This is a genomic window from Pedobacter sp. (genome assembly GCF_965279535.1).
GTDB lineage: Bacteria > Bacteroidota > Bacteroidia > Sphingobacteriales > Sphingobacteriaceae > Pedobacter.
Window position 1 is genome coordinate 4,093,739 of sequence record NZ_OZ257244.1, and the last position, 115,343, is coordinate 4,209,081.

At 42.2% G+C, this 115,343-nt stretch carries 108 protein-coding genes (1 of these 108 cut by a window edge); 72 read left to right on the forward strand and 36 right to left on the reverse strand.

What is annotated here, in order from left to right; genetic code table 11:
- The first annotated feature begins 1,544 nt into the window (after positions 1–1,544).
- The 7 genes from ACQY77_RS16805 (at position 1,545) to ACQY77_RS16835 (ending at position 8,777) form a co-directional block, all read left to right on the forward strand.
- The gene (locus ACQY77_RS16805) at positions 1,545–2,936 is read left to right on the forward strand and encodes a TolC family protein (protein ID WP_056095310.1); all 1,392 of its coding nucleotides are present in this window, start codon (positions 1,545–1,547) and stop codon (positions 2,934–2,936) included.
- Positions 2,937–2,943: 7 nt separating this feature from the next.
- Complete coding sequence (locus ACQY77_RS16810; RefSeq protein ID WP_056095306.1) at positions 2,944–6,165, forward strand: efflux RND transporter permease subunit; 3,222 nt, start codon at positions 2,944–2,946, stop codon at positions 6,163–6,165.
- Between the two features lie 12 nt (positions 6,166–6,177).
- Positions 6,178–7,257 carry an efflux RND transporter periplasmic adaptor subunit gene (locus tag ACQY77_RS16815; RefSeq protein ID WP_056095304.1) on the forward strand — a complete coding sequence of 360 codons (1,080 nt, stop codon included), beginning with the start codon at positions 6,178–6,180 and terminating at the stop codon, positions 7,255–7,257.
- 68 nt (positions 7,258–7,325) lie between these two features.
- Entirely contained in the window at positions 7,326–7,556 is a 231-nt protein-coding gene (locus ACQY77_RS16820; protein ID WP_056095301.1) for a hypothetical protein, read from the forward strand.
- Positions 7,553–8,119 (forward strand): hypothetical protein, encoded by a 567-nt coding sequence (locus tag ACQY77_RS16825; protein ID WP_056095298.1) that lies wholly within the window; start codon positions 7,553–7,555, stop codon positions 8,117–8,119. The genes ACQY77_RS16820 and ACQY77_RS16825 overlap by 4 nt, the downstream gene beginning before the upstream one ends.
- A 31-nt stretch (positions 8,120–8,150) precedes the next feature.
- Complete coding sequence (locus tag ACQY77_RS16830; protein ID WP_056095295.1) at positions 8,151–8,333, forward strand: hypothetical protein; 183 nt, start codon at positions 8,151–8,153, stop codon at positions 8,331–8,333.
- 87 nt (positions 8,334–8,420) lie between these two features.
- Positions 8,421–8,777: a response regulator gene (locus ACQY77_RS16835; RefSeq protein ID WP_056095291.1), complete on the forward strand. Its 357-nt coding sequence runs from the start codon at positions 8,421–8,423 to the stop codon at positions 8,775–8,777.
- Positions 8,778–8,850: 73 nt separating this feature from the next.
- Here the strand turns inward: ACQY77_RS16835 and ACQY77_RS16840 are convergent, their stop codons facing one another.
- The 12 genes from ACQY77_RS16840 to ACQY77_RS16895 all read right to left on the reverse strand — a co-directional run bounded on the left by ACQY77_RS16840 (position 8,851) and on the right by ACQY77_RS16895 (position 18,184).
- Positions 8,851–9,240, reverse strand: coding sequence for a YidH family protein (locus tag ACQY77_RS16840; protein ID WP_056095288.1), 390 nt, complete (start codon positions 9,238–9,240; stop codon positions 8,851–8,853).
- A 340-nt stretch (positions 9,241–9,580) separates the two neighbouring features.
- Complete coding sequence (locus ACQY77_RS16845) at positions 9,581–10,036, reverse strand: DsrE family protein (protein WP_056095285.1); 456 nt, start codon at positions 10,034–10,036, stop codon at positions 9,581–9,583.
- 4 nt (positions 10,037–10,040) lie between these two features.
- Positions 10,041–11,120 carry a c-type cytochrome gene (locus tag ACQY77_RS16850; RefSeq protein ID WP_199562757.1) on the reverse strand — a complete coding sequence of 360 codons (1,080 nt, stop codon included), beginning with the start codon at positions 11,118–11,120 and terminating at the stop codon, positions 10,041–10,043.
- 12 nt (positions 11,121–11,132) lie between these two features.
- Positions 11,133–12,473, reverse strand: coding sequence for an MBL fold metallo-hydrolase (locus ACQY77_RS16855; RefSeq protein ID WP_056095282.1), 1,341 nt, complete (start codon positions 12,471–12,473; stop codon positions 11,133–11,135).
- A 122-nt stretch (positions 12,474–12,595) separates the two neighbouring features.
- Positions 12,596–12,877: a hypothetical protein gene (locus ACQY77_RS16860; RefSeq protein ID WP_146202964.1), complete on the reverse strand. Its 282-nt coding sequence runs from the start codon at positions 12,875–12,877 to the stop codon at positions 12,596–12,598.
- Between the two features lie 110 nt (positions 12,878–12,987).
- On the reverse strand, positions 12,988–13,401 hold the full coding sequence (locus tag ACQY77_RS16865) for a DUF6691 family protein (protein ID WP_056095276.1): 414 nt from the start codon (positions 13,399–13,401) through the stop codon (positions 12,988–12,990).
- A gap of 11 nt (positions 13,402–13,412) precedes the next feature.
- A complete protein-coding gene (locus ACQY77_RS16870) occupies positions 13,413–13,970 on the reverse strand; it encodes a YeeE/YedE family protein (RefSeq protein ID WP_056095272.1) in 558 nt (185 codons plus the stop codon).
- A 163-nt stretch (positions 13,971–14,133) separates the two neighbouring features.
- Positions 14,134–14,472 carry a rhodanese-like domain-containing protein gene (locus ACQY77_RS16875; protein ID WP_197413310.1) on the reverse strand — a complete coding sequence of 113 codons (339 nt, stop codon included), beginning with the start codon at positions 14,470–14,472 and terminating at the stop codon, positions 14,134–14,136.
- Between the two features lie 16 nt (positions 14,473–14,488).
- Positions 14,489–15,109, reverse strand: coding sequence for a class I SAM-dependent methyltransferase (locus ACQY77_RS16880; protein ID WP_056095270.1), 621 nt, complete (start codon positions 15,107–15,109; stop codon positions 14,489–14,491).
- A gap of 7 nt (positions 15,110–15,116) precedes the next feature.
- Complete coding sequence (locus tag ACQY77_RS16885) at positions 15,117–16,535, reverse strand: MBL fold metallo-hydrolase (RefSeq protein WP_056095268.1); 1,419 nt, start codon at positions 16,533–16,535, stop codon at positions 15,117–15,119.
- Positions 16,536–16,620: 85 nt separating this feature from the next.
- On the reverse strand, positions 16,621–17,418 hold the full coding sequence (locus ACQY77_RS16890) for a sulfite exporter TauE/SafE family protein (RefSeq protein ID WP_056095265.1): 798 nt from the start codon (positions 17,416–17,418) through the stop codon (positions 16,621–16,623).
- 124 nt (positions 17,419–17,542) lie between these two features.
- Positions 17,543–18,184, reverse strand: a complete 642-nt coding sequence (locus ACQY77_RS16895; RefSeq protein WP_090985886.1) for a Crp/Fnr family transcriptional regulator — start codon at positions 18,182–18,184, stop codon at positions 17,543–17,545.
- A gap of 553 nt (positions 18,185–18,737) precedes the next feature.
- Between ACQY77_RS16895 and ACQY77_RS16900 the strand changes: the two genes are divergently transcribed.
- The 21 genes from ACQY77_RS16900 (at position 18,738) to ACQY77_RS17000 (ending at position 45,906) form a co-directional block, all read left to right on the forward strand.
- Entirely contained in the window at positions 18,738–19,670 is a 933-nt protein-coding gene (locus ACQY77_RS16900) for an efflux RND transporter periplasmic adaptor subunit (RefSeq protein ID WP_159435276.1), read from the forward strand.
- Complete coding sequence (locus ACQY77_RS16905; RefSeq protein ID WP_056095258.1) at positions 19,663–20,877, forward strand: efflux RND transporter periplasmic adaptor subunit; 1,215 nt, start codon at positions 19,663–19,665, stop codon at positions 20,875–20,877. Before ACQY77_RS16900 ends, ACQY77_RS16905 begins: the two co-directional genes overlap by 8 nt.
- A gap of 285 nt (positions 20,878–21,162) precedes the next feature.
- Positions 21,163–21,600: a hypothetical protein gene (locus tag ACQY77_RS16910; protein ID WP_056095255.1), complete on the forward strand. Its 438-nt coding sequence runs from the start codon at positions 21,163–21,165 to the stop codon at positions 21,598–21,600.
- A gap of 108 nt (positions 21,601–21,708) precedes the next feature.
- Complete coding sequence (locus tag ACQY77_RS16915) at positions 21,709–22,197, forward strand: DUF3347 domain-containing protein (RefSeq protein WP_056095252.1); 489 nt, start codon at positions 21,709–21,711, stop codon at positions 22,195–22,197.
- A 117-nt stretch (positions 22,198–22,314) separates the two neighbouring features.
- On the forward strand, positions 22,315–22,887 hold the full coding sequence (locus ACQY77_RS16920; RefSeq protein ID WP_056095249.1) for a DUF3347 domain-containing protein: 573 nt from the start codon (positions 22,315–22,317) through the stop codon (positions 22,885–22,887).
- 7 nt (positions 22,888–22,894) lie between these two features.
- Positions 22,895–23,371, forward strand: a complete 477-nt coding sequence (locus ACQY77_RS16925; protein ID WP_056095245.1) for a heme-binding domain-containing protein — start codon at positions 22,895–22,897, stop codon at positions 23,369–23,371.
- A 12-nt stretch (positions 23,372–23,383) separates the two neighbouring features.
- Positions 23,384–26,167 (forward strand): multicopper oxidase domain-containing protein, encoded by a 2,784-nt coding sequence (locus ACQY77_RS16930; RefSeq protein WP_082489585.1) that lies wholly within the window; start codon positions 23,384–23,386, stop codon positions 26,165–26,167.
- Between the two features lie 12 nt (positions 26,168–26,179).
- Entirely contained in the window at positions 26,180–28,717 is a 2,538-nt protein-coding gene (locus tag ACQY77_RS16935; protein WP_090985884.1) for a heavy metal translocating P-type ATPase, read from the forward strand.
- A complete protein-coding gene (locus ACQY77_RS16940) occupies positions 28,701–29,024 on the forward strand; it encodes a hypothetical protein (protein WP_056095240.1) in 324 nt (107 codons plus the stop codon). Before ACQY77_RS16935 ends, ACQY77_RS16940 begins: the two co-directional genes overlap by 17 nt.
- Positions 29,025–29,740: 716 nt before the next feature.
- Complete coding sequence (locus tag ACQY77_RS16945) at positions 29,741–31,921, forward strand: TonB-dependent receptor (protein WP_056095233.1); 2,181 nt, start codon at positions 29,741–29,743, stop codon at positions 31,919–31,921.
- 419 nt (positions 31,922–32,340) lie between these two features.
- Complete coding sequence (locus tag ACQY77_RS16950) at positions 32,341–32,661, forward strand: DUF6660 family protein (RefSeq protein ID WP_146202963.1); 321 nt, start codon at positions 32,341–32,343, stop codon at positions 32,659–32,661.
- Positions 32,662–32,765: 104 nt separating this feature from the next.
- Positions 32,766–37,148, forward strand: coding sequence for a CusA/CzcA family heavy metal efflux RND transporter (locus ACQY77_RS16955; protein ID WP_109932806.1), 4,383 nt, complete (start codon positions 32,766–32,768; stop codon positions 37,146–37,148).
- Between the two features lie 10 nt (positions 37,149–37,158).
- Positions 37,159–38,391 (forward strand): efflux RND transporter periplasmic adaptor subunit, encoded by a 1,233-nt coding sequence (locus ACQY77_RS16960; RefSeq protein ID WP_056095224.1) that lies wholly within the window; start codon positions 37,159–37,161, stop codon positions 38,389–38,391.
- 148 nt (positions 38,392–38,539) lie between these two features.
- Entirely contained in the window at positions 38,540–40,732 is a 2,193-nt protein-coding gene (locus ACQY77_RS16965; protein WP_056095221.1) for a heavy metal translocating P-type ATPase, read from the forward strand.
- 3 nt (positions 40,733–40,735) lie between these two features.
- Positions 40,736–41,269 (forward strand): divalent metal cation transporter, encoded by a 534-nt coding sequence (locus ACQY77_RS16970; RefSeq protein WP_421941049.1) that lies wholly within the window; start codon positions 40,736–40,738, stop codon positions 41,267–41,269.
- Positions 41,259–42,002 carry a ZIP family metal transporter gene (locus ACQY77_RS16975; RefSeq protein ID WP_056095217.1) on the forward strand — a complete coding sequence of 248 codons (744 nt, stop codon included), beginning with the start codon at positions 41,259–41,261 and terminating at the stop codon, positions 42,000–42,002. Before ACQY77_RS16970 ends, ACQY77_RS16975 begins: the two co-directional genes overlap by 11 nt.
- Positions 42,003–42,011: 9 nt before the next feature.
- On the forward strand, positions 42,012–42,698 hold the full coding sequence (locus tag ACQY77_RS16980) for a DUF1345 domain-containing protein (protein WP_056095215.1): 687 nt from the start codon (positions 42,012–42,014) through the stop codon (positions 42,696–42,698).
- Between the two features lie 22 nt (positions 42,699–42,720).
- Positions 42,721–42,897, forward strand: coding sequence for a hypothetical protein (locus ACQY77_RS16985; protein ID WP_167398035.1), 177 nt, complete (start codon positions 42,721–42,723; stop codon positions 42,895–42,897).
- A gap of 98 nt (positions 42,898–42,995) precedes the next feature.
- Positions 42,996–43,244 (forward strand): hypothetical protein, encoded by a 249-nt coding sequence (locus tag ACQY77_RS16990; protein WP_147273669.1) that lies wholly within the window; start codon positions 42,996–42,998, stop codon positions 43,242–43,244.
- Positions 43,245–43,247: 3 nt separating this feature from the next.
- Positions 43,248–45,197, forward strand: coding sequence for an LTA synthase family protein (locus tag ACQY77_RS16995; protein WP_056095210.1), 1,950 nt, complete (start codon positions 43,248–43,250; stop codon positions 45,195–45,197).
- A 7-nt stretch (positions 45,198–45,204) separates the two neighbouring features.
- Positions 45,205–45,906, forward strand: coding sequence for an HD domain-containing protein (locus ACQY77_RS17000; RefSeq protein WP_146202961.1), 702 nt, complete (start codon positions 45,205–45,207; stop codon positions 45,904–45,906).
- A 66-nt stretch (positions 45,907–45,972) separates the two neighbouring features.
- On the opposite strand, the gene ACQY77_RS17005 is transcribed toward ACQY77_RS17000, so the two are convergent.
- The 3 genes from ACQY77_RS17005 to ACQY77_RS17015 are packed head-to-tail and all read right to left on the reverse strand — an operon-like array spanning position 45,973 to position 48,730.
- Positions 45,973–47,199: a hypothetical protein gene (locus ACQY77_RS17005; protein WP_056095202.1), complete on the reverse strand. Its 1,227-nt coding sequence runs from the start codon at positions 47,197–47,199 to the stop codon at positions 45,973–45,975.
- Complete coding sequence (locus ACQY77_RS17010) at positions 47,196–47,642, reverse strand: ubiquinol-cytochrome c reductase iron-sulfur subunit (protein WP_056095200.1); 447 nt, start codon at positions 47,640–47,642, stop codon at positions 47,196–47,198. Before ACQY77_RS17010 ends, ACQY77_RS17005 begins: the two co-directional genes overlap by 4 nt.
- 2 nt (positions 47,643–47,644) lie before the next feature.
- The gene (locus ACQY77_RS17015) at positions 47,645–48,730 is read right to left on the reverse strand and encodes a di-heme oxidoredictase family protein (protein WP_421941048.1); all 1,086 of its coding nucleotides are present in this window, start codon (positions 48,728–48,730) and stop codon (positions 47,645–47,647) included.
- A 1,152-nt stretch (positions 48,731–49,882) separates the two neighbouring features.
- Between ACQY77_RS17015 and ACQY77_RS17020 the strand changes: the two genes are divergently transcribed.
- Entirely contained in the window at positions 49,883–50,293 is a 411-nt protein-coding gene (locus ACQY77_RS17020; RefSeq protein ID WP_056095195.1) for a response regulator, read from the forward strand.
- Positions 50,294–50,731: 438 nt separating this feature from the next.
- Positions 50,732–53,710, forward strand: a complete 2,979-nt coding sequence (locus ACQY77_RS17025) for a type ISP restriction/modification enzyme (RefSeq protein WP_056095192.1) — start codon at positions 50,732–50,734, stop codon at positions 53,708–53,710.
- 57 nt (positions 53,711–53,767) lie between these two features.
- Here ACQY77_RS17025 and ACQY77_RS17030 read toward each other — a convergent pair whose 3' ends face one another.
- The 5 genes from ACQY77_RS17030 to ACQY77_RS17050 form a co-directional block, all read right to left on the reverse strand.
- Complete coding sequence (locus ACQY77_RS17030; protein WP_056095188.1) at positions 53,768–56,194, reverse strand: AAA family ATPase; 2,427 nt, start codon at positions 56,192–56,194, stop codon at positions 53,768–53,770.
- Positions 56,178–56,366, reverse strand: a complete 189-nt coding sequence (locus ACQY77_RS17035) for a hypothetical protein (RefSeq protein ID WP_056095184.1) — start codon at positions 56,364–56,366, stop codon at positions 56,178–56,180. The genes ACQY77_RS17030 and ACQY77_RS17035 overlap by 17 nt, the downstream gene beginning before the upstream one ends.
- A 5-nt stretch (positions 56,367–56,371) precedes the next feature.
- Positions 56,372–56,836, reverse strand: coding sequence for a hypothetical protein (locus tag ACQY77_RS17040; RefSeq protein ID WP_056095182.1), 465 nt, complete (start codon positions 56,834–56,836; stop codon positions 56,372–56,374).
- A 65-nt stretch (positions 56,837–56,901) separates the two neighbouring features.
- Positions 56,902–57,621, reverse strand: a complete 720-nt coding sequence (locus ACQY77_RS17045) for an FRG domain-containing protein (RefSeq protein WP_056095179.1) — start codon at positions 57,619–57,621, stop codon at positions 56,902–56,904.
- A gap of 33 nt (positions 57,622–57,654) precedes the next feature.
- Positions 57,655–58,764, reverse strand: coding sequence for a hypothetical protein (locus ACQY77_RS17050; protein WP_421941047.1), 1,110 nt, complete (start codon positions 58,762–58,764; stop codon positions 57,655–57,657).
- Positions 58,765–59,278: 514 nt separating this feature from the next.
- Here ACQY77_RS17050 and ACQY77_RS17055 point away from each other — a divergent pair.
- A complete protein-coding gene (locus tag ACQY77_RS17055) occupies positions 59,279–60,085 on the forward strand; it encodes a phospholipase D-like domain-containing protein (RefSeq protein WP_056095173.1) in 807 nt (268 codons plus the stop codon).
- Positions 60,086–61,146: 1,061 nt separating this feature from the next.
- Complete coding sequence (locus ACQY77_RS17060; RefSeq protein ID WP_158542224.1) at positions 61,147–63,084, forward strand: DUF262 domain-containing protein; 1,938 nt, start codon at positions 61,147–61,149, stop codon at positions 63,082–63,084.
- 125 nt (positions 63,085–63,209) lie between these two features.
- Here ACQY77_RS17060 and ACQY77_RS17065 read toward each other — a convergent pair whose 3' ends face one another.
- The 7 genes from ACQY77_RS17065 to ACQY77_RS17095 all read right to left on the reverse strand — a co-directional run bounded on the left by ACQY77_RS17065 (position 63,210) and on the right by ACQY77_RS17095 (position 74,419).
- Positions 63,210–64,895: a hypothetical protein gene (locus ACQY77_RS17065; protein WP_056095163.1), complete on the reverse strand. Its 1,686-nt coding sequence runs from the start codon at positions 64,893–64,895 to the stop codon at positions 63,210–63,212.
- Between the two features lie 345 nt (positions 64,896–65,240).
- Positions 65,241–67,241 (reverse strand): AAA family ATPase, encoded by a 2,001-nt coding sequence (locus ACQY77_RS17070; RefSeq protein WP_056095160.1) that lies wholly within the window; start codon positions 67,239–67,241, stop codon positions 65,241–65,243.
- The gene (locus ACQY77_RS17075; RefSeq protein ID WP_056095155.1) at positions 67,219–67,824 is read right to left on the reverse strand and encodes a hypothetical protein; all 606 of its coding nucleotides are present in this window, start codon (positions 67,822–67,824) and stop codon (positions 67,219–67,221) included. The genes ACQY77_RS17070 and ACQY77_RS17075 overlap by 23 nt, the downstream gene beginning before the upstream one ends.
- On the reverse strand, positions 67,811–68,776 hold the full coding sequence (locus tag ACQY77_RS17080; RefSeq protein ID WP_115404617.1) for a restriction endonuclease: 966 nt from the start codon (positions 68,774–68,776) through the stop codon (positions 67,811–67,813). Before ACQY77_RS17080 ends, ACQY77_RS17075 begins: the two co-directional genes overlap by 14 nt.
- Before the next feature lie 148 nt (positions 68,777–68,924).
- Positions 68,925–72,155, reverse strand: coding sequence for an error-prone DNA polymerase (locus tag ACQY77_RS17085; protein WP_421941046.1), 3,231 nt, complete (start codon positions 72,153–72,155; stop codon positions 68,925–68,927).
- Positions 72,156–72,167: 12 nt separating this feature from the next.
- Entirely contained in the window at positions 72,168–73,676 is a 1,509-nt protein-coding gene (locus ACQY77_RS17090; RefSeq protein WP_056095147.1) for a Y-family DNA polymerase, read from the reverse strand.
- Positions 73,677–73,681: 5 nt separating this feature from the next.
- Positions 73,682–74,419, reverse strand: coding sequence for an ImuA family protein (locus ACQY77_RS17095; protein WP_056095144.1), 738 nt, complete (start codon positions 74,417–74,419; stop codon positions 73,682–73,684).
- 252 nt (positions 74,420–74,671) lie between these two features.
- Here ACQY77_RS17095 and ACQY77_RS17100 point away from each other — a divergent pair, with 252 nt between their 5' ends.
- From ACQY77_RS17100 to xth, 8 genes are all read left to right on the forward strand, one after another.
- Positions 74,672–75,304, forward strand: a complete 633-nt coding sequence (locus ACQY77_RS17100; RefSeq protein ID WP_056095141.1) for a hypothetical protein — start codon at positions 74,672–74,674, stop codon at positions 75,302–75,304.
- A 37-nt stretch (positions 75,305–75,341) separates the two neighbouring features.
- Complete coding sequence (locus ACQY77_RS17105; protein WP_147273668.1) at positions 75,342–75,578, forward strand: hypothetical protein; 237 nt, start codon at positions 75,342–75,344, stop codon at positions 75,576–75,578.
- Positions 75,579–75,580: 2 nt separating this feature from the next.
- The gene (locus ACQY77_RS17110) at positions 75,581–76,402 is read left to right on the forward strand and encodes an SOS response-associated peptidase (protein ID WP_056095137.1); all 822 of its coding nucleotides are present in this window, start codon (positions 75,581–75,583) and stop codon (positions 76,400–76,402) included.
- Positions 76,403–76,500: 98 nt separating this feature from the next.
- On the forward strand, positions 76,501–76,692 hold the full coding sequence (locus ACQY77_RS17115; protein ID WP_056095135.1) for a DUF3606 domain-containing protein: 192 nt from the start codon (positions 76,501–76,503) through the stop codon (positions 76,690–76,692).
- On the forward strand, positions 76,679–76,987 hold the full coding sequence (locus ACQY77_RS17120; RefSeq protein ID WP_056095133.1) for a hypothetical protein: 309 nt from the start codon (positions 76,679–76,681) through the stop codon (positions 76,985–76,987). Before ACQY77_RS17115 ends, ACQY77_RS17120 begins: the two co-directional genes overlap by 14 nt.
- Before the next feature lie 13 nt (positions 76,988–77,000).
- On the forward strand, positions 77,001–77,294 hold the full coding sequence (locus tag ACQY77_RS17125; protein ID WP_056095131.1) for a DUF3606 domain-containing protein: 294 nt from the start codon (positions 77,001–77,003) through the stop codon (positions 77,292–77,294).
- 4 nt (positions 77,295–77,298) lie between these two features.
- Positions 77,299–78,072, forward strand: coding sequence for a DNA-formamidopyrimidine glycosylase family protein (locus tag ACQY77_RS17130; protein ID WP_056095127.1), 774 nt, complete (start codon positions 77,299–77,301; stop codon positions 78,070–78,072).
- On the forward strand, positions 78,069–78,845 hold the full coding sequence (gene xth, locus ACQY77_RS17135; RefSeq protein ID WP_056095123.1) for an exodeoxyribonuclease III: 777 nt from the start codon (positions 78,069–78,071) through the stop codon (positions 78,843–78,845). The genes ACQY77_RS17130 and xth overlap by 4 nt, the downstream gene beginning before the upstream one ends.
- Before the next feature lie 17 nt (positions 78,846–78,862).
- On the opposite strand, the gene ACQY77_RS17140 is transcribed toward xth, so the two are convergent.
- From ACQY77_RS17140 to ACQY77_RS17150, 3 genes are all read right to left on the reverse strand, one after another.
- On the reverse strand, positions 78,863–79,951 hold the full coding sequence (locus tag ACQY77_RS17140) for a sensor histidine kinase (RefSeq protein WP_421941045.1): 1,089 nt from the start codon (positions 79,949–79,951) through the stop codon (positions 78,863–78,865).
- 253 nt (positions 79,952–80,204) lie between these two features.
- Positions 80,205–80,942: a LytR/AlgR family response regulator transcription factor gene (locus ACQY77_RS17145; protein ID WP_056095117.1), complete on the reverse strand. Its 738-nt coding sequence runs from the start codon at positions 80,940–80,942 to the stop codon at positions 80,205–80,207.
- Between the two features lie 57 nt (positions 80,943–80,999).
- Entirely contained in the window at positions 81,000–81,374 is a 375-nt protein-coding gene (locus ACQY77_RS17150) for a helix-turn-helix domain-containing protein (protein WP_115404615.1), read from the reverse strand.
- 643 nt (positions 81,375–82,017) lie between these two features.
- Between ACQY77_RS17150 and ACQY77_RS17155 the strand changes: the two genes are divergently transcribed.
- From ACQY77_RS17155 to ACQY77_RS17165, 3 genes are read left to right on the forward strand one after another with little or no spacing between them, the layout of a single operon-like run.
- Entirely contained in the window at positions 82,018–82,764 is a 747-nt protein-coding gene (locus ACQY77_RS17155; protein WP_056095111.1) for a TlpA family protein disulfide reductase, read from the forward strand.
- 58 nt (positions 82,765–82,822) lie between these two features.
- A complete protein-coding gene (locus ACQY77_RS17160) occupies positions 82,823–85,996 on the forward strand; it encodes a SusC/RagA family TonB-linked outer membrane protein (protein ID WP_056095109.1) in 3,174 nt (1,057 codons plus the stop codon).
- Positions 85,997–86,000: 4 nt separating this feature from the next.
- Positions 86,001–87,389, forward strand: a complete 1,389-nt coding sequence (locus ACQY77_RS17165; protein ID WP_115404613.1) for a RagB/SusD family nutrient uptake outer membrane protein — start codon at positions 86,001–86,003, stop codon at positions 87,387–87,389.
- A gap of 44 nt (positions 87,390–87,433) precedes the next feature.
- Here the strand turns inward: ACQY77_RS17165 and ACQY77_RS17170 are convergent, their stop codons facing one another.
- From ACQY77_RS17170 to ACQY77_RS17190, 5 genes are all read right to left on the reverse strand, one after another.
- Positions 87,434–87,811 carry a hypothetical protein gene (locus ACQY77_RS17170; RefSeq protein ID WP_056095103.1) on the reverse strand — a complete coding sequence of 126 codons (378 nt, stop codon included), beginning with the start codon at positions 87,809–87,811 and terminating at the stop codon, positions 87,434–87,436.
- Positions 87,812–87,913: 102 nt separating this feature from the next.
- Positions 87,914–88,390, reverse strand: coding sequence for a MauE/DoxX family redox-associated membrane protein (locus tag ACQY77_RS17175; RefSeq protein WP_056095101.1), 477 nt, complete (start codon positions 88,388–88,390; stop codon positions 87,914–87,916).
- A 158-nt stretch (positions 88,391–88,548) separates the two neighbouring features.
- Positions 88,549–89,115: a Crp/Fnr family transcriptional regulator gene (locus ACQY77_RS17180; protein WP_056095098.1), complete on the reverse strand. Its 567-nt coding sequence runs from the start codon at positions 89,113–89,115 to the stop codon at positions 88,549–88,551.
- A gap of 33 nt (positions 89,116–89,148) precedes the next feature.
- Positions 89,149–89,616 carry a hypothetical protein gene (locus tag ACQY77_RS17185; protein ID WP_056095096.1) on the reverse strand — a complete coding sequence of 156 codons (468 nt, stop codon included), beginning with the start codon at positions 89,614–89,616 and terminating at the stop codon, positions 89,149–89,151.
- A gap of 109 nt (positions 89,617–89,725) precedes the next feature.
- Positions 89,726–90,865: a hypothetical protein gene (locus ACQY77_RS17190; RefSeq protein WP_056095094.1), complete on the reverse strand. Its 1,140-nt coding sequence runs from the start codon at positions 90,863–90,865 to the stop codon at positions 89,726–89,728.
- A gap of 295 nt (positions 90,866–91,160) precedes the next feature.
- Between ACQY77_RS17190 and ACQY77_RS17195 the strand changes: the two genes are divergently transcribed.
- Both ACQY77_RS17195 and ACQY77_RS17200 read left to right on the forward strand, forming a co-directional pair.
- Positions 91,161–92,003: an RteC domain-containing protein gene (locus ACQY77_RS17195; RefSeq protein ID WP_056095091.1), complete on the forward strand. Its 843-nt coding sequence runs from the start codon at positions 91,161–91,163 to the stop codon at positions 92,001–92,003.
- 567 nt (positions 92,004–92,570) lie between these two features.
- Positions 92,571–93,542: a toprim domain-containing protein gene (locus tag ACQY77_RS17200; RefSeq protein ID WP_082489583.1), complete on the forward strand. Its 972-nt coding sequence runs from the start codon at positions 92,571–92,573 to the stop codon at positions 93,540–93,542.
- Between the two features lie 129 nt (positions 93,543–93,671).
- On the opposite strand, the gene ACQY77_RS17205 is transcribed toward ACQY77_RS17200, so the two are convergent.
- A complete protein-coding gene (locus ACQY77_RS17205; RefSeq protein WP_056095085.1) occupies positions 93,672–93,878 on the reverse strand; it encodes a DUF6965 family protein in 207 nt (68 codons plus the stop codon).
- Between the two features lie 258 nt (positions 93,879–94,136).
- Here ACQY77_RS17205 and ACQY77_RS17210 point away from each other — a divergent pair, with 258 nt between their 5' ends.
- The 27 genes from ACQY77_RS17210 to ACQY77_RS17340 form a co-directional block, all read left to right on the forward strand.
- On the forward strand, positions 94,137–94,544 hold the full coding sequence (locus ACQY77_RS17210; RefSeq protein WP_056095082.1) for a plasmid mobilization protein: 408 nt from the start codon (positions 94,137–94,139) through the stop codon (positions 94,542–94,544).
- 3 nt (positions 94,545–94,547) lie between these two features.
- Entirely contained in the window at positions 94,548–95,738 is a 1,191-nt protein-coding gene (locus tag ACQY77_RS17215; protein WP_056095080.1) for a relaxase/mobilization nuclease domain-containing protein, read from the forward strand.
- A gap of 12 nt (positions 95,739–95,750) precedes the next feature.
- The gene (locus ACQY77_RS17220) at positions 95,751–96,386 is read left to right on the forward strand and encodes a ParA family protein (protein ID WP_115404612.1); all 636 of its coding nucleotides are present in this window, start codon (positions 95,751–95,753) and stop codon (positions 96,384–96,386) included.
- Positions 96,383–96,763, forward strand: coding sequence for a hypothetical protein (locus ACQY77_RS17225; protein ID WP_056095077.1), 381 nt, complete (start codon positions 96,383–96,385; stop codon positions 96,761–96,763). Before ACQY77_RS17220 ends, ACQY77_RS17225 begins: the two co-directional genes overlap by 4 nt.
- Positions 96,750–97,082, forward strand: a complete 333-nt coding sequence (locus tag ACQY77_RS17230; protein ID WP_147273667.1) for a hypothetical protein — start codon at positions 96,750–96,752, stop codon at positions 97,080–97,082. Before ACQY77_RS17225 ends, ACQY77_RS17230 begins: the two co-directional genes overlap by 14 nt.
- Before the next feature lie 5 nt (positions 97,083–97,087).
- A complete protein-coding gene (locus ACQY77_RS17235) occupies positions 97,088–97,399 on the forward strand; it encodes a DUF4134 family protein (RefSeq protein ID WP_056095073.1) in 312 nt (103 codons plus the stop codon).
- A 33-nt stretch (positions 97,400–97,432) separates the two neighbouring features.
- Positions 97,433–97,744: a DUF4134 domain-containing protein gene (locus ACQY77_RS17240; protein WP_056095071.1), complete on the forward strand. Its 312-nt coding sequence runs from the start codon at positions 97,433–97,435 to the stop codon at positions 97,742–97,744.
- A gap of 278 nt (positions 97,745–98,022) precedes the next feature.
- Entirely contained in the window at positions 98,023–100,461 is a 2,439-nt protein-coding gene (locus ACQY77_RS17245) for a TraG family conjugative transposon ATPase (protein ID WP_056095063.1), read from the forward strand.
- A gap of 50 nt (positions 100,462–100,511) precedes the next feature.
- Positions 100,512–101,135 (forward strand): hypothetical protein, encoded by a 624-nt coding sequence (locus ACQY77_RS17250; RefSeq protein ID WP_421941044.1) that lies wholly within the window; start codon positions 100,512–100,514, stop codon positions 101,133–101,135.
- Positions 101,132–101,788 carry a hypothetical protein gene (locus ACQY77_RS17255; RefSeq protein WP_056095057.1) on the forward strand — a complete coding sequence of 219 codons (657 nt, stop codon included), beginning with the start codon at positions 101,132–101,134 and terminating at the stop codon, positions 101,786–101,788. Before ACQY77_RS17250 ends, ACQY77_RS17255 begins: the two co-directional genes overlap by 4 nt.
- Before the next feature lie 4 nt (positions 101,789–101,792).
- The gene (locus ACQY77_RS17260; protein ID WP_056095054.1) at positions 101,793–102,458 is read left to right on the forward strand and encodes a hypothetical protein; all 666 of its coding nucleotides are present in this window, start codon (positions 101,793–101,795) and stop codon (positions 102,456–102,458) included.
- On the forward strand, positions 102,455–103,228 hold the full coding sequence (locus tag ACQY77_RS17265) for a hypothetical protein (protein ID WP_056095051.1): 774 nt from the start codon (positions 102,455–102,457) through the stop codon (positions 103,226–103,228). Before ACQY77_RS17260 ends, ACQY77_RS17265 begins: the two co-directional genes overlap by 4 nt.
- Positions 103,229–103,231: 3 nt before the next feature.
- Positions 103,232–104,359, forward strand: a complete 1,128-nt coding sequence (locus ACQY77_RS17270; RefSeq protein WP_056095048.1) for a hypothetical protein — start codon at positions 103,232–103,234, stop codon at positions 104,357–104,359.
- Between the two features lie 4 nt (positions 104,360–104,363).
- Positions 104,364–104,987: a conjugative transposon protein TraK gene (gene traK / locus ACQY77_RS17275; protein WP_056095045.1), complete on the forward strand. Its 624-nt coding sequence runs from the start codon at positions 104,364–104,366 to the stop codon at positions 104,985–104,987.
- Positions 104,984–105,370 (forward strand): hypothetical protein, encoded by a 387-nt coding sequence (locus tag ACQY77_RS17280; protein ID WP_421941043.1) that lies wholly within the window; start codon positions 104,984–104,986, stop codon positions 105,368–105,370. Before traK ends, ACQY77_RS17280 begins: the two co-directional genes overlap by 4 nt.
- 9 nt (positions 105,371–105,379) lie before the next feature.
- Positions 105,380–106,606, forward strand: a complete 1,227-nt coding sequence (gene traM / locus ACQY77_RS17285; RefSeq protein ID WP_056095039.1) for a conjugative transposon protein TraM — start codon at positions 105,380–105,382, stop codon at positions 106,604–106,606.
- A 6-nt stretch (positions 106,607–106,612) separates the two neighbouring features.
- Positions 106,613–107,452, forward strand: coding sequence for a DUF4138 domain-containing protein (locus tag ACQY77_RS17290; RefSeq protein ID WP_056095036.1), 840 nt, complete (start codon positions 106,613–106,615; stop codon positions 107,450–107,452).
- Positions 107,453–107,461: 9 nt separating this feature from the next.
- On the forward strand, positions 107,462–109,504 hold the full coding sequence (locus ACQY77_RS17295; protein ID WP_056095033.1) for a type IV secretion system DNA-binding domain-containing protein: 2,043 nt from the start codon (positions 107,462–107,464) through the stop codon (positions 109,502–109,504).
- A gap of 36 nt (positions 109,505–109,540) precedes the next feature.
- Entirely contained in the window at positions 109,541–109,963 is a 423-nt protein-coding gene (locus ACQY77_RS17300; protein ID WP_056095029.1) for a hypothetical protein, read from the forward strand.
- Between the two features lie 70 nt (positions 109,964–110,033).
- A complete protein-coding gene (locus ACQY77_RS17305; RefSeq protein ID WP_197413307.1) occupies positions 110,034–110,570 on the forward strand; it encodes a M23 family metallopeptidase in 537 nt (178 codons plus the stop codon).
- Positions 110,563–111,777, forward strand: coding sequence for an ArdC family protein (locus tag ACQY77_RS17310; RefSeq protein ID WP_421941041.1), 1,215 nt, complete (start codon positions 110,563–110,565; stop codon positions 111,775–111,777). Before ACQY77_RS17305 ends, ACQY77_RS17310 begins: the two co-directional genes overlap by 8 nt.
- A 9-nt stretch (positions 111,778–111,786) precedes the next feature.
- Positions 111,787–112,587 carry a DUF4099 domain-containing protein gene (locus tag ACQY77_RS17315; protein ID WP_056095020.1) on the forward strand — a complete coding sequence of 267 codons (801 nt, stop codon included), beginning with the start codon at positions 111,787–111,789 and terminating at the stop codon, positions 112,585–112,587.
- A gap of 463 nt (positions 112,588–113,050) precedes the next feature.
- The gene (locus ACQY77_RS17320) at positions 113,051–113,368 is read left to right on the forward strand and encodes a hypothetical protein (protein ID WP_056095014.1); all 318 of its coding nucleotides are present in this window, start codon (positions 113,051–113,053) and stop codon (positions 113,366–113,368) included.
- Between the two features lie 20 nt (positions 113,369–113,388).
- On the forward strand, positions 113,389–114,252 hold the full coding sequence (locus ACQY77_RS17325) for a hypothetical protein (protein WP_056095011.1): 864 nt from the start codon (positions 113,389–113,391) through the stop codon (positions 114,250–114,252).
- A gap of 23 nt (positions 114,253–114,275) precedes the next feature.
- Positions 114,276–114,476: a hypothetical protein gene (locus tag ACQY77_RS17330; RefSeq protein WP_056095008.1), complete on the forward strand. Its 201-nt coding sequence runs from the start codon at positions 114,276–114,278 to the stop codon at positions 114,474–114,476.
- A 5-nt stretch (positions 114,477–114,481) separates the two neighbouring features.
- Positions 114,482–115,306: a DNA adenine methylase gene (locus ACQY77_RS17335; RefSeq protein ID WP_056095006.1), complete on the forward strand. Its 825-nt coding sequence runs from the start codon at positions 114,482–114,484 to the stop codon at positions 115,304–115,306.
- Positions 115,303–115,343 carry the beginning of a hypothetical protein gene (locus ACQY77_RS17340; protein ID WP_056095002.1) on the forward strand. 634 nt of this gene lie beyond the right edge of the window, so only the first 41 of its 675 coding nucleotides appear in the window; it begins with the start codon at positions 115,303–115,305; its stop codon lies beyond the right edge, outside the window. The genes ACQY77_RS17335 and ACQY77_RS17340 overlap by 4 nt, the downstream gene beginning before the upstream one ends.

A 115,343-nucleotide genomic window follows, 5' to 3' on the forward strand; every position in this document is an offset into this window, starting at 1 on the left:
GATGCCAATCACCGTGAGCATTAATTGATTAAGGGCAGCATTCTAGTTGCCCTTTCATTTTTATAAATAGGCAAATTTATTCCATTCATTTTATTTTCATTATTCCCTCATTATTTGATATTTACCAAGGTTTGAGGTTGTTCTTGGTATGTCCTTTCTCTAGCCTTAAAAAAATGGGTTTTTTAGGATATGATTCTCATAAACTCATTCCATTATTCAAATAAGAATTTCAGTTTTTGATGATGAGTACTTGATAATTCGAATTCTATGAAAATGAAGGCTAGATGCGAGTTGAGGAATGCATTAAATAATGCATGAACTTTCAATTCCCGCTTCATCAAATTATTTCAAAAAACAAAAAATACAAATTTCATTTCAATGGCGGTGTTAAATCAATCACGTTGTTAAACCGAGGGTATGTACCTTCTAAATTAAATGCAAGCTACATGGCATTTGCGCATAATTGTAAAAAAATTTAGACCAAACGGATTTCCCCCCGTTTATCCTATAATTGAATAATATTCAAGCTGATCGATGTTCGCAATTGAAACTAATCCACATGCTTATTTGGCTAATTAGATAGCAGTTTATGGAGTTCAACACTGATGTCTAGACAATTGGTGTTTTATAAATAGTTGCGGTATATCTTAATTTTAGGGAAAATTCTAAAAAGTTCGAACCGAAAAATTCAATTTAATCTATTGTAAGTGACTTATTTTCAAGTTCTTAATGTTTAAAAAATAAGAGGCATACTTTTTAGATGCCTCATATTGCCACTTAGTAGGGTCAACCCGCGGAAGTTCGACCCTTTTTGAGCATTGTGAAGCTGTGGTTAATTTTGATAAAGTTTTGAACAACAAGATGGAGGGACAGTATAGGAAAAAGAAATTATTCGATGACAATCGAAAGTAGGGTGAGAAATATCGTAACCTAATATTTGTTGATATTTTGTAACGGTTTTGTTGCGGTTTATCCTCTCATCTTTTTAGATTAATGCAGATTTTAGCGCCTATATATTTAGGTTGTTAAATTTGAAGGGTTTGAAAGTTAAGCAGGTACCAAATTGCTCTATAATTGGAGTCGTCTTGCTGTACCTGATTATCTCTTTGGGCAATATCTTTTTTTTATCCAACCTCTCCCTTTTAGAGTCCGCCCGGGGAATAAAATCAGCTGCGCAGTACAAAGGTAGCTTTTCTCCGCTTGGAAAGGATTCAAAAATTACCAGACAATTTAAGTGTATCCTTGATGAACGCAAGAAAACCGTGCTTCCTGTTTTGGAAGCTTTTCTTATCGGCGTCATCTTATTTTTGGGGCTTTCGCTTTTAGCCTCTAACCTAAACAGGTATTTTCTTGAGATCAGATACAGGATTGCCGGATCAGTCCCAATTTATATTTCCAACCAGGTCTTTCGGATCTGAGATTTATCTCAATTTTCTTTTATTGACAGGTCCTTCAAATGATGAAGTGACGACGGCCGGTTAATCACCGTGTTTCCTGTCCAAGACGTCCGTCAAATCTTTTTCCTTAAATTTTAATTTAAAGACATGATCCGTATTAAACAGATTTTCTGTTTGTTCCCACTTTTATATATGGGGCTGGAAAGCCATGCCCAAACCTCCCCAAAGCCCATCGGGATCGTTGATCTGATCGATCACGTGACCGCTTTTTCACCTTCACTGGCCGCTGATTCAGCAACAGTTGATATACGTGCCGCCCAGTTAAGAGAGACCGCGGCGAATGCCCTTCCAAATCTGAAGCTTAATTATCAGGCAGATCTGGGCTCAAACAATAACGTGGCAGGACCTTATATGGCCTTTGGTATAGTTCCCTCCAATTCCAGAGGTGTTAGGACTGAAAGCACTACCAAGGCTACACTTACTAATCTTGGTATTGTCTCCCTTGATTGGGAGGTCTATAATTTTGGTGCCTATAAAGCTCAGAATGCAGTCGCCAAATCAGAACTTGTCGTTGAACGATCCAAGTTTGCCCAGCGCCGATACCAGACAAGGGCCATCGCTATTGATGATTACCTGAGTCTACTAAAGCTTCAGGACATGCTATCCATTCAAGCAAGCAATATCAGTCGCAATGAGCAGATCAACCGTTCGATTTTATCCCTTGCCAGAAGCGGTGTGCGTCCGGGTGTGGATACCAGTATCGCAGGGGCCGAACTCTCCAAATCAAGATTGAACTATATTGAAATGGACAATACCTACAGACAGGTTCAGCTCGACATTGCAGCAATCAGCGGGCTAAATCCGGAAAGTATTGTCGCTGACAGTACGATCCTGGATCGGCTAAAATCGCTTGAGGTAAACCTATCGGTAAAGTTGACCGACAGTTCAAGCCATCCGCTGCTTGATTTCTACAAAAGCAATTATCTAAGCAGCGTTGAGAAGGAAAACCTGGTCAAAAAAGCCTATAATCCAAAGGTAAGCCTGCAAGCTGCTGCCTGGTCAAGGGGATCAAGCATTGATGCCAATGATAATTTCAACAGTCTCTCGAATGGCTTGGAATGGCAACGGGAAAATTACCTCGTGGGCGTAGGGATCAGTTATAACTTATTTGATCTGCGCAGGCGTCAGTTGAAGCTTAGGACCCAAAAGGCCAGTAGCAATTTTTACTTAAAGGAACTACAGCAGGAAAGGTTAATGTTATCAAATGCCGCCCTTCAAGCAGGACTTGAGATCAGTACCGCGCATAAAAGACTCGATGAAATACCAAACCAGCTAAAGGCAGCGGCCGCAGGGTATCGCCAGAAGCTCTCGCTTTATAAGAACGGGCTGACCGACATCATTGAGCTCAATGCAGCCCTGACCATCCTTTACCGTGCAGAAACCGATTTTGTCAACGCAAAATATCTGTACATCCGGGCGCTTTTTCAAAAGGCTATCGCCACCAACCAAGTAGATTCACTGTTAAACACATTAAAATAATAAAGATATGTCAATGGTTACCTCGGCCCTGAAAAAGCCGATTACAACAGTGGTGATCACCGCGAGTTTACTGCTCTTTGCAGTTCTCAGTGCGCTGAAGATCCCAATAGATATTTTCCCCCAGCTTAATTCGCCGACAATATATGTTATTGAATCCTACGGAGGTATGTCTCCACAACAGATGGAGGGCTTCTTCTCCACTCGTCTACAGGATCAGTTTCTTTATGTTAATGGCGTTAAGAATATTACCGCCAAAAACATTCAGGGTTTGACGATGCTAAAGCTGAGTTTTTATGAAAGCACCAATATGGCAGAGGCTTCTGCCCAAGTTGCCTTGCAGGTTAACCGGGCCATGAAGTTCTTCCCTCCAGGCGCTTTGCCTCCGCAGGTGGTCCGCTTTGATGCCTCTTCACTGCCAGTAGGCCAGCTTGTACTCTCGGCCAAATCCCGCAGTCTGAAAGAAATCTATGATATGGCGGCAACGCGTATCAGGCCCATGTTTTCCTCTGTCGCAGGGCTTTCAGCGCCACCGCCATTCGGTGCCAATTCCCGCTCGATTACCATTAGTGTAGATCCGAGCAAATTAAGGAGTTATAATCTGACTCCGGACGAGGTGGTAGGGGCTTTATCCAAGTTCAATGTCATGTCTCCTTCGGGAAATCTAAGGTTGGACAATACCATGATGGTGACCTCTATGAACTCCCTGGTTAAAACGGTCGATGAATTCAACAACATTCCAATAGCTACAAAAAACGGCGTTTCAATATTGGTAAGGGATGTGGCAAGGGTTGCCGATGCAGCGGATGTTACCGTGGATTATGCATTGATCAACGGGAAACGGTCTGTGTATATTCCTGTGGTCAAAACAGCAGACGCCTCGACTTGGTCAGTGGTAAAGTCCTTAAAGGCCAAAATCCCCGAAATGCAGAGCCTCTTGCCGGACGATGTCCACATCTCTTATGAATTTGACCAGTCTGTTGCCGTTATCAACTCGGTAAAAAGCCTGATCACTGAAGGTGGTCTTGGTGCACTATTAACGGGCCTAATGGTGTTGCTATTCCTGCGTGATCTGCGAAGCAGTCTTATCGTGGTGATCACCATTCCGGTATCGATTTTAATTGGGGTGCTTTTACTAGGCATGTTCGGTCAGACCATAAATATCATGACCTTGAGCGGTCTGGCACTTGCAATAGGGATCCTGGTCGATCAGGCAACGGTGACGATCGAAAATATCCATCAGCACCTGGAAATGGGCAAGCCCAAACGCGAAGCCATTTACGATGCCTGTGAAGAAATCGCATTCCCGCTGCTGCTCATCCTGCTGTGTATTCTGGCCGTATTTGCACCATCTTTTATGATGAACGGTATACCAAAGGCGATGTTTTTGCCACTATCCCTTTCGATTGGCTTCACCATGGTTGTCTCTTTCATCGTGGCCCAGACCTTAGTTCCCATTCTATCCAACTGGATGATAAACGAAGAACGTTACCAGCACTATGACCATGGTAAGATCCATGCTCATGCAGGAGAGGCCCTGGACGAGAGGCAAGGAGAGCAGGTAGAAAAGCATCTGCAAAATGAAAAGGATGAACCGGAAAAAAATGATTTCTTTGAAAGGGTGAAGGTGCGGTTTATGGCAATCATCCAGCGGTGGATGCCGATGAAAAAAGGTATTGTCGGGATTTATTTAGTTCTGGTCATTTCTCTTGCAGGACTGGGATTTGTTTTTATTGGAAAGGATATGATGCCAAAGCTCAACAACGGACAGTTCCAGATACGCATCAAAGCGCCGGACGGTACCAGATTAGAGCGCACCGAGGAGAAATTTAAGCAGGTACTTTCCATTATCAATCAGACAGTAGATAACCATATCGCAGTTAGTTCGGGATACGTTGGGCTTATTCCGAGTAGTTACGGAACAAGTAACTTATATATCTTCAATACCGGTACCCATGAGGCTGTGCTTCAGGTGAACCTTGATGAAGATTATAAGGTAAATATGGATGAGCTGAAAGATGCGCTGAGAAAGAACATCGCTTATAAACTTCCTGACCTACGTATCACCTTTGAGCCGATTGACATGACCGAAAAGATTATGAGCCAAGGCGCTGCAACTCCTATTGAGATCAGAGTAGCAGGAAAAGATATGGACCAGATCGAGTCTTACGCTAATAAGGTGCTCTCTAAACTTAAAAAAATAGATTACCTCCGTGATATCCAGATTGCTCAACCCCTGCACATTCCCGTGGTTTCTATTACCCTTGATAGATTAAAGGCGGCGCAGTTTGGGCTGAACGTGGTTGATATCGCAAGGTCAGTTACTGCAAGTACCTCATCCAGCCGATTTACTGAGAAGAACCAATGGCTCGATGAAAAAACCGCCTATACCTACCAGGTACAGGTACAGGTTCCAGAGTATGTCATGAATACAATGGATGAGCTCAAAGAAATTCCTTTGGTTAAAGGGCAGAGCAGTCCGGTACTGGGCGACATCGCTACTTTCAATACCAGTTACCTTCCAGGAGAATATGACCGCTCCGGGCCAAGACGCTTTCTGACCGTGAGCGCAAACATTTATAAAAAGGATCTTGGAACGGCAACTGCTGATGTAGAAAAGGCACTAAAGTCCGTAGGCACGCCTCCTAAGGGACTAACTGCTGAAGTGAAAGGTATGTCGAGCCTGTTGACTGAAACACTATCTTCTCTTCAGGGCGGACTTGCTTTTGCGATATTGGTGATCTTCCTGCTGCTTGCGGCCAATTACCAGTCTTTCAAGCTTTCGCTGACGGTTCTTTCGACCGTTCCTGCTGTAATCCTTGGGTCGCTTACCGCATTATTGCTTACAGGTTCTACGCTTAACCTGCAGAGCTACATGGGGATGATCATGTCCACCGGGGTGTCAGTGGCCAATGCGATACTTATCGTGACCAACGCCGAAAAACTCAGGCTGGATTACAAGGATTCTACCCGGGCGGCAGTGGTGAGTGCCGGGATTCGTTTAAGGCCGATCCTGATGACCAGTTTTGCGATGATAGCCGGGATGATCCCGATGGCCTCTGGGTTGGGCGAATCCGGTGAACAGACCGCGCCGCTCGGCAGGGCTGTTATTGGTGGGCTATTCTTTTCAACCCTTGCCGCGCTCTTCATCCTTCCGCAGGTTTTCGCTTGGGTACAGAAAAAAAGCAGCTTAAAAGAACCAAACCTAATGCCTAGAAAAACAAGAATTTAAAAGATAAACAACATGAAAACCAGATTCATTCCCATCATAATAATTATAAGTACTCTGGCCGCGTGTGGCGGAAACCAGAAGCCCGTGAACATCAGTCCCGAAAAAAACGGCAAGGAAGCCAAATATGAAACCACAAAGGTCGAAGAAGAGGCCCTTTCCAGTTTTACCCGCATTCCCGGGGTGCTCAAGCCTTTCAACCAGGTGAACATTTTTCCCAAGGCCAATGGTTTTGTGAAAGCAATACTGGTCGATTTGGGTTCTAAGGTGACCAAAGGCCAGCTGCTGATGACCCTGGAAGCACCGGAACTCGAATCACAATTGCAATCGGCAAATTCCCGTTACCTGCAGGCACGGGAGACCGCATCGGCGAGCAGTGAGAAATACAGACGTCTGAAAGAAGCAGCAAAAGAGGAAGGTTCGGTATCTCCGCTAGAACTTGATAATGCGCTTTCCAGGATGAAAGGAGATAAGGCCATAGCTGAGGCTGAGCGGTCAAATGTATCCTCCGTACGTACCATGCAGGACTACTTGAAAGTATATGCGCCTTTTGACGGGGTGATCGTTGACAGGAATGTATCACCGGGAGCACTGGTGTCGGCGGGCAAATCTTCGGACCTACCCATGCTGGTATTGCAGGACCTGACCCACATGAGGCTTGAAGTTTCTATACCTGAGGATTATGTAGACAAAGTGGACCTAAGCCAGATGGTCAAGTTCCGCTTCAATGCGCTGCCGGGGGAACAGCGCCAGGCCAAGATCAGCCGGTCTGCAAATTCACTGGGCAACATGCGCCAGGAAATCGTCGAGGTTGACGTGGCCAATAAAGATAACAGGTTGAAGGCCGGCATGTATGCCGAGGTTGAAATCCCGCTTAAATCCGGTGCGACTTCGCTTCTTGTGCCTAATTCTGCTATCGTGCGTTCTACAGAACGGAAGTACGTAGTGGAAATTGCAAATGGTAAAGCCAAGCTCGTTGACATTAAGGAAGGGATGAAGGGAACAGAGATGACCGAGATTTTTGGTTCCATCAAAGCCGGGACAGAGATTATTTCGCCCGCGAACGATGAGATCAAAAGCGGTCAGACGCTATAAAACATTGCCGGGCGGATATTAGCCGCCCGGCAAATCTTTTTATTAGTCAGATAAGAAAAAAGGAAAATATGAAAGATTTAGAATTTAACCATGAGTTTGAAATCGGGGGAAAACACATTTGCATAGATGTCCCAAAGAAAAGATGCAACCAGGTCTACATCGAGGGAGAGCTGGTTGGGACGGTTTGGGAATGTAAAAAACAAGGGGTAATATCCTTTGTATCAAGAGATTTTAAGCTTGCCCCTTACCTGGAAAGCATTGCGGCCGAGTTAAACATTTTTTACAGGACCTCCCTATGAGTGCCTATGCCGGATGGACATTTCAACCTTTTCTGATCTGTTTCCTGTTATTAATGACTGTAAAGGTAAAGGCGCAAGATCAAACTGCCGTCCCCAAGATATCGGTAGGCTTTGTCATGGGCTTTCCGACCGGTAAGACGGCTAAAACTTATGTCAACGGATATGGGGCATCAACAAAGGTGGAATTCAAGGTTTCGGAGCACCTCAACCTAACCGGATCTGCGGGCTATATGACTTTCCGCTACAGGGATGAGGTAAAAAAACGTCTCGATTATTTAGGAGAGCCAACAAGCATGAATGGTGTTGTTCCAATTAAAGTCGGAGCAAAATATTACTTTGAAGGTATCTATTACGCTGCCCTTGAGCTTGGTGCAGCAAATACTCTTGGAGACCGGCTGAATACCTCTTTTGCCTACGGACCGACTTTGGGTGCCAGCATTCCAATTTCGAAGCATTATAGTGCAGATCTCGGCCTTCGTTATGAGGGTTGGAAAAGCAGCGGAGGGCAGGTTTCCTTTTTTGGACTTCGTTTGGCTCTGGCAATTTCAGGAACTAAAAAATAATAGGCAAAATATTTAACCTAAAATTTAAATTATGACAGAGAAAAATATTTCACAACCATTTGAAACTTTTGACCATAATAAATCCTCAGCAAAGGGTGGAGATAACGCATATCACCCCGCAAACCAAGATAGAGAGGTTTTATTGCGTTACCTGCTGGAGCGGTTGAACCTGGAAACCGGCCATCTCAATGAGAAGCGAAAATTGAGGAAGTAGGGGCCTTTTTAGACCTTTAAAAAACATTCGTAGGAATGGCAAATCAGATTTATTATAACCAGGGGCAACCCACAATATGCATGACAAATGGAAAAGATGATATATCTTTTGGAAAATGATGAGGGTATAACCGAAGTATTACAGCTTCTTTTTAACAGTGAGGGGTACGGGGTTTCCGCGTTTTCTTCGGTAAGCTCGTTTATGGCAGGGCTAAGTGATCATGTTGCAGATCTTTTTCTGCTGGATGTTATGCTCCCCGATGGAAACGGCATTGAAGTCTGCAGTTACCTGAAGTCCTTAGAGAAAACCCGGAATGTTCCGATTATCATGATGAGTGCTCATGCGGACCGTTATGACATTAGAAGGGGCTGCGCTGCAGAGAATTTTATTAAAAAGCCTTTCGATATTCACGACCTGCTGCGTTTGGTAGCGAAACATATTTGACCGGTGATAAAGTACGGGTTCTCTCAAGTTTGGTATTCGTGCTCACAATCAGTGTTTCCATGTCAGAGATCCGCTAAGTCGTTCTTACAAGATATATCAACAAAAGCATGCTTGAAATGAAAATAACCACGGTAAGGACTTTGATGAGTGTAGAGGAATGGTAATAACTGCCTTGATTAATAAGTGTATGAGTTTTTTGATAGCGCATAAATGCCAGGATGATGGTCAGTGCGCCTACCCCGACAAGAAGTATTCCTATCCTCTGTGAGTTGCCGGTTTGGTGTACGACGGCTTTGGCCCCAAGAGCGAGAGTGATCTGCTTGATAAAAAGTGAAAACTTTACCACCACAAAACCAAAGCCCATAATTCCTATGCTAGTTCTTATCCAGGCAAGAAAAGTCCGTTCGTTGGCCAGATGGTCACCAGTGTTTGATTTAGGAATGGCTTGTTCTTCTTTTTCCATTATTGATAATATTGGTTGACGGATCACCGCATGCCTGATTAACAAAATTTTATCAATGCTGTTTGGGCGAGTACTGTTTTAATTATGTAGCTTTTCGATAAATTCCCTAGCATTTTTAAATGCGTTACTCCGCACAGCACATACGATGATAGACAATTTTGTCGAACCTTTTGAATTTTAGTGTTGCCGGCATAAGCCATTGATATTTAAACATGACAATAATTTTCGGCGTTTGCGGCCCCGGGTGAAATGGATCCGGCACAACTGATCCTAATCTTTGCATCGTATCGAAATACCAATTTGCACCTTTTAAAGATTCACTGCCGTTTTGGTTTTTACATTAGGGATGAACGATTACCCATCCTTCCGCCGAACGGATGATGATCTCTCCGTTGCCGCTTGGCACATAGCTGATGAAATCGAAGAGATCTGACTTATCGATTTTCCGCTCGCGAACGGTATTCTCGCACTGCGCAAGAATTACGCCCTTTGACTTTAGCAAATTAAGCTGCTCAAGGAACTTTCCATCCTTGCGATAAACCGCCACGCCATCCCCGAAGGCGATAAGCTCAACCTCCAGTTTTCCCTTCAATCTTGGATCCTCCAAAGCATTGTTGATGTTCCTGAGTGTTCCCGAAATATGTTTTTCCTCGGCACTGTTAAGTACATATAGCGCTTTATATGATTTCTTTTTTGCAACAGCACCCGTAAACGGTTTTTTTGTCTCCTGTGCAGATACATTGGTGGTGATGACCATCATGATGACAAGCTGGAGTAAGATCAGTAATTTTTTCATGTTTCTATTTTTTCTGTTTTATAGGTGCGTGCTGTTCAGCCATGTCAATAAAGGGACCATATTTATGCTGCTTTTCGCTAAAGTGATCTGCATATGGCCCGAAGGGATAATCTATTGGCTTTGTGTACAGGTTTTTATAGTCGTTTTTGGAATCCAGGTGCGGTCTGGGCTGCGCATTCACAAATGCAGCTACGTCCCAGGCTTCCGCATCCGTTAAGTTCGGATCTTTGTAGGTGGCGCCATAAGGCATGTTGTTTTTGACAAATCCTGCAAAATTTCCAAGCCTGAACATTCCTGCACCATCGTTATAGCTGTCCCTGCCCCAAAGGGGAGGGTACATATATCCTTTTCCATCAGGTGAGGCAACGCCTTTGCCCGTTTCTCCATGACAGCTGCTGCATTTGGAGGCATATACCATTTTCCCCTTCAGGGGATCTGCAGGCACATCCAGATATGGGATTTTTTTTACCGAATTATCCGCAATGGAATGTGCGGCATCCTGTTTTTTTCCAACCCATTTTAAATAGGCCAACATGGCGACCATTTCCCTGGAATTTCTTCCCGGAGCTTTGCCGTTCATGCTTCGCTCGAAGCACTCATTAATCCGTTCAAAGGCTTCTTCCTTTCTACCGCTTCTTGCGCTCATTTTTGGAAAACCTGCATAAAAGATGGAGAAATTATTCGCAAAGGGCCTGGTTCCTGCATCCAAGTGGCAGTTCTGACAATTCATACCATTAGTCAGCTTTCCTACGATACCCTGCGGCCCTAAATAGTATGCCGTACGGACAATCAAATCCCGGCCATACCTGATCAGATCCGCATCAGCTTTGCCCTGAAGCTGCATCGTATCAGGCGCCTTCCAATATTCGGGTTTAGCAACACGGCGCTCTAAAGGTTTTATTTGATTCTTTTGAATGGATGGATTAGGCTTATCCGCATAGAAACTTTTTGGAAGATGAAATCCGCTGAGTGCTAAAACAAGAGAAAACATGATCACAACGAATAGAAATGACGTCCATACGAGATATTTTCCAAACCGGGCAAATACCTGCAGTTTATCCTCGTTGTTTCTTTCTGTTTTCACACTTTTAAAATATTAATTCTGAAAATCCTTAATGGCCTCACCAATATCAAGCACCTTTTGCTTGCCATCAATAACGGATGCAATCAGTGAGCTTGCAGCCGCACTTCTGTATCCACCGGCGCAGTGTACTGCTACGGGTTGCTCCAGCGGAATTTCGTTTACCCTTTCCCTTAAATTTCCCAGTGGAATATTTATGCTGTTCTCAAAAATACTGTTTTCCATACGCTCTGTCTTGTTCCTCACATCCACAATGGTATATCCATTTTGGTTCTCTTTAAAATTTTGGATATCGATAATCTCATCCGGGACAGTTTCTACTGCGTTTATAAAACCGCCGGCAAGCTGCGTTTCATACCCGATGGATGCGGTCCTCGCGATAAGACTATGCAATGTAGCAAGATTTTCTGCCATAAGATAATAAGGCTCTTCAGGCTTCACAATGCTGCCCAGCCAGGTTTCAAATTTGTTTCCATCCATGATATTTACAGCGCCTTCTATATGTCCCTTCTTAAAAACATCTTCCCTTCGCGTATCGATAATTAGGGCATTTGGTTTTAAGTTTTCACCGGATTCCATGATCTGAACCGCACTTACCGAATCTTCAAACGGTGCTGCGCCTTTCTTGTTCAAGGCCACATCAAAAGGGAAGTAAAATGGAATGAATGGCTGGTTTTCATTTAATGCGCTCACAAAATCGGCCTCAGTCATTTCCTGCAGTGACCAGTTACTTCTTTTTTCAGCACCAATGGTACTGCTATTGGCCTCGCTCAACGCTTTTCCGCAGAGCGTACCTGCCCCGTGTGCCGGATACAGAATCACTTCATCTGAGAGTTTCATCAGTTTGTCCCTTAATGAATGGTACATTTGGGCGGCAAGGAAATTGCGTTCCGCCATTGAATCACCTCCGCTTTCCCTTAAATCCGGCCTTCCGCAGTCACCGATAAAAAGGGTATCTCCGGAAAATAGCGCTTTTTGTTTCCCATCGTGTTCGAGCAAAATACTGATACTATCCGGAGAGTGCCCCGGGGTGTTGATTGCCCTTAAGGTGATCTTTCCCAGGGTTATCGTCTGGTCTTCATCAAATGGGGAAAACAGGTAGGACGGCGTATTGAGTTTGCTGCAATATATTGTTGCGCCGGTCTTATGATGGATTTCAAGATGAGCACTCACAAAATCCGCATGCGGGTGCGTCTCGATAACACCAACTATTTTGGCCTGGTGTTTTTCGGCAAAATGGTAATATGCAGACGGATCCCTGGAGGGATCGATCAATATGATTTCATTCCGGCATTCGCTCAGTACCGCATAGCTGTAATGGGAGAGGTGCTTGTCTTCAAATTGTTCTATTTTCATGTGTTTTTATTTTTGATTAATGTGTTTAACGGTATGATTCCTGCCTTTGCCAGGTTTACATCAAATTTACCCTTTAGCGGTTCTTCGCACTGTAACTTTTGTCACAGCGCCCCAAAATCTTCTCAGCAGTTTCTGCCTGCACTTTCATCATATTTGATCGGAGAGAGGACATGGAGCAAAAGGGTTCTGGCATAGCGGTAGTTGAAGGTGAACAGTAGGATGACCGGCGAAATAGTGGTTGCGATGATTGCCCACTGCTCTTCTTCGCCAAAGATCATGAATGCCGGAATGCCCGCATTGACAAGTTCTGCGACAATGAAAACATAGCTCACATACATCGCTCCGATAAAGAAGCCCGGCTCTATCTCATAGTTCAGGTTGCAGCAGGCAAATTTTTTATTCATCTGATCATATTTCCAATGGAACATGGAATGGGTATATAATTTTCCCTTTCGGCACCTGGGACATCTATGGTCTATTATAGCCCTTAGTTTGCTCATCAGATTCTATTTTATTAATGAGGGAGCTTGCTTTTCATCGCTCCGTATAGATAGGTGCCCAGGAGCGCACCAAGGATGACCACCGCCATACCGGCATATCCGCTCCCAAGGTTGACGAACATGGGGCCGGGACAGGCGCCGGTGAGTGCCCAGCCCAGGCCGAAAATGGTGCCGCCTAGTAGGTATTTTATATAGGCCTTGTCCTTATCGTGGAAGACAATCGGATTTCCGGCCAGATCCTTGGCTTTGAATTTTTTGATCAGCCATACTGCAATTACGCCAAGTACAACGGCCGTACCAATAATTCCATACATATGGAAAGACTGGAAACGGAACATTTCCTGGATCCTGTACCAGGAAACAGCCTCAGACTTGGTCATGATGATTCCGAAAAGTGTTCCTGCAAGAATATATTTTATGAATTTCATTTTTTTTAGATTTAAAAGATAAAAGGCATGATGAGGAAAGTCATGATCAGGCCACCAACAAAGAAACCGATTACGGCTACTAGTGATGGTACTTGCAGATTCGAAAGCCCGGATATGGCGTGACCAGAAGTACAACCGCCTGCATAACGAGATCCAAAACCGACTAATAAACCACCGATGAGTAAAATAGCCAGCGTTTTTAAATCTTTCATTGCTTCCAGTGAAAACAGGCCGGTTGGATTTAACCCACCATCGAACTTAATGCCCAATTGATTTAAATCGGAGATTGTGGCGGATGATAATTTTACGGGAGATGGACTGCTAAGGTAATTTGTAGCAACAAATCCACCTATTACCGAGCCGATAAGGAACATGAGGTTCCAGGTCTGGTCTTTCCATTTAAAATCAAAAAATTTTACTTTCCTGCCTGCTCCGGCTATGCTGCACATCGTTCGCAGGTTTGATGAAAAGCCAAAGGACTTTCCGAAAAAAAGTAGGATGAGCATAATGAGTACGATCATGCTGCCCGAGAAATACCAAGGCCAGGGTTGTTTAATAAAATCAATCATGTTTTTTTAAATGAAATGTTAATATGGGTGTTTTTGTTGTTGTTAAAAGGTAATGCCTGTGGCGGTTTGAGCAAGTAAGTGCTGAATCATTTTAGCAAACTGCCATCCCGAAGAAATCCGGCCGGCAGCGTTGAATAGATCAATATTTCTTGAATATATTTCTTCATTTTGGCCAGGTACCGATACCTCCAACCAGGTTGAATGCTTCCACCCCAAGTTTTCTCATCTCCGATACCGCTGAGGAGGAACGCTTTCCACTTCTGCAATAGAGGAAATACCGCTTGGCCTTATCCAGCTTTGCAAGTTCTAAAGAAAAGGCAGAACCCAGGAAATCGATATATATGGCTGAAGGAAGCGCGCCTGGGGCATATTCAGGCTTTGTCCTTACATCTAAGAGGACTGCGTCACTGCTTTTTGTAAATTCGTTTTTGAAGTGGTAGCCATCGAGGTTGTACGCACCTTTTGAAAAAAAACTGCTGATCATTTGAAGTAGTTTATTCATTGTATTTATTCGTTTCTTATTGCTCTGTATTTTTTTTAAAGCTGCAGAACAGAAAATCCTGCGTGCTTTGCATTGGGGTAGTGTGCTCTTGCGGCCTGCACTCTATTTCGGTAAACCCTTCTCTAAATATCTCGCGCAGCGTTCTTTCACTGTATCTTGAAACGGGCAGGCCACTGCATTTTTCTGGTCCGGTGAGCGAAAAAGTCGCCATGACCAAGTATTCTCCGGTAAACTGACCTGCCGTGTTTGCATAACTATGGATTTCCTCTGATGAATGAAGGAAATGAAAAGTGGCCCGGTCATGCCAGACTGCATAACTTCTTTGCGGCACAAAATCCCTGATGTCTGTCTCGATCCAGTGTATCCTGCCAGACAGTTCTCCAAGCCTTGCCTTTGCCTTTTCCAATGCCCGGGAAGATATATCCACTACGGTAATATCGCTGTAGCCTTCCTGAAGCAAAAAATCCACAAGCAGACTGTCTCCCCCGCCAATATCGATTATCGGAGCAGATTTATCCAGATTGAACCCCGTTATCATCTCCATTGAAACTGTGGGGTAGACCTGCGTCCAGCTGACCTGGTCAGGACTTTTTTCTAAATACACCTTTTCCCAGTGCGATTTTTTCTCATTTTTCATATCCCTTTTATATTAAGGTACTTGGACATACAAATGCTGTAGTCGGAATACATCCGTTTTCCTGTATGGCCTTAAAACCACCAGCCACATCGATGAGGTTGTGGTACCCGCGTGAGCGCATGATGGAATTGAAAATAACAGAACGGTAACCACCTGCACAGTGAACAAAGTAGGTCTTGGTTTTATCGACGGTGCCGAGGTTTTCGTTGATATAATCCAGTGGAAGGTTGACAGCACCCTCGACATGCTCGCTTAAGTATTCCTTTGTTTTTCTGACGTCCAGAATATTTACCTCCGCTTTTTTGCCGATTTCGGCCAGCCGGGCTACACAAACCGATTTTATCTCGTCGGTTTCCTGACCAGCTTTTTTCCAGGCAACGACGCCGCCATCTAGGTAACCTACTGCACCATCAAATCCTACTCTTGATAAACGGGTGAGCACTTCTTCAATTCTACCCTCATCTGTAATAAGTAAAATAGGATGTTTAATGTCCGGGATTAAAGTTCCTACCCAGGGGGCGAAATTTCCATCGATGCCAATATTTACCGAGTTTGGGAGAAAGCCTTTTATAAAATCCTCTGGAGCTCTTGTGTCGAGAATTACCGCTCCTGTTTCATTTGCAACCCGCTCAAAAGCATCGGGGTTAAGGGCTTGCATGCCTCGTTCTATCACTTTGTTAAAACTATCATATCCATGGATGTTCATCATGACGTTTTCAGGAAAATATGCAGGAGGCGGTAAAAGACCATCAGTAACCTCTTTAATGAATTCGTCTTTGGACATGCCTGCCCTTAGCGCATAATTGGTCTTCTTTTGATTTCCCAAAAGATCGGTGGTCTCTTTGCTCATATTTTTTCCGCATGCGCTACCCGCACCATGTGCAGGATAAACCATAATATCATCGCTTAAAGGCATGATCTTATTGCGTAAAGAATCAAAGAGATAACCTGCTAGCATCTCACTTGTAAGCTCACTGACCGGTTTCTGTGCCAGATCGGGTCTTCCCACATCGCCTATAAAAAGCGTATCGCCGGAGAACAGTGCTATTTCCTTTCCTTGCTCATCGCTAACCAGGAAACAGGTGCTTTCCATGGTATGTCCTGGGGTGTGCAACACTTTAATCTTTGCCCCACCAAGTCGCAACACTTCTCCGTCTTTCGCACCGTAAAAATCAAAGTCGGGTTTTGCATTCGGCCCGTAAACGATTTCTGCGCCGCTTTCTTTAGCCAGATCAATGTGTCCGGATACAAAATCGGCATGGAAATGTGTTTCGAGCACGTATTTTATTTTTGCGTTGTTCTTCCGTGCACGTTCCATATACGGACTAACCTCTCGAAGCGGATCGATAATGGCCGCCTCTCCGTTGCTTTCTATATAATAGGCACCTTGTGCCAGACATCCGGTGTAAATTTGTTCTATAATCATGATGATTAAATTAGTATGTCAAAATTAATCCTTAACGATATGGTCGTTGGTGACTTTTGTCACACAAGGAGTTTGTTTCTGAAGGTTACTTAAATATTACCTCTTTTAGAATGATGTAGCAACCCATAACCAGTACAAACCACCCGAAACCTTTCTTCAGTTTTCCTCCATCTATTTTTTTGTTTATCATTCCACCTACCACGATACCGGCAATGGCAACGGTAGTAATTTTGGCGAGAAAGATCCAGTCGATATGGAAATGTCCAAGATCGCCGGTGAAACCGATGAGCGAATTAAGCGCTATGATGAAAAGTGAAGTACCTACGGCCTCTTTCATGGGTAAGCCCACTAAAATAACAAGTGTAGGAATAAGTAGAAAGCCACCACCAGCACCCAAAAAACCAGTAGCGAGGCCGATGGCAATGCCGTATAAAAACAGTTTACCGATGTGAAGTGGGGGTTTTTCTATTCGGGTGCTGCTTTCTGCTCTTGCACCTTTAATCATCGCTGTTGCAGCCGCTACCATCAAAACTGCAAAGAGTACCATCATGAGCATGTTTTCTGTTAACTCAAAATCGCCGATTTTTATTATTATCTTGGGTATAAGGGGGATAATGAATTTGCGGGTTAAGAATACAGTTGAGATGGATGCACTACCAAACAGCAAAGCTGTTTTAATATTCACCAGCCCACGCTTAAAATTCCCGACTGTACCTGCTAAACTTGTAGAGCCAACGATGAACAATGAATAAGAAGTAGCCAATAGCGGATTAACCCCAAATAGGTAAACCAGTACCGGCATGGTGAGGATAGAACCGCCACCGCCGATCAATCCAAGCGAAATTCCAATTAAGGCAGATGCAACGTATGCAATGATTTCCATTTCTGTTATTTTTTAACAAAAATCGAGTTATCATCTACCAATGTTGGTGACTTTTGTCACACTCATTATATTTTCAAGAAGTGATGCCTTTCGCAGTAAAAATAACTTTATTCTTTTTATGGGCTTAGGCTAAATATTCGATGTAATTACGGTACATCTTAATTTCTCCTGCCTGCTCCATTTTCTTAAGCAGCCTTGAAATTACTTCCCGGGAGGTGTTCAAATCAGATGCAATTTCACTGTGGGTAAGGTGCAGTTCTTTTGTGTTTAAATCTCCAGCTTGCTTTTTCAGGTAAAAGGCCAGCCGCTCATCCATTGCCTTAAAGGCGATATTATCGATGACAAAGAGGAGTTCTTCAAAGCGCATACGGTATGTTTCAATGACAAAGTAATACCATGTTCTGTAATCCCGCATCAGCTTATCCATCAGGGCAATCGGAATCATGAGTACCTTGGTCTGTTCAATGGCCTTTGCCATTACCTGACTGGTTTCCTGTTTGGTTGCGCATATCATGGAAAGTGCACACGCATTTCCTGGCTGGAGATAATACATAAAGAATTCCTGTCCATCTTCTCCCTCCCTGTAGAGCTTTACCATGCCTTCTACGATAAGCACCGTGGAGCGCATATTCTGCCCAGTTTGCATGAGCATATCACCTCCCTGAAAATCCCTAAGCGTCGCATTCTCGATAAGGATGGTCTTAAGGGCAGGTTCAAACTGGGGAAAAAGTCTTTCGATGTATTCCGCAATGGTCATATCTTTCATTTTAGCTGTTTTGGATTTTAAAGATAACTATACTGCAGGCCTGCGCCAAAATTCTTTAAAATATTGGAATACATTTTTTGGATATAGAATAAAGGGTATAATAAATTTACAAAGAAACTCTCTATGGTTCCCTAATTAAAACATGCAGCGCGTTTTTTCCAAAGTAAACCTAACACTTCGTCCAGGGATAAAGCTGACAAAAATCACATATTGTTTTTTATTTTTTATCCCTTGTTAATCTTTATGTTTTTTGATCGACCCGGAAAGAAATAGCCCGATCAGTGCGACTTTTTAAAGGTACCACCATAACTATGAATCGTAACAATGAGGTCATAATTAGCTTCTGAGGCGTGGCTTACTAGTCTTTGGGCATTTAATTTTATATATTGAATTAAAGTGGCTCAAACGCTTGCTGGCTTAAGACTTATTGTTATCCAAATAGGATCAGTGGGGATCTGCTTTTTAAAGGGTCCCCACTTTATGGACTACTTGGGGCAATTTCCTGATGGCGGCTAATATATTTTTTTACGTTGCGGTTTTTCAGTTTCTGCCTATGTTCCCAACCCTGACCCATCTTATTGAATACCTATTTGGAATATATATTCCGCTTCCCGTTCAGACTTTCGGTTTCTTTGTGGCCCTGGCATTTATTTCTGGTTACCTGCTGTTTTCTGCTGAGCTTAAAAGAAAGGAGGCTGCAGGACATATAGCACCTGTTGAGATTATTATACAGCCTAAGAAGGAGATTTTGTTATGGGAATGGATAACCAATGGATTTTTAGGTTTTCTTATCGGGTATAAACTGGTTTATGCTGCAGGGAACTATGCTGCTTTTGCTGCTGAACCCGGACAAATCATCCTCTCTCCAAGGGGAAGCTTACCGGGAGGGTTGCTGCTTTGCGCAATTCTTCTTTTTACCGTCTACCTTAAAAAACGCAGGCTTTCTCTGTCGGACCATAGGCCGGTTCATATTTTAAGGCACCCTTACCAGATTATGCCTGAGCTGATCACCTGGGCTGCCCTGTTCCAGGCCATTATCAAGATCGACAGAAATTCACTGGCCAGCTTAGAGTTAAATCAACCGGTTAAGATTACCCTGCCGGATCTGCCAGGTAAAACGTTATATGGGAAAGTAGATTTTATTGAACCTACCCTTCAGCAAGGTGACAAAACGGTTAGCGCAAGGGTTTATCTGGACAATATGGAACATCAGCTGAAGGTAAACAGTCTAATCAATGCCTCAATAGAGACGGGAAAATCCAAAGGGCTTTGGATACCGAGGTCTGCTCTGCAGGATCTTGGGCAGACAAAAATAATCTGGCTAAAAAAAGGCAGCTTATACTATGCACATAGTGTAAATATTGGGACTTTCAAAGGGAACGAAATACAGATAACAAGAGGCCTTTCCGCAACCGATACCCTGGCAGTAGATGCAGGGTATTTAACAGACAGTGAGAGTTTCATCAAAACAAAGGGTCATGAATAACATAAAAAGAATTAACCTGAAAAGGATCTGTGCCTTACTGATTATTGTGCTTTCAGTAAGTATATTTAACAGCTGCAAACAAAAAGCAGAGCCGGCGGCAAAAGCAAAAAGCAAATTTTACTATACCTGTTCCATGCATCCACAGATACATGAAGACCATCCCGGCAACTGTCCGATCTGTGGCATGAAACTGATCAAGGTCGAACTTACTGGATCAGGAAATTCTGCCACGGAAAAAATAACATTGACAGCAAGCCAGATTCAGTTGGCAGGCATAACAGTTGATACGGTAAGGGAAGAAAATACAGGGGGCGAAAAACTTCTGACCGGAACAGTTGCCACGGACGAAAGTAAGGCGGAAGAGATCAGTGCAAGAGTGGCCGGACGCATACAGCGTTTATTTGTTAGGTCCGTTGGAGAAAAAATAACAATAGGTCAGGCAGTGTATTCCATTTATAGCGAAGACCTGTTATCAGCCGAAAAAGAATACCTTTTGGCCAGGCAGCAGCAGAAGGTATTAAATAATCCTGACGTCGATTATGAGGCCATGATCAAGACAGTAGAGCACAAGTTATTGTTATGGGGCCTGAACTCCGCCCAGATCATAAATCTTTCTTCTTTGTCCAAAACTTCGGCCACTGTTACCATATACAGCAAGGTTAACGGAACGGTAAGCGACATAGCCATCCACGAGGGTGATTACGTAACTGAAGGGATGGCTATATTAAAAACGCAAGGGTTAGCCAATCTATGGATAGAGGCGCAGTTATATGCCGGCGAAAGCGGAAACTATAAGGAAAATGACATGGTGAATGTCTCTTTTCCAGATCTGAACGGACAGGTTGTTAAAGGCAAGGTGGAATTTGTAAATCCTGAACTATCAGATGAATCTAAGGTTGTGCTCATCCGGATCGCAGTTCCAAATACGCAGGGGCTGATCAGGCCGGGGATGTTGGCATACATTTCCATTGGTAATGGAAAACAGAATGCTGTTGCTGTGCCCACATCTTCAATACTAGCAGGAGGTAAAGGCAATAAGGTATGGATCAAAAATCGTGATGGAAGTTTTTCTGGAAGAAAGGTCAATACCGGAGCAGGGAACGGGGGCTATGTGCAGGTATTGTCTGGCATTTCACTAGGTGAAATAGTGGTCACCAGTAGAGCCTACCTCTTGGAGAGTGAATCGATATTCAAAAATGGAGGGTAAGGTTATGATTTGGTGCGTCATATCTTATGGATAAATACCCATGGTAAGTAAAATTTGGCATAGTATGTAGCTTGATTGCGCTAATACTGTCTGGACCTTGGTGAAAAGCAAATCCAGCATTTGACAGGTCGGAGTCTGCGAAACGAAATTACTTTTCGAGGGGCCGAAAAATATTGAAACAAGTTCAATGTCAGAAATTTGAGGTGATTTTCTAATATAATTATATAAAAGATATGGGAAATTATATAAATTTAATTTTGCATCTTTATATAGATTTGTAGTCTGATGAAAACCAAAGCCATCTTTCTTTTAGTGATTTTTCTGCTCAACACTGTTGTTGGCCTTGCCTGTGCAGTTGGAATGGAAAGAGATAATCATGGAGAAAGTGATGTACATGTTTCCTCTAAAAAGAATAATCACAAACATGATCATCAGCATAAAGGTGCACATGTGCATAAACACAGTGCTTCAAATGGACCGAATCTTTCAAAAGAAGATCCCTGTTGCAAGACTCTGGTCAACGACCTTGTGGTTCAGGGGAAGCTTGTTCCCCAAAGCGTTAAAAACCAGGTTATCCTACCTGTTCTATTGCTTCCAGATTATAATTACAACTTTTTAATTCCTTCTGTCAAACTGGCTCTCAAAAAGAGCGTTTACGCCGGACAGCGGGAGCGGCCACCCAACAGGGACATCCGGATTTCCATCAATAGCTTTCAGATATAAGATTTCACCAAGAATTACCAATAGAGCCCGTGTTACATTGACATGGTGCCTGGCTTTCGCGCGGCCAAAACTCCTGCGGAAAGAGTGTAAACATTTAATCTTAAAATCATGAAAAAAATATTTTTTCTGGTTGCCCTATTGGCAATCGTTTTCACTGGCCGCGTCCTTGCGCAAAATAGCCAGACACAGTCACTTTTAACTTCTTATTACGATATCAAAAATGCATTGATAAATGCAGATGCGACAGTCGCCGCCTCAAAAGCCACTGAGTTTTCCAGAGCGCTGGGCAGCATGGACATGAAGTCAATGCCAGAAGCCGATATGAATATATTTATAGGTTTACAGGATAAGCTTGCCTTTGATGCCAAGCACATATCGGAGAGTAAGGATATTGCCCATCAGAGAGAATATTTCGCAACTTTTTCTGCCAATCTTTTTAAACTGGCAAAAGCCGTTAAACTCACCAAAGCGCCTGTTTATTATACCTATTGTCCATTGAAAAAGAGCTATTGGCTTTCTGATAACGCTGGTATCAAAAACCCTTATTTCGGTAAGCAGATGCTGACCTGTGGTGCAGTAAAGGAGACTATCAAATAATTCATATTGTTATTGAGCGGACATTTAGCATTGTGATGTTTTGGTCCGTTCAATATAGCTGTATGCATATATTCTACATACAGCTCGAAATAATTTATTCAAGATATATCAAAAACAATGAAAACATTAATATATAGCCTTCTGGGCCCACTATTTTTCCTTGCCGCCTGTACAAATGGCAAAAATGAAAAGCAAGATTCCGCTGTTGCGGATTCCACGACCAAAAATGTTTCTAGGGAAACCAATAATGTAAAAAAATCCCAAACGGCTGCGCTTTTATCCGGCTATCTGAAACTGAAAAATGCCCTGACCACGGACGATGATAAACAAGCTGCCGCCGCAGGCAGTGAAATGGTCGCAGCGTTCGCCAGTTTTGATGAAAAATCATTGACTTCGGAGCAGGCCAGGGCATATAGCGATATTCGGGATGATGCCAAAGAGCACGCAGAGCATATCGGTTCCAATGCAGGCAATATTGCCCATCAACGTGAGCATTTCGATATGCTGAGCAAAGACATGTACGATATGATCAAGCTCCTTGGCACTGACAAGCCCCTGTATGTGGACCGTTGTCCCATGTACAACAATAACAAGGGTGCAATCTGGGTGAGTGAGATAAAGGAGATCAAAAACCCTTACCTTGGAAAAACGATGCCCACCTGTGGCACTGTCAAAGAAGAACTGAAATAGCACAAAAATGACGGGCATAAAAAAAACCTTTCTTGGGCTATTAGTTATCTTCATGCTTATGCAGATCTTACAGCCTGCACGCAATAAAAGCGCGCAGGCTATGCCTCAGGATATATCCACACTTGTTCCTATGCCTGATGATGTGCAGGGGATACTTAAAAAATCATGTTATGACTGTCACAGCAACAACACGGAATATCCATGGTATGCCTATGTTCAGCCGCTTCACTGGTACCTTAACAGTCACATACGATCGGGAAAAGAGGAGCTGAACTTTAATGAATTTGCCGGCTATACCTTGCGGAGGCGTCAGAACAAACTGCGGGCCATAGAAAATAGCTTAAAAGATGGTACAATGCCGCTTTCCTCTTATAGCCTGATCCACAGAAATGCAATATTAGATCCAAGGGAAAAGTCGATACTCATAAAGTGGGTACAGAATTCAAGGGATAGTTTGAACAGAAAGAATCTCACTGCTCTTTAAATTAACAAAGAAATGAAAAATATATTAACAGTCTTTTTATTGATAATTTATTCTGTGGTTTCCGCCCAGGATATGAAGGGAATGAAAACGGACAAGAACGGCAGTGCTGGTCAGTCCAGGGTAATCTATACCTGTGTGATGCACCCGGAAATACAATCGGAAAAACCCGGTAACTGTCCAAAGTGCGGAATGAAGCTTATCCTGCAGAAAGGTAAAGTGGATAAGGCAAAGACAGCTGATCCGGGCAAAAAGAAGCAAGGTACAAAAAAGGGAGCTATGGAAGGCATGAAAATGCTGGCAGAAAAATTGGAAAGTAAGCCAAAAGAGGAATCAGTAACCTATACCTGCCCAATGCACCCTGAGATCCATGACTCCAAACCTGGCAACTGTCCCAAATGCGGGATGAAGCTAATCAGGGAAAAGCCCAGGTCAGCGCCTGAACAGAATGGGGGAACAAAGGAAAGTTCCAAAAAGAGTGAGGATATGGGGGATATGGCGGGCATGGCAATGGATGATAACAGTTCTGACATGGAAAATATCAAAACTGCAAAGGCCAATTTGGGCCCGATTAAGACCGTTGCGAATAAATTTCCACCACGTACCGTGCGTTATGATCTTTACATAGCCGATACAACGGTAAATTATGGGAGAAAATCAAAGCGGGCAATTGCGGTAAACGGTCAGATCCCCATGCCCACACTGACCTTTACGCAGGGCGATACCGCCCTGATCTACGTGCACAATAATCTCGACGAGGAAACCGCGCTGCACTGGCACGGACTTTTTCTTCCGAACAAGATGGATGGTGTTCCTTTTCTGACCCAAATGCCGATCAAACCGCACACTACCTACATCTATAAGTTTCCCATCGTCCAACATGGAACGCACTGGTACCACAGCCACAGCGGCCTTCAGGAACAGATAGGTATGTATGGGGCATTTATCATGAACAAACGTACGGAGTGGGATATTCCAACCCTTCCAGTAGTCATTAGCGAATGGACAGATATGAAGCCCGAGGAGGTTCATAGAAGCCTGAAAAATGCCAACGACTGGTTTGCCATCAAAAAAGGGACTACCCAGAGTTATGCAGAAGCGATCAGGACCGGACATTTTAAAACAAAGGTAGCCAATGAATGGAAGCGCATGAATGCCATGGATGTGAGCGATGTTTATTATGAAGCCTTTCTCATCAATGGGAAAAATCAGAACGAACAGCCGCAGTTCAAGGCTGGGGACAAGGTAAGGCTGCGTATTGCAAACGGTGGAGCCTCAGATTATTTCTGGCTTAAATATGCAGGGGGCAAGATTACCGTTGTCGCTACCGATGGAAATGATGTGGAGCCTGTAGAGGTCGACAGGCTGATTATAGCGGTTTCCGAAACCTATGATGTAGTGGTCACGATTCCGGAAAATAAGAGCTATGAATTTTTGGTCACTCCTGAAGACCGTACGGGATCAGCATCACTATGGCTGGGCAAGGGAGAAAAGGTCCATGCAGAGAAAATGCCCAAACTGAAGTATTTTGCCGGAATGAAAATGATGAACGATATGATGGATATGAGCGGCAATATGGTACAGATGGAAGGCATGAAGATGCAGAACCAGATCATGGATATGAATACGGTGATGTACCCGGAGGTAACCGGTGAAGAAAATTCAAAAACAGAGAAAAAAATGAAGGGGATGCCTGGTATGCAGATGTCTGGTGACAAGAGCATGGCAGGGATGAATATGGAGGCAGAAACCGCCGATATCGTTACTCTGAACTATAATATGCTTCGAGATCCAAAGAAAACAACCCTGCCAAAAGGCCCATGGAAGGAACTTAAGTTTGACCTTACAGGAAATATGAACCGTTACGTCTGGACGCTGGATAACAAAACCGTTTCTGAAAGCGATAAGATACTGATAAAAAAGGGCGAAAATGTTAGGATAATCCTTTACAACAACAGTATGATGCGCCATCCTATGCACCTTCATGGCCATGACTTCAGGGTAATTAACCGGCAGGGAGAATATGCCCCGATGAAGAACATTATCGACATCATGCCCATGGAGCGGGATACCCTTGAATTTGCAGCAACAGAGCCAGGAGGCGACTGGTTCTTCCACTGCCATATTCTCTATCACATGATGAGCGGTATGGGAAGGGTATTCAGTTATGAGAATTCTCCGCCTAATCCCGAAATCCCGGACCCCAAGCTGGCACAGCGAAAACTTTTCAGTGATGACAGGGCATTTCATCCAATGGCACGCATCGGAATCGAAACCAATGGCAGCGACGGAGAGATTATGCTCGCCAATACCCGTTACCGCTTTACCACTGAATGGCGGATTGGGTTTGACAAGGAAATGGGCTATGAAAGTGAAAGTCATTTTGGAAGATATATCGGGAGAAACCAATGGCTATTGCCCTATATCGGATGGGATTTTAGAAAAAGAACGGTTGATCCCTTGGACAAGAATGTTTTCGGGCAATCACTTTCGCCGGGAAACAACCTTTTCGGGCAGGGAAATACCAAAAATTTCAGGCAGGTATTTCATTTGGGAGTTCAATATACCCTACCACTGCTGATCGTTGCAGATGCTTCCCTCGATCACAAGGGGAATGTCAGGTTTCAGCTGATGAGGGAAGATATCCCCGTTTCCAAAAGACTGCGCTTCCAGTTTATGGTCAATACCGATAAGGAATATATGGCCGGATTCAGGTACATCGTTACTAAGTATTTTGGGCTTTCAACACATTATGACAGTGATATGGGCTATGGCGCCGGATTGACATTAAGCTATTAACAAATCAAAAACATGGAACACACCTATAAAATAACCGGAATGAGCTGTCAGGGCTGCCGGAGCAAAGTCGAAAATGTGCTGAATGCGATTGATGGCGTTTCTGCACAGGTGACCCTTGAACCTGCTGAAGCCGTCATAACTATGCAAGAACATATCCCGACGGAAAAGCTGCAGGAGGCTCTTTCTGCCGCCGGACATTACGGTATTGAAATGGCAGTTCAGGGAAAACATGTTCTAAAATCTTCAGAACATCCTAATCATGATCATTCAACCCATGAGCAAAGTCCCAAGGTTGAAAATGATGATAAAAATGAAGCGGGAGGCCTGTTTTATTGTCCTATGCACTGTCAAGGTCAGAAGACTTATGATAAGCCAAGTCATTGCCCTGTATGCGGGATGGACCTGGTAAAACAGCCTGCCAAGAAACAGGCATCTCAATTTACCTGCCCCATGCATCCCGAGATTATCAGGGACAAACCAGGATCATGTCCGCTCTGCGGAATGGACCTGGTACCTACAGGGACAAACCTTGAAGAAGAAGATAAAACTTATGAAACCCTGCTCAAAAAGTTCAAGATTGCAGCAGGTTTTACCATACCCATTTTTGTTATTGCCATGACGGAAATGATTCCCAGCAATCCTTTGTTTGATCTAATGGAACTTAAATACTGGAACTGGGTTCAGTTTTTTCTTTCTATTCCGGTGGTCTTTTATGCAACCTGGATGTTCTTTCAGCGTGCATGGCAATCCATCATTACCTGGAAACTGAACATGTTTACACTGATTGGGATTGGTGCCGGGGTATCCTGGGGCTTCAGTATTGTCGCCCTTCTATTCCCCGGAGTTTTTCCTGATCAGTTTAAAACACATCACGGCACCGTTTTCGTTTATTTTGAGGCGGCAACCGTGATTCTTACGCTGGTACTGCTCGGTCAGCTTTTGGAAGCCCGGGCGCATGGCAAAACCAACAGCGCCATTAAGGAGCTGTTGAAGCTGGCACCTAATTCAGCAACAAAAGTGGTCGGGGATAAGGAAATATCAGTATCTATTGATGATATTCAGAAAGGAGATCTGCTGAGGGTAAAGCCTGGTGAAAAAATTCCGGTGGATGGTAGTATTAAGAACGGGGAAGCTGTAATTGATGAATCCATGATCACAGGAGAACCCCTTCCTGTTGAGAAAAAGATAGGGGATAAAATCAGTTCAGGAACCATCAATGGTAAAAAGACCTTTGTCATGCTTGCCGAAAAGGTAGGCTCAGAAACACTGCTTTCCCAGATCATCGAAATGGTCAATTCCGCCAGCCGCTCAAAAGCGCCCATCCAAAAGATGGCCGATAAAATTTCAGGTTATTTCGTGCCTGTTGTGGTATTGATTTCTATTGTAACGTTCGTGGTATGGGCAGTATACGGCCCCGATCCGGCCTATGTTTATGCTTTTGTAAATGCAATCGCGGTATTGATTATTGCATGCCCATGTGCGCTAGGCCTGGCTACCCCAATGTCGGTAATGGTGGGAGTAGGGAAGGGCGCTCAGTCTGGTATACTGATCAAAAATGCGGAATCTCTTGAGAAAATGAATGCTATTGATGTAGTGGTCATCGATAAAACTGGTACGGTTACAGAGGGAAAGCCCTCGGTTGAAAGTGTGGTTAGCGTAGATAAGGGCTTTACCGAAAAACAGATCCTGGAGAAAATTGTGGCTTTGAACAGCAGCAGCGAACATCCATTGGCACAGGCAACTTTGCGTTATGGGGAGGAAAACGAAATATCCGTTAAGGCTATATCCGACTTTGAGGCCGTTACCGGGAAGGGCGTAACAGGCAGTCTGAATGGGGAAAGACTGGCTTTGGGGAACCAAAAACTGATGGAGCATGTTAAAGCGGCGATTGATCCTAGTCTGTCCGAGCAGGTTAGTGCCGCTCAAAGGCAGGGCAAGACGGTTTCTTATTTGGCCGTTGGAAATAAAGCAGTGGGGTTTGTTGTGATTTCGGATAAGATCAAGCATTCCAGCACAGCTGCTATTCTAAAGCTCCAGCAGGAAGGCATCAAGGTAATCATGTTTACCGGAGACAATGAGGATACAGCGAGGGCAGTAAGCGCAACTTTAAATCTGGATGGGTTCAAAGCTCAGATGTTGCCTGAAGATAAGCTGAATGAAATAAAAAAACTACAGGCCGAAGGCAAAAAGGTAGCCATGGCAGGTGACGGCATCAATGATGCCCCTGCACTTTCCCAGGCTGATATCGGGATTGCCATGGGCACGGGAACAGACGTTGCTATCCAGAGTGCCTCGATTACATTGGTGAAGGGGGATTTAAACGGGATCGCAAAAGCAAGGTTGTTGAGCCATAAAGTAATGGGCAATATCAAAGGAAACCTGTTTTTTGCCCTGGGATACAATGTATTGGGGATTCCGATAGCGGCTGGTATTTTATATCCGTTTTTTGGAGTTTTACTTTCTCCCATGATAGCTGCACTCGCGATGAGTTTTAGCTCGGTTTCCGTTATTTTGAATTCCCTGAGATTGAGAAATGCCAAAATCGACTGATATTTTTTTAGTAGAGGAAAAAGGCAGATGCTGTTACCGATGGCCGTTGCGTGAGGATAACAGGGGATATTTGAAAACGCTTCCGGCGCATATCAGGTTAGAATATAAACTGAGCGGTGAAAAACTAAATCTTGTTTTCGCGCACGGCAGTACCAGTAGTATAGATGAATACATACTGATAGACACAGATGCAGACTATGTTTTGGAAATGCTTAAAGAAGCTGATGCAGATCTGCTTTTTGTGGTGCACTTCCACAAGCCGTATCACAGAATTTGGAAACCCCATATTGAAAGTTCAAACATGTGATCAACCTGGGATCCCTCGGAAAGCCTAACGACGGTGACCCAAGGGGTTGTTACCTTATGTTCACTTAAATGCAGGCTGTTCTACAACCGATGCAAATAGTATTGAAATTGAATTCAAGCGTGTCGAGCACGACGTGGAAGCATCCCCCACAGCTATCATAAACAGTCCCCCTGTCCGGTGAGTTTGCTGATGCCTTGAAGCTTGCGAAATAACCCCAATCAATTGGACAGTCAAATTTGAGGGTGCCAGGCTCTTATTCTTCATTTACAGATCTTGCAATCTATTATATCACATAACAACAACACAGAGTATTAGTAAATTTTATACTTTTACACCGTGAAATTCATTGCCCTGGTTTTATCTCTCATCGTATATACGCTAACCGCGGTACCATGCTGCGCTTTAGCGCGAGAAGATAGCCATGTACTGAAAACCGATAAAGCGGAAAAACATGCTTGCAGTGAACATAACGATAATTGTTGCAAAGGCTGTTCACCGTTTTATGTCTGTGGTACCTGTATCGGCTTTACCATCACTACACGGACAACGATCGTTTTTGCGGCCCAGCTTTTACCTGTACAGCATAATACGGCTTACATCCCACTTCAGCTACAGGCCATTTCAATTTCTATCTGGCAGCCGCCCAAACTTTCGTAGTTTATTTTTCCCTCGTCCTAACCGGACATATTTATCGAAATCATTATTTAAAGATCATTATGAAAAGAACGATTGTGGTTTTGGCTATACTGTTGTTTACAGTTACCGCCTTTGCCCAAAATAGATATAAAGCCGTCATCAAAGACGCAAAGACAAACCAAGTACTTCCAGGAGCTACGTTAAAAGTTCTTGGAACGACCATTGGCGCTAAATCAGATAGTGCAGGTAATGCAAGTATTAATGGTATACCCTCAGGTAAACAGATCATTCAGTTTAGTTATGTAGGCTATCAGACCAAAACTGATACGCTGACCTTTCCCCTTGCTGAAACTAACGTTTTGACTATTTTACTTACTGCAGCTGAAGAAGACCAGGAACTAGAGGATGTAGTGATCTCAGCTACAAGGAGCAGCCGTACCATTGATAATATTCCTACACGGGTTGAGGTCATCGCCGGGGAAGAACTGGACGAAAAAGGTAATATGAAACCTGGCGACATCCGCATGATGCTGGCAGAAAGCACAGGCATCCAGACCCAGCAGACTTCTGCGACCAGCGGAAATTCCAGTATCCGCATACAGGGACTGGACGGAAAATATACCCAGATCATTAGGGACGGTTTTCCATTATACTCTGGTTTCTCGGGTGGATTGGGCCTGCTTCAGATTGCCCCATTGGATTTGCAGCAGGTAGAGGTGATCAAAGGTTCATCGTCCACCCTTTACGGAGGTGGAGCAATTGCTGGACTGGTGAACCTGGTTTCTAAAAAACCGACTGAAGCGCGTCAGCTTAATTTCCTTTTAAACGGTACTTCTGCTTTGGGACTGGATGCCAGTGGTTTTTATGGACAGAAATTTGATAAAATAGGTATCACGGTTTATGGTGCATACAACAAAGGGACTGCCTATGATCCTTCTGATATTGGCTTAACCGCTATCCCCAAGTTTGACCGTTTCACCCTGAACCCCAAACTATATTTTTATTTCAATGATGCGACTACGCTTTTGGCCGGAATCAACGCCACAACTGAAAAACGGATTGGCGGCGACCTGGAATATGTGAAGGGAAATGGCAGTGCTGCCCATTCTTATTTTGAGGAGAATAAAACCGGGCGTTACAGCTCTCAGGTTGAGTTGGATCATAGACTGAGCGAAAAGGAAAAGCTTGTTATCCGCAATTCGGTGAGCTATTACGACCGGAGTATTGGGTTGCCAAATTACCTTTTTTCAGGCGTTCAAGTGTCAACCTACAGTGAGGCCAATTATAGCCGTAACGGAGAAAAAGCAGACTGGGTGTTGGGGGTGAACTTTTTGACCGACAATTTTAAGGAAGACCAGAACAGTGACAATGCACTCAGAAGTTACAATTATAATACCATTGGGGCATTTGCACAGAACACCTGGAACATATCTAAAAAAATTAGTCTTGAATCAGGAGTAAGGGGAGATTACCACAATGAATACGGATTTTTCTTCTTACCAAGAATTTCCGGATTGTGGAAGATCAATGAACATTTTTCTACCCGATTAGGCGGTGGTCTGGGTTATAAGGCACCAACTGTATTTACCGAAGATGCTGAGCGGATCCAGTTCAGAAATGTAGCGCCTTTAGATGTGGCCAATACAAAGGCGGAACGCTCTTATGGCGCCAACTATGATGTTAACTATCGCACCTCATTGTTTGACGGAGCGGTTGGATTCAGCATCAATCAGATGTTTTTTTATACCCGTATCAATAACCCGATATTGCTGACTGCTGCTAATGGAGCCAACCTGACCTATGTTCAGCCTAAAGGTAATTTAGATACCAGGGGAATGGAAACAAATGCCAAAGTAACCTACGGTGATTTTAAACTTTTCATCGGTTATACATTAGCGGATGTGAACCAGCATACAGGAGGCACCAGCACAAATTATCCGCTGGTTTCAAAGCACAGGGTAAATAATGTATTGATGTATGAGCTTGAAGATAAATGGAAGATCGGTGCCGAAGCATACTATTTCAGCAAACAGAAGTTAAACGATGGTGCCACTGGTAAAAGCTATTGGACAGCTGGTCTGATGGCAGAAAAGCTTTGGGAACGGTTTTCAATTTTTGTGAATTTTGAGAATTTAACGGACACCAGGCAGACCAGCTTTGATTCGATCTATACAGGTAGCATTACTAGCCCTGTTTTCAGGGACATCTATGCGCCTGTAGATGGGTTTGTAGTAAACGGAGGGATAAAATTCAAACTTTAAACCTGTAGTAATCGACTTTTCTGGGTAGTGGATTCACATTTTAGCCGGGCCAGGGATTTGATGGCCAAAAAATCCCTGGCTGGCTGAATAATTGAAGCTTTCGGTGCGGTTAAAAGACATTTCCCATCAGAAGAGTCTATGCTGGCCGATAAGGTCTGTTAGTGGAAGATTCAGGCTTACCTCTGGACTTATCTCATCAATAAATGAAAACTTCCTTCCCTTTTTACCCAGATTATATGAAGTTTTTTGATTTGGGCAAAGAAGGTTTCCGTTTGGTTGTTCAAGTGGTGGAACTTTTGAATGATGGGTGAAAACCTATAGGCTATGATTATTTTAATAAAAAAGTATTAAATTTTTTCAAACCAGGACTAAAAAAAAATGTTCCTAAATAAATTTATATATTTGGTAAAATTTTGAAAGTGAAAATATCCAGTTTGTTTCTCTGCTTCATTATCGTAATACTCAGCTGCATTCCATGCGCTGACGTATTGGCTATGGGTAAGTTGCATGGTGGACCATTAACTGAAAAAAGCATAACAACCCATTCTACAGAAAAAGAACGCAGTGATTTCTGTTCACCGTTCTGCGTTTGTTCCTGCTGTAATACCACTTCTGAAGTTATTTCTTCAACACCTCTTGTGGTAATCTCAAAACCAATAAGCTCAGAATATAATGAAGCTTACATGGGTGAGGTTATCTCTTTACCATTATCTGTTTGGCAGCCGCCTAAATTAAGTTAAAAATCGATCTTCATTTCGATGCTATGTTTTTGCCCGTATAATCCATACGAGGCTACGCTGTGCATTGATCTGGTTTTTTTATTTTTTACTTAATTAAACAAATAATGCTGAAAAAAATTATTCAGTTTTCAATAGCGAATAAGCTTGTAATAGCCCTGTTCACTTTGGGGCTGATCGCATGGGGCGTATATTCCCTGAGACAACTTCCCATTGATGCCGTTCCTGATATCACCAATAATCAGGTTCAGGTCATAACCCTTAGCCCATCCCTTGCTACCCAGGAGGTAGAAAGGCTTATTTCCTATCCCGTAGAACAGACCATGTCCACCATACCTGAAATAGAGCAGGTACGCTCCATTTCAAGGTTCGGACTTTCGGTTGTAACTATCGTATTCCATGATGATGTTGACATCTACTGGGCCCGGCAACAGGTAAACGAAAAGCTTGCCGAGGCCAAGAATAACATCCCATCAGGACTTGGTAATCCAGAAATATCACCCATATCAACAGGTCTTGGGGAGATATACCAATACGTGATCCATGCAAAGCCTGGATTCGAAAAGAAATTCAACGCGCGCGAGCTGCGCACCATCCAGGACTGGATTGTAAGGAGACAGCTCCTTGGTACGCCGGGCATTGCAGAGGTCAACAGTTTCGGTGGCCTTTTGAAACAGTATGAGATTGCGCTTGATCCCGATAAGCTGCGGAGCCTTAACCTGAGCATCAGCGATGTTTTCGCAGCCCTTGAACAGAACAACCAGAACACGGGGGGCGCCTATATAGACAAAAAGCCAAATGCCTATTTTATTAGGAGCGAAGGCCTGGTCGGCAATCTTGATGACATCAATAAGATCGTTGTCAAAAACAATGCGAACGGAATCCCGGTGCTTATCCACGATATCGCCACCGTACAGATCGGTAGTTCCATCCGTTATGGCGCACTTACCCGTGCAACAAAGGATGGTGAAGGTGAGGCTGTTGGCGGTATAGTAATGATGCTGAAAGGCGCAAATGCCAATAACGTGGTAAAACAGGTGAAGGCTAAGATAGACAGAATCAGTAAAACTCTACCGAAGGGGGTAACCATTGAGCCGTTCTTAGATAGAAGTGCGCTTGTTGATCGTGCCATGGGCACAGTAGCCAAAAACCTCATCGAGGGCGCCCTGATTGTTATTTTTGTCCTGGTTCTTTTTCTTGGAAATTTTAGGGCCGGGCTGGTTGTTGCCTCAGTGATTCCGCTTGCCATGCTATTTGCGATTTCCCTGATGAACCTTTTTGGCGTATCGGGAAACCTGATGAGTCTTGGCGCGATAGATTTCGGACTTATCGTCGATGGGGCCGTAATTATTGTGGAAGCCACAATGCACATCCTCTCTGGGAATAAGCTTGGCCGCGCTTATACACAGGCCGAAATGGATGAGCAGGTTGAAAAATCTGCCGTGCGGATGATGAGCGCTGCGGCATTTGGACAGATCATTATTCTGATCGTTTATCTTCCCATCCTTGCCCTTGTAGGTATTGAAGGCAAGATGTTCGGTCCTATGGCACAAACCGTTTCCTTTGCCATATTGGGAGCCTTTATTTTGTCCCTTACCTATGTTCCTATGGTTTCCTCGCTGTTCTTAAGCAAAAAAGTTGCCCACAAAAAGAATTTTTCAGATCGGATGATGGATTTTTTTCAGCGCCGTTACACTCCAATGATCAAGGCTGCACTCAATAAAAGAATAATTGTTGTGGCATCATCGGTTGTTCTTCTGGTCATCAGTATTTTTATCTTTACCCGGATGGGGGGAGAATTCATTCCCACGTTGGAGGAAGGTGATTTTGCGGTAGAAACCAGGCTACTTACCGGCAGTTCCCTTTCCCAGACTATTGATAAAGTAAATCAGGCTTCAAAAATCCTTGTAGAAAAATTTCCAGAGGTGAAAGAAGTAATTGGTAAGGTTGGTGCTGCCGAGATTCCTACCGATCCCATGCCAATGGAAGCATGTGATCTGACCATAATACTCAAAGATAAAAAAGACTGGACCACTACCCATGACAGGGAAGAACTGGCAGAGATGATGAGTAAGGCACTTGAAGAAGTTCCCGGCGTGAGCTTCGGTTTTTCACAACCAATCCAATTACGCTCAAATGAACTTATCTCGGGAGTTAGACAGGATATTGGGATCAAAGTTTTCGGAGATGACCTCGAATCCCTCACCAGTATATCCCAAAAGATCGGGAAAATTGTTTCGGGTGTAGAGGGCGCAAAAGATCTCTATCTGGAACAGGCAACCGGTCTGCCGCAGATAGTGGTAAAGATCAACCGTGATAGGATTGCACAATATGGATTGAGCATAGGAACGGTTAACCAGGCACTCAATACTGCTTTTGCAGGACAGTCTGCGGGGCTGGTATACGAGGGAGAGCAGCGTTACGATATCATTGTTCGCCTTTCCCAACAGAACCGCCAGGGTATTGATGATGTTAAAAATGTCTATGTGACTGCCCCGAACGGCAATCAGGTTCCCCTTGACCAACTTGCTGACATAGAGTTTAAGATCGGCCCTAACCAGATTCAACGTGAGGATACCAAACGGCGCATCATAGTGGGGCTGAATGTCCGTGGCCGTGATATCCAGAGTGTGGTAACAGAGATTGAGCAGAAAATAAACGAACAGATCAAAATGCCCGCAGGATATTACATTACCTATGGAGGGCAGTTCGAAAACTTAAAAGAGGCGACACAAAGGCTTTCTATTGCCGTTCCGGTTGCACTTTTACTGATATTGCTATTACTGTATTTCTCATTTGGATCTGTAAAACAGTCGATACTGATTTTTTCTGCTATTCCGATGGCCGCAATCGGGGGAATATTTGCATTAATCCTGAGGGGAATGCCTTTCAGCATTTCCGCCGGTGTTGGATTTATTGCATTATTCGGGGTAGCCGTGCTCAACGGAATCGTACTGATTACCGAATTCAACAGATTGAAAAAAATGGATAAATATAGTATAAGGGACATTGTCCTCAAGGGAACTGCTATCCGTCTGAGACCTGTACTGATGACCGCAACTGTAGCCTCTCTTGGGTTCCTTCCAATGGCAATATCCAGTGCAGCAGGCGCTGAGGTGCAGAAACCGTTAGCAACCGTAGTAATCGGGGGACTGATTACTTCCACCATATTAACCTTAATCGTACTTCCAGTGCTATATACTTATTTTGAAGGTTGGAAAAGCAAAAAAACTGCCCTTCCAACAACTGTAGTTACCCTAGCGGTGTTTTTTGGACTTTTCATTTTATCGGGACAGGCGCAGGCGCAGACGGTTCCCACCAAGGGTATGAGCCTTGAGCAGGCTTTGAGCACAGCATTGAGTAATAACCAGGCTTTGAAATCCTCAACCCTGCAGATTGGCAGGCAACAGGCGCTAAGGGGATCCTCAACAGATCTTGGAAAGACCAGCTTTGAGGTGCAGTACGGACAGATGAATACCATCAAACGCGACAATAACTTTTCGGCCTCTCAGAACATACCCTATCCGGGGCTGTTCAAAAGTCAGCGCAACTTGTATGATGCGCAGATCAGGGGAGCCGAAATCGGCCTTCAGGTAACACAAAGAGAACTTTCCTATCAGGTGAAAAGCGTTTACGCCCAGTTGGGCTATTTCATTGCCCTTCAAAAGCTTTACAAAAGCCAGGACAGTGTTTACAGTAACTTTCTGAAGGCCGCCTCATTGAGGTACCAGGCAGGAGAGACCAATCTGCTTGAAAAAACTACCGCCGAAACTCAGTATAATGAGGTTCGCAACCAGATGAGCAAGAACGAAGCTGATATCCTTGCCTATACCGCCGAACTTAAGCGTTTGCTCAATACCAGGGAACAGATCAGTATCATGAACGCGGACTTTGGCCAGGTAGTCTGGAATGTTAGCCAGGCTGATACCATTACATCAGAAAATCCAATTCTTGCGCTGCAGGCCCAGCAGATAGATATTGCCGACAAGACGGTAAGGCTCGAGCGCTCACGCTCCGGCCCCGATTTCAGTATCGGCTATTTCAACCAGTCCATTATCGGAGCACAGAATGTTGGCGGTCAGGATCTTTATTTTAATGGAGGCAAACGTTTTCAGGGAGTTTCCGCCGGGATCTCCATACCGCTTTTCTTTAAGCCTTTCTCCTCAAGGATAAAAGCCGCAAAGATAGATAAGCAGGTAGCCGAAAGCGATTTTATCCTTTCCCAGACAGATCTTCGTGGAAGGTATGAGCAGGCCTTCCAGGACCTTCAGAAAAATTCCAGAAGTATCGCCTATTATAAGAACAGTGCCCTGCCGAATGCCAACCTGATCCTAAAGCAGTCCCAGATTGCATTTCAGGCAGGGGAGATCGGCTATGTAGAGTATCTGCAGGCCCTGCGTACCTACTCTGATATCCGCTTCAGCTATCTGGAGGCCATCAACCAATACAATCAATCAGTATACACATTACAGTACCTAAAAGGTCAATAACAATATAAAAATGAAAAAAATATTAAAAGCCCTCAGCCGATTATCTTACATTGGGGCACTGGCAGTAGTGCTTTCTTCCTGCGGCAGCAAGGAAAAAGATGGCGCTGGAACAGAAGCCTCTGCAGACAGCACGGCCACCGAGGAAAGCAACTCAGTAGAGCTCAGCCAGTCACAGTTCAAGTCTGTAGGGATAGAGCTGGGAAGTCCCGAGCTCCGTGCACTCAGCGGTATGCTGAAAGTAAATGGCTTTATTGACGTGCCACCACAGAACCTGGTGAGCATTACCACTCAGATGGGCGGTATTGTAAAATCCACTCCGCTTTTACAGGGGACAAAGGTGAGCAAAGGTCAGGTTATTGCCATACTCCAGAATCAGGAATATGTGCAGATGCAACAGGATTACCTGGAGAGCAAAAGCCAGCTTGAACTTTCGGATTCTGAATACAAAAGACAACAGACCCTTGCCCAGCAAAACGTTAATGCTCAAAAAACACTCCAACAGGCCAAAGCAGCTTATCTGGGAAATCTTGCAAGGGAAAATGCATTAAAGCAACGTCTTCAACTGATCAATATCAATCCGTCCTCGCTAAACGCCGGCAATATCCGTAGCCAGATAAATATCTACTCGCCGATCAATGGCTATGTAACCAAGGTTAACGTAAATACGGGCAAATTTGTGGCCCCCAATGATGCAATGTTCGAAATCGTAAACAGTTCGAATCTCCACGTTGAGCTCAACGTTTTCGAGAAAGATGCACAAAAGGTAAAAAAAGGACAGAAGGTGCTTTTTTCACTCACCAATGATTCAACCCAGCGTACTGCTGTCGTACAGCTGGTAGGCGGTGAGATCAATGCCGATAAGACCGTGACCGTTCATGCTATTGCCCAGGGAAGCGCCGGGTTTATCCCTGGTACTTACCTTAAGGCTTTCATCGAAACAGGTGCCGTGCAGGTAATGGCTTTGCCTTCTGCAGCGGTTGTAGACTTTGAGGGCAAAAAATACATTTTCGTCCAGAACTCGGCGGAAAAAAAGGCAAAGGAACCAGCAAAAAACGAGTCGGGAAACAAAGAAAGCGCCACTGAGGCCGGCCATCATTTCGAAATGGTAGAGGTTACAACGGGTATATCCGATGGCGGTTATATAGAGGTAACTATGCCTTCGGGACGGGATTTTACAGGCAAGGTTGTACTTAAAGGTACATATGATCTGCTGTCAAAAATGAAGAACAGCGAAGAAGAGTAAAGTCCCCACAAAGAATTTTTAGTACACACATTGAATAAAAGGTGCCTCGTTAGGGAGGCATCTTTTTAAAAAAAGTGAACCCACACGGGCAGAGAATACAGATAAAGCGGTTGCCCTGAATATTCAACAAAAATCAATTTACCCCGATATGGAAAACAAGAAGAAAAAATCCGACACCAAATCATCTGCCAAAAAGCCTGTAGTCCGGAAGGAAGGCTCAGATTCCAAAGAAACAAAAGCGAAGCCGGTAAAGGAAGAAACCAAAACTTCTTCACAGCCTATTTCTGAAAAACCATCCAGGAAGGGAAAAGAAGCTGAAAAGGAGAAAGAGGCTCATCTTGACCATGCTGAAGAGGAAGGCCATGATCATGAACATGGCGGGATTTTCGGGAAGAACACGGAAATGATCTTCGCCTTTATCTGTGGCGCGGCGCTGGGGATAGGATTTGGAATTTCTTTCATAGACGGTGTTCCCGAATGGGCAAGCCTTGCACTCTACATAACAGCCTATTTCTTTGGCGGTTTCTTTACGGCCAAGGAAGCAGTTGAAACTATATTGAAAGGTGGCTTTGAGATCGACTTTCTGATGCTGGTCGCCGCAATCGGCGCAGCGATCCTGGGCTCCTGGGCCGAAGGCGCATTATTGCTCTTCCTGTTCAGTCTGGGACATGCGATGGAACACTATGCGATGGGCAAGGCAAGAAAATCCATAGCTGCCCTTACCAGTCTGGCTCCCCCGACAGCCCTGGTTGTCCGGGATGGCAAGGAATCTGAAGTGCGCATCGAAGAGCTTCAGCTTGGAGATGTCATTATCATCAAGCCCAACAGCAAGATTCCGGCAGACGGAGTGGTTGTAAAGGGTGAGGGCAGTGTCAATCAGGCCCCTATAACAGGAGAGAGTGTGCCAGTGGACAAATCACCCGTACCGGACGCATCAAAGGACTATTCTGCCGAAAAAACCATCAAGCCCCAGTTCCGTGTATTTGCCGGAACAATCAACGGAGCATCGGTTCTGGAGGTTAAGGTAATCAGGGAAGCCAAGGATTCTACCATCTCACGCCTGATCAAAATGGTAAATGAGGCGGAAAAACAAAAATCCCCAACGCAGCTATTTACCGACAGGTTCGAAAAGTATTTCGTTCCAGTTGTACTGGTTCTTGTGACCGCACTATGTTTTGCATTCCTGGTTATCGATGAGCCTTTTAGCAAAAGTTTCTACCGCGCGATGTCCGTACTGGTTGCTGCCAGCCCGTGCGCTTTGGCGATTTCTACCCCAAGCGCAGTACTTAGCGGTATTGCAAGGGCTGCACGTGGCGGAGTCCTTATAAAGGGAGGGCGGCCACTGGAAGATCTGGGCGAACTCAACGCCATCGCGTTCGACAAGACCGGAACACTTACCGAAGGCAAGCCCCAGCTCACAAACGTGATTCCACTGAACGACATGTCAGAAGAGGAACTAATGGGTATTGCTGTTGCAGTTGAAAAACTCAGCGACCACCCGCTGGCCGAAGCAATTGTAAAAGGCGCACTCGAAAAGATGAAGAAAAAATCCGTTCCTGAGGCACATAACGTGAAAGGCATTACCGGAAGAGGTGTTCAGGCTGAGGTCAACGGTAAAAAAGTATTCATTGGAAACAAGGCCCTTTTTGAAAAGGATGGAATACCCGAAGATATTCTCAAACAGGTTGAAGAGCTGGAAAAGGGCGGACATACTTCAATGCTTGTCAGGGTCGATAAAGATTTCATCGGCATTCTTTCCCTTATGGATGTTCCCCGTGAAGAGGCAAAACATGTGCTTAAAGAACTCGAAGAGCTGGGGATCAAAAAAATGATTATGCTAACCGGGGACAACCAACAGGTTGCAGAAGCGGTAGCTAAACAGATCGGTGTAACCGAGGCATGGGGCAACCTTATGCCGGAAGACAAAGTCAAGGCAGTACAGAAACTCGCCAAATCAGAAAAAATGGTTGCGATGGTGGGAGACGGCGTGAATGATGCCCCGGCCATGGCCAAAAGTACCGTAGGTATCGCTATGGGCGCTGCGGGATCTGATGTTGCTTTGGAAACAGCAGATATTGCCCTGATGGGCGATAAGCTGGAAAGTCTTCCCTTTGCCATCGGGCTTAGCCGTAAAGCCCGGGGCATCATTAAACAGAACCTCTGGATTTCCCTTGGTGTTGTCGCCGCACTTATTCCACTGACCATACTGGGTGTCGCTTCGATCGGACCGGCAGTAATCGCCCACGAGGGATCGACGTTGGTCGTAGTGTTTAATGCGCTGCGCTTACTTGCTTACGACAACGGACATAATAAAAAAGCACCGAAAAAGAGGAAAAAATAAGGCATGTTCAAAAAGGTTAAAAAATTCCTGAAAGCCCTGGGGCCGGGCATCGTTACCGGTGCGAGTGACGATGACCCATCAGGTATTTCCACCTATTCACGGGGCGGTGCAAAATATGGTCTGGCAACGCTTTGGGCAATGATCAATACATTCCCCCTGATGGCTGCAATCCAGGATTGCGACCGTATCAGGCTGACCAAAACGCTTAGGAAACACTATCCAAAATGGGTATTGTACCTGTTGATCATATTCAGCGTGCCGGCAATCGTCCTGAACATTGGTGCCGATATCGCTGATATGGACGCTGTGGAGCATCTCATATTTCCTGCCGTTCATTCAATTGTTTTTAGTGTGCTCTTTACCGGAGTACCTCTATTCTTCATCATCTATCTGCCTTACTCGACACTTGGCTCAGTGCTGAAATATCTGTTCCTGACCCCCATGGAGATTCTTATCGGCACATGCCTCGACCTCAATCTAGGGTACCTTTCCTTTGGTGCCTATAGATTTTATTTAAGAAAGAATTATGCAGGCTAAACAACTTATTTCATTAAACATACTGCTGTTTGCAGCGTTTCCGGTCGTCTTACTTATAGTCGGTGGAATGATCGTAACCTGGAAAAAGCCCACGGCTGCTGTGCAGAGTACGATCCTCCACTTTGCTGCAGGGGTAGTTTTTTCAGTCGTGGCAGTCGAGCTTTTGCCAGATATGATCAGGATCCATGATACAACCGCGATAATTATAGGTTTTACCTTGGGTATTTCGGCCATGCTTCTGATCAAATGGTATACCGCCAGGCTTGAGCTCAAAATGGGCGGAACAAACGACAGCAAGCTGTTGCCTTGGGGAATGCTTATCGCGGTAGGCATTGACCTGCTCTTGGACGGTCTTCTTTTAGGGATAGGATTTGCAGCGGGATCAAAAGAAGGAACCCTGCTTGCACTGGCACTTGCGATGGAATGCCTTTCGCTGGGACTTGCAGTAGGTACCAGGCTGACCAAGCTTGGAAGTTCCAAAAGGAGGCTGATCAGGGTGCTCTCGCTATTTGGCCTGGTTTTTCTATTGGGAACAGGGGGAGGTTTTTTTATGCTGCATTTTACAGGAGAAAAAGTACTGGAACTTGTGCTCTCATTTGGTAGCGCAGCATTACTGTTTTTAGTTACCGAGGAACTTCTTGTCGAAGCCCATGAAGAAAAGGATTCTCCATTTTTTACCGCGGCTTTTTTCTTAGGATTTCTTCTGTTTATGGTTCTGGGGCTCATTATTTAATCTAAACCGATGAATATTATCGCTAAAATCAGTCAGTTCGATGCGCACCATAAACTTTACCTCTCCCTGGGTGTTGCTCTTGCCGTCCTTGGTATTTGCTATGCTACGGAACTGGAAGCCTCTGTCAGGTTGATGGTTGTATGGCTAAGCTATGCAACAACCAGCATAGCGCTTGCATGGACAACCATTAGCTCCTCGCATCCCAGTCAGATAAAACACGATGCCCATGCGCAGGATTCAAGCAGGACGCTCATTTTTCTTTTTGCCATAGCTGCTGCATTCGCCAGTCTTTTTTCCATTATTATCCTTTTGCGTGAAAATTCGGAAAAGACCGATCAGGGCCTTTTTATGACTATCGTTATTCCGTTGCTCTGCGTGGTTAGCTCATGGTGGTTGGTTCATACGGTCTTTACCATGCGATATGCACATTTCTATTACTGTGACATCGAGCATGAGAAGAAAGGAAAAATAGAAAAACCCGGAGGACTGATCTTTCCGGGAGGAGAAGATCCCGATTATATGGATTTTGTCTATTTCGCTTTCGTGGTTGGAATGACTTTTCAGGTATCTGACGTAGAAATCTCCTCCAAACGGATCCGAAGGCTTGCATGGATGCACGGTGTTCTTTCATTTGCCTTTAATACAGTAATAGTTGCCCTGACAATCAATGTGCTCTCGGGCATGATCCAAAAATAATTTAATTTAAAACTAAAAACCTATGGACTGGACACCAGAAAATTTTCCACTTGAGATGAAGGACCTTGACCCAAGGGTAAGGGAAAAAGCGATCGAGATCGCCAACGAGCTTAGAATTACCAAAGAGGTAAGCGAGCTCAATATTGTTGAGGTCGCCATCAACAGGGCCCAGCAATGGTTTATCAGCCTGGAGGGATAATGGCAGTGCAAAGACTATCCCCTGATCACACAAAATATAATCCAAACCGCGGAAAGGTATCCACAAGGCTCCTGACCGATCTTAAAACATTGAATAAAATGCAGATCAAAAGAAACAACAGGCCCAGGCCTGCTGCTGCCAGGGGTGGGGGAACAGCTCCAAAAAAGAAAAAGGCCAAGGGGCCAAAGAAATCGGTTTTCCTGATGGTATTTTATTGGATACTGGCGCTGCTGCTGGCACTCGCCATTTATTTTAAAGCCAAACATTTCTATAATTCACATTGGGACAAGGATACCAACGAAAAAAACAACGATTCTGTTATCAACACCCCCGGATCTAAAAAATAAACCATGAAGCAGATTTTTATGAAAAGCCGATATAGTGTACTATATTTCTTTATCTTTTTCTTCATCTGTGTCTCGACCATGCTGAGGATCAGTTTTACTGCGATTTCGCTCGGAAAGGCGGGGCTGGGATTTGGAGAAATCCTCACCGCCTTTGCTAAAGGATTCGTCTTCGATCTTGGGGTGGCCACATATTTCAGTGTAATTTATGCCTTTTATCTGCTCATCCTTCCCCAAAAATGGAACAGGACTGGATTTAACAAGGTGTTTACCCATATCCTTCTTTTTCTGATGGTCTTGATTTCGGTATTTTCTTTTTTCGCAGAATTTACTTTTTGGCGGGAATTTGAGAGCCGTTTTAACTTTATAGCAGTAGATTATCTGGTCTATACTTATGAGGTTGTGCACAACATCAACGAGTCCTATCCGCTGCCGCTTTTGATTTCAGCTGTTGTCATAATCTCCTTTTTATGGAACTATCTTATGAAGGGGGCGTTCAGGAAGAGCTTCGAGTCTGCTACACCTTTTGCCCGTCGATCGGTAAATACAGCCCTGATCATTCTGACAGCAATATTCTATACGATCGAGATAGATAACTCCTGGGGGGATAAAAGCGGTAACCGTTATGCGGCAGAAATTTCCAAAGCAGGGATATATTCTTTCGTAGCGGCCTTCAAGGCGAATGAACTTAGCTACGATCAGTTTTATCCGATGCTCACAAATCAGCTTGCCTTCAATTTGGTAAGAAAAGAACTCTCCTCTTCCTCTAGCAGGTTTATTTTCAAAGGTCCTTCGGTACGTAGATCGGTTCTGGCCGGTAATGGCCAGACGGAACCCAATGTCATCATGGTGGTCATGGAGAGTTTCAGCGCTGATTATATGGGCACTTTTGGCAATACACAAAAACTGACACCTGTTCTGGATTCGCTGGCCAAAGAGAGCATCCTATTTGAGCGCATGTATGCAACAGGCACCCGTACCGTGCGAGGGATGGAGGCGCTTTCCCTCGCCGTTCCGCCAACACCGGGGAATAGTATTGTAAGGAGGAGCAATAATGCAAACCTGAGCACAATAGGCAGTATTTTTTCCAAACGTGGGTATTCCACAGGCTTTTTTTATGGCGGGGACGGTTACTTTGACAATATGAACCAGTTCTTCGGAAGCAATGGCTATGACATAACAGATAGGGGGAGGAAGCTTACAATGGGTGATGCCTATCTGGGAAAGCGGACCATCCTGAGCGATAGCGAAGTGAGCTTTGAAAATGCCTGGGGCGTTTCGGACGGGGATCTTTTCGCTGCGGTAATCCGTGATGCGGATAAAAGGCACTCGTTAAAGAAACCTTTCTACGATTTTGTCATGACCACTTCCAACCATCGGCCCTTTACCTATCCCAAAGGAAAGATAGATATCCCACCAGGCACGGGAAGAGAGGGCGCAGTAAAATATACCGATTATGCCATTGGGGAATTTTTAAGACAGGTCCGGAAAAAGCCATGGTTCAGCAATACCGTGTTTATATTCGTTGCCGATCACTGCGCGGAAAGCGCAGGAAAGAACGAGATTGATATCTCCCGTTACCATATCCCGGCGATGATATACAACCTCAATGGACAGCCCCCTTCAATAATTCCCAGCCTTTGCTCACAGATAGATCTCTATCCAACCTTGTTCGGCCTGTTGAAATGGGACTTTGAGAGCAATAACTTCGGTATGGATGTTAGATCAGCCGGGTACCGCCCAAGGATCTTGCTAGGAACCTATCAAAAGCTCGGTTATCTCCGTAGCGACACCCTTGTGGTACTCAGTCCAAGGAAGCCTCCGCAGAGCTATCATTATGATTTCAAAACCAATACACAGACCTCGGCGAAATCTTCTGAAACACTTGGAAGGGAAGCCATTTCTTATTATCAGAGTGCCTATTATCTCTTTAGGACAGGCGGATTAAAAAAATAAGAATATTATGAATTATTATCAGTTATTATTGATCTGTGTGCTAGCGGGGTCTGTGATCCTGCTAACAGGTAAATACTTTTTTAAGCGCAGGCGCAGAAACATCTTCAGTATGCTTATAGGAGATGTTCAAGCTTATGTAAGCTATCTTTTTGAGGAGCACTGGCAGGCTGACCTGGCATACCACGATCTGGATCATACCAGACTTGTGGTCAAAAGGACCCAGGAAATCGCTTCCAATTTTCGCCTGGATGACCTTCAGGAATTCATACTTTTCTCTGCCGCATGGTTTCATGACACCGGGCAGCTAACTGGGCCTCCTGCCGGCCATGAGCATCGAAGCGTGCGGCTGATGGAAGAGTTTCTTTCAGATAAAGGGATTGCACCGGATATCATTTCCGCCATCGGCCGCTGCATACTCTCCACCTCCATTCCACATAGCCCTAGCAATATCCTTGAAGAAATTATCTGTGATGCGGATACCTATAACCTGGGCAATGAGGAATTTCTCATCACCGATGCAAAGGTTGCGCGCGAAATGCAGAAAAGGGCAGATGTGGACCTAAGCCATTGGGATAAAGAAACACTTGCATTTCTATCAGCCCACCGTTTTTTTACGCCTTATTGCAAGTCTATGCTCTCGCAGGGAAAGCAAAATAATATCCATTTGGTGCGGGAACGCATAAAAAATAAATCAGGCCAAACACCCTAAATGGATTTGGACAATGAATGGGATATACTCTTAGGCTTCTTGTCGCTTTTATCCTGGCTGGTATCATTAAAAATAGGTTGACACCCCGAACTGCACCGCTCCGGTTCTGGCAGGCGGGTTTCCAAGGATATCCTTCTGCCACTGTTTTCGGTAGGAAAACCTCAGCACGGTTTGTTGCCTTGGCCTGAAACTGATGCCGGGCATTACGCTGAAAAGTTCATCACCAATATTCCCGCCGGTCTCCCTGAACTTCCCTACATTCCAGTCCACATACTCTACCCTGCAGGCTAAACTTACAACAGAATGCTGCCAGCCCAGAATCGTTTTTTTGATCACAGGTTGAACAATATCTATATATCCGCCCATCTGACGGCTCCCGAACTGCTGGGAATAGGTGTCGGGAACATCTACCCTGATCCATGCCCACTCAGCGGTGATGAAGGTCTTAAGTTTGGGAAGTGTAGTGTTAAAGTCTATGGCGAAAACATTTAACCTGCGTTTGTCATCGATAACAATTCCGTCCGACTGCCATTTATTGTAAACACCTCCCATATAGGATACGCCGAGTTCGCCTATATTGTTCCTGCGTACCGCAACCTTTCCCGTTAGAAGCGGCTGCCCGCTTGCAATTTCTTCAAACCTTTCCGGATTCCTTTTTGAGGCAGCCAGAGAGGTTCTGTTTTCAGGGTTTGCAATAATGGAATCGTCAAAGCTGCTTGTGGCATATAACTCGTAGCCCAGCATCCAGTCACCGCTATAGTTCTTGCCATAAATCCCGAATCCTGCACTGCTCCAGGTTGCAGGCAGCATCTGTGTCATGGCGATCGGACGGTCGGTGAATTCCCATTTAGGACCGTCATGGTTCTGGTTGAATGCACCAATGGGATTTAATATCATTCCACCCCTTAAATTAAGCAAGGGGTGCAGTTCCAGATCCAGCGCAGCAAATTCAACCGCTATTTCTTTTTCAGCAGGTTCAAATTCGATCTCGGAAAGGAACTTGATGCGCTTGGAAATGGTTGAGGCTACAAATAGCGTCATCCTTCTGAACTGGAACTGCTGTCCTTCAGAGATCCCGTCTGTACCCTGATACTGCCAGTTGGCTTCCATATACCCGCCCACTGATACCGGAAGTTTTCCCACGGCAATAAAAGGCCGTTCATAAACTGCATCCATGTTGAGTGAGTTTTTTGCTGTATCACTGGGTTTGGCCCTTAAAAGTTTCGGGTCGATCTGGGCAAAAGCCATCTGACCGATACCAATAGATATGATAAGCGTAAAGAGTTTTTTCATACTGCCTTCAGTGAAATTTTGATCCTGGTTTTTTCTATGGTAATGGGGAAAGTTCTTAAGTTTGCTTCTGCCGGACCATTTGTCATTCTGCCCTTATTGTCAAATTCACTTCCATGGGCCGGACATTGAAGCCTGTCTCCGAAAGCCTGGAGCTCGGTTCCCTGGTGGGTGCACTGCATCCATAGTGCAGAATAATTCAGTTCATCATGCCGGTAGATACAGATGGGATATCGGAGCAGGTCATTGCTGACTACAATGTATCTTTTGAACTGGACATTTTTTTCCTGTCTGATTTCAAAGTCCTTCATTTCTACGACCAGGTTATCCCCTGCAATCTCGCCCGTCGCCGGCACCAGGCTGCTGCATCCACTGATCAACGTGGTGATCCCAAGGCCTCCAAGGCAGGCCATTCCACAGCCTTTTATAAAATCTTTTCTTTTCATTTCTATAGTGATTCTAAAAATCTCAGCATGGCATTTCTTTCTGCCCCAGACAGCTGGTTGAACCTGTTGCGGCTTGCAGATGCCTCTCCTCCATGAAGGGTTACCGCCTCTTCGATGCTTTTTGCCCTTCCGTCATGCAGCAGATGATAAGATCCACCCTGTGAATTCATCGAAAGTCCCAGTCCCCATAGGGGCGGGGTCCTCCATTCGAAGGTCTTAGCCGATCCTTCCGTATAACCATCGTCCAGCCCAGGTCCCATATCGTGAAGCAGCAGGTCGGTATAGGGATGGAATTCTTTGTTGGATAGAGCAACCACTGGGGAAAAAACTGTTTTTAGGGTAGGCTTGTGACAGCCTGAACAGTTGATCTTTTCGAACAGTTTCCTGCCGGTTTCAACTTCGGCATTTCCGGCATCGCGCTGTATGGGCGCTTTTAGCGTCTGTAGATAAAACACCACGTTATTCACTGTAAGTGTGGAAATTTCAGGATCAATCACCATCCGCGTATAGGCATCCACAGGATCAAAGCTTGAAGTTATCCCGATATCCTGGTTGTAGGCATTAACAGTCTGGTGGAGCAGGTTATATGCTGCCGCCTTTTTTCCAAAACGATGGATATATTTTCCCTTCAGTGCAATAGCGTTGTTAAAGGCCTGAACATATGACGGAAGCACTGCGTAATTTGGGACACCAGAAATGCCGTCATTATCCAGATCCTGGGGGTCAGCCATAGCTAGTATATCTGCATCAGCTACCAGTTCGAGAAAGCCAAGGCCGGTATTGGCAGGCGGTGTAAATTTTGAAAAGCTGGCGTCTGCTGGGATTTGCTCAGGTTTGTACCCGGGAATAGCCCTGTTCTGCAGTTGTGGGCCTCCCTGGTCCAAAAATTTATTGCCTGTCTCATCGGTCTGCCCGAAACGGACCAGCGTAGTAAAGGGATGGCCTTTGCCGTCTCCAGCATGGCAGCTTCCGCAGCTGGTTGCAACAAAGCCAGGACCAAGGCCATTCGCAGGAGTAAATATCTCATTGTTAAAGGCCGCATCTCCCAAAGCGAAACGTCTGAGCTGGTCATAGCTGAGTCCTTCCACCGGGCCATCAAGAATTTCATCCTCTTTTGGAGAAGAAGGGATTATCTTCTCACAGGACACCATTATAGCAACTAGGCTCATAAGTGAAAGCAGGACAATGGGTAATCTTTTCTGCATGTTATCTGATTTTTTGTAAATCTAATAATAAAAACAGAAAAGACTAAAAATAAATTTAGGTTTATCTAAAATATATTTTAGGGCTGCCGTTTTTTTTGTTTCGTTCTGTAACTGTCCCACGCTTAAGTGTTTAAGCGATGATCATTTCAACCGAACCGGATTAAAGAACATTATATTTTCGCAGTACTTTTACGCCTGGTGCAGAATGCTTCGAATCGTTTCGTTTTGGAAATTAGAAACCGATTTCCATCTGACCGTGTTGGGTGAAAGCGCTATACGAGAAAGGCATTTCTAAAAGATAAAATAGTATTTGTAATTGAAAGCGAAAACGAGGGCTTTTTATTTAATCTGGGAGAAAGGTAACTGGTGCAAAACGGAAAAAAGTTCCAGTCATTTTCTTGTGAACAATTCACGATAGCCGCCATACCGTGGGATTAGCATTTTTCAGAAAAATAGTAATTGAACTAAATGAAACTAGCGTTCACTAAGGCAAGATGTGCAATGAGTTTAGAAATAGACACGGGGACTGAACGGTGTCCATATCCCCGATATCTAAATTAACGCTCTCAAGGCTAAGATAGCATTCCATTATATGGAATCAAAATCCTCATCACCAATGTTATCTCACTTTTTAATTGGTCGACTTCGAAACCTTATCAAAAAGGTGAGACTTACAAACTTTAGAAGCAGGCTTCTTAAAAGTTTCCTTAACTAAAGACTTCTGGTTGAAGATTGGCGTGTAACATCAATATTTTCTTGGCAGGTGGGGGTATTGGAATAGCTATTTTTATCAGAAGTGGTAATAATTTATCCTGATTTTAGTAAAAAGGTTAGACGCAGAGACCGCAGGCGATAATTGTATTTCCTTAACTGCAGAGAACACCAATACTTTTGACGAAAATATTCTGAGAGAAGCTTTGCGCTAGCCAAAATATATTCTTGAGCCAATAAAAGCTTTCTTTTCAACCCTATAATTTTATTTTTGTATATTGAGAAAAGCTTTCCGAGGAAATATAGTGGTAGGAAAATAATGTTATGAGTGCAAATAAAATAACTCTCGCCTATGCGGAAGATGAGCGCTGGTTTCGGGAACCAATGGTAGAAATGTTGGTCGAAAGTGGCTTTGATGTCATTGGCGCTTTTAGTGATGGCAGAGAGCTTCTTACTTTCTCAGAAAATTGCTCGACTTTGCCTGATTTGTTTTTAACGGACCTGCGCATGCCCAAATTGAATGGTCTTGAGTTGACAAAAGAAATTTTGAAGAAATGGCCCCACGCGAAAGTGATTGTCCTAACTTCAGAGATAGAAAACTTTTACATAGAGGAGGCAAAGAAAGCTGGCGCTGTATGCTTTTTACATAAAATTATCGACTACAAGAATATCAAACACGCCCTCTTGGAGGTTCACCAAACTGGAGCGACGACCTTCGGGAAACTGAATTTGTAATACCTGGCCCGATTTCCTGTAAGCAGAGGGTTTTAAGGATGAAGGCTTTCTAAATAAGTTATGCACTCTAATTCGGTTAATTTGCGGTGACATTTGCACAGAAATTGCACAAGTTGTTTTTCGGTTCCCAATGTGCACAACTAATATTTGATACCGTTGCACGAATTTTACTTAGTTTTAAGCGTTTTAATTACAAGGGGTTCGAGAGAAATTCCTATTTTCACGAAAGGGTCTATTAAAAACGGTTTATGTTGATGATGTTATAGGGATATTGAAATATTCTATCATCAGCTTTGAAGCTATAACAAAATAGCGCATTACAATTTAAGTTTAATTTAATACAAAGTGAAACTTAGGGCTGGCAAATGAATTAATATACATACATAAATTGCAAATGCTAGCGACAACAAGTATCTTTCACTCATATTTATAATCTCAATGAGCCTGTTCGCTATTCACAATTATCAAAAAGAAGTAGAAGATATCATTCACTTTGGTGGGACAAAAAAAGAGACTGCTATAAGGAGTGCTTTCCATAATCTATTAAATGAATACGCACAAGGAAAGGGTCTAAAGGTAGTAACGGAAGTGAGTATTCAGGCGAATAATAGCAATAAAAAGGTTACGCCAGATGGTACTTTAAAAGACTCGTTGCGACAAGACTGGGGGTATTGGGAAAGTAAAGATGAAAGTGACGATATAAACGAAGAAGTACAGAAAAAGTTCAGTAAAGGATACCCTACTCAAAATATACTTTTCGAAGATAGCAAGACGGCAATTCTTTTTCATAACGGGCTAGAAACAAGTCGCGTATCAATGAAAGATGCAAATGCTCTTCACAACCTTTTAACTGATTTTATAAATTATGAAAGGCCAGAGGTTAAGCATTTTCGTCAAGCAATTGAACTTTTTAAATTGGATATTCCTAAAGTTACCGCGACAATTAGAGAAATTATTGAGAAAGCAGAAAAATCTAATAAAGAGTTTAAAAAATACAGCAAAAAATTCTTAAAAATATGTCACGATAGTATAAATCCCAATGTGACGTCCGACGATGTGCGAGAGATGATTATCCAGCATATTTTAACTGAGGATGTCTTTAATACAATATTTGATGAGAATCAATTTCATCGAGAAAATAATATTGCCCGTGAATTAGAAAAGGTAATTCATACCTTTTTTATCGGTACCGTCAGAAAAACGGCACTATCAAGCGTTCAACATTATTATCAAGCGATTAATGCTGCCGCGGCTGGAATCGCTGATCATCATGAGAAGCAAAAATTTTTAAAGGTAATTTACGAAACCTTTTATAAAAGCTATAATCCAAAAGCTGCTGATCGCTTAGGGGTAGTATATACTCCAAACGAAATCGTTAATTTTATGATTAAGGGTTCAGATTTTTTATTACATCAGCATTTTAATAAATTTTTATCCGACCAAGGTGTTGAAATTCTGGACCCCGCTACTGGAACAGGAACATTTATTACCGATATAATAGATTATATTCCTAAAGATAAATTAGAGTTTAAATATAAAAATGAGCTACACGCAAATGAAGTCGCAATATTGCCTTATTACATTAGTAATTTAAATATTGAGTTTACCTATAACCAAAAAATGGGTAAATATGAAGAATTTACTAATCTATGCTTTGTAGATACTCTTGATAATTTGGGATTTACTTTTATGGGGAAGCAAACAAATCTATTTGCTCCATTTTCCCAAGAAAATAGCCTTCGTATCATCAAACAAAATACTAGAAAGATTTCGGTGATAATTGGTAATCCTCCATATAATGCAAATCAAGTTAATGAGAATGAGAACAATAAGAATAGGGAATACCCAGAAATCGATAAAAGGATAAAAGATACTTTCATAAAATATAGTAAAGCTCAAAAAACAAAAGTTTATGATATGTATTCCCGCTTTTATAGATGGGCTTTCGATAGAATTCAAGATAAGGGAATTATTGCATTTGTTACAAATCGGAGTTTTATTGATAGTAAAACCTTTGATGGTTTTCGTAAAGTTATTCAAACAGAATTTGACCAGGCTTATATTATAGATACCATAAGTGATGTCAGAGCCAATCCTAAAATCGCTGGTACAACTCACAACGTTTTTGGAATTCAGACTGGTGTTGCAGTTATGTTTTTGATCAAAAAACAAAACCGAGTTAAGGGTGCACAATGCAGTATTTTTTATACCGCACTCGATGATAACTGGAAAAAAGAGCAAAAACTTCAATGGTTTACAGAAAATTCCATTTCCTCGGCCTCATTCACTCATATTCATCCAGATAAAAATAGCAACTGGCTGAACAACACAGATAATGACTTTGATAAATTGCTTCCGATGTACATTAAAGGTGGTAGTAAGTCGATTTTTAATTTGGCTTCCAATGGAATTTCTACTAATAGAGATGAGTGGGTTTATGATTTCAATGAGAAAAATCTAAAATCTAAAATCAAGTATTTTATTAAGATCTATAACAATTGTGTTAACGCAGGCAATTTTGAAAAATATGCAAAAGAAATCAAGTGGAGTCGTGATTTAAAAAATAAATTAACGCGAAAAATATTTGCTGTCGAGAAATCCGTTTCTTTTGTTAAATGTAACTATAGACCTTACACCAAAAAAATATTGGCTTTAAATTCGGTTTTGAATGATGTGATAAGCCATAATCAAAATTTCTTTAGTAGTAACAATAATATCGCAATTTGTATTAACGGGAACGGATCTGACTTTCGATTTCTTATAGTTGATACTTATCCCGATCTTCACTACACTGGAGATACAAAATGTTTTCCGCTTTATCGTTATGATGAAAAAGGCCGCATTGATAATATTTCAGATTGGGCATTAACTAAATTTATTACTCATTATAAGTTGAAATCTATTTCAAAAGAAGAAATCTTTGAATACATCTATGGGATACTTCACTTTCCTATTTATCTCTCTAAATATGAACTAAACCTTCAACGTGACTTTCCTAAGATTCCATTATATGAGGATTTTTATAAGTGGCAATCATGGGGTAAAACATTAATATCCATCCAATTAAATTATGAAAATGCCAAATTATATCCGCTAGCGGAGGTTCAAACTGGTAATAAAACTAATCCCAGAACAAAACTTAAGGCAGATAAGATATCGGGAATAATAACAATCGATGAGAACACCGAGCTCCGTGGTATACCCAATAGTGCTTGGGAATACAAAATTGGTAATCGTAGTGCGCTGGAATGGGTCTTAGATCAATACAAAACAAAGAGTCCTAAAGATGAAAGCCTTACAGCTAAATTTAATTTGTATGAGTTTTCCTCTTATAAAACTGAGGTAATAACTTTACTAAAAAAAGTTTGTTCAACAAGTGTCGATACAATGGATATTATATTTAAAATGAGCATTTAACCGTAGGATTGTCTTATCTAATTTTATATTATTGATTTAAATAATGATTTAATTGAATTAATTCTTCCAATCATATTTGGTGGTATCACAACCGCAGCGAATGTTTTTGGCAACTGTGTCGTAATTTCGTAGCGACACATCCGGTTTTTTACATTCTTTGTTTTGGCAATGAAAAAGCTTTTCAAAGGCGATGATGTCGGCCCAAAAAGCCTTTAGGTCCCCGAGTTTCGGATCGAAAGGATTATCGTGAGAAAGCAGATTACCGAACACAGAAGAACTGGACAACTTATCTATAATCGGAAGGTTAACTTTTAATTCCGCACTAGCTTTATTAATCTTTGATTTAAGCTCGTTGATCATTTCATCCGGCATCCGTTTTTCATTCACCTCGTTATACTTGAAACTCAGCTTTACTTCCAAGTTCAAACAGATCTTCTTCAGAATATGCTCTAAATATTTCCTTATAGGATTGCCTAATAATGTGACATTGCCATTAGCTAAGTTATATTCAATTATCTCTTTCAGATCATCTGGCGATTCACTCAAATGTGTTCCTTTGATCTCTGTCCATTTGATTTCGTTAATCAGCCAGCCTTTTTTCTTAGCAATCTGACGGACATATTGGAACCATTGTTCTTCATGGGTAAGCAGGACAATCTGATATTCCGAAAATTTATCGAATAAAAGGTCAGCAAATTTTTTCCGGTGATTGGTATCAAAGCTGGAAATTATATCATCCAGTATCAAAAACTTGTTTTCCTTGTTAAACGCGACTACCGAAGCCAAAAAGAATGAAATGCCAAAACAGTTCAGGTGAGATTCACTAAAATATTTTTGAGGTGGTGATACCCATTCACCCTTGTATTTATATTCAATGGTTATGCCGTTAAGCTCGTCATCCTCGCCAATGGTGACGATACGGATTTTCTCAAAAAGTTCACCAGGGTTCATGTACTGGTAATAATCATTGATGGTACCCGAAAAGGTATCAATAAAATTCTGTAGACCTTCTTTTTGTTTTTTTACAAACTCGTTAAAGATGATCTCAAGCGAGTTTTTTTGTTTTTCAAGTTTCTCCCGGTCTTCTTCGAAATTTTTGATTTTCATAAAAGCATCTTTGGCAGCTGATATATTAGCATATAGCACCGTCGTGTTATCACTTGCAATGGCTGTTTTTATCTTTGAGATCCGGGCAGCTATGTCGACGTTTTCAAGAAAATCCGCAGCGTGAAGTTTCAGGGAAGATGCATCACTTAACCTATTACCAGAGGTAACCTTTTCCAATGCAGCTTTCTGATACAGTCCAATCTTGACTTTCAATCCAGCAACAGCCTTACTGATTTTTGAATTGGCCAGATCTTTATACAACAGGTCGGTTGCCAAAGCATCGAGCCTTTTTATACGTTCCGCAGCAATGGCCACCATGCTTGTTTTTGAACTGTCGAAAACCGCTTTCTTTTTAGCGGCTTCTCCTATTTCCTGAAGACGCACATTTATTTCTGCCTGTAAGTCGGTCAGATTTTTTGGTTGTAAGCAAAGCGGACAGCTTTCGTCCTTATGGAATTTTTTGACGATGACATCATTCCCAACCTTTAAGAGTTCGGCAAGATAGGTCTGCATGATAGATCCTACATCATCGGCAATTTTATTAAATTCTACATGGTATTTAGTGTATTCCGTATCGATGAAATCAACTTCCTTTTCGAGGTCTGTTAGTGAGGCCTGACAAGTTTCCAGAAACCTCAGCTCGTTTACGAATTTGGAGGATGCAGGTGTTTTCAATTTAGCCAAGACATTATCTATATCGGCCATTGACCCAACGGTGAAGCCCAAACATAATGGAGCAATGGTTTCATTGATTTTCTCAAAAAGATTAGCCTCTTGGCTAAAAGCCGCCCCTATTTTCTCAATTAAGGTAGTTTTTTGAGTATTGATTTGGTTCTCAAAGTTTTGGTTTTTGATTTCAGCTTTGATAAAGTTGAAAGACTTCTTTAGTACTTCTTTTGCTTTTGTCACTTCGGAAAAACCGATAATATCCGACAGGTTTTTTAGCTTGTCGCTCTTTGTTTGGTCAACAAAATCGCGCAGGAACTGGTAGCGCAGTAACAAGTTTTCCTTTCGTGACCGTTCAAGGTATTCTGCAAAATCGGTTGTATCATTTGAAAATTCAGTAACTAATTTTCCTTTTTTATAATAGAGCTTTCTTTCGGCATTAATGACCGGTTTACTATAGTTGATCTTGATCGACGATTCTTTTTCCCCAGACAGGTAAGCGTTTCTAAGCGCATCTTTCAAATCTATTTCCTGGCTACCCAGGTGCGATACCGCATCAGTGTAATACCATTCCAGTGCATCCGATATACTGCTTTTACCAGTGCCATTATCCCCGTATAAAAGGATGGATTTTTCACCAAGATTTAAGGCGAACTGTTCCTGGACACCCCTTAACCCGGAAATATGAAGTTGCTTAATTTTGATTGGCATCTTGCTCTCTTAAAGTGTGTAATTCATTTTTCACGTTTGTGTCGGTAAGCTTGCCCTGGTCATATAGGGTTGCCAGGGACCGTGCAAGCACTTTGTCCACGTTTGGAATGTTCTCGATCTCTTTGAAAAAGTCGTCCAAAATTTCTTTGCCGGATTTTACGTCGTTACTCATAGCTGTTATTTAAAATAGTTCCAGTCGATCTTGAAATGGGTTGCGATATTGTTACTCATCACATCCAGACCTGTCTTATTATTGCAAATCGGATATATGCCAAAATGCTCCACAAAATTTAAAATGAAATAGCTTTCCAAATCCTCAACGCGAAAAGCCCAGATACTTTTAAGCATTTCGAAATTGATGTAGGTAAACCAAAGCGGTTCAACTTTTCTGTAACTCACCAAACCGACGTTTTTTGATTTACCGCCAAAGTGACCATTCAGCCTGCTTCCTATACTGTTGGTTTTCTTTTCGCTCATGCCAATGTAAAGCAGCCTGGAAGGATCAAAGGGATATTGAATCTGAATAGAAGAACTAAAAATAAAGTACAGGCCTGTAATGCCGTTCAATGAAAGGATATTACCCGCGTCAAAAGTTTTAGGGCTATCAAAATAAATATTGACGGTTGGGGTTGTCTCGCTCATTTTAGGGTAAAGGTCTAATAATATAAAAGGTCATCAGCGTTTCTAAAGGTACTAAAATTTTAAATCTAACACTGTTTGTAATGGTGTGCACCAAGTATCTCGTTAATCCTTATACCGTTGGCGTAACCGTCGAGGTCAGGGAACAGCATATCTTCCCTGATGCCCATTTTAAATAGTTGTCCTTGGATATGCGCTGCCGCAGATTGGTCAAATTCTATCCGTTCTATTTCATCTGGCAGGGTTTTGTCTTTCACAAAAGTCAGCTCTTCATTCGGGCTTGGCTGAATAGTAAATAAACCCGCCTGTCCTGTAATTCTTGTGGCAATGTGTGGTGGTTGGAAGACACCAACTGTTGGATATTGAAAAGGGTTTTCATGCCCTTTGGTATCAATGTAATTGCAAAAATGCAGTACGCTTACACAGCCACCATTCGGAGAACAGGGTTCAATAGCGTAATTGACTATCCTTGGCTTTGTTGCAAAATATAAGGCGACCAGAGGACTGGAAGTCCAATCCAAAAGGCGGGTAGGCAAGCCATGGTGTTGTGCAACCGCCAGCCAGTCCCAGTCATTTTTGAGCTGACTTACAACCGTTGAATGTGCCCTACGCTTAAACTGCTCAAAAAGTTCTATTTCGTCTCTGTCTGAATAATGCGGATTACGGCCGACAGATGGAATAAGTTTATGCTGCGCATTGCTTACCCCTCTAAAAACGTGGTGCCCACAAGAATAGGTGCCTGAAATTAAGCTTATATATTCTTCAAGGCTTTCGATTTTGCTTGTCATTGAGATTTGTATAAAGTGTTTTAGTGTGAATAGTTATTGTTCTCCTCTGGACCTTAATTCTTCAAGCCATTCGCTATCTAAATTAACAACTGTAAAAGGCAAGCCATAGCTGCTGGCTCGTTGCGAGAAAATAAAGATCCTGGAAAAAAACGCACCTTTCATTGTATATCCAGCATATTTATCATAGTTAAAATCACGCCATTGGTATAGCAAGCCTATCGGGACATTGAATTCAAGTTCGATTGGACGCGATACCTGACTGCGGTAATTGTTAATTGCCAATGTCCATTTGGTCACGTCATCAGCATAATAATGTAACCTCGCTTCCATATTACCCCCCTGGCCTTGCTCCCGAAAGAGATTGCCAACACCTCTTTCATTAGCAAACAAAAAAAGCAGGTCCCCGGTCTCCAATAGCCCAACAACGCAATTATTGATTACCTCCTCAAAATCCCTTAAAATCTGACCCGATATATTATCAGTAAGAAGATATTCAAACAAATCATCGTATAAACTGGAAGTTTTTGAATCGGGGGTTTTATCTTTCAGAAATTTATATAAAAGCCCCCTGGTTTCTACGGACATGTCGTGAAGGTAGGTGTCGTTTATCCTATGGAATAGGTCACAAGTGGAGTTTTTTAAAAACCAACGCATCGATAAAAGCGGAATTTTATTGTTTGCGGCAAATTCAAAAGCTGGCCGGCTAAACTCCTCCACTGAAGCAATGCCGACCTGGTAATGGTATCTTTTTCTGCTTGAAATGGCATAGGTGTCACGCCTGTTGTTTTTTCTTCGCTGAATCGTCTCATCGGTTACGATTTCAAATTCGTTTATGTCGTACCGAAGACCAAGGCCGTTTCTAACTACATCAAGCCCAATCCTCCTATCGTAACTCTTGCATTCAAACAAGAGCCTAGATGGGTAAGAAAATGGCATCTGTATGGGAGGTTCCATTAAAACGTCAGCGTCATGCGCCGCACCCTTGCCATTTATGAAAAACAGCCCTGATCCATCTTGCCGGTAGATGTAATGTCCATCTGGTATAACGGATGCAAAACCGCAGTTTATCATCAAATTTCTTACGATGTATTCTAGTAATGTTCCTTTTAATTGTCCCGCCGTCATACTAATACTTAAAAACAATGAATATACCCTTTTTTGGTTATTTATAGTCACAATAACACTTAGACAATGAATGAGATAATCGTATGAGCGTTATCACCGTTACCAGAGATTTCGGCAAGATTGATAAAGCGATTCCATAGTGAGTTGACCAGCCCAAGTAATGACCTTCACTTCTTAAATGCCTTAGCAATTGATATATTTAGGTGGTCAATTTTGAACGATACAAATTGACTCAAAAATCCTATAATGACCTTGGTCACCCCAAGCGAAATCTTTAATTAGATTAGTCTTTTATTTATTCCGCCAGATGCACGTAGTCTAATTCCGTATTGTTCTGTCGATTTATTGGAGCTATTTGTTTTTCTATATAAAAGTGGAAAAATGGCTAGATTTTTTTTAAATCGGGATATAATCTAACCACAAATATTGTAATTGGTTAAAATTAATAAGTTAGCATAAATACCCATAAGCTGGATGGAATAATAATGATAATAATTTCTAGATTAGCCGTAATCAATTGGACAACTCCACAATGAAATTATCACCCCTGACACTAGACAGACTTAAGACCTATATTTCTGGCGATAAAGAATCGTTCCCTAAATTGTCAGGGCCGGAAATACTCACGCTTTTCCATAGTGTTGGCTTTAAGGATGTTTATGAATGGGGGAACGGGGGGATGCCAAATGCTCTTTCCAGAAATGCGTATGTTGTAGAAAAGCTTAAAGAGATTAATGGCACTAAGGAAATGCAAGCCTTGCTCGAAACAGTTGTGTCTAAAGTCCATTTTCTTGAATCTGGTCTAGACCTTAATGCGGCAGTAAAGACAATAAATGTTGTTATCAAAGAAGATGGATATGAGTTTGTAGATGCTGGAAATGGTGGCTATAAGATAAGCGGTGCGCTTATACAAGATCCTATAAAAATTGAAGCATATTTTGAGGAAAACAGAGGAATTATTATAGATGAGATCAGGAAAGCCAAGTTTTTGATCTGGGTAGCCGTCGCGTGGCTAACAGATTTGGATTTATTAAGGGAATTACACGCAAAGAAAATTGCTGGTGTCAATATCCAGATTGTAGCAATGGACGATGATATTAATGCAAAGCTAAAGTCAAAAGTTCTACAGCACTTTGAAGCTTATTACAAATTACCTCAAGGCACATACAAAAACCTGATGCATCATAAATTCTGTATCATTGATTTGAAGACTGTTGTTCATGGCTCTTACAATTGGACTGTAAAGGCCCAGTATAACAAAGAAACGGTCACTGTGAACCATAGTCACGAATTTGCAGCAGGTTTTGCTGAGACTTTTATCAAACTTAAACTTGCTTGACACTATTTAAGGGTATTGCATTCTCAGTAATATTTATATTTGATGCCATCCAAATACGATTGCGCCAAATATTTATCTGCTTTAGACATCCCCGCTTTTTTATAAATTTTAGTATAAGACCGAAAAGATGGAACGGAAGTAATTATCAGCTGCCTCCATCATTAGATCTTGGACAGTTCTGCCTGAAGTGGGATGCCCATAGCATCGACTGGGAGGAATTGATTGAAAAGCAAGCGCGGCCTTCAAGATTATGTACAATATAAATTACAAGCTTTGGAAGGTAACCAATACCCCGAAGGCCAAATCTAGCATAGCAAAGTGACACGAATAAATTTTCGTCCATTAGATTGCATCCTGTTACCTGAATTTTTTATGGCGTTTCAATACCCTTCCCTTGCTGTCAAATTCTTCTGTTTCCTCCAAAGGCCTCTTCCTTAATATAAACTTATAGATAAGTGTGAGCGCAATACCGACATTTGCAGACCCGCCGATGACGGCAACTAATTTGATGATTTGGTTATAGTCCATAGCTATCGCAATTTTTTATTGCGCCCCCTTTTAGGGGCGTTGGACCGCCCTATTATACAAATAATCTTTGATATTCCAAAGGACAGGCAAATCTGGGCTTTGAAATCGCCATATCTGCATACACCAAACTTTTGAAGCGGTTGAGTTTCTGCTTCGCAAGTTTTGCACATCATGCCTTTTCTGATTAAAATTTCTATTCTGATATTCATAAAAAACAAATTGGGCCAGCGACTATTGCAGTGCCAATTGTTAAAGGTAAAACACCCATTCCAATCGATAAACGACAAGTGATTTTCGACTTTTCCTCTATGCAAAAATAGGTGTGATATCATCTGTACTTTAGCCGAAGCTTTGCCGTTTTACACCCTTCCAAAGCACCGAGAGAAAAAAACACCAAATGATTTACGGCCATGGAAACTAAAATATTCAATGGCTATCAGTCTCATTTTTTGTGCAAAAAACGCTTGTTTGCCATTGACTGCAAGACTAGAAAAGGTTACCTTGTGGCCTCTAAATTTCAATTTAAAAGCACGATGAAAGCTATTAACCTCTCAGATCTATTCGGTCAAAAAATTTATAGGATTCCCGACTACCAGCGCGGTTATGCCTGGGGACATAAACAGCTTCGGGAGCTTTGGGAGGATATACTGGAGATTTCTGAAATTAATGGATGCTTGCGACCGCATTATACTGGAACCATTTACGTAGAGGCTGCTCAACCAGAGGAAATCGAAAGATGGCTTACGGGCTTCACTTTCTATAACGTAGTAGATGGACAGCAACGGTTGACCACCATTAGCATTTTGCTTCAAGTACTTTTAAAATATGCAGGGGAAGGATATTGTAATGAAACAAGGGAAGACCTAGAAAAAGCATACATATTCAGATCAAACAGAAGTGGTGCCAGTAGGATTTACCGTTTCTGTTATTTCCAATCAGACAAGAACTATGCCTATCTTCTGAATAAAATATTCGAGCATTCCGGTACTGTGTTTGATGAAAGTCAATTTAACTTGTACAGCAAAAATCTATCCCAGGCCAAGGATTTTTTTGAGCAAAGAATCAAACCGCTTACCAGTCAAGATCGGGAAATTATCTTTTTGAAGGTAACTACAGCCTTAAAATTTGATTTTCGTGAAATTGAGCAGGATCTTGACGTTCAGGCCGTTTTCGAAACGATGAACAACAGGGGGAAGCCTTTATCCACGCTCGAAAAACTAAAGAACCGCCTAATGCACCTGACCGAAAAACTGGGATTGGCGGATGAAGACCGCAAGTCGCTAAGGAATGACGTGAACAGATCCTGGGGCATCATATACAACTGGCTGGCTAAAAATCCAGAACAGATTCTCGATGAGGACATCTTTCTATCTGCACATCTATCATTGGTCCGGACACCTAAGGATGCTGTTTTTTCTGAAAAACTTGCCGAGGAAAAAGTCTTTGAAATATTCTCCAACCGTGCCGAACAATATGACTCGGGAGAGGAAAATACCAAGGAAAGTCCAGTCAGTTATGAAAAAATTCAAGACTATATCTTGAAGCTTTCTGCATTTGCCCCAAAATGGTACGAAATCCATAACTCTAGTCATCCGATGATAAATAAGGTACTACTTTTAAATGGTGGAAAGGAAATGAAGATTTTTCTCACTCAACTAAAATCATTTGAATGGGAACCAGGGAAACTGGATCAGGCATTGGACAAGCTCGAGCGCATCATGTTCCGTAATCGGATTCAGGGGCTTGGGGTAATTGATGAGCGTTCCTTTGCTACCTGGGCAAGGGATATCTATAATGGCAACCTATCAGCAGTGCTTGTCATGGCCCGTTTGAATGAGCAATTGGACATTCCAGTTTTAACGGCGAATATGGTGAACTACTTTAATGGGTTATATGGCTACGAGCGCGGACCGAAGGGTTTCCACCGCTGGGGTGCACTTAAATATTTTCTGTTCGAATATGAGGAACACCTTAAATATCATTATAAAGAGACTAATGACAAGGTAGATCTTTCGGATTTTGATTCAACAACCATTGAACATATTATTCCCCAGGAATATGAAGCCAACTGGCAACAGCAGGTAAGTTCGGTTTTTGAAAACCTGACCGAAGAGCATGCCTATCATGGAACAAAGGTATTGCTGCATACCCTAGGTAATCTTACTATTCTTAAAAACGGGAAAAACTCATCTCTTGGTAACAGGAGCTGGTCAGATAAAAGGGAACGTTTCAAAACCGGATCATATAATGAAATCGATGTAGCCATAAGTGAAGGCTGGGATAGGGAAACTATTAGTAAAAGGGGAAAGGATATGTTAACATTTATGACCACAAAGATCAAGGGCCTTATCCTTCAAAGCTCCGATATCGAAAACATCCTATTCTCGAACCCTTCAATCTGCAGCGCAATCAGGGATGGCAAAAAGTATGAGCCGCCAGTTAGAAGAGAAGATGCCATCAACCAAGATTAAGCCTATGCCAAACCGCTTCATTAAGTTAATGGCGGCTATAAGCGTTATTTGCAAAGTATAGATTTGAGCATAACCATTGGCAGCTAACGTTTTTATACCGTTTGACCTCGAATGCCCAGTGCATTTTAAACACCCTGTGTCTCCAAATCAAAGCACTTTTCTATCTCGTCTACAGTCGCCTTATATGGGCTTGGGAAATTCTTTTTCATTTCCATGTAGCCAAACAGTGACCTTTTGGATAGAAGATAGGTTATTGGGCCTCCTTTCTCATCATAGAGTTTTTCAAGCCCCTTTCTGCTGCGATGATAACCGCTCAACCATTCGGCAAAAAGCGCAGGTTTACGCCTGAGCGGCCCAAAGTACTTGATCAGAAAATCAATATGGACGACTGTTAGCGGCTTGATGGTCTGGAAATTACCCTTCAGATTCTTGCTCTTTTGTTGAAAACCTTCATTAAGATAGTGATTCACCCCCGCGATATTCATATGGTGCTCTGAGCAGATGATTACAGGATATATGTTCATTTTTTCCGAACGCGTGATGCCAAGCTTGTTCCGAAGGTCGCTATTCGGTTCTGAAAGATGTCCAAGCTGTCTAATAATCTGACCTACCCCTTTATCCTTATTGCCATTTATCTTATCTGAAAGGAAACGCTTGTCCAAAAATTCTTTGGTAAATTCCTTATAGTCCAAATTTTCGAAGGTGTTGGGATGTAGATCGTTCATCTTCACCTCAAACACGAAAACATCACAGCTCGAAGCACGGACGATAAAATCTTGATACTTCTCAGTGGAGATAAGCTGTTGACTCCTTTTATGAAATATTTCACCGAGCAGACTACCGACAAGGTATTTTTCAAAGAATTCCAGCGCGATATAGGCTTTAAAATTTGCGTAGGTTTTAAACTTGCTCTTCAGTTTCTCAGAGCTATGGTGATACAAAGAGTACAGGAAACCATTTTCTAGTGCATACTGGAAAAAATTGTAGTCGAGGACGAGAATTTTTTTCGGACTTAGGAATAAAAATGGCTTGGTGACTACATCCATATTAAGTGAAACCTTTTCCTTACCAGCTAATTCCATAGGTTCTGCCCCAAATTCCCTCATCAATTTTTCCGGCCAAAAATGAGAAAGGTCTAACATGTGGTTGCCCCAGTTTTGAGGATGGATAGCCGAGCCAAGTACGGCAAGGAAAAACTTAGCAAAAGTCCCGGGGTTTTCAATCTTCATCTTCTCGCAATACATGTCCGCTTCTTCTTTAAGCAGTTCATCGCTATCAAGAAATTTGCTCATGAAGAGAAACTTGGTAAAGGTATCAATTTTCATCACCCCTTTTGCCCTCAGATACCCCTGCTGCATTGTTTCCATGGTGAATAAACCTTCAAGCGATTCAAAAACAATTCCCTTCGGCCTGCCATAATAAAGATCATTATAGATTAACATAGTCTTGAAAAGGTTTCGAGCAAACTCCAAAGGTTCGATAGGAGTCAGTGTCTCGATCATCTTAAAATTCTTGAGTAGGTCCATAATCAGCAAACCAATCGGACCTTCGGCAAACCATCTTTTTTCATCGGTAAATAGGGGGCGGAATTCCGTCACTCGCTCAAAACCAGGGACGTCGCAAAAGACTGCTTCTCTGAGTATCTCTGGATCGATCATCTGGTTGTCCATTTGCTGAAATAGCATGGCATTAATCTTCGAGAGCCTTATCAACAACGTATCCGTAGGATAGCCCGATACAAAAGTAAGTGTGTCTTTTGGGATTGGCTCAAGATACACCTCGGTGTAACCTGTTACATGGAGAAATTGCATACAGTTGGTTTTTTTACTGGTGTCTCAAATTTCCATTTTCGATGTGGATATTAAAAATCTCCGAAATTTGATAACGCTTCTTATAATTTGTGAAGAGGATGGAAACTTCGGTATCATTGATTCGAAATCAGCCACTAACCAGGCGATTCCGCAGCGAATTAAACATCCAAGAATTTGGGGCCTTAATCTCTCATCAATGAATATGTTTTGGTGGTCAATTTGAGCGGAACTTATTGACTCAAATTTTCGTAACAACCTAATCAGACTAAGCGAAATCATCAATTTGTCATCGTTGGTGAAATTAAGCTACTTAAAAGTTTACTTCCATAAAAATTCAAGGTATTTTTAAATCGGTTTTAATAGGTAATCTGTTTTAGAATGCATCTCGTACACTATGTATTCACTCAATTTCAGTTTATCTTCAGGTAATTCACTATATGTCGTTAAAATTATCTGACCAGAATTAACCGGCAGATCGGCCATAACTTTTATACAATCTATCAGGGAATCGTTATCTAAGTTTTGCTGTTTGGGCTCATCAAGTACTAATATGTCTGGAAAAATAATCTTCCCTTTAGTTTTCAATTCAATAGATGTTTGTAATAGTGCTAAGTAATAACTTAGGATGATTCTAATGTTATCACTTGAACTACTGATGTTATAAATGTCGTAATTGTCTAGATATGGTGTATAGTTATCCGATGCATCAAGTCTAATCGCAGCTATTAGTTCACGATTCTTCTTAAAAAGGCCTAAGCTTTTTACGTTTTCCTGCAGAAATGTTTTTATTGTATCGATGGTTTTCTGGTCATCCGCGGTTTGCTTATAAGCGTCCACTTCCGCTTTTAGTTTATCTAAAGCAGCCTGATCGGTTTTGATTTTCTGTCGCAATGATGTAAGTCCATTCCATCGCTCACTTACGCGTTTGAAACGTTCGAGGTCTTTATATAATGAATCGGCATTCAATATTCTTTGCCTTAAAATCGCAAAGTCACTACCAGCAAAAGTCGTAATTTGATGATCTAATTCTTTCTCCAAACCAGAAATTTCATCTTTTAGATTATTCCTTTGTTCAAAAACCTTGCGTCTATCCAACAATCGCTTTTCAATGACTTTTTTAAACGTAGCTTCCTCATCTTCCAAAAACTTCAGATTTTGATCAGGGGTTGACAATTTCTTTCTCAAATCACTATGACATAATTTGCATTCGTCATCCTCAGTAGACAACAATTTAGCTTCGCAAACCGGACATGTGGTTATATTTATTTCCGTTTCAGCCTCCTTAATCTTTTTAAGCTGTTTATTTTTATATTTATTCAGCTGTATCCGCTCCAAATATTTCTCATATTCATTTATTTCTAGACTTATTTTTTCTAGCCTCTCGTTAGCTTTCCTCAACTGATAGTTCGCAACCTTTATTTTCTCGCGAAGATTTATTTTGGAATCTTCAAAGTCTGTAACTGGATTTGCCGCACTTTCTACCAAATTTGCCTCGACTTTATAACGCTCGTCAAGGTAGTTAATGTAGTCGCTTATACTGGCTTTACCAATAGAGTCGGTATTGACTATAAGTACATCTTCCGACTTCTCACCATCAGATATAACAAACAGGTTTTCCTCTTTTCCAGATAACTCTTCAATTATTTTTTTAAGCTCTAAATCAAGTTCCTTCAAACGTATCTCACTGATGTGAATTTTAAAACGATCCATTCCAAAAAGAAATTCAAATGCTACCTTTTTGATGTCTTTGATATTATACCTTAAGACCTGACGGGCTTGAATCTGAGACCATCCCGCCCTTTGTTCAACAAAAAATAAAGGCAAGATATTCTCGAAATATAATTTGGATAGTTTACGATCATAGGTTGGTAATTCAACTTGGCGCAGACCCAAAAAACTAAAAAGAAATGTTTGAAAGCCGTTCTCAGAAAAAACACCTTCACCGACAACTATTAGCCTTTCCGATTCTGGGTTGGTATAGAATTGGTCAGCAGGACAAGATTTTATTGCAGCTATTGTATTATCTCCGCCAGCTATGTATCGAAAAATCGTTACTACATCCTCACCATTGGAGATTTCCAATAACAAATAAGATCTCGCAACCCTTTTATTATCTATTTCTTTATAGAATTCCGGTTTGAAAGGGTTTTGTATCGATTTAAAAACACCTAAACCTTTTTCGGCTCCCAACCCATAGACTATACCTGTTACAATACTTGTCTTCCCGACTGAGTTAGGTCCAAAAATAATATTTAGACCATCCCGAAAAGGAATTTCAGCACCATATTTTTTACCATCATCAGTTTGGATATGGTAGATTAGTTTATTTATTATCAAACGTGGCATTCTGTTTCCAATAGGAATTAGGTATTACTTCAGTTATTATTTTAATTAGTTTTTCTTCAACTATGCTTGTACCAAAAAGATCAAGAAAATTATGTTCACGAGGAAATGCATCCTTTATTTTTTCAAAATATGTTTTACCAGTATCGGTTAGAAATAATCTGATATTTTTTTGATCCTTATCAGATTTATAGGCCAAAAGATTTCTGGTATATAAATACATAAACATATCATTGAACCTGATGTCCCATGGCACACTTTTATATTGGACAATATTGAAGTCAATTTCCACTTGTTGTGTTGTCTCGAATTTCTTAATCTTATCAACAATATTTTTTTTGCCGTTGAAGTATTCCAAAATGAATTTAGACTGGAAGGCTTCATTTCTTAGAAGAAAATCAACACATGCAATAACGTTTTTACTTAATCCATTTTTCGTGTTAAGTATACCAAGAATTACCGCAATTCTTGCGGCCCGGAACTCCATACGGTCTTCTGGTTGGACAAAGAGCGGTCTATCCAGGTTGATGCTTGGTGTTAAGCCTTTCTCGGTAATATTTTGTATTAAGTGATTAATCAGTTCCATTTTTCCTCCAATCTAATGGGCATTGTGCTGCTAACTCAAATACAATTCCGCATAATAATTTTTCTTTATCTCCCTTTAGTTCATTTTCTCCATAAAAGGTTAATATTTCCTTTTCCGCTTCATTAAAAAAGTCACTGAAGAACTTTTGGGGAGTGTAGGAATCGTCCATCTTAAAGTTATGCGTAAGTCGCGATGCCTTTAGTCTCATATTTTCCTCCCAATTTAAAATATTGGTTCTAAGCTCCGAATGTACATCAACTAAACTTTCGAGATATACTTTATAGTCAGCTCTTGCTTTGTGATAGATAATCCGATACTGATCATCTGACTTGCATATTGCGTTTAATTTGATATCAAGTGATGTCACCATTTCTTCATCACCGTTAATGGGTGAAGTGGCATCAGGGATCTTTATTAGATTTGCATGTCTAAGCAGATCTTTTTTGCTAATCAACAAATTGACAAGTACTTTGAGCCGCTGAAGCTCCTTTTCCTCGTCCAAAACAAGTAAACAGGGCTCGTCGTATATTTTTTGATATAGTTTTTTATCCAATGCAAACATCTTTTCAACATCCTTATCGGGTGTCCAAAAGTCAACAGGGAATTTAAATGCTTTTGTTTGTTTTGCTTGTATGTTATGATCAATATTGCTTAGGTTTTTCAACGGAGAAAGTGCAATAAATGCTGTTGCATCGTGGTTTGAAGAGTCAAGCTGTACCTGTTTACTGAAAATCTCTGACCATTCCAGCTTGGCGGAAGCATAGTATTTACATTCGATAAAAAATTCTCGCTCCAATTCATTCTCATCTAAAAACAAAACACTGATATCAAAACCATTTTGAGTGCCGGCTGTCTGTTTTCTTACCTGAATGACTAAAAAGCCCATATCTTGAAACAACTTTTTGAAGAAAGGCGCCACAAGTTTTTCGAAATCTTCACCAGTAATTGGCATTTTTTTGAGTTAGTCGTTAATTAAGTTGCGTGTCCAAGCAAAAGTTCCTTTCCTTAGAATTCTCAATATTAACAAATTATCTCATTAAAACTTACAGATTGCATTTTAACCCTGCTTTTACCTACTGTTTTCTTTTGACAATAAACAATTATTTAAAATTCCTGCCCTCATGGAACACTTTTTTCGTGGCATCCTCGCGAACCTGAGCACGTTTATTCGGTGAAGGATAGGACGATTTTTTTTCATCTCCACCGGCTAAGGTCAACACTGGAAGCTCATCAACCTCCCGTTGCACCAACTTGCCGAGCATCTTTGTAAAATCAAAACATTTACTCACGATCACGTGCACCACCTGTCCCTCGCGCTGCAACCTGCCTTCCACCATGAGAAGCCTCGAATGCAGAATTTCTTTTCTATAGGTTTCAAAAAGCTTTTCAAAAACAACCAGATTGGAATAGCCTGTTTCATCTTCAATAGTAATAAAACATACCCCGCCTGCCGTTCCGGGACGCTGGCGTACCAATACCAGTCCTGCTACTTTCACCAGCTGACCATCTGTCGAACCATTATTAATGCGATGGCATGTTCTGATGTTGAGCATTTCGAGCTGAGTCCGCACAAAACTCACCGGATGTGCTTTTAGAGAAAGTCCTGTAGTGGCATAATCTTGAACGACATGCTCTCCCTTGCCCATTAACGGAAGTTCAACCTGTGTTTCCAATATGCTTTCAGACGGTTGCCCCTTGAATAGTTCCTCCGGCATATCTTTTAGGGCAGAAACTTCCCAAAGTGCTTTTCGCCTATCTATTCCCATCGAATGAAATGCATCTGCATCGGCCAATCGCTCCAAGGTGGCAATCGATATTCCCGAATCCCTGATTGCGGTAATACTTTGATAACCACTTCCGCGACCATTGACCAAAATGTCCATGTCATCTCCTCTAATGCCATTGATCTGCCTGAACCCTAACCGAAGCGTAAAATACTTACCTGATTTTTCCTCAAGTTTATTGTCCCAAAAGGAATGGTTGACGTCAACTTCGCGAACTTGAACCGAATGCTTCCGCGCATCAATAACAATTTGTGCCGGCTGGTAAAAGCCCATCGGCATACTATTTAGCAATGCGGCAGCGAAAACGTCAGGATAGTAGTGTTTAAGCCAACAGGATACATAAACGAGGAGGGCAAAACTGGCAGCATGGCTTTCGGGAAATCCATAGCTCCCAAACCCTTCCAGCTGCCTGAATATCCTTTTTGCAAATTCCTCTGTATATCCCTTGTTCATCATTCCGTCGATGAGTTTTTGCTCATACTGGTTCACCATTCCTTTAAACTTGAATGTTGCCATGCTGCGACGAAGGCCATCAGCTTCAGCAGGGGTAAAGCCTGCCGCTACTATAGCAATTTTCATCGCCTGTTCCTGAAACAGCGGAACGCCTAACGTGCGTCCAAGAATTTTTTTCAGTTCCGGCGAGGGGTAGACAACAGGTTCTTCGCCGCTGCGCCTGCGCAAATATGGATGAACCATATCTCCCTGAATGGGTCCCGGGCGAACGATCGCGACCTCTATCACCAGATCATAAAATTCTCTTGGCTTAAGCCTAGGGAGCATGGACATCTGCGCCCGGCTTTCGATCTGGAATACGCCCAGGGTATCGGCGAGGCAGATCATATCATAAACCTCTGGATCATCTTGGGGAATGTTGGCCAGTGTATATTGCACGCCGTAATGATCCCGGCAGAGATCAAAAGCCTTTCTGATGCAGGTAAGCATCCCAAGCGCCAGCACATCCACCTTTAAAAAACCCAGCGCATCGATATCATCTTTATTCCATTCGATATTGGTGCGGTCTTCCATCCGGGCATTTAGGATAGGGCAGAGGTCTGTAAGCTTCCCTTGCGTAACTACAAATCCTCCTGTATGCTGACCGAGCTGCCGCGGAAAGCCCATCATTTGGGAAGTAAGCTCAAGTGTTTTCTTAAGGTGCGGATCATTTGGATTTAGACCTTGCTCGGTAACGCGCTTGCCCTCGAACCATTCATCTGTAAACTCCCATATTGAAGTTGACAGGCGATTGATTGTATCAACAGATAGCCCCATTGCCTTGCCTACATCCCGGATGGCTCCTTTCTGGTGTTGCTGTGTGACGGTTGCAACGATTGCCGCACGGTCACGTCCATACTTGGTATAGATATACTGGATGATTTCTTCCCTGCGCTCATGCTCGAAGTCGACATCAATATCGGGAGGCTCGTTTCTGGCGGGTGAGATGAAGCGCTCAAATAGCAAATCAAACTTCATCGGATTAACAGAGGTAATACCCAGCACGAAGCAAATTGCAGAATTAGCTGCCGAGCCCCGACCCTGGCAGAGAATCCCGCGGGATCTGGCCTCACGAACAATATCCTCAACAAAAAGGAAGTAATTGGCATAATCCATCTGCCTCACAAAAGCCATCTCATGATGGATCATGTTAACAACCTTTTCCGGGATCTTCTCGCCATAAAATTCATGAGCACCTTTCCAGGTTAAAAATTCGAGCTCCTCCATCGGACTGCGTCCGCTTGGATTGATTTCTTCGGGGTAGACATATTTGAGCTCATCAAGAGAAAAATTGCAGGCTTCGGAAATGACCATCGTGTTTTGAATTGCGCTTGGATATTTTCTGAAAAGTCTGTCCATCTCAGCCACCTCTTTCATGTACCGCTCAGCATTTTGATGCAAACGAAACCCTGCTTCCTGAATGGTGCATTTCTCTCTTACACAGGTCAGTACATCCTGAAGTTCTCTTCGTGAAGGATTGTGATAATGGATGTCGCCTGTTGCAACGACCGGTATTTCGTAAAATTTGGAAAGCTGTGAAGTTCTAAATATCAGCTTATCGTCGTTTCCCAAATAAGATCTTGTTGCAGCAAGGTAAAGCTGACCACCTAGAGCGTCGCGATATTCTGCAACTGAGGCGATAAAGCTAGCCTCATATTCAAAGCGACGGTTCAAAGCGCCAGGCATTACAAGGGCAAAAAGAATCCCTTTGCTATGGGCGTAAACATCGGCACGGGAAATATGGCAGCTGCCCTTTTCTGCTCTCATATTGCCCAATGTCAATAGTGCGGACAACCTGCCATAAGCTTCCCTATCCGTCGGATAGGCGAGCAGGCTCCCTCCATCCAGCAGATCCAGCCTGCAGGCGGGAATTAGTTTTATGTTTTTCTCACGGCAGGCAGCATGCGCACGTACAATTCCGGCAAGGGTATTCCTGTCGGTTATGGCTATTTTTTTATAACCGAAGATTTCGGCCTGTTCAACCAGTTCGTGCGCATGCGAAGCGCCACGCAAAAAGCTGAAGTTTGAGGTAATCTGTAATTCACTGTAAGCCATAACCCATCTCCTTTAAGCAAAAAATCCATGAATAAACCACTTGTGTTGTTGTTCCCCACCATAGTGTCCGGAACGGAAAAGCCAGTAGCGGCATCCTTCTTCATCTTCCACCTGATAATAATCCCTATGCTCTCCCTTATCCATCCACCATTCGCGCTCAATCCGCTCGGGACCGTCTGCCTTTGAAACCAGGTGGCGGACGCCTTTATAAATAAAAAACTTTGGCGGATGATCCGGAATAAGCGCCATTACCTCAATAGGGGCGGGAACCTTAAGCATTTCGGTCGGCCGGGGCTTATCCGTTCGCCATGGATTTGAGGCCTTTTCTGTTACCGAAGCTGCCTTTGATATTGCACGTTCCGGCCAGTATCTGGTTGCAGGCAAAAAACGATGGATTGCTTGCGCACCAACCTTTCCGGCAACACGGTCCAGAAACCTGATCACACTATTATCATTCAGGCCGGGCTTGGATGACCACATTTCTTCCTGGGGCACATCGACATCCTCCACCTTTGGCGCATCAAGAACAAATAGTTCAATTCCCAGGGCTGGTCGGATCTGATCGATCTTTAACTGAAAAAGTTTGAATAAATGACTCACACTATGCGAAGCGCCACTGGTTCCAATGGAAACCTGCACAATTTTTCCATCGATACGGTATCCTGTCAACATTCCTGTTCGCAATCCCTTACCTTCAGATTGCATCCTGTTACACAGATTTTCAAGCATCTTTTGAATCGCGATCTCAATTGCAGTTTTGGTTTTGATCGGTTCCATGCAGGCTAGCCTTTCGCTAAATGCTACGGGAACCTTTAATGGAATAAGCGCTTCTGCTTCAGTTCCAATAGCCTGAGCCAGCCGCAATAAAAAATCTTCCCCGAATCGCCTTCGGAGCACCGATCTGGGCATCCCTATAAAGCTTTTTATCTGATAGAATCCCAGTTTACGAAGTTTCGCAAGAACTGTATCTTCCAGTCTTAACGCCTCAGGAGACAGACTGAGCAGAGCATCTACATGTTCGCCGGAAGGAATCAATGGCGTAACTTTACCAAACCGGGACACCGCCCATGCAGCGCCGGGTGTATCGGCAATCGCTAAGCGTACGGTATATCCCTTACTTTTAAGCCTGTTTACAATTTCTTTCAGGTATTCTCGCTCTCCACCCCAAAGATGCGGACAGCCTGAAACGTCAAGTAACAGTCCGTCCATTCCGAATTCGTCAATGGATACAGAGGGCGAATAGCGCACACACCATTCGCCTAGTCCCCTTAGCAGGTTTTTCGGGCGGCCTGGCTTGTCGTCCAGAACCTCGAGCCCGGGACATATGGCCTTCGCATCCGCTGCACGCATGCCGACCTCAACTCCAAAGCTAAATGCCAATGGATTTACTGCGGTTATCATCATCCGCCCATGGTCGGGCGCAGCGAAAACAAAAGGCACCTCGGCTAGTTCAGGGCGGCGGATAAGCTGCCAGTCAGCCAGTAATTGGCGGAACCATATCGAAACAAAACGCCTTTGCATAATAGCTATCCAATTTGTCTGCCCTCCAGATCAGACCAAATCGGTTGATTACCTGTTTTCTTAATTTCTTCAAATTTTTCGCCTGCCCATTCCAGTATAAAGCTTCCCGGATTTCCATTACGGACTTTTAGCAGCTCAACCTGCCAGCGCGGGAATCCGATCCCGGGCAAGCCGTCCTGCGTAACTGAAGGAAGTGGGCTGACTTTCCATCTTGCTGTTGCCACGGTGCTCGCCTTTTTATTTCCGTCCTTGCGCAGGATAAATCCCGTAACACCACTGGTCTCAACCGCCAGCTGCAGCCTGCGGGATTCTATAAGACTCACATTGTTAAGTTCTGCCACAACCGCCGCAAGCCCCTCACATTTGATGGCCTCCTCTGTAATCCATAGCACATCCTTTTCGCTCTGAACATCCATAAAAATAATGCGCTCAGGCTCTACGTTAAATAAGCTCAAAGAAGCGGGGAAGAGATTCCGGGTCGTGCTTACCCACACACAGGCCGCACCATTTTCCATAAGGACGGAAAGTAGCCCGGCGATAAAGCCGTCACTGGCCGCCGAATGCTCCGGCTGAATTGTGATAAATTCATGAATTGCCTTTTTGGGAAAAACACCACCAGGAAATGAATTTTCAATCTCTCCCAGTCCGATGCGTTCGGCATTGCCTGTGCAATGGGGTTTAAACCCCTGCCATAACAGGATATCCTGTTGCAATTTCTGAAGTAATTCTTTTTTGGCATTCATGACTTACTGAATTAAATACTATTATATTTAGTATTATAAAATTATACAACAAACATAAAGCTAAAAATGTTAGTAAAAAATGAATTGTGGAAAACATTCCCGTTTTGGTGGAAAGTTTGCATTCCTTACTGTGATGACTATCCTTGATAAAATAGATCTTAAAATCTTATTTATGGATAATAATTCTTAATCGATTTTATCCCATCTTCCTGATTTTCAAAACCTATCTGCTCAAATAACTGTTGTTACAAAATGGAAAGAAAAGAAGTAACCAGCCTATTTAGCGAGGTAGAAAAAAGTGTCATTAGCTGGGCAAAAGCACACCGCAGTGAACTGATCATTGGCGGTATTTTCGGATTTTCCTTAACTACGGCTTATCTAATTTTCTCAAAAAAACATTTTAAATTGGCTAAGCCGTTAAAACCATTGGAGCCCGGACTGAATATGGAAAGATATATTTTTGAAATCCCCACCGACAGCGGGATAAAAGAGGCTGTCGTAGAAACTTCAGGCGAATGCTACGGGGTGACGCTTGATGGCAAATACATCGGAAGCATGTGGCGTGATGAAAACCTTGGTCTTCAATGGGACACACTTGATGAAGAACTAGCGCCTCATATCTGGGATATCGCATCCAAGCTCTCAGAGGCTTTTTCCAGACAAGGATATCCCTCACTATTAAAGGGAGCCTATCCCGAAATTGAGTCTACCCAGTGGAAGAGCAGTGAAACCCTTGAGGTGGTTATTTCAAAGGAAACAGATATGGAAGTCTTCACTACGTTCTTAAAAGATGAGGTCTTAAACCTGGTTGATTTCGAGGAGCACCTGGACTTGATTGTCAAGAAAGCAGATGATCCGTATTTTGTAATTATAGGCATCAACTAACTATTTCCTATTTGGTTCAAGATTTTGTATTTTTAAGATGATGAAAATAGAAGAGGCTTTTGAGATTGTCCTGCCCGATATTAAGATGATCGTTACCTCACATCTGATCGGAGGCAGTGAAATATATAGGATCGAGTTCTCGGATGGAAGACCACCACTAAACGTAACCGAAGCGAATGGTTACAGGCCATTCTGGACATCTGTTCCGCAGGGAAGACAGATAGAGGCAGAATTTTTTGGTAAAAAGATTGCTGAACATTTGAAAAATAAATAATTATGTGTTACTACAATGGTCAACGCGTTTCAAGAGCAGAGTTTATTTCACTCCTTCAACTTGAAAAGGCGGTAAAAAATTATCAGTTTCTCGACAGGGCTGTTCATAACGGTTTTGCCTATTCACCCGTTGCGGTATTAAAAAGAGATGCAGAGCAGACAAACTTTGATATCGTGCAGATGGAATGGGGTTTTTTGCCTCCCTACCTTAAAAACCGCGAGGCTGCAAAGAATTTTCGCAACGGATATAAAGATGCTGCCGGTAAATGGCATATCGGATATACAACACTCAATGCAAAGGCCGAAAATCTTTTTTCAAATGAAAAGGGCGGTCCCTCGATTTATGCAAAGGCAGCCCGCGAGCGAAGATGCCTGGTGCTGTCAACGGGATTTTACGAGTGGCGCCATGTATTTCCGAAGAACAAAAAAACAGGAGAGCCTTTGAAAACTGCCGTTAAGTATCCTTACTACATTTCTGTTAAGGACGAGGAATACTTCTACATGGCGGCAATTTATCAGGAGTGGACCGATCAGGAAACCGGGGAAATTGTTGAGACAGTCGCTGTCACTACCGCGCCGGCCAATCCGCTTATGGAACAGGTCCATAATTCCAAAAAACGTATGCCTACAATTTTAAATGATGAGCTGGCCTATGAATGGATGTTCGGGGATTTAAGCGATGAGCGAATCACCGAGATTGCATCCAGTCAGTTTCCTGCCAAACAAATGGATGCCTGCACGATTGCGAAAGAGTTCTTGTCGACACTTGAACCATCAACGCCCTTTATTTATGAAGACCTGCCCGCTATCGAGTACTCGATTTAACACGGCTGGATGCTTCCATAAAGCACTTTTTAGGGGTGATTGTTTAGATTTTAAAACCATTTTCAGTTGAGATCAGTTATATCATAAAAACTAATATTATGAGCGATAACAAACAGAAACAGGATGGCAGAGAAGATTCAAAAGTTGATCTGAACGATGCAAGCGAAGTTGCTTATGCAGCAAAACAGGCTGGGGTAACTTCTGCTCAATACAAGGAACTGGCTAAAGCGTCGGGAAGTTCTTCCAGGGCGAAAATTGCCGAATATATTAAGTCAAATGCCAAGGCGTAAGTCGGTAGATGTCTCACTTGATGGGCTTGCCGGAAAACTTGGAGCAGTGATTTTTAGTGAATCTCCGGGTTTTCTCTGTGTGCTCCCTCAGGATATCCATGAATCGATACTTGGAAGAGGGAATTCTGTTGCTGAAGCTGTAAACAACTGGGATGAAAAACTCAAGGCTCATCTCCGCAACAGTACCACCGGGGATCCTGTAGTGGATTATGTTCAAAAAATTCTGAGCAGTACAACGCCTGATCATGTTCAGTCCTTTTATGATCAATTTTACCCGGTTAGAAAAAAACAGTAATCTAAATATAGTTATGGATAATCAGCAAAACAGTCAGCCAAAGTTTGGAAATGAAGTGGAAAAGGACATCAATTCCCAACAATTCGTCACTTCTGATGATTGCCTCGACAGACATGAAACTGAAAGCGATCTTGATTCCCTGGAACCACAGGAGTTTGGGACAAATGACGGCGAGCTAAATGTAGATGATCCTAGGGAACTCCGCTATTGGGCTGAACAGTTTCAGATTAGTACGGGTGAGCTAAAATCCGCAGCACTGTTGCGGGGAAATTCTATCCTCGAAATAAAAAAATACATATCCGCTTAAATCTATGGCAGAATTACCAGATTTAACCGTATTTGCTCAGATACTAACCCGAAAGTTCAAAGGGCAGATTTTGGAAACGCTGGAAATTACGGAATCCAAAAAAATTAATGTCTCGGCCAAGGAAATGAAAAAAGCTTTGGAAGGAAGAGAACTTTTGGATGTCCGGCGTTCCGGAAAGACGCTTCAACTTATTTTTTCGGGTTGCCAGGTTCTTGGTCTTCACTTAATGCTCAGGGGAGAACTGATCTCTATTGATCAGGATGAGCCGCCACGCTTCCAGATTTTAGGGTTTCATTTTGAAGGGGGCGATGCATTTGCATTGATCGATCTTCAAAAGCAAGCAACGCCCACATTGAATCCTGAACCTATCGACGTCCCGGATGCGCTGGAAATGGAGGAGGAATATTTTTTTGATTTGCTGGCTAAAAAGAGAACATCGATAAAAACTTTGCTCATGGATCAGCATCTTGTTCGCGGTATTGGCAATTCCTATTCGGATGAGATACTTTATCATGCCGGGATTTCTCCCTTTTCAGTCGCCAAAGCTATCCCGGATAAAGCGGCAAAGAGATTATACAAAAGCATAAAATCTGTGTTAGCTGAGGCGATTTTAAAAATCGCAGAAGCAAACGGTGACGAACTCAAAGGTGAGCTGCGCGATTTTATGATGGTACATGGTGCCGAATTAAAAAAGACACCAAAGGGCGAGGAGATTTTGTCTGAGAAAATCGGTGGGCGCAAAGCTTACTTTACGCAATCTCAGGAACTTTTTGAATGATTCTATCAACCTACAACATTAACGGGGTCAATGGAAGGATCGAAATTTTGCTTAAATGGTTGAAAGAGCGGTCACCGGACGTTGTATGTCTGCAGGAAATAAAATGTCAGGACAAAGATTTTCCGGCGAAGAAATTAAAGGAAGCAGGTTATTTCGCCATCTGGCAAGGTCAGAAAAGCTGGAACGGTGTTGCAATCTTATCTAAGACGGAAATCAAAGAAACGAAACGCGGACTTCCTGGCGATCCTGCCGACGACCATAGCAGATACATCGAAGCATTTATTGGTGGACTGATCATAGGCTGCATTTATCTTCCAAACGGAAATCCGGCACCAGGTCCAAAATTTGAATATAAACTTAAATGGCTCAAAAGGCTTACCGCCCATTCGAAAAAGCTGCTTTCGTTTGGCATCCCAACAATTTTGATCGGTGACTATAATGTTATACCGACTGACCTTGACCTTTATAATCCCGATAGATTTAGGGATAATGCGCTTTTCTTTCCCGAATCCAAAAAAGCATACAAGAAGCTTTTGGCTCTGGGCTGGACAGATGCAATAAGAACCCTGTATCCCGATGAAATTATATATACCTTTTATGATTATCTTCGGAATGCATTTGGAAGGAATGCCGGTTTGAGATTGGACCATTTCCTGCTGTCTCCGGATTTGTCAGACAAGCTGATTGACGGTGGAGTCGACAAACATGTGCGGGGCTGGCAGGGAGCCAGTGACCATTGCCCTGTTTGGATCGAAATTCAACCAACAAAATAATACATTATATCAATGACTTACAGAGCTGGATAAATTTTTAAAATTAAATTGACATCAAAATAGTTACTATCCCTTTTTCCGTAAGACAATGAAAATTTATCGCCATAAGCCAAACCTAATCGCTTTTCAATATTCTCCATTCCTTTATTGAAGCCTGAATGGTGGATCCTGGTGTTGATCAAATTAGAAGTACTTATTGACAATTCGTTTTTACTCAATTTAATATCTAATAATCCAGGTTGGTTTGGCTTTTGTAAATTTCCATGCTTAAGCATGTTTTCTAACAATGTGATTACGACCAATGGTATAAAGCGAAAATTTTTAACCTCTTCAGGAAAAGAAAGATTGATATACTGTTCTTTGTCTTTCCTTATTTTATTAAGGGATATGAGGTTATCAATCTGATGCAGTTCCTCCTCCAGCTTGGGAAATTCTTCGGGGGATTCCTTCGTCTCAAGACTAAACCGCATCAATTCAGCCAGATTAAGAACTGCTTCTCCGGCGTCCTCGTTAAATTTTCGAACGCTATCATACAAAAAGCTCAATGTGTTGAATAACAGATGTGGATTGATTTGGGCTCGCAAATATTCATACTTCGCAACATGCAATTCATTTTGCATCTCTTTATTTTTCAAATCGTTTAAATATTCCATTCTTTCTGAATGTTCTCTTTTTAAACGTTCCTCTTTGAAACGCAAAAATAAAAAGTAAAAGCAGGAAAGAACGATAAAAAACAAACCTCTCCAGAGCGATTGAAAAAAACTTTTATGGTTAGTAATAATTGTTGGGATGTTAAATCCTTTATGGGTTCCTTCCAGTACGTCATTAAGATAAGACCTGAAAAAAATATATAAGCCGATTTGAATTATCATGAAGATAATTACCCTTGTCCAGGGTTTAGGCTTCGTAAAACTCTTCTTAAGCACAAAATGCGCATTCGTATAAAATAGAATAATATTAAGAATATAATGGAGGGCATAATTAAAAGCTTTTCCAAAAAAGCCCATTGAAAGTCCGATTAGTCCGATCTCTAATGTTATGAATATTGCCCATCCAATTAGGTGCAAGCGCTGCACTTTTCCCCATTCGAAAATTTTCTTAGTCATGCTATAATTGCTCTTGGTGTAACCTCATTTTATCGCGGTGTAAAAACTTTTTTTACGCTAAATAATGGCTCTAGTTTCAAAATAAAAACATGAAACAGAACCCTAAAAAACTGGTCAAAAAAACAGTATTTGTTTTTAGATCGCAGCAAACAATTCGAAAGTCCGAAACTGATCCGACTACTTCCAGTATCATCATTATTTCCAATGAAACGTTGATTAGCCATCGTTGAATGTTGGTTCAACATTTGAATCCTTAAGACTTCCGGCCGGATCTTAATGTTTTATTTTCAGAAAATTCAATAAAACCTTGCTTGTAGTTGTTGCCCATCGGAATGATGTGTGCTCCAAGCTTTAATGTGTTCCCAGCTATTTTTTCAACCCTTTCTTCATTTACGAAGTAACTGCGGTGGACTCTGTAGAACAATGTGCCCCAAAACTCCTTTTCAACTTCCTTCATTGTCAAATAGACTGTATAATCTTCATCTTCAGTGACAATTTTCATGTAGTTTTTCAAGCTTTCGAAAAATAATATTTTGGATTTCCTTATCTTCAATTTCTGTCCCCTTTCGCCGATGCTGACATAGAAATATTTTTTTTGGGCAATCCGTATCCCTTCAATTCTTTTTCTTTCTGCATCTAAAATGTCCCAAACGGTTTTAATGAATTTCGGTTTTGAGATCGGCTTAACCAGATACCGAGATGCATTTACTTCGAAAGCTTCTATGGCATATTTTGTAAATGCAGTGGTAAATACAATAAATCGAGCTCGATTGACTAATTTTTTTGCGAGCTCAATGCCGGTAATTTCTGGCATGTCTATATCCAAAAAAATAAAGTCTATTTTGTCTCTGATACTGATTCCTGATAGTGCAATAAGAGGATCAAAAAAAGTCTTGACTAATTTTAGGTTGGGATTCGTCTCAATGTAATCTGAGAGAATCGAGATTGAATGTTTTTCATCGTCGATTACGACGCAACGAAGTTGTTCCATATGTCAAAGTTTAGGGTAATCTCAAAAATGATCCCTCAATTACTTTGCATATCCAAATTAACTTTTTTCTTTTGGTTCGATTTTAATCACCTCAGTGGTTTTCTTTTGAGACAAAGAACCATCTTTGTTAATTTTGTTTGTTCTCCTTAAAGTTACTATGACCATGTCATATTTTGGCTGCTCCAAGGGGAGGATATCTTGTATAGTGCAATTGAGAGCGCTTGCTAACAAGTTTATATGTCTAATGCTATATTTGGCACGTTCTGTAAAAGTTTCTACTTTTGAAATAAACCCATCAGCTAATTTCATCTTCTGAGTTAACTGAAGTTGAGTCATTTTACTGGCAATTCTCAAGGCCTTAACTCTTTCAATCAACATAAAATCTAATTGAGAGATTTCAACAAAAATTAACTCGTCTTCAGGTGCTACCATTTACATGTGCAAGTGACTGATTTTGATGATTTAAGTCAACTCCACTTGTGGATTTGGTTAATATTTTGTATCTTAGCTTTAATAAAATTAACGATATAGAAAAACGATAGAATATAACTTCCATTAATTTGGATTGAGTAATTACTGAAAGAACTTGTGGTGAAAAGTAGGACGTTCGAACACGAGAGGTAGGTAAAACTCAATTCCTATGCTATCTTTGTATAGCATACGGATTTGGGTCGCCTGCTTTATTTGAGTTCGGCCGCTGCGAGGCGGTGGTGGTCCTACACCTTCACTTCAAATAAAGCGTAAAGGCGGCCCTTTTCCGTTTGACTTTCGGTTAACACAGATTAGCCATGAAAGCATTTGAAATCATCATTTCTTCAAATTTCAGCAGAACATGCTATTTTCTGGCCTACTTTTTAGGTCCTCAAATCTCTGTTTTTTATACTCTCGGATGGACATTTATCATCCTAATTAGCCTGGTTATCTGTTCTCCTGAATAAGATGCCAGGCTAAGGCAGGTCAACCCTACGGTTAATGATAGAAAATAGGTTCTTTAATAATGCGCCTGCCTTAGTTCTCTTCAATATTTGAGATTCCTCATTTAATTTTCCGATCAACTAACTTAAACCAACAAACAATGAAAAAAACGATATTCTCTATCGCTAGGGCACTGCCATGCCTTTTTTTTGGAATCGACCTTATAAAGAAACCCAAGAGATGTGTTCCACCTTCTTATGGGAATTTAAGCTTAAGCTGTTTTCAATTGGATGGCCAGACAACAAGGAATGTTGCTAAATTGGCTAATAGAGAGATAAATCTAGAAAGACTACTTAGAAAGAAAATCATTCGGTTAACTACGGTTTTATTTTTCTTCTCAACTACTCTATTCGCACAGGCAAAGGCAACGAGCCGCCAACTCGCAATCAACGATAAAGTACCTAATCTTACCCTTTCGCAAATCCTAAATTTTAACCAAAAAAGCGCTGAATTTTCGAGCTTTAGAAATAAAGCACTCGTCCTCGATTTTTGGGCGACATACTGCTCGCCGTGCATAGCCGAATTTCCGAAAATGGATGCTATGCAAAAAAAATATGGTAAAAATATCCAGTTTTTACTGATGAATACTTATGCAAGTGATACTGTAGAAGTTCTAGAAAAATTTTTGGCAGCGCAAAAGGCAAAAATTAAAGATTTCGCATTACCCATAATTCTCAATAGCGCTGAAATAAAGAACGTTTTTCCAGTCAATACAATGCCGCACTATATCTGGATTGGTGCCGATGGACGTATTAAAGCGATTACGCGCGCGGATCAACTTACAGAAGAAAACGTCTCGCGGCTTATCGCAGGCTTAAGTCTTAACCTTAAAACTAAAAAAGATTAATATGATGGCAAATCATTTCAACACTAGAAAAATGAAGTGGAATTTTCTACTGTTTTGTATGGCTCTGATAATCATTATCCTCTCTGCAATAACAGCTTTTGCTCAGGAAGCAAATGTGTTAAAAGGGAAGGTTACTGACTTTGATGGAAATGTAATCCCGGCCAGCGTTCGCTCCAGAAAGAATATGACAATAGTTGATGAGGCTGGAAATTTTACTTTAGGAAAAGTAAACCCTGGAGATACAATTCGTATTACTGCAACTGGATATAAAACAATTTTCAGGATTTATTCAATAAATGAAAAATTCATTTCAGTTAAAATGACCGATGATTCCCAGCAGTTAGAGGAGGTCACCGTTCAGACAGGTTACCAAACATTGAAACCCAATGAAGTTAATGGAACAATATCCTCTATTAGTGAGAAAGCTCTAGGAGAACGTACAGGGTCGAATATTTTAGAAAGGATAATTGGTCAAAGTAGCGGATTAATGCTCCAGGTAGGAAAGAGTAATAACAATCCGCAAAATAAGACCAACATTTCTATACGTGGTCTTGGAACAATCAATGGTCCGTTAGATCCGCTAATCGTGTTAGATGGTTTTATATATGAGGGAGATATATCTAACATTAATCCCAATGATGTAGAAAATGTATCTGTATTAAAAGATGCAGCAGCTGCATCGATTTGGGGTGCAAGGGCTGGTAATGGCGTAATTGTGATTACAACCAAGAGAGGCAGACAAAACCAACCTATGCAAATTGCCTTTGGTGCAAATGTATTGGTACAGGATTTACCAAGATTTAATTCTATCAGGCAGATGAATAGTAGCGATTATATCGCTTTTGAAAAACAACTTTTCGAATCGGGCTACTTTAATGATCGGATATCTACCACACCATGGTTGGCATTAACCCCTGTTGTAGAAGTTCTTCTAGCAAGAAGAAACGGGCAGATCTCTCAGTCAACGGCTGATGCTAGAATAAATTTATTAGCGGGAAATAATACACAACAATCCTATCTGGACAATTTCTACACTCGTGGGATTCTCCAACAGTATAGTTTAAATCTTAAAGGGGGGAGTGAGCGGAATACCTATTTACTTTCTGCAGCATACGATCAGAATAGAGGGGAAGTTTACAATACCTCAGGTAAATTAAACCTGCATTTTGCCAATGATTTTAAGGTGCTTGAAAAATTAAATCTAAGTACTAATGTTTATTATACAAATTTTACTGGAAAGACCGGCCGTCCTGCGAATGGTTATCTGAGCGCTGGGGGAAGGTATCCGCCATACCTGGATTTTGCACAGGCTGGAGGACTTGCTACAGAATTTCGGTCAGCATATACTGATACACTGGCAAAAGGTAGACTTTTAGACTGGAAATTTTATCCCACAGAAGATTATAAACATGACTATACCGATTCCCGTTCTCAGGACTTATTTGCTAACGTCGGATTTAGGTATCAAATCGTCAAAGGGTTAAACCTGCAGGTAAATTACCAATATCAACGGCAGAGCTCAGATATTGAACGAACATCCGATGAACAAAGTTATGCGGCCAGAAATCTGATCAATTCGTTTAGTCAGGTAAATGCCTCTACGGGAATAGTTACTTATCCGGTTCCAAGAGGAGGGATACTGAATTCTTCTTCTTCGGTAGTCAACTCACAAACAGGAAGAGCGCAATTCAACTACAACAACGTTTTTGGCTTGCATAGCATCAATGCAATTTTCGGTGCTGAGGCAAGGAGTGCGAATACTTCTTCTCGTGGAAGCAGAAGATTAGGCTATCAATCCGACCCACTATATTTTACTCCAGTTGACGAGGTAGGGCTTTACCGCCAATACTTAACTGGATTTAGCAGCCAGATCGGAAGTGTCAATACTTTAACTCAGACTGCATACCGTTTTATAAGCATGTATGCCAATTTCGCATATTCCTTCAAAGGACGTTACCTGTTGTCAGGAAGCATACGACGTGACGGATCAAATATTTTTGGCGCTGATATAAATGATAAATGGAAGCCCTTATGGTCGTCAGGTATTGGATGGAAGATTTCAGATGAATCCTTTTATAATTTAAGATGGCTGCCCGTTCTGCGGTTAACCACTACATTTGGCTACAGTGGTAATGTAGACCTAACGAAAACTGCGTCCCCAATTGCCACTTATGGCACGAATGCTTTGACGGGATTTCCAATCACGAGGATAAATGCAATAAATAACCCCGATTTGAAATGGGAACAGCTTTCGCAGGTTGATATGAAACTGGATTTTGAACTTCCCAAGCAAATTCTGACCGGATCATTTTCTTATTACGTCAAAACAGGAACGGATTTGTATGGTATAACGGGCTATGACTATACCAGTTGGGGTGCACGTGATGTAATCACAAAGAATGTTGCTAATATGAGGGGAGAGGGTATTGATCTCGATCTTCACAGCAAAAATCTTAAAACTGGCAATTTTAGTTGGGGAACTGACCTGTATTTTAGTTATAACACCAGTAAAACCACAAAATATAAAAGCAGAGACAATTCATCAGCTTTTTACAATTTACTTACCGCAGGGAATGCTATTACTCCAATCGAAGGCTATCCACTATATGCGGTTGCAGCTTATAAATGGGGAGGGCTGGACAGCAAGGGGAATCCACAGGGATATTTGAATGGTAAACTCAGTACTGATTACGAGTCTATCGCAGATGAATCTTTTAATACGGGGAATAATGTCACCTTTCTGGGTTCTGCCAGTCCGACGTATTTCGGTTCTTTGATCAATACTTTGTCATTTAGGGGTTTCAGTTTGTCGGTTAATATCAATTACAAATTAGGTTATAAGGTCAGAAAACCGGCACTGGCATATTCAACGCTAATAGAAACTGGGCAGGGAAATTATGAATATGAGTCTCGCTGGCAGAAGCCTGGTGATGAAAACGTAACTAATGTTCCCTCGTTCATCTACCCTGCACCAAGTGTTCGGGATGCATTTTACAGTAAATCTGAAATTAATGTGATGTCGGGAGACCACATTCGCCTTGATTATATTCGATTTGGTTACACATTAAATACAGTTCAGTGGAAATTTCCATTTCGGAATCTTGAAGTATACGCAGGTTTACAAAATGTCGGATTACTCTGGAAAGCGAATCATTTCGGTTATGATCCGGATTATTCAAACATATTACCTCCTTCCCGCCAGTTATCATTTGGTATAAAGGGGGCATTCTAAAACCATGATAGAAATAGTAATTATGAAGAAAAATAATATTGCAATAAGTATTGTACTTTGTACTGCAATGCTACTTACCTTGAGTTGTAAAAAGTACCTTGAGGTTAAATCAAATGCCAAATTGGTAATTCCACATACTTTATCTGACGTACAAGGACTTTTGGACGATGCCAATCTTATGAACCTGAGGTTAACTCCGTCATTTGGCGAAGCATCAAGTGATGATTTTTTCCTGACAGTCAACAGTTACAATGCGCTAAGTGTAAGGGCTCAAGAAGCTTATACCTGGAAGCCTACTCCTTATCGACATGCCAATGATTGGAGTCTGGCGTATACGTCTGTTTTTAATAGTAATCTTTGCCTGGAGTTATTAGAAAGCATAGACAGAACGCCAGCGAACAGTTCTCAATGGGACAATGCCAAGGGAAGCGCCTTATTCTACAGGTCCTTTTATTTTTTGATGTTGACCAATCAACATGGACTTGCCTTTGATGAAAAAAATTCTGGCAATGATTTAGGTATTGCACTTAGAACATCATCTAACTTTAATGTCCCCTCGGTACGTTCTTCGGTAAGCGATTGTTACCAAAAAATAATTGAAGATGCAACTTTAGCATTAACCTTACTGCCCGACTACCCTCAGCATGTGATGCGACCCTCAAAAGGAGCCGCAGCAGCGCTGTTGTCAAGATGTTTTCTGTACCGTCATGAATATGAAACGTCATTGAAATATACACTGGAAGCACTCAAATTCAACAGCAAGCTAATGGATTACAATGGCGATAGTGATCTCCTGGCGCTAAGTAGCACAGTACCAATCAAAAAGTTTAATAAGGAGACGATTTGGTATGCAGAACTTTCCAGTAATTTTGGAGTCAATAATACTACAAATTCTAGAGTCGATACTGCCTTGTATGCCAGTTATAACATTAACGATTTAAGAAGAACTGCATTTTTCCGGGCTTCTGCGCCATACCAGCAGTTCAAGGGGAATTACACCGCAAGTGGAACGATTTACTTTTCAGGCCTTGCAACAGATGAACTTTATCTTAACAGCGCCGAATGTAAAGCCTGGCTCAATGACCTGTCTGGGGCTATGGAAACATTGAATATTTTATTAAAGTCCCGTTGGAGAAATACAGTGCCCTTTTCGCCTGTAACTGCAACCGATAAGTCTGATGCTATTAGAAAAATCCGTGAAGAAAGAAGGAAGGAGTTGTTGATGAGAGGTCTTCGTTTTGCTGACCTTAAAAGGTACAACAAAGAAGGAGCAAATATAATTCTAAGACGGGTTCTCGGAAGTCAAGTCTTCACCCTTGCGCCAGATTCACGATATTATGCTTTGCCGTTGCCCACTGATATTATTGAATCTTCAGGCATGCCACAAAACTAAACTATAAGGGGGAGTTCATTTCCCCCTCATATTTTACCCTTAGGTTATTGGGCAGTTTTGTTTTCGATGTCCATGTCTCCATCATCACTGGATACTACATAAGCACGTGTTGATGTGTGGGGACTTGCGATTAAGTTAAGTGAAGGGTCTAGCGTAGGGGTGCCACTTGTATTCACAAAGCTTGCATCTACTCGTATAAGACAGGCTTCTTGTTGAATTTCATCACAGCCCGCTGCGTTAGGACTATAAGTCCAGTTAGATTCTTTTTCAACCTCAGTTCGGGACTTATCGCTACCGGTATACTGAAACGTATATTGTACCCTTTTGCTATCTGCCTTGAATGCAGAACCACCAAATACTAATACTAATCCTAAAGCGGCGGCCATTAGGCCTTTGCTTACATTTTTTATTGCTGTATACATAATTTAAGGATGCTTTTTACTTCGAAAAAACAAGCGAAAAAGTTAGTTTAAGATTTGGGCACCATGCCCTGTTGAATGCATTAAATTTTGGAATTATATTTTTCACTCTTTGCCGCTTAACCTCCTTTCCTTTTTGGTAACTCTAATAAGACAACCCATATTTATAAAAAACAAAAGCATGTTGAAGTAGAGATGGCTTTTCCAGCTCATCTTAGAAATGAAGCCACCGCAGCTGCATGGGGCATTAGGAAAAACATGGGTTAGGATCAATGTGATATATATGGTAAATCCCAATATCAGGGACAAGGAAAGCCACAGTCCCCATTTGTGTTTATTAAAAATCAGCAGCGTAGCAGCGGTCAGCTCAAGAACCGGGACCAGATATGTCAGTACGCGTTGTATTTCTTCAGAAAAGGGTTGATCCTTCATCTGGAGCTGATAAAGTTTTAGATCTGCGAGCTTTGCAAAAACTGCATAACACCATAGCAATGTCAGCAGGAATATTCCAACGGTATTTAGATTTGATACCAAGCTTTTATAGCTTATATGCGTCCGTTTATGTGAATAAATATTTTCCATGTTTTGTTTATTAAAAACCCATCTGATTGTGGATTAAAGTTCGAAACAACAGAAATAATATTAACTACCCGAATTCGGCAATTTTTACTCTTTTTGCACCCCTTGGGAAAAGAAATAATCGTACACCTATTTGTGTAATAATGCGATTCCCTACCGTGTCATCTGCGGTATTTCCTTTTTATTTTGAAGAGGTATTTTGATTCAATTGCGAGAAGGGAAGCCAGAATCTTATGAATGGGAAGATTAATTAATTCTGGATACCTGTCTTGAAAATAGAGAAATCTTGTTTCCGCATGTCTGATCCTCAGCATTTGTTCTCTTTGCGTAATTTCACGGTAATGTTCCTCATAGATTTCCAGAAGAATCATTAGAAATTGGGGATTTGCTTTGGCAAGTTCACTCCATTGGGATAGACTTATTGAATAGCCGGAACTGTCTTTTAAAAAATTTACGTACTCATTTGTGTGAGTGAAGGAAAAAAACGACGTAGTCGGAAAAATAAACCCACTCTGTAATATCCAGGAAGTATTTTCCTGCCCCTCGAAAATAAAATACCCTCTTGCAAGGCCCTCTTCGATAAAATACAGTTCTGGGTATGAATGATCTGGTGTGCTAATAAGTAAGCCCTTGTTGAAAGTTTTCTGAACAGAGATTTCCGCCAGTTGGCTTACAAAAGGTTCGCTTGCATTTTGAAGACTTTGCAGTTTTTCGATGAGTCGTTTCATTTAAATATGATTTAGGGTAAACTTTAAGGTGTGTCATATATGTTCTTGCCTATCAGGAATTTTATTGTTGCCGAATAGAAGTTCCAACTGTATGTTTAAATGCCAGGCTGTATAGGATAGATTCAAGAGGTACGCATCAGGGAATAATTTCAGAAGGTTCGAATAATGCTTTTCGCTAAACGCTATCAAATAAGAATCCTCTAAAAACTCTACATAAAGTTCAAATCTCGACCTTGGCATAACGTTTGGGAAATGATAAAGGAATTCCTCAGCATTGTAGGTTCGGATAACAATTTCTTCGTCATTATCCTTATCGATTGCCATTAGCCGCAATGACCCGCTTTCAATCAAGGGATAAAAATTATAATCTTCTCTAGTCAAGAACACTGTCTGGCCAGCCTTGTATGCAGTTTTTTTTGCTATGGTTGAGATGTATGCTTTGAGTCCAGGCGAGAGTGAGTGAAATGCGTTTAGTTTCTGTGAATAGTTTTCTACGTCCATATCTTTTTAGGGATAAAGAACGGCTATTTGAAAACTTTGTCAAGTTGCAGAAATTTTATGGTCTTGCAACCCCTCATCAAATTGCAAGATTCGCAGTATTCTCACAATTTCAATATCTTTCCTGAGCTAATGCTAGCATTTCACTGAGCTTTGCGATCACTTTCTTAATATCTTCACTAGCATGATTATAGTGGGCATTTCTAGCACTTTTTTCAGATATTGAATCGCGTTCCACCGTGCTAAAGTGCCTTGCAATATACTGGTGCGCGAATTTTGCCCTTTGCCATATTATTATCCCGGTCTCCATCTGAAGATGGACAAAAAAGGCCAGCTGTTTAACGGAAAAGGAAACTTTATAGTTGGCGTTCATGATTCCCGCTTCCTCAACTTCATGATTCACGAATTCCATAGCCCGGAGTAAAAGGAGTTCTTCTCGAAGGAATTTTTTTATAGTGCGCTGAATATCGGGTTTCCTTGTAAACTGGAGCATTTGGGTTTCTCTGTATAACACTCTTATCTCTTTCCGATAGGAACAGACTGCAGAAATTTTTTCCCCTAAAGTTGTCTTATGCTCAATCTCTTTTGAAATATGCCATTTGGCATAAAAAAATAAGTCAGGATGATTTATTCCAAGCCCCATGAAAATTTTTATAATGCTAAACTCATCAATCAAATCAAGCAACATAAGATCTTGATGGATTTTATCGCAGGATTCTTTCCAAAAATTAAGATCTTTAAAACTGACTATCTGACTTATATCCAAAACCGATCTTGTGACCTGCATCAGTTTAGGATCCAATTTCTTCTTTTCAAATTCTCCAACGATTAAGTTCAAATCATTCTCAATTTCGGAAATTTCTGACTCAATCATTTTTATAGGTATCCTGCCTTTATAATTGAATATTTCCGGAAAGATTTGTTTCATCCAGATTAGTAATTCTTCCATTATGTCCAGCAGTGCTTTCAGAGTGCTTATGATAATCGTGTGGTCCGGATCTTTTTCCCTTTGCGTTTTTTCTCTACTGGTCTTATCCATTAAAAGGGTTAAGTTCTGTTGGTGAAAATTTAAATATGCTTTTGACTTTTTATGATTATTTAGTTCAACGGCCATATCCCTGAAGGCTCTGGTCAGTCTGGAATGTTCTCGTTCAAGATTTTTTTTTGACTCCACTGCAAAATTTTTTGCAAAACTTTTTTTCGTTTGCAGGCTTGTGAGATGTTCCTCAAAAAAAATAAATTGGTAATTCATAGCTGATTTTTAGCACAATTTATGACTGAATTTACCTGTCAAAAAGATTTTTACACCGAGGCCTTGGGTGGTTACACGAATAGTTTGATTAGGCTGACAAACATATTCTCAAAAGTAAAAACCGACGTATATTGTCTTTAGAATTTATCTGCAAATAATGAATTCAAAGGGGGTTGATCAATTATGCAACTGATAGTTAACTTGATTCTATGCCTGCAATAATTCAATTTGCAGCAACGCAGGCTGAATTTTAGCTGCCTAAAATAAACCTATTTTTCATCTAAATCCTTTGTGTATGTTAATCCCCCAATCTGAACAGCTGTACCTGGAAATGACCTCTAAGCTTCATGCTGGAAAAAATGAACTTATAAGTGATCTGCTTAGGTTATCCTCCTCCCTTGAAATGATAGAAAGCGGCACAATCCGTTTAAATTCCCTAGCAAACCGATTAGGTTTTTCCTCGGAAGCAGAAGAGATATTTTTCTTTAAACAGATCAAGCCCAAGTTTTACAGTTGGAAAATTTTTATTGTAGAACAGTTCAATATTGTCTCGAATATTCCAGTAGATACAGACGAGGCAATCCGAAATTATTACATAAGGGAAATAGATTTCTTAAGAAGATATTTCGAACAAAATCAATTTCTTTACCAATATTATCTCAATGACCAGAGCGCACTAGATGAAGAATACTTTTTAAGGCGTAATAGGCAGAACATACTTCCCGCAGTGAATTTTAGTGAATTCGAGACAAAGGGAGATTATACCTTTGCTAAATTCCGTGCGTATGAACATTTGCGGGAGTTTTTATTGACACGCATCAGACTTTTATACAGCGACCCAGAATCCTCAATATTTCAATTGTTGTCAAAAAACTCAAACCTGAGATGGACAGACGATAAAGTGAAGCTTGTAGAACTTGCCTATGGCATATATTTTATGGGGTCATTGAATAATGGAAAAGCAGATATTTCTCAGGTCGTTGATATTCTTGAAAAGAGCTTAAATGTAGATCTGGGTGTCGCTTATCGCAAGTTCATTGATATCTCTAGAAGGAAAAGCAAGGGATATACTGTTTATTTAGACAGTATGAGAAATGCCATAAACGATCACATTGCCAGAAAACTTAAGTTTAATTGATAATCAACCAAATTGCCAATTTCACTTTGTATAATTTTTCTCATATCGCAGGATATCCTCAAAATAATCCAGATTAAAAAAATTACACACCTAAATAAAAGTGTTATAGTTTTTGTAAATAAAATGCTAGTGATTTAATGAAATTCTCTTCTGTTTAATAAAAATGGATCAGTAATCAACTAAACTGATGAATGTAAAATTTATAACAAATCTGATCTCCAATAAATAACTTTCAGATCAAGGCAAAAATAGCCTTATAAAAATCGTTCACACTATTTTCATAGTGTCAATAACACGTCTTGCACATACTGAATTTTGAGCCAACAAAAGAGTTGGTCTTTGACATTCAGGAATGAAACATTACCCTTTAAATTGAAGGGAATTTTGCGAAGCTTTGAGATGACGTCAAAAAGGTGAAAGCGCATTGGCAGACGATAAGTCCGGTTTGTAGAAATCGACGCGAGTAGTTCCGAAATTACAATATATAGAGGCCCTTCTTTTTGGGTTCTATTTTATAGGGGCGATAAGCCCCTTTTTTGTTTCTGAAAATTCTAAAACTAAATCGGTATGTCAGCTTTTTTAAACGTTAATGAGATCAAGGAGAAAGTGTCGCTCCTCGATCTTTTGAAGAACTTGGGGTTTAGTCCCCAGAAAGTATCGGGGGGAGAGTATTTTTTTCTAAGTATGTTGCGTGAAGAATATACGGCCTCACTTTGTGTAAATGATAATCTGGGGGTCTGGTTTGACCATGGCGGTGCAGGAGTATCGGGAATAAAAAGCGGAAGCATAATCGATTTTGGCCTTGCATATTGGTATCCCTCAAGCTTTCCTGAGGTTCTTAAAAAAATCGTAGAGTATGCAAAAATAAACCTTGAGAGAACCGCGGATGTGCCTGTTGATAATTCCCGAAGGCCCTTGCCCTTCAAAGTTCCAAGATATGAAGTAGAAGTAGTAAATGAATCAATCGGCAACGATGTCATCAGCTCATATCTTAAAGGCAGGGGAGTGCAAAGCGTTGCAGGTGGTTATTTATATGAACTTTATTATTCGGTCATGGACAGCAGCAATAAGCGCAGGAATTACTTTGCTTCTGCATGGCCAAATGAGAATGGTGGCTGGGAGGTACGCAACAAATATTTTAAGGGTTGCCTGGGGCACAAGGGAATGAGTTTTTTGCAGGGGGCTGTTGACAGGCTAGGTGTCTTTGAAGGTTACTTTGATTTTCTGAGCTGGAAAGTCGAACATCCACAGGATCCTGCATCCATATTGGTGTTAAATTCCCTTTCGTTTCTACAGGCTGCCAAGGGTAGGTCAAACCAGTTTGGTTCTATTGAACTTTATTTTGACCATGATAAAGCAGGAAAATCTGCTGCGCAGGAATTTATCCGAGATGTACATGGAAGTATAGACTGTTCGTTCAAATATGCAGGGTTTAAGGATTATAATGAAAAGCTTGTGGCTGATCTAAGGCAAATTGAAAAATCTATTGTTAAGCCTATGCCTTTTAGTGTAGAGAATGGTTTTGGTATAACACGTTGATATATGAATATATAACTATGTAAATATTGAGCTATATAGATATAATTATCTATATATGCTTAAATATCAATATGTCTCTATCGGTATATGTGGATATTCTTATATAGAAATATGTGGATATATGTTTAGCTAGTTAAACTCAATGATAAGTTTCATCATTTTTAGTCTTACTAATAGTGGCTTATTGATTTTACTTTCCGGATTAGCTCTAAGTGGCCCGAAATGGCTCTCTAGAAATAAATCAAAGTCAGTTACTTTTGTTGCCTCATTTAAAAACACCGGCATTTCCGGTCTCCGGCAATTCTTGAAAAACTCTTCTAATTCCTGCAGCTCCATCTGGCAAAGATAGCTTTAGGCTTTCTGTTTTGCCGGAATACTTTTTAACAAAATCCTAATAAACCAAGCTTAAGTTTTTTGGTTTTTATCCTTTCGTTATAGTTGGTGTATTTTGGTTTTTTAGCCTGCAAGTTGTGTTTTTGTTGCTCAAAAACCCTATAACTTGCCCGCTTTTTTTCGCCTTGGGGGCGTAGCGGGATGGAAAAAACGTCGCAACTAGTTTTTTCTTCTTCGGAGGATGTCCCTTAATTGTTGAATATGACCAAGAAAAAGAATGGGAGGCCTTTAAAATTAGATGGTAAAAGAACCAGGTTCATTAAGGCCAGATTTACCGAGGAAGAATATGCTTTACTCCGAAACCTTTGGCTTTCCCTTGGATTGAAAGAAAGTGATTTCTTGCGGCAAAGGCTTTTAATCTCCTCTGCGGTTTCAAATAAAATCAATGCTGTCGAAGTTTTAAAACACCTGAACCAGATCGGTGCAGAGATCGGTAGGTCAGGAAACAACATTAACCAGCTTGCCCGGCATGCGAACTTTTTAAATAAACGAGGAATGCTCTCTGCTGAAATTGTACTTCAGTTCAACACGATTTTTACTGATTACATTTCAATATTTAGAGGAATGGAGAGAGCAACCAGGGAATTACTCAGATTATTAAAGGCTTAGTTTATGATTGTGAAAATTCTTTGGAAATCAAAGACTTTTAGGGCAGTTAGGTACAATACCAATAAAGTTGAAAAAAATAAGGGAGAACTGGTAAAGGTATCCGGTTTTGGGGCGCTGCAAGGGCTATCTGAGATCAGGCCTGGAGATTATATAAACTACCTCTCATCCCTAGCGAGCAGAAACCGCAGGGTTGTATATCCGCAATTTCATGCAATGATATCTTCAAAGGGCAGAAGCTTGGACAAGGGGGAACTAGTTACACTGGCCGAAGGCTGGCTAGAGGGCATGGGTTATGGAAATCAGCCGTATCTTCTCATTTTCCACAAGGACACGCAGAATAATCACATCCATATGGTATCTTCAAGAATAGACCTGGAAGGGAAAAAGATTTCCGACAGCTTTGAGAAGATCAGGGCTTATAAGGTACTGAATAAACTTATCGGTAATGATGAGAAACATGCTGCTGAAAAAGCTTTGACGAGGGCACTTCAATACAGCTTCTCCAATAAGGCGCAGTTTATGATGTTGCTTGAAAGACAGGGATATGCATTAAAAGTTCTGGAGGATACGCTTGATCTGTCAAAGTATGGTGAAAAAGTAGGCAGTATAAACTTAACCAGAATAGAACAAAAAATTGCCCGGTTTTCACCTGATCAGAAAAGAAAGGAACAGTTAAAACAGATTTTTGCAAAGTATAGGCCAATTACCGATTCCAGAATTCAAGCGATCAGGGAAGATCTTCCAGGTGGCGAGAAAGGAAAAGTAATATTCTATAACTCTGAGTTAAGCGAAAAATTATCTTCTTCATTCGGCCTTCAGTTTGTATTTCATTTTAAAGGTGACAAGCCGCCATATGGCTATACCATTTTAGACCATTCCACCAAGGAAGTTTTTAAAGGTGGCGATATTATGTCCATAACTAAATTTATGGAGACTTTACGCCAAACCGAAGAAGTAAAAACGTCAATACCCATTTCGGAGGGTATTTATGAAAATCAGTTTTCTCCAAAGGAAGAGATGCTCCTTGAAAATCCATCAGAGTCAATATTTCCTGCTGACGAGGTTGAAATGCATGATTGTATATCCATTGGCGAATTCTCTTTGGATATAGATATCTCTGATGATATTGATGATGAGCAGATCCTCGGACGGAATAGGCGCAGGCAAAAAAAAGCAAGAACCAATACACGTTAAATTTTTATGCTTATGGTTATATTAATTGGAAATCAGAAAGGGGGAGCAGGTAAAAGTACACTCTGCCTGTTACTGGCCTATTTCCTCTCAATGCTTAAAAAAAAGAAGGTTACCGTTCTGGATATGGACTACCAGGCTTCGATTTCAGGCAAGTTTGAAAAGGCAAAAATTCTTGAGAACGATCCCCTCTACGAGGTTATTCCCTCTGATCTTAAGTACTTCCCGGCTCTGCTGGAACTGCTTAACCAAAATAGGGATGAGTTTGTGCTCATTGATCTTCCGGGTAAAATGGACGATGATCTATTGATTCCCATTATCAGTTCCGCGGAACTCATTATCTGCCCGTTTAATTATGATGAATTTTCTGTAGACAGTACAGTGCTCTTTTCGCTTGTATGTCGGGAGATCAATAATTTATCACCCATGGTGTATGTGCCAAATAGGATTAAAACAACCGTAAAGTATGAAACCAGGGAAGAGGTAGACAAGGTACTATCCAGATTTGGAAAGATTTCTCCCGGTATTTCTGACCGCATCGATTTTCAGCGGGTAGGAACCATCCATGTCCCGGCCTCTTTAATTCAAGTTTTTATGCCGGCAATGGACTTTATCTATGGCAGCTTTATGAAGAGAGGTATATCATCATGAGCGAAATCAAGTCCCTTGCCGATCAATTGAAATCAAGGATCCAAGAGGAAAAGGGATTGCCGGAAAAATCCCAGGCCAGTCATGGGGCTGAAAAGATTGGTGTAAAAAAAACTGAATCCAAAGAAACGGTCGTGAATACCAAGCGGCTAGCTAGCTTTCTCTCATCCCTGCGGGACTTTAATATGGATGGGCAGGAGAAAATCCTTATCCGCATTGATAAGCGCACAATGAATAAGCTTAGGCAACTAAAGATTACTTCGAATATTGATATGACCAGGGTAATCGTTTTTTCCCTCCACCAGTTTTTAAAAGGCCATCCCTGGTTAAACGAATATATTTCTCAAACTTTAAAAAATATGACCCATGAGCTGGACTAATTTCTTGACCATAATCTTTATTGTATATATGGTTTATTATTTACTGAACTTATTTTTTGATCTTTTTCTATCTCAAAGAGTTGGTGTGAATGAAACTCCGGAAGACGAGCTTTTCTTTGCACAAACATTTACCCCTGAGCTGATTACCCTGGAAGAGAAAGCTGAGGAGGCTGTGCCTACGGATTCAGAAAAAAAGGAGAAACCAGCCCCTTATTTGCCAACAGGTCCAATTAGCTCAAGTGGAGGCATTGGACTAAAACAGCTTTTTTCCCTTGCGAAAGACAACCTCATCGAACATACGCGGGCAATACCTTACTAAACTCCATGAGGTTTTCTTTATTCTTTTTAAGGGCAGCGTCAGCTTCTTTTTTTTTGCTCTCTACTTTTTCCGCTAATGCTCAACCAGGAATCTCAGAGTTTTATTCCGCCTCGGCAGAGGTGAAAGGCTGGTATTTTTCGCTCTCGGATCTGGTACTGGTTATTGGCGCAATCGCAGGAATCCTAGGTGGACTTAGGGTTTATGCCAATTGGCAGATGGGCAAGCACCACATTGATGCGCAGGTTATGGGATGGTTCTTTTCATGCCTCTTTTTATCTCTCATCGGTGTATTCCTCCGCGGTCTTTTCGGACTGTAAATACAATTTTATTCAATTTAAATCAATTTTTTTATGACAAGAAAAAGCAAAAGACTTTTGTCATTGGCCGCGCTATTGGGTTTAGTGCAGGCAGTTTCCGCCCAGACTGGGGGAGGAACAACAGGAATCAATGCGGCGACTTCCTCGCTGACCTCTTATGTAGATCCGGTTTCTACACTCACCCTTGCGATTGGTGCCGTGGTAGGTATTATCGGCGGGGTACGTGTCTACATCAAATGGAATTCCGGAGATCAGGACATCAACAAAGAAATTATGGGCTGGGGAGGTTCCTGCCTTTTTCTGGTTCTGGTATCGGTAGTGATCAAGGCTTTCTTTGGCGTATAGCATGAGGATGTATCCAGTTTACAAGGGGCTTCAAAAGCCCCTTGTTTATCGCGGTTTCAAAGGGAAGTTTATTGCTTATGGAATTTCTTCCTTAGGTCTTGGGCTGGTCACAGGAGGCCTAGCCGGTGCGCTCCTCAATATGTATATCGGTGGCCTCTTAACCATTCTTTCAATAGCCGGTGGGCTCCTCTACACATATTCCAAGCAGGCATTCGGTCTTCATGATAAGACCAGATCCAGGGAGATATTCATTCATCGTATTTATTTAAGGCGAGGTTATGGGAAAACAGGAATTTAAACTGCCATATGCCGGAATAGAAGAGATAGGCGGACTTTCCGTTCTTTATGGTGAGTCAGGCGATTTTTCAGTAATTCTTTCTATCGAAAATCCGGTGCTTATTTATTCCGCTGATCCGGCAGGCTACCAGGCCTTTCATCTTCTGCTTCTCAATGTGATCAAGATATTGAGTGAAGGGTATATCATTCAGAAACAGGATGTGTTCTCTAAAAGAACTTATCAGGCGAAAGTGCAAAGTGAACCCCTTCAGCAAAAATACGATGAGCATTTTTCAGGGAGGGAATATATTGAGCACTCTAGTTATCTGGTTATAACCCGTCAGGTCAAACGAAGGGCAATGTACGTTTATGACAGGAAAGCCCTTTTGGATTTTGTATCCAATATTGCCAAGGTCTGTGAACTATTGAAAGGAGCATCGGTATCACCAAAAGTACTGCCCCAGGGTGAGATAGAACGCTATATTTCGCGGATGCTTGCCATGGATTTCTCCTCAGACCATTTTTCGCTCAATAACTTAAGGGCCGGGGATACTGAAATAGGTATTGGGAAAAAGGTGATCCGCTGCATGAGCCTGGTCAATATCGATTCCATTGACATGCCTGAATCCATTGGGCCATATTTAATGGCGAACGACGGGAAAGGACTACAGGAATTTCCGATGGACAACCTTTCTTTCCTGTCATCAGTTCCGGGTATTGAAAGTCTTGTTTATAACCAATTAATTGAAATTCCTTCCCAGGGCATTACCCTGAACAAACTGCAGCTGAAACGCAAGCGGCATTCCGGAGTTCCTGATCCAGCCAATCAGATGTGTGTGGAGGATATTGATAAGTTGCTCATAGATGTGGCAAGGGAAAACCAGTTGCTCGTCAATGCGCACTATTCTTTATTGGTCTGCTGCGAACTTCCACTTCTGGATACCAGCTGTAACTTTATTGAAGCTTCCCTATTTCAGCAGGGGATTATCCCCTCCAAGAATGCCTATAACCAGATGGAACTCTTTAGGAGTGCCTTGCCTGGAAATGCAGTGGAACTGAAAAAATACGACTGGTTCCTCACCACTTCGGATGCGGCCCTTTGCCTGTTCTACAAGGAACGGCTGATGCGGGATGAGCCCTCCAAGTTTCTCATGCGCTTTACCGATAGGAGAGGAATCCCTGTAGGCATAGATCCAGCAGATCTTCCTATGGAATCTGGCAGGATTACCAACCGTTCAAAATTTGTTCTGGGCAGCTCTGGTACTGGTAAATCCTTTTTTATGAACAGCCTGCTTGAACAGTATATGCTTTATAATTACGACATCGTGATCGTTGATGTAGGACATTCCTATTCCGGGCTATGCAATTATTTTGGAGGAAAGTATTACACCTATACCGAGGAGAATCCGATCACGATGAATCCCTTTCTTATTTCTGAAGCAGAATATAACATCGAAAAGAAGGATTTCCTCAAAACACTTATCGGACTTCTTTTAAAGGGTGCAGAGGGAAGCGTATCGCAGATTGAGGATACGGTTTTCTCAAATGTACTCTCGGCCTACTATTCAGACTTCTTTTTAGGAGAGGCTGATTATGCGCTGTGTTTTGATTCTTTCTACCATTATTCGATCGTTAAGATTTCGGAGATCAAGGAAAATGAGAAGATCAGTTTCGATCTTGATGAGTACCGTTATGTACTTAAAAAATTCTGTCTTGGCGGAGAGTACGGTAGGCTGCTCAACGAAAGCGCTGATCTCTCAGATTTTACAGAGCGTTTTATTGTCTACGAAATTGATTCAATCAAGGAAAATAGGGTTCTTTTTCCAATCGTGACGCTGGTGATTATGGATTTGGTACTGCAGAAAATGAGGCACCGTACAGGCCAGCGAAAAGCGATGATTTTGGAAGAAGCGTGGAAGGCAATCGCATCTCCGCTAATGGCTAACTACATTCTTTACCTCTATAAAACGATGAGGAAATTCTGGGGAGAGCCAATTGTGGTGACGCAGGAACTGGGCGATATTATCGGAAATGCTGTAATAAAGGATTCCATTCTGGCCAGTTCCGACACCATCTGCCTGCTCGATCAATCCAAGTTCAGGGGGAATTATGCAGAGGTAGCAAAGCTCCTGGCGCTCAGTGAGGTAGAGCAGCGAAAGATATTTACCATCAATGCGCTTGAAAATAAGGCCGGACGCGGGAAATTCAAGGAGGTTTACATTAAGCGCGGAAGTATAGGGGAGGTCTATGGCGTTGAAGTGTCGCTTTTTCAGTATTTAACCTTCACAACCGAAAAACCCGAAAAGACTGCTGTCGAATCTTATGTCAAGCGTTACGGTTCTTATCCTCTGGGACTGGAACATTTCGTTGCCGATATGAAAATGAGCGCAATCTCTCTTCCCGAATTTGTCAAGAAAGTCAATTCATCCATCACAAGTTAAATTCTATTTTTATGCGAAAAATATTCATCTATTTTTTATTTGGAATCTTCGTGCAATCGGCCTCCGCACAAATATACGTTGACCCAACAACCGCTGCGGCCACGGCTGCCCATGCAGGGGTGATGAACAGCGGTCTGTCCCGAACCAGCGACAACCTTACTCTTGTGCAAAGGGCACAGCTCGCGGTAACTGGTCAGCTTGGAATTGTAAATGACCTTCAATCCACTATTTACAGAGGCTTATCTGAGGTTTCAGGAGTAATGAGGTCTCTGCTTTCTGTTAAGGATATTTATGCGATTTCTCAGGATATTGTCATTGATGTGAATAAGGCGATTAATCTAGCCTCTGGTGACCCGGTATTATTGCTGTTTGCCGAAGGAGGTGCTAGGGAGTTCAAAACCCGTTCGATCAACCTTGCTACCGAGGTTAGCTCTTTTGTATTAAAAGACGGGAGGGACGCGCTGATGGATTCCGGTGAACGGGCAAAGCTTCTCAATAGGATCGTCACAGAACTTACCATCCTCCGCGGAGTGGCCTATGGCATGTACCGTACGATGTACTGGGCAAAGCAGCGCGGAATCTTAAATTCCCTAAACCCTTATGCAGGATATATCAATATTGATAAACGCATAGCGGACGATATTATCAGGAATGCCAAGATGCTCAAGCAATGAAAAGCGCAGCATTTTTCACGGCTATGATTTTCATATCAATAGCTGCTCATGCGCAGTTGAATGTCGGGCTTTTGCACCAGCTTGTGGGTAATAGCAAAACAGAACACGGAAAACAGTCTGATGCGAGGGACAGGCAGGCGGGATCCACTGCAAATGAGGAGGCAAACAAAACCCTGATGGTAAGATTAAAGAATAAATACAGGGATATCCAGTCCCGGTTCAAGACTTTGGGACTTGCCATTGATGCGGTGCAGATCGGAATCGAAGCCTATCCATTGATTGCTGATATTACCGAAAGCCAGGGGATGATTTTTGATTTATGCAAGGACGATTCTATACTTTCCGTTCTGGCCATACAGGCAGAGCTGGATATGGGGGATCGGGCACATGCACTGCTGAATTTTTTGTACGGACTTGCTCTTTCTATGCAGGACATCAACCAGATGAAGCAGAGCGACCGCAAAATGCTTTTTTCCCATGTGCTCACTGAACTCCGCCTGATAGCCGGGGCATCCAGAGGACTGGCGGTAACCCTTCAATATTCTTCAAGAAAAAAGGTCTTCAATCAGCTAAACCCTTTCTCAGAATTTATCAATACCGATAAAAAATTGGTAGATGAAATCCTGCGAAAAAAAGATATCCTAAAAAACTGATGTTATGAAATTGCTTATTTTAATTTTTTTAATGCTGATTGGTCATTATTGTAGTAAAGCTCAAAGGCTAGTTTTTGACCGCGGGCATTTTAATATCGTAAATGAAAATGGAGCAGTACGTCTGGCAGCTGAAAATACGTATAACAGTTATTTAAATACGATCAACAACCGCCTTTCGGATATTAATCTCAATCTGGGCGCGGTCGTTATGGTTCAGTCATTAATCCTGTCTTCCTTAAGAGAAGTTGATCAGGGGCTCAAAACAGCAATCGCGGTCAGACAGATCGGCTCACTGGTTGCCGAGATTTCATCGGAAAGTGCCGGGATGATTGATATCGCCAAATCAGATCCCCATCTGCTGCTTTTTGCAGAAGACGTTTCCCGCCAGGTAAAAGATAGGGGGATAAACCTATTTTCAGAAGTCTCTGCTTTTGTATTGAAGGAAGGCGAAAACGTCCTCATGGATTTCGAAAAGCGCGATGCGCTGCTTAAGAAAATTGCCCTAGAGCTCCGCGTCATCCGTGCCCTGGTATTCAGCATGAAAAAATCCATGTACTGGACAAAAATGAATGGAGTCTTCCGTTCGCTTAATCCCTATCAGGGCTTTATCAATCAGGATCTGCGTCTCGGGAGTGATATTTTATTCAAATCAAAACTTTTAAAACCATGAAAAAACCTTTTTTGCTTCTTTTCCTCTGTTTGCTCTCAACGCTCCTCTGGTCACAGAAGAAAATTACCGACAAACACATTACCTACCAGCAGGAACGAATGGTCTTCAAGCAATGGGATGCGGATAAGTTTACGCCCAAACCAGGATTTTTAGGGCTCAACCCTGATTACTGGATTACTTGGGCGCTTCACCCCAATTATCCCAAAACGGATCTAAGACCCCTTGGCCCGCTCGGTCCACAAACGCAACGGCTGATGTTGGCAGCAGCCATGCAGAACACAGATAATCTCTACAAACTGCATGCGGATACCCTTCGCAATACTGCGCTGAGCGAGGCCTCCAATTATTCTTCGGCACTTTCTTTTGCCGATCCCCTTTGGCTAATGTACTATCGCAACGAGTTTGAAGGATTATTAAATCAGGCAGATGCCGATATGCTTGCAGGCCTTTCGCTTGCAGAACAGAAATACATAATATCTGTGGGTCTGTTTGACTGGTACAGGGAGGAAAGCAGTGCACTTCTTGAAAGGCTGGAAATCGCGAGGTCGACTACCTTAGACCGGGGATCAAGGATAATGGCCTACCACAGGATGCTATCTGAATTCAGAAAACTCTCGGCAAGCTGGGAAACCAAGAAATCCAGGGCAAAAACCTATCTCTCTATCCGCTCGTCTGTCCAGAAGTTACGGGCCGGTGAAGTTCAAAGACCAGCATCCCCAAAGAGCGATATCCAGATTGCCAATGATATTCTTAAAAAATCAAAACTATAAGCAATGGATATTTTAAATGTTATAACCGGCACAGCCGGTTTTTTTGTGCAGGCAGTGCCCGATTCGTTCAAGGACACTTTTAATTTTCTTCAGGGCAACGGCGTGTATGAAGAGGGGATGATGCATTTTCTGCATGAGATGAAAAGTACGATCTGGACTCATTATGATGCCTTTATTGCAGATGCGCAGGCACTGGCGGCAATTTTTATGCTCATCTTTTTTGCTATCAAAAGCTATGAAATGATCTCCGGGGATAAACAGCTTGAAATTATGCCGCTGCTCCGTCCTTTCGGTCTGACCATGGTGATTCTATGGTGGAGCATCTTTACCCGGGTCCTTGCGTATCCAACCGATGTTGTAGAACAGAAGACCTCAGCAATGTTCGATGGCAGCCAGGCAGAGATCAATGATCTCAGGCTACAGCGGGCGAAGCTCATGGTAGAGGTTTCTGATCAGCTCTATAAAATTCAGGCCGAGACGCAGACAGCAAAAACAGAAGCGGATACCTGGTATGAAAATGCATGGGAATCTGTTAAGTCTTCGGTAAAGGAAGGGTTTTCCGAAGTCTGGAACCCGATAGTGGAAATGAGAAACCGGCTGGAGGTTGGTCTGCAACTTTTGGCTACCTCTCTTTTGGAAACACTCGCTATATGGATACTCAGGGTCTGCACCTACATTATTTTTATCATTCAGATCATCTTTTCCACGATACTGATTATTTTAGGCCCCTTTTCAGTAGCCGTCTCTATTCTGCCAGCTTTCAGGGATTCCTTTTCGACATGGGTCGCCAGGTTCATCTCGGTAAACCTTTATTCAGGGATTGCATATCTGGTGATGTATGTAGCGTCCCTTTTCCAGCATTATGCACTTGAGGCGGAAATTACCCGTTATCAGGAGCTTGTTGGGACTGGCGGGGCAAGCCTTGAAAAGCTCGGCTGGTTTGCCAGCAATGGAGTTCTCTCCTTTGGAATGGTAATCGTAACCTTTATCATCGGTGCACTAACCATGCTTACCGTGCCGAGCATTTCAACATGGATAGTATCCACATCGGGTGTATCTTCTGCCGCAAGTTCTATGGGAAGAGGTGCATCAAGCATGACCAGGGTTGCTGGACAGATAATGGGAGGATAGAGAGATGATGATAAAAAGTATCGAATCCAAAATCCGTCTAGCCACATTCCTTTCGCTGGGAAGTTTTTTGCTCTGTCTATCGGTAGTCGCTGTTGTTTCTTTTTTTGCCTATGGATATGTTAGGGATTCTCGTAAAAGTATTTATATTCTTGACCCCTCGGGAACACCAATCCTGGCAAAACAGACCGATGTGCAGCTAAACAGAGCAGCAGAATATCGCGCACATATTGCAAAATTCCATTCTCTTTTCTTTTCGCTGGTACCAGATGATAAGTTCATAGAATATCAGATGAAACAGGCCATGTACCTTATTGATGAAAGTGGTGCCCTTCAGTATAATAATCTGAAGGAAAAAGGTTTTTTCACCTCTATTCTCTCCTCCTCTGCTGTACTCACGCTCCGAACCGATTCTATTTTTTTAGATGAAAAAAGAATGTATTTCCGGTATTATGGTACACAGAAAATAGACAGGAGAAGTTCAAGCGTCACCCGCTCGCTTATCACGGAGGGAAGCCTGGTCGATCTTGAAACAAGATCTGATAATAATCCCCACGCGGTGTTAATTACCAGATGGAAGACATTAGAGAACAGGGATATTTCAACTATAGATAAAAATGCATTCCAATGAAAAAGAGAACTGTGTTTTCAGAACTCAGAAATGAGTTCTCTGATCTGATCGAACGCCTCCTGGCCTCCATATCAGGTTTTTTCAAAAAATATCCGAAGGTTATCTTCTCATCTATGGTGCTGCTACTAGGCAGTTCCTTTCTCTTGTGCTTTACGCTGCTGAGAATGGATTCAAAAAAAGCCCCTTTAGAAAAAAAAGCACTGCTAAAAGTTGAGAGTGGGCTTAGCGAAATAGGAACAACTGTAAGTAAGCTTAAAAGAACTCTGGAAATTAGGGAAGCGCTGAAAGTTTTATTGGCCAAGGAAACGCTAAATAGCCAGGACAGCCTGCTCATGGTCAGTATGGTAGCCGAGCTTGAGCGTGCCGGCCACACGAAGAATTAATTAAATTATATGAAAAAAATAGATTTAAAAAAGCCCAGGTACGCTCTTCCCATAATCTGTCTGCCTTTTCTTTTTCTCTTCTTTTATGTCTATAAAAGCAGTTTTGGAAAAGAAGGTAAAATAGTCCTGGGAAGAGATTCGCTACAGACCAACGTGGCAAATGTTTCCGAGCAGGTGAGGAACCAGGAGCTTTCGGGAAAGCTGGATGCCTTTAGAAATAAATTCAAGCAGGCCGATGGATACACTGCTGTTGGTAGTATTGGTGAAGAAAACCAACAGCTGGCAGAGATAAGCTCATCCTACAATTTGAGGGAAAAGCATATGCTAGATTCCATTGACCAGGTAATGAAGGCAAAATATGGTCTGCCAGGCAGACCGGAAAATGTAAACCATGGATATTCTGCGGCAGGACAGAGCTTTGTAAAGTCGCGGAACCCTTCCAGAACTGAGCAGGACATCGCACTCGCCTCGGCACTGTCGAAGATAAAAATGCAGGAGAACAGGGTAACTAAGGAGGTTGATAACTCTAAAAACCCATCCGATCCCATGCAGCTTTTTCGGGCACAGATGGCTCTTGTCGACAGTATGGGGAAAGCTAATGATCCCGCTGTAAAGGAGAATATTGAAAAAGAACGGGCTCTGAAACTGGCCGAAGCAGAAGCCAAAAGCAAGAAGATCATTCCGGTCAAAAGATCGCATGGATTTTCGGCTGGCTTCAATACCATACTTTCCGGAGATGTCGAACGCCCTATTTCTGCGATCATTGATCAGGATGTTACAGGCTTTTCCGGATCGCGCCTGCGTATAAGGCTGACTGATGATATCATGGCCGGCAAGTTTATGATCCCTAAAGGCACCTACCTCTATGCAACTATTTCAGGCTTCTCTGCCCAAAGGGTTTCCTTGGTGATCTCATCGGTATTCCATGGCGGGGAAATTCTGCCGGTAAATCTTCAGGTTTATGACAACGACGGAATGGCCGGTATTTATGTTCCATCTTCCGCCTTTCGCGAATTTACCAGGGACATGAGCAGTTCAAGCACGCAAGGGATTACCATACAGCAGATGGCAGAAAACAACAATCAACTCGTTATGGGGGTGCTTTCCAAGATGTTCCAGTCTACAACAACAGCGGTAAACAAGTTGATCCGGTCCAATAAGGTCAAGGTCAGATACAATACCCAGGTTTATCTCATTGATCCCAATGAGCTTAAAAGAAAACAACAATCTTATTAGAATTTCATGAAAAAAATATTGTTCCTAGCTCAAATTTTCCTGAGCTCACTGGCCCTTTATGCGCAAGTGCCACACTCAGTTACCGTTGCCGATATTCCGGTAATCGGAATATCGGGTTCAGTTTCTATCCACTTCATCTCGCCAGAGAAAATTTCCTATGTAGACCTATCCAGCAGTTCGCTGATTGGTGACCTTCCGGAAAAGAACATTCTCAGGATCAAGGCGATTCCAGACTCTGTTGCCGCTCTTTTCTCCAGCGGCGATGCTGGCCTGGTTACCATTGTCGGAGAAACCTTTATTGCACAATACAGACTCTCCTTTTTATCGCCTGCTAGTCCCGAGCTGGTTTCCACACAAATCGATATCCTGCCAACCTATATGAGATCCATTGATATTTCGGGGATAGGATTATCACAGAACGAAATGAAGAGCAATGCGCTTTCCCTGCTAAAGCGCAGAGGGGATTCCCGAATTAAAAAAGAATCAGCTTTCGGGATATCACTGGTGGTAAACCGGGTTTATACCCTTGGCGATTGCATCCTTCTTGACCTGAGCTTCCATAACTCGACAAATCTCACCTTTGATGTCGACGAGCTCAGGTTTAAGATAGCGGACAGAAAGATCAATAAATCTACCAATGTCCAGTCCATAGAATTAAAGCCGGTTTTTCAGCTTTATCCCTTTGAAAGATTTTCGAAATCCTATCGTAATATTTATTTCATTAAAAAAACCACCTTTCCCGGTGACAAGGAATTCAGTATTGAATTATCGGAAAAGCAGATTTCCGGAAGAAATCTTCGCGCTTCATTAAGTTACTCCGATATCCTAAACGCCGACACCTTTTAATGTTTCATTATGGAAGAAAGCAAGGAACAACAGAGCCTGCACCGCTTCCTTCAGTTTGCCATTTATCTAGCCCTTTTGCTAGATGTGCTCATGTTTGTCTATGCAACTAAGCTGTTAACTGATTTAGGTGCAGAGAAAATCGGGCTCGCCAGGTTTCTAGTGCGCATGTCACGGATTATTATTTACCAGCACCCGCTCTATAGCCGGTTTTTCTCGTTGTTGCTTATCTCGCTGGTTTCAATCGGGACACTGAGCAAAAAAGAAAAAGATCTTGATGCTAAAACAGCGATCATTTATCCGCTCGTGTTGGGATTAGTCTTAATGGCGGCCAGTATCTTTTTTTTTGGTGAAAAGGGGACTGCGGTTTTTTATCTGACCAGCTGGCAGGATATCGGGTATATCTTTTTATTGTTGATAGGTACGATCCTGGTGCACCTAGCGATGGATAATGTTTCCAAGATTATCAGCTCTTCTTTAGGTAAGGATAAGTGGAATACCGAAGAAGAATCCTTTATGCAGGCAAGAAAGCCTGTAAACGGACCATTTGCAGTTACCATCCCCTCACTTTTTTATTACCGCAAGAAAGTACATTCGGGCTTCATTAACATAGAGAACATCTTTCGCGGAACGCTTTTGATCGGGACCCCGGGCTCGGGCAAGAGTTTTGGCATTGTTATGCCCTTTATCCGGCAGCTTATCTTTAAGGAATTCTGTATCTGCTGTTATGACTTTAAGTTTCCCGACCTGGGTCAGATCGCCTATTACCATTATCTGCTGGGTAAAAAGCAGGGCAGGCTCTCAGGCTTTGATTTTCATGTCATCAACTTAACCCAGGTAGAGCGAAGCAGGAGGATAAATGTATTAAGACCAGATTACATAGTAACGCTCGCCGATGCTGGCGAAACAGCGGAAGCCCTGGTTGAAGCCTTGAAAAAAGGGGATAAATCCGGTGGTAGCGATCAGTTCTTTACCCAGAGTGCGGTAAATTTTCTTTCTTCCTGCATTTATTTCTTTTCTCAGTACCAGGGAGGGAAGTATTCTACTTTTCCGCACGTACTTTCATTTTTGAACTGCAGTTATGAGCAGATTTTTTCGGTGCTATTTTCCAATCCTGAGCTTGGGAGCTTACTTTCTCCATTTGCCACTGCATGGCAGGCTAAAGCTTTCAACCAGCTAGAGGGGCAGATAGGAACGCTAAAGGTATTCATCTCCCGCTTAGCTACTAAAGAGACGTTCTGGGTTTTTTCCGCGGATGATTTCAACTTAAAGATTTCATCCCGGGCGGAGCCCTCTATATTAGTCCTTGCCAATGACCCCAATACACAGAATATCAATTCCGCCTGCTATTCTGTGGTGCTCAACAGGCTGACCAGGCTTATCAACTCTAAAGGAAACCGGCCCTCGGCCTTGATTATCGATGAGCTGCCAACCTTATTTGTGCACCGCATTGAAAATCTAATTGCCACTGCCAGATCAAATAAGGTAGCGGTTCTCATGGGACTCCAGGAGCTTCCACAGTTTCAGCAGCAATATGGAAAGGATACCGCAACCACCATTACCTCGGTAGTAGGGAATGTACTTTCTGGCTCGGTAAGGAACAAGGAAACGCTCGAATGGCTGGAGCGGCTTTTTGGGAAAGTTAAGCAACAGTCAGAGAGCTTGTCCATTGATAGAACCAAGACATCGGTGTCGCTCTCGGAAAAACTAGAATCGCTGATTCCTGCAGGTAAGATCGCATCATTGAAGGCCGGAGAGCTCGTTGGTATGCTTGCAGCGGATGCGGTAGAAGAATATACCGGAAAATTTGATACCTCGGCGATCAACTGCAGGGTGAATCTTGATATGGAGGCATTAGCTACAGAGGAAAAAGCTTACCCTGATATGCCGTTGTATTATGATTTCGCAGGAAAAAAGGATGAGATTCTCCGTAAAAACTTCATGCGCATAAATGATGAAATACAGGTATTGGTTAAAAAATTCAGAACCGAGGCTGCCGTCCCAAAAAATGGGGAAAGTCCCAAAGCCTCCATGGCAGGCGGAATGAAGAGATAAACAAACTATTTTTTTTCAATCTTAAAATCAATTTTTATGGAAGAATTAACCGGCCGGCTTGTGGTGGTACATCCCCAGCTGACAACAGATCCTGTTTCCAGACAGGGTCAGATAGGTGTAATTGCAATAGCGGATCTTCAAAAAGATAACATTAGCGTCGGCTTTGGTGGTGGCCCACTTGGCAGGTATTCCTCAGATGCCCTCCTTGTGCTAAAGGATAAAAGGGAGCTTTATCAGGATATTATGACTGGGGTAAAGGATATGGATGCCGGTACTTTTAAAGACTTGCTCGATATTAATATGAAACAGGAGTATTCAGATTATGGTCACATCTCTGCTGCGATGAAGATTGCTGTCGAAAATCCAGAGGTGATGAAAAGGAGCATGATTTCCCTGGAGGACTATATTTCACGAAATCACAATATAAATGTCAGCGAAGCGGTTTCTTTTGAGCGTTAGGCTTTTGGCAGGCGTACTTCTCATTTTTGTTTGCTCTTCTCTATCCTGCTACTCCCAAATCTCCTTGCCTTTGAATTCAATAAAGGTAAATAGCGCTTTTGGTAAAAGGATACATCCTATTACCCATTTTGCGGATTTCCATCGTGGCATTGATCTTCACGCAAGAAATGAGCCTGTATTTTCTTTTCTTACCGGAAAGGTATCCGGCGTAGGCTTTAATCCAATTCTGGGAAAATTTATAAGGATTGATCATTCAGGCCTTGAAAGCATATATGGCCACCTCTCCATTATTCTGGTTCGAAAGGGCGAGGAAGTCCGTTCTGGGGAAGTTATAGCGGTTACGGGATCTACCGGTAGGGTGACTGGCGAACACCTGCACTTTAGTTTGCGCATCGGGGGAGTCTACATCGATCCTGTAAACTTTATTCTTCGCTACTATAAAGTAGCCAAAATTAATCAAATAAATTTTATGGAAAATTCAGCCTATTTGACCCTAAGGCAAAAACTGGAACTACTCGCCATGGTAGAGGAAGTGGAACTGAATCAGGACGAGGCCTGGGTTTACGGAATTGGTTTTGCGGATACGGAGGAAGAGCAAGATGGATAAAAAAGATGTTCATAAACCCCTGCACGTTCAGGTTGCCGAGAAAGTAATTGAGGCACTCCGCGCCGGAACCGCACCCTGGCAGATTCCATGGGATTCAGCGGGCATGCCTCTTCTAATGCCTTACAATTTTCAGAGCGGCAATAGATATAAGGGAATCAATGCCCTATCACTTTTGATGGCAGGTAGGGAAGATCCAAGATGGATGACCTACAGGCAGGCAGAGGAAAGCGAAATGCAGGTGAGAAAGGGAGAGAAATCCATGCTCATCCAGTTCGTTAAAACAAGTGATGAGCGAACCAGGCGCGACGCTTCAGGAAAGGTTATGCATGATGAGCTCGGAAAGCCCATAAAGGAAACAAGGGAACTTCCCCATGCCATTGTTCGCAATGCTTACGTGTTTAATGCCGCGCAGATCGAGGGCATGCCCAAACTGGAAAGAGAAAAGCCAGGCACCAAGTGGGCACCGGTTGAGCGGGCAGAGAATCTCATTGCCTCCTCAGGCGCAGTAATTTTTCACCAATATTCCGCAAATGCCTTTTATGACCCAAAAAGGGATGCTATTACGCTTCCCTACAAGGACTGGTTTTCTGAAAGCCACAAATATTATGCTACACTGCTCCACGAACTGGGACACTGGACGGGGCATCCAGACCGGTTGAACCGAGACATGGGTAAAGGCTTTGGGGATGCGAGCTATGCCAGGGAGGAGCTCAGGGCAGAAATCGCTTCGATGCTTATTGGACAGGAACTTGGTATAGGCCATGACCCGGGACAGCATTATGCCTATGTGGAAAGCTGGATATCGATTCTGGAGAACAATCCTTTTGAGATCTTTTCTGCTTCCATGGATGCCGAGCGTATTCTTGGCTATATCATGGATATAGAAAGAAAGCAGGAGATTACCAATGAAAAGGTTTCCCTGAATGCGATGCAGCCTGCTCCCGGAAAAGCTTCTGGGTATCTCACCACGGGAGATAAGATTCCATATAACGGATCGGTCTATGAGGTTCTAGGCCATTTAAAACAGGGAAGGCTGAAGATGCATGAAAGCCTGAACGGCAATGCATTTACATTGGGCCGGGAAGATAAACTCTACGCAGCGCTTTTATATCTCAAACGCGAAATGGGTGCTGAGTTTCAAAATGATAAGCACACTAACCAGATTGGCGAAGCTGTGAACCAATCACATCTTGATTTAAACAGATAAAACGAATTTATGAAAAATATAATTATCGAGGAGGCCCTGCCCGTTGCAGAGCTATCCAGGCTAGGGCTATACGACGGGACCAGGTACTTATTGGACGACACAGACATTGCTGCACTTCTTTCGGGCAGGAGAACTTCTTTAGTGAACCTAAAGAATCTGGTCAGCGAGGCTTTTGCTATTGATAGCCTGGATGCTAAGCTATCCTTAAACCTGGATGAAGATAGTCTCCACGAGATAAAATTGCATCCTATTTACAAGGAGCCGAAACTGTCTCCGGATTTATTGGATGTTGAAGCTGATGCGCTGGTCGCAGGAGAGGTTAAGAATATTGCAAAACCCATTAATTTTCCTGATGGCACGAATAGGACTATCGTATTTGAATATGATAGTGAAACCAGGGAGTTCATTTCCTATGATCCAAAAGGGGTAGAGGTTCCATTTCAGATCAACGGAGAGAAACTAGATGTAAAGAAAAGTAAGGATTTTGCCCTAGGACGCATTGTGCAGCTAATCGATGGGACGATGATTCAACATAGGGCCAGTGAGCCCAAGGGGATCGTAGCCAGCCGTACAGCACTTATCTTAACTTTTTTGAAAGACGGTAAAGCCGCGGGTTTTTTATTAAAAGATCTCGCTCCCATAATGGATTCAAGTATTCATCAGACTCCCTTTTCACTAGGCTTTGAATCAGCATTCCTGGAATTGAAAAAAAACGATGGCGCAATTTCAGACGAGATGTTGCAGCAGAGAGAACTCGATGAGTTCAAAAACGAGTATAGCCGCGGCTATAGTCATGGCATATCTAGATAAATATGGACAGAGAATGGGTTATGTGCGATGGTTTCGCATACCTGATTCCTTACGGGCTGCCAGAGATATGTATCCGTACCGTTTATCTTTTTTATGAAAAAAGGGATTGTCTAAAAGTTCTGTCGGATGCTACCTCAGTCAAATTTCGGGATGCCGCGCTGGCAACGTTTGGTTTTCTTGCTCTTCCGGAAGGTATAATACGCATCAGCTTGGTATTCCCCAATGCGAAATTCGTGACTGTATTCGGAGATGATCTGCCTGCAATCGTATTAACCTGTAAGATTTCGCTATGGCTGAAAGGATTTGACGCAACTTTTCTGGTTTTATCCCATCATGTGATTTTCACTTTTAAGTCATGCGAATTTTCATGTGCGGAATCACTCTTTTCACTTAATAGGTTTTGTAAGATCACCGGATTTAGGACTAATCTAAGGCCTTTGCAAATCCGGTAAAATCCATTCCCATGATTCCAGAAATTTTCAAACAGGATATAAGTCTCGATATCCGGGTATTTGGATTCGATGTCAATGTCAATTATGTGTACAACTGGCCCAGCAAAAGAAATGATGAAAAAGAGCCAACCGTTGTACACCTGGAGTTTCGCTCAGATTCCAATATTATATCCGGTACCGGCTACCGGTCACATTTTCTCTTTTCTGCTTTTTTAAAGGATTGCGGATATGCGTCCATCGAGGAACTGGCAATCTCCCTTGGCGAACACCTCGCCCGGGAAAATGGCTATAGCCCTCCCCAGCCTGAGCGACAGCTTAGCCTATTTTGATTAATTAATAATATATTCTTATGAATGAACAAAATTTGGATTATCTAAAAAAGAGCCTGGATTATCTGGGCTTTGGAACAAAACTTAACGATGTTCTTGAATCAGCAATTTCCAGGGAACTCCCTGCTTTTACCCTCGGAGTTACGCAAAGCTACACATCTGCCAACGCCAAAAAGAATCCTGCAATTGGTTCCGATCAGGTCAGGTTCATGCTGAATTTCAACCGCTCCAAGCAGAGCGATATGTATTTTCTGAACGATTATGAGGTAACTCTGAATAAGGCCGGAAGTGCCTTGCCTATCAGACAAATCTTTGATCTGGAAAGGGACAACCGGATTACGGTGCTACAGGCCTATAAACTACTCTCTGGGAACTCACTTGAACGGGATGTTTACACCAAATTGGAAAACAGTGAGGGTTCGGAAAAGAAAAAGGTTTGGTTTAAGCTCAACCTTGATGTTCAGGATGCCTACGGGAATCATCCCCTGAAAAAATTCTACCCCGAATTCAAGTTTGAGCTATCTGATGCCATAGACAAATATCCGTTCAAGGGTCTTACTGAACTTGGAAAGGATGGTATGATGAAAATGCTGAGAAGTGGCCATCTGGCACCGGCCGAGATGATGGTGGGTAAGAAAGCCGTTGCTGTAATGGTAACCGCGAATCCCCAGTTTAAGGGACTTGATGTTTATGATAAGAACATGGCCATTATCCGCCAGGATGAAATCTTTCCTAAAAAAGAAGAGCAAAAAGAAAGCACGGCCTCGGCTGAGCAAAGAACTTCCCAAAAAAGCGAAATCGATGCCAGCAATACAGAAGAGCGGTTTCCATGGGAAAACCAGCGGGATGGTGATACCTCCCAAAGCGAGGAAATAGGAAGATAATCTTTTGTAACAGCAAAGAAAAAATGAGAAAGCTTTTAGCTAAGATAGACCGCATCCGCGCAAGCGGATGGGTTACCCTTGATCTTAAGGAAGATCACCTGCTATATAACTTAAACGGCAAGCGCTTTCAGGTAGAAAGTATGGCTACGCCCGATATCAAGTGCAGGGTGTCGGTAATGATTGAGGGTGAAAAAGTTGATTTAAGCATTGACGACTTGTATTAGAATTTATGACCAAACTAAAATTAAGAACCCCCATAAGCTATTATGGGGGTAAGCAAAAATTAGCCAGGCGCATTGTTTCGGTAATTCCGCCGCATGTGCTTTATTGTGAGCCTTTTATTGGTGGCGCGGCGGTATTCTTTGCTAAAGAACAATCAAAGGTTGAGGTAATTAATGATACCAATAAAGAACTGATGAATTTTTATAGGGTAGCGAAGGAGGATTTTACTTCACTAGAAAAGGAGATCAGGATCTCTCTTCATTCCAGGGATCTGCACAGAAAGGCTTCGGTGATCTATAACAATCCGGATATGTTTTCGGAGGTAAAAAGGGCATGGGCAGTCTGGTTGACTTCATCACAGAGCTTTTCTTCGCAGCTTGACAGCAGTTGGGGATATGATAAATCAGGTAATACCACAACAAAAAAAATAAATTCCAAGAAAGAAGGATTTGTTGAAGAAATGGCTATCAGGCTCCAGAACTGCCAGATAGAATGCGCAGATGCGCTTTACATCATCGCAAGCCGCGATACCGCAGATAGTTTCTTTTACTGTGATCCGCCCTACTACAACTCTGACTGTGGTCACTATGACGGTTATTCTGAAGGGGATTTTGAAGCCCTTCTTTTTTTACTGGCCGGAATAAAAGGCAAGTTTTTGCTCTCTTCCTACCCATCTCCAATATTGGAAAAATATGCCAAAGAACATGGCTGGCATCAATGGTCGGTAAAGCAACAGGTTTCCGTTAATGCAAAAGGAGGAAAGCAGAAAAGCAAGACGGAGGTGCTAACAGCTAACTACCCGATAGACCTAAAGACGGAATTTGGAGTTTGAAAGTAAAGGAAATAAACCCAGAATTGCTGGCACTTTA

Bases quoted from the DNA above. Each gene is read 5' to 3' on its own strand.
- ACQY77_RS17235 (WP_056095073.1), top strand. From the start codon at position 97,088: ATGAGGTTTTCTTTATTCTTTTTAAGGGCAGCGTCAGCTTCTTTTTTT.
- ACQY77_RS17225 (WP_056095077.1), top strand. From the start codon at position 96,383: ATGAGCGAAATCAAGTCCCTTGCCGATCAATTGAAATCAAGGATCCAA.
- ACQY77_RS17290 (WP_056095036.1), top strand. From the start codon at position 106,613: ATGAAAAAAATATTGTTCCTAGCTCAAATTTTCCTGAGCTCACTGGCC.
- ACQY77_RS16875 (WP_197413310.1), bottom strand. From the start codon at position 14,472: ATGAATAAACTACTTCAAATGATCAGCAGTTTTTTTTCAAAAGGTGCG.
- ACQY77_RS17055 (WP_056095173.1), top strand. From the start codon at position 59,279: ATGAAATTATCACCCCTGACACTAGACAGACTTAAGACCTATATTTCT.
- ACQY77_RS16865 (WP_056095276.1), bottom strand. From the start codon at position 13,401: ATGAAATTCATAAAATATATTCTTGCAGGAACACTTTTCGGAATCATC.
- ACQY77_RS17245 (WP_056095063.1), top strand. From the start codon at position 98,023: ATGGGAAAACAGGAATTTAAACTGCCATATGCCGGAATAGAAGAGATA.
- ACQY77_RS16990 (WP_147273669.1), top strand. From the start codon at position 42,996: ATGCAGATCAAAAGAAACAACAGGCCCAGGCCTGCTGCTGCCAGGGGT.
- ACQY77_RS17090 (WP_056095147.1), bottom strand. From the start codon at position 73,676: ATGCAAAGGCGTTTTGTTTCGATATGGTTCCGCCAATTACTGGCTGAC.
- traM (WP_056095039.1), top strand. From the start codon at position 105,380: ATGAAAAAAATAGATTTAAAAAAGCCCAGGTACGCTCTTCCCATAATC.
- ACQY77_RS17260 (WP_056095054.1), top strand. From the start codon at position 101,793: ATGAAATTGCTTATTTTAATTTTTTTAATGCTGATTGGTCATTATTGT.
- ACQY77_RS16900 (WP_159435276.1), top strand. From the start codon at position 18,738: ATGTTCCCAACCCTGACCCATCTTATTGAATACCTATTTGGAATATAT.
- ACQY77_RS17060 (WP_158542224.1), top strand. From the start codon at position 61,147: ATGAAAGCTATTAACCTCTCAGATCTATTCGGTCAAAAAATTTATAGG.
- ACQY77_RS17270 (WP_056095048.1), top strand. From the start codon at position 103,232: ATGGATATTTTAAATGTTATAACCGGCACAGCCGGTTTTTTTGTGCAG.
- ACQY77_RS16895 (WP_090985886.1), bottom strand. From the start codon at position 18,184: ATGAAAGATATGACCATTGCGGAATACATCGAAAGACTTTTTCCCCAG.
- ACQY77_RS17155 (WP_056095111.1), top strand. From the start codon at position 82,018: ATGAAAAAAACGATATTCTCTATCGCTAGGGCACTGCCATGCCTTTTT.
- ACQY77_RS16910 (WP_056095255.1), top strand. From the start codon at position 21,163: ATGAAAACCAAAGCCATCTTTCTTTTAGTGATTTTTCTGCTCAACACT.
- ACQY77_RS17035 (WP_056095184.1), bottom strand. From the start codon at position 56,366: ATGAGTAACGACGTAAAATCCGGCAAAGAAATTTTGGACGACTTTTTC.
- ACQY77_RS17125 (WP_056095131.1), top strand. From the start codon at position 77,001: ATGGATAATCAGCAAAACAGTCAGCCAAAGTTTGGAAATGAAGTGGAA.
- ACQY77_RS17045 (WP_056095179.1), bottom strand. From the start codon at position 57,621: ATGACAAGCAAAATCGAAAGCCTTGAAGAATATATAAGCTTAATTTCA.
- ACQY77_RS17265 (WP_056095051.1), top strand. From the start codon at position 102,455: ATGAAAAAACCTTTTTTGCTTCTTTTCCTCTGTTTGCTCTCAACGCTC.
- xth (WP_056095123.1), top strand. From the start codon at position 78,069: ATGATTCTATCAACCTACAACATTAACGGGGTCAATGGAAGGATCGAA.
- ACQY77_RS16905 (WP_056095258.1), top strand. From the start codon at position 19,663: ATGAATAACATAAAAAGAATTAACCTGAAAAGGATCTGTGCCTTACTG.
- ACQY77_RS17085 (WP_421941046.1), bottom strand. From the start codon at position 72,155: ATGGCTTACAGTGAATTACAGATTACCTCAAACTTCAGCTTTTTGCGT.
- ACQY77_RS17215 (WP_056095080.1), top strand. From the start codon at position 94,548: ATGATTGTGAAAATTCTTTGGAAATCAAAGACTTTTAGGGCAGTTAGG.
- ACQY77_RS16920 (WP_056095249.1), top strand. From the start codon at position 22,315: ATGAAAACATTAATATATAGCCTTCTGGGCCCACTATTTTTCCTTGCC.
- ACQY77_RS16810 (WP_056095306.1), top strand. From the start codon at position 2,944: ATGTCAATGGTTACCTCGGCCCTGAAAAAGCCGATTACAACAGTGGTG.
- ACQY77_RS16925 (WP_056095245.1), top strand. From the start codon at position 22,895: ATGACGGGCATAAAAAAAACCTTTCTTGGGCTATTAGTTATCTTCATG.
- ACQY77_RS17300 (WP_056095029.1), top strand. From the start codon at position 109,541: ATGGAAGAATTAACCGGCCGGCTTGTGGTGGTACATCCCCAGCTGACA.
- ACQY77_RS17105 (WP_147273668.1), top strand. From the start codon at position 75,342: ATGATGAAAATAGAAGAGGCTTTTGAGATTGTCCTGCCCGATATTAAG.
- ACQY77_RS17115 (WP_056095135.1), top strand. From the start codon at position 76,501: ATGAGCGATAACAAACAGAAACAGGATGGCAGAGAAGATTCAAAAGTT.
- ACQY77_RS17010 (WP_056095200.1), bottom strand. From the start codon at position 47,642: ATGAAAAGAAAAGATTTTATAAAAGGCTGTGGAATGGCCTGCCTTGGA.
- ACQY77_RS16855 (WP_056095282.1), bottom strand. From the start codon at position 12,473: ATGAAAATAGAACAATTTGAAGACAAGCACCTCTCCCATTACAGCTAT.
- ACQY77_RS16940 (WP_056095240.1), top strand. From the start codon at position 28,701: ATGCCAAAATCGACTGATATTTTTTTAGTAGAGGAAAAAGGCAGATGC.
- ACQY77_RS16880 (WP_056095270.1), bottom strand. From the start codon at position 15,109: ATGAAAAATGAGAAAAAATCGCACTGGGAAAAGGTGTATTTAGAAAAA.
- ACQY77_RS17230 (WP_147273667.1), top strand. From the start codon at position 96,750: ATGAGCTGGACTAATTTCTTGACCATAATCTTTATTGTATATATGGTT.
- ACQY77_RS16995 (WP_056095210.1), top strand. From the start codon at position 43,248: ATGAAGCAGATTTTTATGAAAAGCCGATATAGTGTACTATATTTCTTT.
- ACQY77_RS16870 (WP_056095272.1), bottom strand. From the start codon at position 13,970: ATGATTGATTTTATTAAACAACCCTGGCCTTGGTATTTCTCGGGCAGC.
- ACQY77_RS16835 (WP_056095291.1), top strand. From the start codon at position 8,421: ATGGAAAAGATGATATATCTTTTGGAAAATGATGAGGGTATAACCGAA.
- ACQY77_RS16840 (WP_056095288.1), bottom strand. From the start codon at position 9,240: ATGGAAAAAGAAGAACAAGCCATTCCTAAATCAAACACTGGTGACCAT.
- ACQY77_RS17180 (WP_056095098.1), bottom strand. From the start codon at position 89,115: ATGAAACGACTCATCGAAAAACTGCAAAGTCTTCAAAATGCAAGCGAA.
- ACQY77_RS17165 (WP_115404613.1), top strand. From the start codon at position 86,001: ATGATAGAAATAGTAATTATGAAGAAAAATAATATTGCAATAAGTATT.
- ACQY77_RS17280 (WP_421941043.1), top strand. From the start codon at position 104,984: ATGAAAAAGAGAACTGTGTTTTCAGAACTCAGAAATGAGTTCTCTGAT.
- ACQY77_RS17240 (WP_056095071.1), top strand. From the start codon at position 97,433: ATGACAAGAAAAAGCAAAAGACTTTTGTCATTGGCCGCGCTATTGGGT.
- ACQY77_RS17120 (WP_056095133.1), top strand. From the start codon at position 76,679: ATGCCAAGGCGTAAGTCGGTAGATGTCTCACTTGATGGGCTTGCCGGA.
- ACQY77_RS16975 (WP_056095217.1), top strand. From the start codon at position 41,259: ATGCAGGCTAAACAACTTATTTCATTAAACATACTGCTGTTTGCAGCG.
- ACQY77_RS16815 (WP_056095304.1), top strand. From the start codon at position 6,178: ATGAAAACCAGATTCATTCCCATCATAATAATTATAAGTACTCTGGCC.
- ACQY77_RS17335 (WP_056095006.1), top strand. From the start codon at position 114,482: ATGACCAAACTAAAATTAAGAACCCCCATAAGCTATTATGGGGGTAAG.
- ACQY77_RS17310 (WP_421941041.1), top strand. From the start codon at position 110,563: ATGGATAAAAAAGATGTTCATAAACCCCTGCACGTTCAGGTTGCCGAG.
- ACQY77_RS16960 (WP_056095224.1), top strand. From the start codon at position 37,159: ATGAAAAAAATATTAAAAGCCCTCAGCCGATTATCTTACATTGGGGCA.
- ACQY77_RS17080 (WP_115404617.1), bottom strand. From the start codon at position 68,776: ATGCCAATTACTGGTGAAGATTTCGAAAAACTTGTGGCGCCTTTCTTC.
- ACQY77_RS17110 (WP_056095137.1), top strand. From the start codon at position 75,581: ATGTGTTACTACAATGGTCAACGCGTTTCAAGAGCAGAGTTTATTTCA.
- ACQY77_RS16860 (WP_146202964.1), bottom strand. From the start codon at position 12,877: ATGAATAAAAAATTTGCCTGCTGCAACCTGAACTATGAGATAGAGCCG.
- ACQY77_RS16845 (WP_056095285.1), bottom strand. From the start codon at position 10,036: ATGAAAAAATTACTGATCTTACTCCAGCTTGTCATCATGATGGTCATC.
- ACQY77_RS17195 (WP_056095091.1), top strand. From the start codon at position 91,161: ATGTTAATCCCCCAATCTGAACAGCTGTACCTGGAAATGACCTCTAAG.
- ACQY77_RS17065 (WP_056095163.1), bottom strand. From the start codon at position 64,895: ATGCAATTTCTCCATGTAACAGGTTACACCGAGGTGTATCTTGAGCCA.
- ACQY77_RS17220 (WP_115404612.1), top strand. From the start codon at position 95,751: ATGGTTATATTAATTGGAAATCAGAAAGGGGGAGCAGGTAAAAGTACA.
- ACQY77_RS17200 (WP_082489583.1), top strand. From the start codon at position 92,571: ATGTCAGCTTTTTTAAACGTTAATGAGATCAAGGAGAAAGTGTCGCTC.
- ACQY77_RS16805 (WP_056095310.1), top strand. From the start codon at position 1,545: ATGATCCGTATTAAACAGATTTTCTGTTTGTTCCCACTTTTATATATG.
- ACQY77_RS17000 (WP_146202961.1), top strand. From the start codon at position 45,205: ATGAATTATTATCAGTTATTATTGATCTGTGTGCTAGCGGGGTCTGTG.
- ACQY77_RS17005 (WP_056095202.1), bottom strand. From the start codon at position 47,199: ATGAAAAAACTCTTTACGCTTATCATATCTATTGGTATCGGTCAGATG.
- ACQY77_RS17020 (WP_056095195.1), top strand. From the start codon at position 49,883: ATGAGTGCAAATAAAATAACTCTCGCCTATGCGGAAGATGAGCGCTGG.
- ACQY77_RS16830 (WP_056095295.1), top strand. From the start codon at position 8,151: ATGACAGAGAAAAATATTTCACAACCATTTGAAACTTTTGACCATAAT.
- ACQY77_RS16980 (WP_056095215.1), top strand. From the start codon at position 42,012: ATGAATATTATCGCTAAAATCAGTCAGTTCGATGCGCACCATAAACTT.
- ACQY77_RS16965 (WP_056095221.1), top strand. From the start codon at position 38,540: ATGGAAAACAAGAAGAAAAAATCCGACACCAAATCATCTGCCAAAAAG.
- ACQY77_RS17175 (WP_056095101.1), bottom strand. From the start codon at position 88,390: ATGGAAAATATTTATTCACATAAACGGACGCATATAAGCTATAAAAGC.
- ACQY77_RS17185 (WP_056095096.1), bottom strand. From the start codon at position 89,616: ATGGACGTAGAAAACTATTCACAGAAACTAAACGCATTTCACTCACTC.
- ACQY77_RS17140 (WP_421941045.1), bottom strand. From the start codon at position 79,951: ATGACTAAGAAAATTTTCGAATGGGGAAAAGTGCAGCGCTTGCACCTA.
- ACQY77_RS17170 (WP_056095103.1), bottom strand. From the start codon at position 87,811: ATGTATACAGCAATAAAAAATGTAAGCAAAGGCCTAATGGCCGCCGCT.
- ACQY77_RS16945 (WP_056095233.1), top strand. From the start codon at position 29,741: ATGAAAAGAACGATTGTGGTTTTGGCTATACTGTTGTTTACAGTTACC.
- ACQY77_RS17150 (WP_115404615.1), bottom strand. From the start codon at position 81,374: ATGGTAGCACCTGAAGACGAGTTAATTTTTGTTGAAATCTCTCAATTA.
- ACQY77_RS17315 (WP_056095020.1), top strand. From the start codon at position 111,787: ATGAAAAATATAATTATCGAGGAGGCCCTGCCCGTTGCAGAGCTATCC.
- ACQY77_RS16915 (WP_056095252.1), top strand. From the start codon at position 21,709: ATGAAAAAAATATTTTTTCTGGTTGCCCTATTGGCAATCGTTTTCACT.
- ACQY77_RS17145 (WP_056095117.1), bottom strand. From the start codon at position 80,942: ATGGAACAACTTCGTTGCGTCGTAATCGACGATGAAAAACATTCAATC.
- ACQY77_RS17295 (WP_056095033.1), top strand. From the start codon at position 107,462: ATGGAAGAAAGCAAGGAACAACAGAGCCTGCACCGCTTCCTTCAGTTT.
- ACQY77_RS17210 (WP_056095082.1), top strand. From the start codon at position 94,137: ATGACCAAGAAAAAGAATGGGAGGCCTTTAAAATTAGATGGTAAAAGA.
- traK (WP_056095045.1), top strand. From the start codon at position 104,364: ATGATGATAAAAAGTATCGAATCCAAAATCCGTCTAGCCACATTCCTT.
- ACQY77_RS17325 (WP_056095011.1), top strand. From the start codon at position 113,389: ATGAATGAACAAAATTTGGATTATCTAAAAAAGAGCCTGGATTATCTG.
- ACQY77_RS16890 (WP_056095265.1), bottom strand. From the start codon at position 17,418: ATGGAAATCATTGCATACGTTGCATCTGCCTTAATTGGAATTTCGCTT.
- ACQY77_RS16825 (WP_056095298.1), top strand. From the start codon at position 7,553: ATGAGTGCCTATGCCGGATGGACATTTCAACCTTTTCTGATCTGTTTC.
- ACQY77_RS17100 (WP_056095141.1), top strand. From the start codon at position 74,672: ATGGAAAGAAAAGAAGTAACCAGCCTATTTAGCGAGGTAGAAAAAAGT.
- ACQY77_RS16970 (WP_421941049.1), top strand. From the start codon at position 40,736: ATGTTCAAAAAGGTTAAAAAATTCCTGAAAGCCCTGGGGCCGGGCATC.
- ACQY77_RS17070 (WP_056095160.1), bottom strand. From the start codon at position 67,241: ATGCCACGTTTGATAATAAATAAACTAATCTACCATATCCAAACTGAT.
- ACQY77_RS17205 (WP_056095085.1), bottom strand. From the start codon at position 93,878: ATGGAGCTGCAGGAATTAGAAGAGTTTTTCAAGAATTGCCGGAGACCG.
- ACQY77_RS17190 (WP_056095094.1), bottom strand. From the start codon at position 90,865: ATGAATTACCAATTTATTTTTTTTGAGGAACATCTCACAAGCCTGCAA.
- ACQY77_RS16820 (WP_056095301.1), top strand. From the start codon at position 7,326: ATGAAAGATTTAGAATTTAACCATGAGTTTGAAATCGGGGGAAAACAC.
- ACQY77_RS17025 (WP_056095192.1), top strand. From the start codon at position 50,732: ATGAGCCTGTTCGCTATTCACAATTATCAAAAAGAAGTAGAAGATATC.
- ACQY77_RS16955 (WP_109932806.1), top strand. From the start codon at position 32,766: ATGCTGAAAAAAATTATTCAGTTTTCAATAGCGAATAAGCTTGTAATA.
- ACQY77_RS17095 (WP_056095144.1), bottom strand. From the start codon at position 74,419: ATGAATGCCAAAAAAGAATTACTTCAGAAATTGCAACAGGATATCCTG.
- ACQY77_RS16935 (WP_090985884.1), top strand. From the start codon at position 26,180: ATGGAACACACCTATAAAATAACCGGAATGAGCTGTCAGGGCTGCCGG.
- ACQY77_RS16985 (WP_167398035.1), top strand. From the start codon at position 42,721: ATGGACTGGACACCAGAAAATTTTCCACTTGAGATGAAGGACCTTGAC.
- ACQY77_RS16885 (WP_056095268.1), bottom strand. From the start codon at position 16,535: ATGATTATAGAACAAATTTACACCGGATGTCTGGCACAAGGTGCCTAT.
- ACQY77_RS17030 (WP_056095188.1), bottom strand. From the start codon at position 56,194: ATGCCAATCAAAATTAAGCAACTTCATATTTCCGGGTTAAGGGGTGTC.
- ACQY77_RS17160 (WP_056095109.1), top strand. From the start codon at position 82,823: ATGGCTCTGATAATCATTATCCTCTCTGCAATAACAGCTTTTGCTCAG.
- ACQY77_RS17255 (WP_056095057.1), top strand. From the start codon at position 101,132: ATGAAAAGCGCAGCATTTTTCACGGCTATGATTTTCATATCAATAGCT.
- ACQY77_RS17130 (WP_056095127.1), top strand. From the start codon at position 77,299: ATGGCAGAATTACCAGATTTAACCGTATTTGCTCAGATACTAACCCGA.
- ACQY77_RS17040 (WP_056095182.1), bottom strand. From the start codon at position 56,836: ATGAGCGAGACAACCCCAACCGTCAATATTTATTTTGATAGCCCTAAA.
- ACQY77_RS17330 (WP_056095008.1), top strand. From the start codon at position 114,276: ATGAGAAAGCTTTTAGCTAAGATAGACCGCATCCGCGCAAGCGGATGG.
- ACQY77_RS17075 (WP_056095155.1), bottom strand. From the start codon at position 67,824: ATGGAACTGATTAATCACTTAATACAAAATATTACCGAGAAAGGCTTA.
- ACQY77_RS17320 (WP_056095014.1), top strand. From the start codon at position 113,051: ATGATTCCAGAAATTTTCAAACAGGATATAAGTCTCGATATCCGGGTA.
- ACQY77_RS16930 (WP_082489585.1), top strand. From the start codon at position 23,384: ATGAAAAATATATTAACAGTCTTTTTATTGATAATTTATTCTGTGGTT.